The organism is Desulfonatronum thiosulfatophilum (genome assembly GCF_900104215.1).
In the GTDB taxonomy this organism is placed as follows: domain Bacteria; phylum Desulfobacterota; class Desulfovibrionia; order Desulfovibrionales; family Desulfonatronaceae; genus Desulfonatronum; species Desulfonatronum thiosulfatophilum.
The window spans coordinates 113,687-201,865 of sequence record NZ_FMXO01000005.1 but is presented as its reverse complement, the minus strand read 5'-3'; the positions used below and the strand labels follow the sequence as shown (position 1 = coordinate 201,865).

The 88,179-nt window shown below is 56.6% G+C and carries 81 protein-coding genes, 1 tRNA gene and 1 rRNA gene; 46 read left to right on the top strand and 37 right to left on the bottom strand.

The annotated features are described in order from the left end of the window. The 18 genes from BLP93_RS05865 to BLP93_RS05780 all read right to left on the bottom strand — a co-directional run. Positions 1-279: ribosomal RNA gene (locus BLP93_RS05865) — 16S ribosomal RNA — on the bottom strand; the annotation flags it as partial. Positions 280-590: 311 nt separating this feature from the next. Continuing rightward, positions 591-2,006 (bottom strand): NADH-quinone oxidoreductase subunit N, encoded by a 1,416-nt coding sequence (locus BLP93_RS05860; protein ID WP_092118461.1) that lies wholly within the window; start codon positions 2,004-2,006, stop codon positions 591-593. Beyond that, on the bottom strand, positions 2,003-3,565 hold the full coding sequence (locus tag BLP93_RS05855; protein WP_092118458.1) for a complex I subunit 4 family protein: 1,563 nt from the start codon (positions 3,563-3,565) through the stop codon (positions 2,003-2,005). The genes BLP93_RS05860 and BLP93_RS05855 overlap by 4 nt, the downstream gene beginning before the upstream one ends. Before the next feature lie 104 nt (positions 3,566-3,669). Further along, a complete protein-coding gene (locus BLP93_RS05850; RefSeq protein WP_092118455.1) occupies positions 3,670-5,454 on the bottom strand; it encodes a Na(+)/H(+) antiporter subunit D in 1,785 nt (594 codons plus the stop codon). Beyond that, entirely contained in the window at positions 5,447-5,713 is a 267-nt protein-coding gene (locus tag BLP93_RS05845; RefSeq protein ID WP_208596576.1) for a hypothetical protein, read from the bottom strand. The genes BLP93_RS05850 and BLP93_RS05845 overlap by 8 nt, the downstream gene beginning before the upstream one ends. 9 nt (positions 5,714-5,722) lie before the next feature. Continuing rightward, the gene (locus BLP93_RS05840; RefSeq protein WP_092118452.1) at positions 5,723-7,207 is read right to left on the bottom strand and encodes a monovalent cation/H+ antiporter subunit D family protein; all 1,485 of its coding nucleotides are present in this window, start codon (positions 7,205-7,207) and stop codon (positions 5,723-5,725) included. A gap of 2 nt (positions 7,208-7,209) precedes the next feature. Further along, positions 7,210-7,518: an NADH-quinone oxidoreductase subunit NuoK gene (gene nuoK / locus BLP93_RS05835; RefSeq protein ID WP_092118449.1), complete on the bottom strand. Its 309-nt coding sequence runs from the start codon at positions 7,516-7,518 to the stop codon at positions 7,210-7,212. Next, the gene (locus BLP93_RS05830; protein WP_092118446.1) at positions 7,515-8,024 is read right to left on the bottom strand and encodes an NADH-quinone oxidoreductase subunit J family protein; all 510 of its coding nucleotides are present in this window, start codon (positions 8,022-8,024) and stop codon (positions 7,515-7,517) included. Before BLP93_RS05830 ends, nuoK begins: the two co-directional genes overlap by 4 nt. Positions 8,025-8,028: 4 nt before the next feature. Further along, positions 8,029-8,610 (bottom strand): 4Fe-4S binding protein, encoded by a 582-nt coding sequence (locus BLP93_RS05825; protein WP_092118443.1) that lies wholly within the window; start codon positions 8,608-8,610, stop codon positions 8,029-8,031. A 10-nt stretch (positions 8,611-8,620) separates the two neighbouring features. Next, positions 8,621-9,610, bottom strand: coding sequence for an NADH-quinone oxidoreductase subunit NuoH (gene nuoH, locus BLP93_RS05820; protein ID WP_092118440.1), 990 nt, complete (start codon positions 9,608-9,610; stop codon positions 8,621-8,623). Continuing rightward, positions 9,607-10,779 (bottom strand): NADH-quinone oxidoreductase subunit D, encoded by a 1,173-nt coding sequence (locus BLP93_RS05815; protein WP_092118437.1) that lies wholly within the window; start codon positions 10,777-10,779, stop codon positions 9,607-9,609. Before BLP93_RS05815 ends, nuoH begins: the two co-directional genes overlap by 4 nt. A 90-nt stretch (positions 10,780-10,869) precedes the next feature. Then, positions 10,870-11,454 carry an NADH-quinone oxidoreductase subunit C gene (locus BLP93_RS05810; RefSeq protein ID WP_092118434.1) on the bottom strand — a complete coding sequence of 195 codons (585 nt, stop codon included), beginning with the start codon at positions 11,452-11,454 and terminating at the stop codon, positions 10,870-10,872. Further along, positions 11,455-12,012, bottom strand: coding sequence for an NADH-quinone oxidoreductase subunit B (locus tag BLP93_RS05805; protein ID WP_092118431.1), 558 nt, complete (start codon positions 12,010-12,012; stop codon positions 11,455-11,457). It abuts the gene before it with no gap. Then, the gene (locus BLP93_RS05800; protein WP_092118429.1) at positions 11,988-12,368 is read right to left on the bottom strand and encodes an NADH-quinone oxidoreductase subunit A; all 381 of its coding nucleotides are present in this window, start codon (positions 12,366-12,368) and stop codon (positions 11,988-11,990) included. Before BLP93_RS05800 ends, BLP93_RS05805 begins: the two co-directional genes overlap by 25 nt. 540 nt (positions 12,369-12,908) lie before the next feature. After that, positions 12,909-13,859 carry a phosphatase PAP2 family protein gene (locus tag BLP93_RS05795; protein ID WP_161946204.1) on the bottom strand — a complete coding sequence of 317 codons (951 nt, stop codon included), beginning with the start codon at positions 13,857-13,859 and terminating at the stop codon, positions 12,909-12,911. Between the two features lie 40 nt (positions 13,860-13,899). Next, positions 13,900-15,075 carry an LptF/LptG family permease gene (locus tag BLP93_RS05790; RefSeq protein ID WP_092118423.1) on the bottom strand — a complete coding sequence of 392 codons (1,176 nt, stop codon included), beginning with the start codon at positions 15,073-15,075 and terminating at the stop codon, positions 13,900-13,902. Between the two features lie 10 nt (positions 15,076-15,085). Next, a complete protein-coding gene (locus tag BLP93_RS05785; protein ID WP_092118420.1) occupies positions 15,086-16,282 on the bottom strand; it encodes an LptF/LptG family permease in 1,197 nt (398 codons plus the stop codon). Beyond that, a complete protein-coding gene (locus tag BLP93_RS05780) occupies positions 16,279-16,473 on the bottom strand; it encodes a hypothetical protein (protein WP_092118417.1) in 195 nt (64 codons plus the stop codon). The genes BLP93_RS05785 and BLP93_RS05780 overlap by 4 nt, the downstream gene beginning before the upstream one ends. Positions 16,474-16,793: 320 nt before the next feature. On the opposite strand from BLP93_RS05780, the gene BLP93_RS05775 reads away from it, so the two are divergent. From BLP93_RS05775 to BLP93_RS05755, 5 genes are all read left to right on the top strand, one after another. After that, entirely contained in the window at positions 16,794-17,546 is a 753-nt protein-coding gene (locus BLP93_RS05775) for an ABC transporter substrate-binding protein (protein WP_092118414.1), read from the top strand. A gap of 177 nt (positions 17,547-17,723) precedes the next feature. Continuing rightward, positions 17,724-18,434 (top strand): amino acid ABC transporter permease, encoded by a 711-nt coding sequence (locus BLP93_RS05770; protein WP_092118411.1) that lies wholly within the window; start codon positions 17,724-17,726, stop codon positions 18,432-18,434. Next, on the top strand, positions 18,434-19,243 hold the full coding sequence (locus tag BLP93_RS05765; protein ID WP_092118408.1) for an amino acid ABC transporter ATP-binding protein: 810 nt from the start codon (positions 18,434-18,436) through the stop codon (positions 19,241-19,243). Before BLP93_RS05770 ends, BLP93_RS05765 begins: the two co-directional genes overlap by 1 nt. Further along, complete coding sequence (locus BLP93_RS05760) at positions 19,243-19,935, top strand: amino acid ABC transporter permease (RefSeq protein WP_092118406.1); 693 nt, start codon at positions 19,243-19,245, stop codon at positions 19,933-19,935. Before BLP93_RS05765 ends, BLP93_RS05760 begins: the two co-directional genes overlap by 1 nt. A 20-nt stretch (positions 19,936-19,955) precedes the next feature. After that, complete coding sequence (locus BLP93_RS05755) at positions 19,956-20,531, top strand: hypothetical protein (protein WP_244148654.1); 576 nt, start codon at positions 19,956-19,958, stop codon at positions 20,529-20,531. Positions 20,532-20,626: 95 nt separating this feature from the next. On the opposite strand, the gene BLP93_RS05750 is transcribed toward BLP93_RS05755, so the two are convergent. After that, the gene (locus tag BLP93_RS05750; protein ID WP_244148653.1) at positions 20,627-20,872 is read right to left on the bottom strand and encodes a hypothetical protein; all 246 of its coding nucleotides are present in this window, start codon (positions 20,870-20,872) and stop codon (positions 20,627-20,629) included. A 111-nt stretch (positions 20,873-20,983) separates the two neighbouring features. On the opposite strand from BLP93_RS05750, the gene BLP93_RS05745 reads away from it, so the two are divergent. The 24 genes from BLP93_RS05745 (at position 20,984) to BLP93_RS05625 (ending at position 44,717) form a co-directional block, all read left to right on the top strand. After that, the gene (locus BLP93_RS05745) at positions 20,984-22,249 is read left to right on the top strand and encodes a hypothetical protein (protein WP_092118400.1); all 1,266 of its coding nucleotides are present in this window, start codon (positions 20,984-20,986) and stop codon (positions 22,247-22,249) included. 54 nt (positions 22,250-22,303) lie between these two features. Continuing rightward, on the top strand, positions 22,304-22,801 hold the full coding sequence (locus BLP93_RS05740; protein WP_092118397.1) for an O-acetyl-ADP-ribose deacetylase: 498 nt from the start codon (positions 22,304-22,306) through the stop codon (positions 22,799-22,801). A gap of 44 nt (positions 22,802-22,845) precedes the next feature. Then, the gene (locus tag BLP93_RS05735) at positions 22,846-23,094 is read left to right on the top strand and encodes a Trm112 family protein (protein ID WP_092118394.1); all 249 of its coding nucleotides are present in this window, start codon (positions 22,846-22,848) and stop codon (positions 23,092-23,094) included. A gap of 35 nt (positions 23,095-23,129) precedes the next feature. Beyond that, the gene (locus BLP93_RS05730; protein WP_341844734.1) at positions 23,130-23,807 is read left to right on the top strand and encodes a metallophosphoesterase family protein; all 678 of its coding nucleotides are present in this window, start codon (positions 23,130-23,132) and stop codon (positions 23,805-23,807) included. Positions 23,808-23,814: 7 nt separating this feature from the next. Then, positions 23,815-24,588 carry an exodeoxyribonuclease III gene (locus BLP93_RS05725; protein ID WP_092118388.1) on the top strand — a complete coding sequence of 258 codons (774 nt, stop codon included), beginning with the start codon at positions 23,815-23,817 and terminating at the stop codon, positions 24,586-24,588. Positions 24,589-24,928: 340 nt separating this feature from the next. Then, positions 24,929-25,186 carry a PxxKW family cysteine-rich protein gene (locus BLP93_RS05720; protein ID WP_092118385.1) on the top strand — a complete coding sequence of 86 codons (258 nt, stop codon included), beginning with the start codon at positions 24,929-24,931 and terminating at the stop codon, positions 25,184-25,186. Between the two features lie 14 nt (positions 25,187-25,200). Continuing rightward, positions 25,201-26,436: a M20 family metallo-hydrolase gene (locus tag BLP93_RS05715; protein WP_092118382.1), complete on the top strand. Its 1,236-nt coding sequence runs from the start codon at positions 25,201-25,203 to the stop codon at positions 26,434-26,436. Between the two features lie 183 nt (positions 26,437-26,619). Next, positions 26,620-28,578 (top strand): tRNA uridine-5-carboxymethylaminomethyl(34) synthesis enzyme MnmG, encoded by a 1,959-nt coding sequence (mnmG, locus tag BLP93_RS05705; RefSeq protein WP_092118376.1) that lies wholly within the window; start codon positions 26,620-26,622, stop codon positions 28,576-28,578. A gap of 11 nt (positions 28,579-28,589) precedes the next feature. Further along, positions 28,590-29,354 carry an ABC transporter permease gene (locus BLP93_RS05700; RefSeq protein ID WP_139162933.1) on the top strand — a complete coding sequence of 255 codons (765 nt, stop codon included), beginning with the start codon at positions 28,590-28,592 and terminating at the stop codon, positions 29,352-29,354. Between the two features lie 23 nt (positions 29,355-29,377). Beyond that, positions 29,378-29,905, top strand: coding sequence for a P-loop NTPase family protein (locus tag BLP93_RS05695; protein WP_092118370.1), 528 nt, complete (start codon positions 29,378-29,380; stop codon positions 29,903-29,905). Next, positions 29,902-30,885 (top strand): MlaD family protein, encoded by a 984-nt coding sequence (locus BLP93_RS05690; protein ID WP_092118367.1) that lies wholly within the window; start codon positions 29,902-29,904, stop codon positions 30,883-30,885. The genes BLP93_RS05695 and BLP93_RS05690 overlap by 4 nt, the downstream gene beginning before the upstream one ends. A 53-nt stretch (positions 30,886-30,938) precedes the next feature. Next, the gene (locus BLP93_RS05685; RefSeq protein WP_092118365.1) at positions 30,939-31,667 is read left to right on the top strand and encodes a hypothetical protein; all 729 of its coding nucleotides are present in this window, start codon (positions 30,939-30,941) and stop codon (positions 31,665-31,667) included. An 8-nt stretch (positions 31,668-31,675) separates the two neighbouring features. Beyond that, positions 31,676-32,704: a PilZ domain-containing protein gene (locus BLP93_RS05680; protein WP_092118362.1), complete on the top strand. Its 1,029-nt coding sequence runs from the start codon at positions 31,676-31,678 to the stop codon at positions 32,702-32,704. Between the two features lie 309 nt (positions 32,705-33,013). Next, the gene (locus BLP93_RS05675; RefSeq protein ID WP_244148652.1) at positions 33,014-33,823 is read left to right on the top strand and encodes a hemolysin family protein; all 810 of its coding nucleotides are present in this window, start codon (positions 33,014-33,016) and stop codon (positions 33,821-33,823) included. Beyond that, entirely contained in the window at positions 33,823-35,340 is a 1,518-nt protein-coding gene (lnt, locus tag BLP93_RS05670; protein WP_092118356.1) for an apolipoprotein N-acyltransferase, read from the top strand. The genes BLP93_RS05675 and lnt overlap by 1 nt, the downstream gene beginning before the upstream one ends. Positions 35,341-35,630: 290 nt before the next feature. After that, a protein-coding gene (gene prfB / locus BLP93_RS05665) for a peptide chain release factor 2 (protein ID WP_208596577.1) occupies positions 35,631-36,747 on the top strand; the annotation gives its coding sequence in 2 pieces (ribosomal slippage) (positions 35,631-35,705 and positions 35,707-36,747; 1,116 coding nt in all). A 10-nt stretch (positions 36,748-36,757) separates the two neighbouring features. Then, on the top strand, positions 36,758-37,600 hold the full coding sequence (locus BLP93_RS05660; RefSeq protein ID WP_161946203.1) for a GGDEF domain-containing protein: 843 nt from the start codon (positions 36,758-36,760) through the stop codon (positions 37,598-37,600). A gap of 31 nt (positions 37,601-37,631) precedes the next feature. After that, the gene (locus BLP93_RS05655) at positions 37,632-38,438 is read left to right on the top strand and encodes an AAA family ATPase (RefSeq protein ID WP_092118350.1); all 807 of its coding nucleotides are present in this window, start codon (positions 37,632-37,634) and stop codon (positions 38,436-38,438) included. Between the two features lie 109 nt (positions 38,439-38,547). Further along, on the top strand, positions 38,548-38,898 hold the full coding sequence (locus BLP93_RS05650) for an HU family DNA-binding protein (RefSeq protein ID WP_482156187.1): 351 nt from the start codon (positions 38,548-38,550) through the stop codon (positions 38,896-38,898). A 228-nt stretch (positions 38,899-39,126) separates the two neighbouring features. Next, entirely contained in the window at positions 39,127-40,005 is an 879-nt protein-coding gene (gene dapF, locus BLP93_RS05645) for a diaminopimelate epimerase (RefSeq protein WP_092118344.1), read from the top strand. 63 nt (positions 40,006-40,068) lie between these two features. Next, positions 40,069-40,959 carry a 4-hydroxy-tetrahydrodipicolinate synthase gene (dapA, locus tag BLP93_RS05640; protein WP_092118341.1) on the top strand — a complete coding sequence of 297 codons (891 nt, stop codon included), beginning with the start codon at positions 40,069-40,071 and terminating at the stop codon, positions 40,957-40,959. Between the two features lie 178 nt (positions 40,960-41,137). Next, complete coding sequence (locus BLP93_RS05635) at positions 41,138-42,043, top strand: DMT family transporter (protein ID WP_092118338.1); 906 nt, start codon at positions 41,138-41,140, stop codon at positions 42,041-42,043. A 58-nt stretch (positions 42,044-42,101) separates the two neighbouring features. Then, complete coding sequence (locus BLP93_RS05630; RefSeq protein WP_092118335.1) at positions 42,102-43,415, top strand: MFS transporter; 1,314 nt, start codon at positions 42,102-42,104, stop codon at positions 43,413-43,415. A 153-nt stretch (positions 43,416-43,568) separates the two neighbouring features. Beyond that, positions 43,569-44,717: an ABC transporter substrate-binding protein gene (locus BLP93_RS05625; protein WP_092118332.1), complete on the top strand. Its 1,149-nt coding sequence runs from the start codon at positions 43,569-43,571 to the stop codon at positions 44,715-44,717. A gap of 104 nt (positions 44,718-44,821) precedes the next feature. Here BLP93_RS05625 and BLP93_RS05620 read toward each other — a convergent pair whose 3' ends face one another. From BLP93_RS05620 to alr, 3 genes are read right to left on the bottom strand one after another with little or no spacing between them, the layout of a single operon-like run. After that, on the bottom strand, positions 44,822-46,324 hold the full coding sequence (locus tag BLP93_RS05620) for a glutamate-cysteine ligase family protein (RefSeq protein ID WP_161946202.1): 1,503 nt from the start codon (positions 46,322-46,324) through the stop codon (positions 44,822-44,824). Positions 46,325-46,328: 4 nt separating this feature from the next. Further along, the gene (locus BLP93_RS05615) at positions 46,329-48,743 is read right to left on the bottom strand and encodes an MFS transporter (RefSeq protein WP_092118326.1); all 2,415 of its coding nucleotides are present in this window, start codon (positions 48,741-48,743) and stop codon (positions 46,329-46,331) included. Between the two features lie 8 nt (positions 48,744-48,751). Then, on the bottom strand, positions 48,752-49,903 hold the full coding sequence (gene alr, locus BLP93_RS05610; RefSeq protein WP_279615051.1) for an alanine racemase: 1,152 nt from the start codon (positions 49,901-49,903) through the stop codon (positions 48,752-48,754). Positions 49,904-50,381: 478 nt separating this feature from the next. On the opposite strand from alr, the gene BLP93_RS05605 reads away from it, so the two are divergent. After that, positions 50,382-51,383: a glycosyltransferase gene (locus tag BLP93_RS05605; RefSeq protein ID WP_092118320.1), complete on the top strand. Its 1,002-nt coding sequence runs from the start codon at positions 50,382-50,384 to the stop codon at positions 51,381-51,383. Here BLP93_RS05605 and BLP93_RS05600 read toward each other — a convergent pair. The 4 genes from BLP93_RS05600 to BLP93_RS16895 all read right to left on the bottom strand — a co-directional run bounded on the left by BLP93_RS05600 (position 51,373) and on the right by BLP93_RS16895 (position 55,954). Beyond that, the gene (locus BLP93_RS05600) at positions 51,373-52,869 is read right to left on the bottom strand and encodes a DnaA ATPase domain-containing protein (RefSeq protein WP_244148650.1); all 1,497 of its coding nucleotides are present in this window, start codon (positions 52,867-52,869) and stop codon (positions 51,373-51,375) included. The genes BLP93_RS05605 and BLP93_RS05600 overlap by 11 nt on opposite strands. A 503-nt stretch (positions 52,870-53,372) precedes the next feature. Continuing rightward, on the bottom strand, positions 53,373-53,798 hold the full coding sequence (locus BLP93_RS05595; protein ID WP_092118314.1) for an amphi-Trp domain-containing protein: 426 nt from the start codon (positions 53,796-53,798) through the stop codon (positions 53,373-53,375). 21 nt (positions 53,799-53,819) lie between these two features. Then, on the bottom strand, positions 53,820-55,013 hold the full coding sequence (locus BLP93_RS05590) for a GAK system CofD-like protein (protein WP_208596575.1): 1,194 nt from the start codon (positions 55,011-55,013) through the stop codon (positions 53,820-53,822). Positions 55,014-55,792: 779 nt separating this feature from the next. Further along, positions 55,793-55,954 carry a hypothetical protein gene (locus BLP93_RS16895; protein ID WP_153304278.1) on the bottom strand — a complete coding sequence of 54 codons (162 nt, stop codon included), beginning with the start codon at positions 55,952-55,954 and terminating at the stop codon, positions 55,793-55,795. Positions 55,955-56,925: 971 nt separating this feature from the next. Here BLP93_RS16895 and BLP93_RS05580 point away from each other — a divergent pair. The 3 genes from BLP93_RS05580 (at position 56,926) to BLP93_RS05570 (ending at position 59,898) form a co-directional block, all read left to right on the top strand. Next, positions 56,926-58,143 (top strand): quaternary amine ABC transporter ATP-binding protein, encoded by a 1,218-nt coding sequence (locus BLP93_RS05580; RefSeq protein ID WP_208596574.1) that lies wholly within the window; start codon positions 56,926-56,928, stop codon positions 58,141-58,143. Beyond that, positions 58,136-58,966: an ABC transporter permease gene (locus BLP93_RS05575; RefSeq protein WP_092118306.1), complete on the top strand. Its 831-nt coding sequence runs from the start codon at positions 58,136-58,138 to the stop codon at positions 58,964-58,966. Before BLP93_RS05580 ends, BLP93_RS05575 begins: the two co-directional genes overlap by 8 nt. A gap of 74 nt (positions 58,967-59,040) precedes the next feature. Continuing rightward, positions 59,041-59,898 (top strand): glycine betaine ABC transporter substrate-binding protein, encoded by an 858-nt coding sequence (locus BLP93_RS05570; protein WP_092118303.1) that lies wholly within the window; start codon positions 59,041-59,043, stop codon positions 59,896-59,898. Between the two features lie 164 nt (positions 59,899-60,062). Here the strand turns inward: BLP93_RS05570 and BLP93_RS05565 are convergent, their stop codons facing one another. The 3 genes from BLP93_RS05565 to BLP93_RS05555 all read right to left on the bottom strand — a co-directional run bounded on the left by BLP93_RS05565 (position 60,063) and on the right by BLP93_RS05555 (position 64,306). Further along, positions 60,063-61,643, bottom strand: a complete 1,581-nt coding sequence (locus tag BLP93_RS05565) for a response regulator (protein WP_092118300.1) — start codon at positions 61,641-61,643, stop codon at positions 60,063-60,065. After that, positions 61,643-62,098 carry a response regulator gene (locus tag BLP93_RS05560; protein ID WP_092118297.1) on the bottom strand — a complete coding sequence of 152 codons (456 nt, stop codon included), beginning with the start codon at positions 62,096-62,098 and terminating at the stop codon, positions 61,643-61,645. Before BLP93_RS05560 ends, BLP93_RS05565 begins: the two co-directional genes overlap by 1 nt. A 78-nt stretch (positions 62,099-62,176) precedes the next feature. Next, positions 62,177-64,306, bottom strand: a complete 2,130-nt coding sequence (locus BLP93_RS05555; protein WP_092118294.1) for a PAS domain-containing sensor histidine kinase — start codon at positions 64,304-64,306, stop codon at positions 62,177-62,179. A 254-nt stretch (positions 64,307-64,560) separates the two neighbouring features. Between BLP93_RS05555 and BLP93_RS05550 the strand changes: the two genes are divergently transcribed. The 6 genes from BLP93_RS05550 (at position 64,561) to BLP93_RS05525 (ending at position 70,941) form a co-directional block, all read left to right on the top strand. Then, a complete protein-coding gene (locus BLP93_RS05550) occupies positions 64,561-65,439 on the top strand; it encodes a DMT family transporter (RefSeq protein ID WP_092118291.1) in 879 nt (292 codons plus the stop codon). 1 nt (position 65,440) lies between these two features. Beyond that, on the top strand, positions 65,441-66,085 hold the full coding sequence (nth, locus tag BLP93_RS05545) for an endonuclease III (RefSeq protein WP_092118288.1): 645 nt from the start codon (positions 65,441-65,443) through the stop codon (positions 66,083-66,085). Positions 66,086-66,404: 319 nt separating this feature from the next. Beyond that, positions 66,405-67,526 (top strand): tRNA guanosine(34) transglycosylase Tgt, encoded by a 1,122-nt coding sequence (gene tgt / locus BLP93_RS05540; protein WP_092118285.1) that lies wholly within the window; start codon positions 66,405-66,407, stop codon positions 67,524-67,526. Beyond that, positions 67,510-69,237 (top strand): TraB/GumN family protein, encoded by a 1,728-nt coding sequence (locus BLP93_RS05535; RefSeq protein WP_244148649.1) that lies wholly within the window; start codon positions 67,510-67,512, stop codon positions 69,235-69,237. The genes tgt and BLP93_RS05535 overlap by 17 nt, the downstream gene beginning before the upstream one ends. Beyond that, entirely contained in the window at positions 69,237-70,139 is a 903-nt protein-coding gene (locus BLP93_RS05530) for a hypothetical protein (RefSeq protein WP_092118282.1), read from the top strand. Before BLP93_RS05535 ends, BLP93_RS05530 begins: the two co-directional genes overlap by 1 nt. Before the next feature lie 202 nt (positions 70,140-70,341). After that, positions 70,342-70,941 carry an NF038143 family protein gene (locus BLP93_RS05525; RefSeq protein WP_092118279.1) on the top strand — a complete coding sequence of 200 codons (600 nt, stop codon included), beginning with the start codon at positions 70,342-70,344 and terminating at the stop codon, positions 70,939-70,941. Between the two features lie 178 nt (positions 70,942-71,119). Here BLP93_RS05525 and BLP93_RS05520 read toward each other — a convergent pair whose 3' ends face one another. Together BLP93_RS05520 and BLP93_RS05515 are read right to left on the bottom strand one after the other, a co-directional pair. Next, positions 71,120-72,517, bottom strand: a complete 1,398-nt coding sequence (locus tag BLP93_RS05520) for a sigma-54-dependent transcriptional regulator (protein WP_092118495.1) — start codon at positions 72,515-72,517, stop codon at positions 71,120-71,122. Positions 72,518-72,530: 13 nt separating this feature from the next. Further along, positions 72,531-74,027, bottom strand: a complete 1,497-nt coding sequence (locus tag BLP93_RS05515) for a sensor histidine kinase (protein WP_092118276.1) — start codon at positions 74,025-74,027, stop codon at positions 72,531-72,533. Positions 74,028-74,254: 227 nt separating this feature from the next. On the opposite strand from BLP93_RS05515, the gene BLP93_RS05510 reads away from it, so the two are divergent. Further along, positions 74,255-74,653, top strand: coding sequence for a DUF4168 domain-containing protein (locus BLP93_RS05510; protein ID WP_161946200.1), 399 nt, complete (start codon positions 74,255-74,257; stop codon positions 74,651-74,653). A 30-nt stretch (positions 74,654-74,683) separates the two neighbouring features. After that, positions 74,684-74,947: a hypothetical protein gene (locus BLP93_RS05505; RefSeq protein WP_092118270.1), complete on the top strand. Its 264-nt coding sequence runs from the start codon at positions 74,684-74,686 to the stop codon at positions 74,945-74,947. 29 nt (positions 74,948-74,976) lie between these two features. Here the strand turns inward: BLP93_RS05505 and BLP93_RS05500 are convergent, their stop codons facing one another. Then, positions 74,977-75,285 (bottom strand): hypothetical protein, encoded by a 309-nt coding sequence (locus BLP93_RS05500; protein ID WP_092118267.1) that lies wholly within the window; start codon positions 75,283-75,285, stop codon positions 74,977-74,979. 226 nt (positions 75,286-75,511) lie between these two features. Further along, a complete protein-coding gene (locus tag BLP93_RS05495; RefSeq protein WP_092118264.1) occupies positions 75,512-76,582 on the bottom strand; it encodes a radical SAM/SPASM domain-containing protein in 1,071 nt (356 codons plus the stop codon). A gap of 168 nt (positions 76,583-76,750) precedes the next feature. Here BLP93_RS05495 and BLP93_RS05490 point away from each other — a divergent pair, with 168 nt between their 5' ends. Continuing rightward, entirely contained in the window at positions 76,751-77,362 is a 612-nt protein-coding gene (locus tag BLP93_RS05490; protein ID WP_092118261.1) for an NF038143 family protein, read from the top strand. 117 nt (positions 77,363-77,479) lie between these two features. Here the strand turns inward: BLP93_RS05490 and BLP93_RS05485 are convergent, their stop codons facing one another. The 3 genes from BLP93_RS05485 to BLP93_RS05475 all read right to left on the bottom strand — a co-directional run bounded on the left by BLP93_RS05485 (position 77,480) and on the right by BLP93_RS05475 (position 80,320). Next, positions 77,480-78,091, bottom strand: coding sequence for an NF038143 family protein (locus BLP93_RS05485; RefSeq protein WP_092118258.1), 612 nt, complete (start codon positions 78,089-78,091; stop codon positions 77,480-77,482). Between the two features lie 128 nt (positions 78,092-78,219). After that, the gene (locus tag BLP93_RS05480) at positions 78,220-78,525 is read right to left on the bottom strand and encodes a hypothetical protein (protein ID WP_092118256.1); all 306 of its coding nucleotides are present in this window, start codon (positions 78,523-78,525) and stop codon (positions 78,220-78,222) included. 13 nt (positions 78,526-78,538) lie between these two features. Continuing rightward, positions 78,539-80,320: a YeiH family protein gene (locus tag BLP93_RS05475; RefSeq protein ID WP_092118253.1), complete on the bottom strand. Its 1,782-nt coding sequence runs from the start codon at positions 80,318-80,320 to the stop codon at positions 78,539-78,541. A gap of 509 nt (positions 80,321-80,829) precedes the next feature. Here BLP93_RS05475 and BLP93_RS05470 point away from each other — a divergent pair. Next, the gene (locus BLP93_RS05470; protein WP_092118250.1) at positions 80,830-83,412 is read left to right on the top strand and encodes a c-type heme family protein; all 2,583 of its coding nucleotides are present in this window, start codon (positions 80,830-80,832) and stop codon (positions 83,410-83,412) included. Between the two features lie 115 nt (positions 83,413-83,527). Beyond that, the gene (locus BLP93_RS05465) at positions 83,528-84,940 is read left to right on the top strand and encodes a sigma-54-dependent transcriptional regulator (RefSeq protein WP_092118492.1); all 1,413 of its coding nucleotides are present in this window, start codon (positions 83,528-83,530) and stop codon (positions 84,938-84,940) included. Positions 84,941-85,040: 100 nt separating this feature from the next. Here the strand turns inward: BLP93_RS05465 and BLP93_RS05460 are convergent. Further along, a tRNA-Pro gene (locus BLP93_RS05460) sits at positions 85,041-85,117 on the bottom strand. A gap of 291 nt (positions 85,118-85,408) precedes the next feature. On the opposite strand from BLP93_RS05460, the gene BLP93_RS05455 reads away from it, so the two are divergent. Beyond that, positions 85,409-86,935, top strand: a complete 1,527-nt coding sequence (locus BLP93_RS05455; RefSeq protein WP_092118247.1) for an HD domain-containing phosphohydrolase — start codon at positions 85,409-85,411, stop codon at positions 86,933-86,935. Positions 86,936-86,976: 41 nt separating this feature from the next. After that, positions 86,977-88,044, top strand: a complete 1,068-nt coding sequence (locus BLP93_RS05450) for a protein-glutamate methylesterase/protein-glutamine glutaminase (protein WP_092118243.1) — start codon at positions 86,977-86,979, stop codon at positions 88,042-88,044. The last annotated feature ends 135 nt before the right edge of the window (positions 88,045-88,179 follow it).

The following is an 88,179-nucleotide window of genomic DNA, read 5'->3' as shown; positions in this document are numbered from 1 at the left end:
GCCTTTACCCCACCAACAAGCTAATGGGACGCGGACTCATCCATTGACGGCAGCTTGAAACAGAGGCCGCCTTTTCTCACACATCTCCAAAATGCGTAAGCTTATCCGGTATTAGCAGCGGTTTCCCACTGTTATCCCGAATCCATGGGTAGATTATCCACGCGTTACTCACCCGTGCGCCGCTCTACTCAGGGACCGAAGCCCCCTTTCTCGCTCGACTTGCATGTGTTAGGCACGCCGCCAGCGTTCATTCTGAGCCAGGATCAAACTCTCCACTTAAAAATACTCAAAATGAAGCATGGCTTTAAAACCATGTTCTTTCTCTCCCCCTCGCTATTCCATTGTCAAAGAACTCATTTTCGCGCCTTGAATTCCCGTCCGCAAAACCGACCGGAAGTGCTCGCCGCGAAAGAACAGTATCTAAAGAAACTCCCCTCAACTGTCAACAAATAATTTTCATAAATTTAAAAAATATTTTTTTAGCTATTATTCCTATATATTGCATATCCACTCAAAACGATCAAAAGCCTCTTTCAAAAACAACCTGAAAGAGGCTTCGTAAAAAAGGCATTCACTATCCGCGGAACATACTACGGCATTACCATTGCTCCGGCAGCCTGAGCCAGGGAGAAGACGGTTCCCGGGACCATGCCCAGCCAGAGCACCGCAGCGGCGAGAAGTCCGCCCCAAAGCAGACCGGGGCTGGTCAAGGCCGGGGCCGTGACTTCGGCTTCCCGGGTGTAGGCATGGCGGACCAGATTCAGATAATAGTAGATGGCAATGGCGGAATTGAGGACCGCGATGATCACCAGCCAGTGGTAGCCTTCCAGCCAGGCCGAATTGAGCAGGAAGAGCTTGCCCATGAAGCCGGCCGTGGGCGGCAGGCCGACCAGGGCAAAGGCCGAGACGGCCAGAATCAGGGCTAGGCCGGGAGAGCGCTGGTAGAGGCCGTTCAAGTCGTCCAGCTTTAGATTGCGCCCGTCCGTGGAAACCCGGCAGATCACCCAGAAGCAGGCCAGGTTCATCAAAAGATAGACCACGGCGTAGAAGGCGGCGGCGGCCAGGCCCGCGGACGTGCCGGCCACGATGCCCAGCATCACGTACCCGGCATGGGATACCGACGAGTAGCCCAGAAGACGCTTGAGATCCGTCTGGACCAGGGCGGACAGGTTGCCGAAGGTCATGGACAGGGCGGCCAGTACTGCCAGGAGCATGGTCACTTCCATACTTGGATCCAGTAGCGTGGCCATGCGCACCAGAACGACCACCGCGCCCAGCTTGGGCAGGGTGGCCACGAAGGCCGCGGTCTCGTTGGATGCGCCCTCGTAGACGTCCGGGCACCAGAAGTGCAGAGGAAACAGGGCCAGCTTGTAGAACAGCGCGCCCATGAACAGGGCGATGCCGATCAAGGCGGCCGGGGATTCGGACCAGGACCAGGTTTTGGTCGCCAATTCGGAAAGGTAGGTCGTATGGTGCACGCCCAGGATGTAGGACAGGCCATACATGGCCAGGGCCGTAACCACCGCGCCGAAGAGGATGTACTTGATCCCGGCCTCGGCTGCCGCGGGCTCCCTGGCCCGCAGGGGAATCAAGGCGTAGATGCTGTAGGAGGCCAACTCCAGGGCCAGGAATATGGTCACCAGTTCCACGGCGCTGGAGAGCAGCATCAGGCCTAGGGCGCTCAGGGCCAGGAACAGGAAGTAGTCCGGGCGCTTTTCGTCGGACAAGGTGGGCTGGCTCATGGCGTTCAGGCAGGTGACGGCCAGGCCCAGAAAGATGGCCATCTTGAAAAACTGGGACAAGGCGTCCACCTGGTAGGCTCCATAGAGCATCAACCCGGATTTTTGCAGGGAAACCGCGGCCACGCCAATGCCGATTCCCGCGGCCAGGGGCAGATAGCGCAAGAGACGTTGCCAGGATGCGGGGCCCACGGTCAGGACGAAGAGCGCGCCGACCAGGGCCAGCAGATACAGTTCCGGAATGAACAGTTCGACTTGAAAGATCACTGGTCGTCACCTCGCGTTAAAGGAGACTCGATAGAAAGGGATTGGCCGGTTGCCAGTACGGGAGGCTGCGACTTCAGGGAGGTTTCCAGGTGCATGGTCTTGCGGCTTTCATACTGGCCCAGCAAATGAACCACGGAAGGATTGATAGTCCGCAGGGCTAGGCCGGGCATCAGTCCCAGGTAGAGAACCAGGACGGCCAGGGGCGCCAGGTAGACCCATTCCCGCATGTTCAGGTCATGCCATTTTTGCGCCTGGGACGGCTGCCCCCAGGCCAGTTTCAGTCCCAGCCGGAGCATGTAGGCCGCGGCCAGCATCACCCCGGGAATGGTCAGCGCACCCAGGAGGTAGCTGGCCTCGAAGACCCCGATGAGCACCAGGGCCTCGGAGACGAAGCCGTTGGTTCCGGGGAAGCCGAAGGAGGCTATGGCAAACAGGCCGAAGAAGAACATGTAGGCCGGCAGGTACTTGCCCAGGCCCATGTTGTCCGCGATTTCACGGCTGTGGCTGCGTTCGTAGATGGCGCCGACGAGCATGAACAGCGCGCCGGTGGTCACGCCGTGGTTGATCATCTGCATGATCGCGCCTTCGACCCCGCGCATGGTGAAGACGAAGATGCCCAGGGTCACGAAGCCCATGTGAGCCACGGAGGAATACGCGATCAGCTTCTTCATGTCCCGCTGGCCCAGGGCGATGGCGCCGCCGTAGAGGATGGAGATGATGGAAATGGTGATCATCAGCGGAGCGAAGTATTCACTGGCCGCCGGGGTCAGGGGCAGGCAGAAGCGCAGGAATCCGTAGGTGCCCATTTTCAGCAGGATGGAGGCCAGGAGCACGGAGCCGGCCGTGGGCGCTTCCACGTGGGCAGCCGGTAGCCAGGTGTGAAACGGGAACATGGGCACCTTGATGGCGAATGCCAGGGCCATGGCCAGAAAGGTCCAGAATTGAAAATTGAAGGGGTATTCGTGGTTCATCAGTTCCGGAATGGAGAAGGTGCCGGTCTGAACGAAAAACGCCACAATGGCTGCCAGGAAGAGCGTGCTGCCGGCCAGGGTGTAGATGAAGAACTTCAGGGAGGCGTAGCGCCGGTTGGGCCCGCCCCAGACCGCGATGAGCAGGAACATGGGAATGAGCATGGCTTCCCAGAAGATGTAGAACAAAACGAAGTCCAGGGCCGTGAAGATGCCCACGCAGGCGCCGATCATCAGCAGCAGGCAGAAATGGAATTCCTTGACCCGCTTGCCAATGTAGGTCCAGGAGCACAGCACGCACAGCGGCAGCAGGAGCACGGTCAGCAACACCATGAGCAGACTGATCCCGTCCACGCCCACATGGTAATGCATGTTCCAGGCCGGAACCCAGGGCACGATCTCCACGAACTGGAAGGCCGCGGTGTGCAGGTCAAAGCCCAAAAGCGGCAGAGCCAAACCCATTTCGATCAGTCCGACCACCAGGGTGTACAGGCGGATGGTCCGTTCGTCGCGCAGGAAGAACAGCCCCACCGCGGCCAGCAAGGGAAAAAAGATCAGGGCGCTGAGTACGGGAAACCCGGTTTCAATCATGACGCGGCACCTTTATGGAAACGGTTGGGAGTAGGGAACATGGCAGCCTTGAGGATCGCGATTGTTCATGCGAGTCATCCCGACATCCGTGGTGGAAGCCTTTGCTAGGCCAGATACCAGACCAGCAGCGCCAGGCCGGAGGCCAGGGCGATGGCCAGGGCCAGGTAGTCCTGGAGGCGGCCGGTCTGGGCGGTGGTCATAAGCCCGCCGGTGTCCCGGGCGCCCACGGCGGAGTTGTCGATGATGAAGTCGATGCCCATCCGGTCGAACCAGGAGGTGGCCTTGCCCAGCAGGAGCAGCCCCACCAGTCCGATGCGGTTGTAGACTTCGCTCCAGATGGAATCCAGCCAGGCCAAGGGGCGGCTGACCAGGGCCAGGAAAATTCGGCCGAGGTAGATGTATAGGGCCTCGAAGTCCAGATTGCGCTGGGCATGAGGGGTGAGCACCTTGCGCATGACCATGAAGCCCAGGCCGGTGAAGCCCAGCAGGAGCAGGGTCAGAAGGACTTTCCAGGCCGACCAGGGCTGGAAGGCTTCCGAGCCCGGATAGGGCAGGAATCGGTACAAAAGGTCCGGAAACAGGCCCTGGGCCGTGCACAGGAAGGCCGCGGCGGCCATGGCGATGTACATGTTCACCGGGATGGGCCTGAGGGGTTTGGCATAGGTGGGCTTGCCCCCCCAGAAGGCGAAGTAGGGCAATTTCAGACCCACGGAGAGGAAGGTGCCCACCGCGGCCACTTCCATGAGCATGCCCAGCAGGACCCGGTGGTCGTCGAAGGCTGCGGCAATGGTCATGGTTTTGGAGACAAAGCCGTTGAACACGGGCATTCCGGAGATGGAAAGACCGGCTACAACGTAGGCCAGCATGACCAGAGGCAGGCGACCAGCCAGCCCGCCCAGCTCGTTGAGCTTCGCGGTGCCGGCGGCATAGAGCACCGCGCCCACGCTCATGAACAAGAGTCCCTTGTACAGAATGTGCGCGTAGGCATGGGCCGAGGTCCCGTTGAGGGCCAGGGCCGTACCGATGCCGATGCCCGTGATCATGTACCCGACCTGGGACATGATGTGATAGGACAGGATGCGCCGGGCGTTGTTCTCCATGGTCGCGTAGAAAACGCCGTACAGGGACATGACGATGCCCATCCAGGCCAGGAATTCCCAGCCGGGATAGCCCCGGGCCAGGACGTAGACCGCGGTTTTCGTGGTGAAGGCGCTCATGAAGACCGCGCCGGGGATGGTCGCTTCCGGATAGGCGTCGGGAAGCCAGGCATGGACGATGACAAAGGCCGCGTTCACGCCGAAGCCGAGCATGATCAGCCAGTCGTAGTAGGCGGCATTGGCCGGATCAACGGCCGTGAAGACGAAGTCGCCCGTGACCTGATAGCGCAGCAGGATTCCGGCCAGCATCAGCAGGCCGCCGATGGTGTGGATCAGGAAGTAGCGGATGCCCGCGCCCACGGCCCTGGGGTTGTCCTTGGTGTTGAACCAGATCAGCAGGGTCGAGGCCACGCTCATCACTTCCCAGAAAATGAACAGGGTCAGGTAGTCGCCGGCGAAAAGGCAGCCGAAAGCCCCGCCCACATAGGTGGCCGCGGCCACATGGTGACGGATCTCCTGGAGATGGAAGGCATAGATGAAGCCGATTAGGGCCTGGATGGCGAAGATGTTGGCAAAGATCAGGGACAGACTGTCCACCCGGCCCAGGCTCAGGTTCAGCCCGAGATAGGCGACGTGCAGATGGTCGCCGGTGCCGGCGGCAAAAACGCTGATAATGGCCAGCACGGGCGCAACGGGCAGCAGCCAGCGCCACCAGGTGACCTTGGGGGCCAGAAACAGGAGCAGCAGAGCCAGACCGAAGAAGGCGAGCGCCGGATGAATAAAGCTAGTCATGGATGTCCTCGGGGGCTCCGATCAGCGGAGCGACGATGCGTTTCATCACAAAGGCCAGGACCACGGCGATGACAAAACCGAAGCCGGCCCAAAAGCCGGGATAGGCTTCCCAGGCCACATGGAGTTCATAGGGCCTGATGAAGAAGTTCAGGCCGACCAGAATGGCGAGGATGATGAAAAAAAGCAGCTTGAACAGGCCGGCGTGGTCGCGCATCTTCTTTATCAGGGCGTTTTCGGGGATGTCCGTCTGATTCTGCATGTCCGACTCCTAGAACCGGGTCATCACTTTGATGAACCCCATGAATGTATCCGGAAAGAGCCCCAGAAAGATGGAGATCAGGGCGGTGATGAACAGGGGCACGACCATGGTCAGCGGGGCCTCCTTGCAGTCGTCCAGACGGATGCCCGGAGCGGGCGATTCGAAGAAGGCCTTGTAGATGATCGGACCGAAATAGCTGGCATTGAGCACGGTGCTGGCCATCAGGGCTATCAGGATCGGGATTTGTTCGGCCTGCAGGGCGCCGTTGGCCAGGTACCATTTGGTCACGAAACCGCAGACCGGCGGTGCGCCGATCATGCTCAGGGCGGCCAGGGAAAAGGCGCCGAAGGTCCAGGGCATGCGCCGACCTACGCCGGAGAGTTGGCTGATCTTCTTGAGGTGCGTGGCCACGTATATTGCGCCGGCACCGAAAAAGAGAGTGATCTTCGCAAAGGCGTGGTGGGCGATGTGGGTGGTGCCGCCCAGCACGGCCATGGGCGTGAGCAGGGCCACGCCGAGGATGACGTAGGACAGCTGACTCACTGTGGAATAGGCCAACCGGGCCTTCAGGTCGTCCTTGGTCAGGGCGATGCACGAGGCCGCGACAATGGTGAACGCGGCCAGATATGCCGTGGGGATGCCCAGGTAGAGCAGGTCCATGGTTTCCAGGCCGAAGGCGGAGAGGATGATCCGGCAGACGCAGAACACCCCCGCCTTGACCACGGCCACGGCGTGCAGCAGGGCCGAGACCGGGGTGGGCGCGACCATGGCCGAGGGCAGCCAGTTGTGCAGGGGCATGATCGCGGCCTTGGCCAGACCGGCGATGAACAACACATAGGTGACGGTCACGGCGGTGGGATTGGCATCCGCGGGAAAGATGCCGCCCATGACGTCGGTCATGTTGAAGTCCAGGCTGCCCGCGAGCACGTAGGTCATGATCATGGCCGGGAGCAGGAACAGCTTGGACGTGCCCATCAGGTAGACCAGATACTTGCGGGCTCCGGCAAAGGACGTGTCGTCCTGGTGGTGGGCCACCAGGGGATAGGTGAACAGGGTGATGACTTCGTAGAACAGGTACAACGTGAAGATGTTCGCGCTGAAGGCCACGCCCAGAGCGCCGAAGATGGCCACGGCGAAGCAAAAGTAGTAGCGGGACTGGGCGTGCTCATCCAATGAGCGCATGTAGCCGATGTTGTAGCTGGTGGCCAGAATCCAGAGAAAGGAGGCCACCAATGCAAAGATCAGGGACAGGCCGTCCACGCCGAACTTGACCGTGACCCCGGGAATCAGGGTGAACAGGGTGAAGGTCTGGATCTTGCCGTCCAGGACGTCGGGAACGAAGGAGAGAACCGTGAGAAACGTCAGGATGCCCGCGGCAAAGGAGACGGCTTCCCGGTTGTTCGGGTTGTGCCGGGCCAGGGCGATGCCAAAAGGCGCGATCAGGGTGATAAGCAGGGGAAGCAGGATCTTGGAGCTGACCAGAATCTCCGGCATGGCTAGCCTCGCAGGGTGCGCAGCCGCGCGCTTTCAATGTGACCGCAGCGCTTGGCCACGACGATGATGATCGCCAGAACCAGGGCCGCCTCGGCCGCGGCCAATCCCATCACGAACAGGGCCGCGGCATGGCCCACGGTTCCGGAAGCGTCGGTCAGCTGGCCCGAGGCCACGATGCTCAGCCCCGCGCCGTTGAGCATCAGTTCCGCGCTGATGAGCATGCCCACCAGGGTCCGCCGCCAGATCACCCCGAACAGGCCCAGCGCCAGCAAAAGCAGGCTGACAAATTGAAACATGGAAAGCGCCGTCATCTGCCTTGTCTCCTTTCAAAGGCCAGCAGCACCGCTCCGGCCATGGCTACGGTCAGGATCACGGAAATCAGTTCAAAGGCCAGGAAATAGGGTTCGATGAAGGTCTGCCCAAGGTCCATTAGGACGATTTCCTGGGGGTGCTCATACGAGGCCAGAGGTTGCCAGCGCAGCACGCGTCCGATGAGCATCACCGGGGCCAGGGCCGCGACCACCGAACCGGCAATCACCCACCAGGGCCGCCCCGCGTGTTCCTCCGCGCCCACCGGCGGCTTGGTCAGCATGATCGCGAAAAAGATCATGATGCTCACCGCGGCGACGTAGATCAGAATCTGCATCAGGGCCATGAAGGGCGCGGCCATGAGCAGATAACAGCCCGCCACTCCGAACAGGGTCAGAATCAGCCCCACCAGGGCCCGGACCATGTTGCGGCTGAATACCGCCATCAATCCTCCAAGCAGAATGATCATCACATAGACGCCAAAGGCGATAATGGCCAATGATTGCATGTAACTATCCTTGATCCGGATCAGATGTTGAAATCGGTGTGCTGACGGCGGCTCCGCGCGGCTCCCCGCCCTGCTCCCGCAGTCTGGTGAGCAGGTCCAGGTTAAAATCGTGGCGACCGAATCCAGCTTGGTAGATATTGCTGGAAAACCGCAATGAATCCACGGGACAGATTTCCACGCATGTACCGCAAAGACTGCAGAGGGAAAAATCATACATAAACGTGGCCGGGTCCTTGGGTGCGGCGGGCTTCTTGACCTTTTCACCCCGGGCTTCGGCCTCTTCCATGGCTTTCTTTTCCTCAGGCGTCGGCTTCGGAGCTTTCTGCTTGACCACGGTCAGGCAGGCGCTGGGGCAATTCATGGCGCACATGCCGCAGGAAATGCATCTGGGCACCAGAGGTTCATCATCCTTGCCCACCAGTTCCACATGACCGTGAAAGGTTTGCAGATTGGCGTCGTCAACGGTGGCCCGGGGATAGTGGACGGTCACCTGTGGCCGCACAAAGGCTCGAAAGGTGATTCCCAAGCCGATTACCAGACTCCACAGGCCTTGTGCGGCCTTGCCGAATTCGCGAAACATGATCATAGCTTCACCACTACAATTTGATCACGACAAGGGTCACGATCAGGTTGATCAAAGCCAGGGGCAGGAGCCACTTCCAGCTCAGGTTCAGCAGCTGGTCGAAGCGCACCCGCGGATAGGTCCAGCGGAACCACATCATCACCAGGAGCAGCAGGTAGACCTTGGCCAGAAACCACCACACTCCGGGAGCCACCGGGCCGTTCCATCCGCCCAGGAACAGGACGGTGGCCACGCTGCAGACCACGATCATGTTCGCATATTCGGCCAGGAAGAAGATGCCGAATCCCATGCCCGAATATTCTGTGTGGAAGCCGGCGGTCAGCTCGCTTTCCGCCTCGGGCAGGTCAAAGGGCGCCCGGTTGGTCTCGGCCAGGGCGCAGACAAAGTAGATGAAAAAGGCCACGGGCTGGACCACGATATTCCACTGCCAGGGCCAAGCGCCCTGCCCGGAAACAATGGTGGACAGATTCAGGGAGCCGTACATGAAGGCAATGGCCAGGACGGTCAGCAACAGGGGAATCTCGTAGGCCACGGCCTGGGATACGGCCCTGGCCGCGCCCAGCAGGGACCATTTGTTCTCCGAACTCCAGCCGGCCATGCACAGGGCCAGGACGTTCAATCCGGCAAAGGCCAGGATCAGAAGCAGACCCAGGTCCAATTCCATGGCCGTCAGGAACGGACTGAAGGGAATGGGCAGAAAGAGGACGAAGACCGGCGCGAAGGAAATGATCGGCGCAGTCCAGAACAGCCATTTGTCAGCACCCCTGGGAGTGATCAGCTGCTTGCCCACCAGCTTCAGGGCGTCGGCCAACGGCTGCAGCAGGCCGTGAGGGCCGACTTCGAAAGGACCGGGCCGACGCTGGATGTGGCCGGCCACCTTGCGTTCCAGGTAGACCAGCACCAGACCGTTCAAGCCCACGAATCCGGCCAGCAGGCCCAGAGCCACGAGAATGGAGATGAGTTCAACCGGTATGCCGAAGGGGATGCTCGTCTCGATATTCATCTGTCGATCTCCGGAATGACCAGGTCAAGGCTGCCCAGGATGGCCACGGCGTCCGCCAGCAACGTGCCTTTGGTCACTTCGGCGAACAAACTCAGGTTGGAAAATCCCGGCGCACGCAGTTTGACCCGGTACGGTTTGGCGCTGCCGTCGCTGATCACATGCACGCCGATTTTGCCGCGAGCGCCCTCAACCGCAAAATATGCTTCCCCTTTGGGCGCCTTCCATTTCGGCTTGGGGGCATCCTTGGCCCAGAAATCACCATCCGGAAGCTTGTCCAGGGCCTGCTCAATGATGTTGAGACTCTGCTCGATTTCGGCCATGCGCACATTGTACCGGGCCATGCCGTCGCACTTGTCGTCCGTGGGAATGTCGAAAGCCAGCTCGGGATAGACGGAGTATGGTTCGGCCCTGCGGACATCATAGGCCATGCCGGCACCCCTCAATGTGGGCCCCGTGGCCCCGTAACGCCGGCACATCTCCACAGGAATGTGTCCAACATCCTCCAGCCGGTGCCTCAGGATCATGTTTCCCGTGACCAGCCCCTGATACATGGGTAGGCGGGAGCGCAGATGCGGAACAAAGTCCCGGATCATCCGCAGGGTGGTTTCATCCAGGTCCGCGGCAACGCCGCCCAGGCGATAATAGCTGTAGGTCAGGCGCGAACCCGTCGGGCGCTGCAGGATGTCCAGAATTCGTTCCCGGTCGTCGAAGCCGTACATGATGGGCGTAAACGCCCCCAGGTCCAGCAGAAAAGCGCCCCACCACAGGAGATGCGAACTGATCCGGTTCAGTTCGCAGGTGATCACCCGGATGAATTCGGCCCGTCTGGGAACCTCGATATTGCCCAGTTTCTCGACCGCTCCGGCCCAGGCCCAGTTCCAGGCCAAGGCATGTAGATAATCCACGCGCCCCATGTTGGGCATGTACTGATAGTAGGTATGTTCCTCACCCATTTTTTCATGCATTCTGTGCAGATAACCCAGGACCGGTTCCGTGCGAAGAATGTATTCGCCGTCAAGCTCGAAAATGACGCGCAGGACGCCGTGCGTGGCAGGGTGCTGCGGACCCATGTTCAGGATCATGGAGTCTTTTGAACCACCTTTTTCGAAGTGGTTCGTATAAAAGTCTCCTCGAAGATGGTACCGGTCCGTGGCGGTGGAACTGGTCATGACGTGCCTTCTGTTGCTGTGTGTTGAAAAAAGTCACGCGTGAAAGGGACGAACTCATTGCAAACCAGGGACATTTCTCCGCAGGCTTGATTATTTCTGTTGCTCCTGCCCTGTTGATTGTTTCGTTGTTGCCTTTTTTTGTGCCTCAGGCGGCGCATCGGCGTCCGGCTCAGAAGCAACGGCGAACAAAGAAAAACCCGGAGATTCCTTCAGGACGTCTCCGGGTTCGATCAAATCCATGATTTTTTTCAGGGATTTTGTTTCCTTGCGCAGCGGGTGCAATGCTTCGTCTTCCGCCGACAGCAGCAAGGGAGTCAGGTTGTCATGGCCTGGAAACGTCACGCCGTAAAAATCCCGGCATTCTCGCTCGTGCCATGCAGCTCCGTCGTAAATTTTGGAAATTGAAGGAAGCACCGCCGCTTCCTTTTCAACAAGGACGCGCAGAGCTATCCGGCCCGGCATTTCAAAATGATCAAAATGATAGACGCCGAGAAATCCTTCGGAAACCTCCACCATGGAAATGTCTTCCAGAAAATAATCCCGCTCAAGGAGTCTGGCCGCTGCCTTTTGTAAATCTTCCTGCGCCAAGTATGCCGCAAGCACTAACCCGGATTTTTCAGGGGAACATCGTTCCAGACGGAGCACGGGAATGTCACGCAACAATTCGGTGTCCATTTACTCCCTCCCCGATGTGCTTTCCATCGCCTTGCCCACGGGCATGGCTTCCGGCCACCAGCGTTTTCCGGTGATTTTCTCCTGAATCTTGAAAAGTCCCTCCAGCAACGCCTCGGGTCGAGGCGGACATCCGGGAACATAGATATCCACGGGAATGATCCGGTCCACGCCCTGGACAACGTTGTACTGCCCTTTGAAATTGAACGGTCCACCGGAAATGGAACAGTTGCCGAGAGCCATGACCCATTTTGGACTCGGCATCTGTTCATACAGCCGCACGACGGCGGGAGCCATTTTTTTCGTCACCGTGCCGGCGACGATCATCAAGTCCGACTGCCTGGGAGAAGGCCGGAATACTTCCGCACCGTAGCGGGCAATATCAAAACGCGCCATCCCCACGGCCATCATTTCTATGGCGCAACAAGCCAAACCGAAAGTCATGGGCCACAAGGACATGGACCTGCACAGGTCGACGATCTTTTCTACCGGAGCAAAATGGATCGGCGGCTGATCTTCAGCCAAGTCAGCATATTTTACACCGAAATCCGTCTCGGCCATGAGAACACTCCTTTGCGCCAAAAATAGATGACGGAAATCCCAAGAATGAAGAGGAATATCAAGAGCTTGATCAGCGGCAAAAAGCCTTCGCTATGCGGATAGTATATTGCCACCGGAAAAAGGTAGAGGATGTCGACTTCAAAGGCCAAAAAAATCAAGGCGTAAAAGTAGTAGTTGATGCCGAACCGGGTCCATGCGGTTCCCTGGGGAGGGATGCCGCATTCATACGGCATGTCGATGTCGCCGCCCTTGAAACGGGGAGCAATCAAACGGGAGGCCAGCAACGGCACAGAGGCAAACAGAACGCCGGCCAGCAGGAAAATGATCAAGGCCAAGTGAAACCAGCTGAACACCATAACGTTACCACCTTTTGCATTCTGGCCATTGATTGCATTGTCGTCGCTAGGCTGAAAAATGTCGAAGGAGCAACAATCCTTGGCCGGACAGTGGAGAGAGAAAAGTTGACCAACCAAAAAATACCGTTAAAAAATAAATAATTATATATATTTTTTACAGAAACTTATCCGCTGCCGGATAGTGTGTCAAGAGACTATTGATTTTTTCATCAACTATTACGCGTTATTTGACACAATATTAAACATGCTGCCTGTCGTAAAGTCGTTCTGGCCAGGATTTGATGGGAATATGGTTCATGTTGGAAAGCCTAGCCACTAGTCCGGGATTCGGATGCTGCTGCCGCGTGAACTCGCTTTCCGGAGGCGTAACTTTGCAAAATGGAGCGCGATTGGCCTGCAAGCATAAGCTGACAATCGTCGATGAAAGATCCCGACTCAGTCTGACAAGCGGTGTCCCAATAAGACAAGTCGGACCAGCTCCACCTGACTGTACGTTTACTGAGGAGGAATCGTGTGATTATGGGGAACGAGGAAAATGATTCAGCGTCTCGCCAAGAAGGCTGCTTTTTCAAAACATGTCCAGGCGAAGTACGCCGCGAGCGCGGTCGCCGCAACCCAGTACCATGCCCCGTAAAAGATCATTTCCTTCATGCCGATCAGGACAAGGAACAATCCAAGCAGGGCGAAGGCGGCGAAAATCGTTATCCGCAACTCCCATAACCAAGGTGAGGCGGGTGATCCATGGCGCCGGTGGAGTGAGAAGAGATGGGTGGAGGTAAATGCGCAGATCCACAGGCAGACGATCATGGCCCAGAGCACGTCCCCCGGATAGTGGGAACCGCTGAAAACCCTGCCTGCTCCGAGGCTCGCGCCCCACGCGACAGCCAGCACGAAGACAGGCCCTGCGAAGGAACGATACGCGGAATGAAGAAATATGAAAAAAACGGGCAGCAGGAACATCGCCGTGGTGGTGTGGCCGGAGGTGAAGCTGCCTTTGCTCAGCGCCTCCGGCAAATCATAGTGACCAAGCAGCCACATGGGCGAAAAGATGTGGTCGCCACGCAGCACGTCACCGGGGCGAACGCGCGCGAAAAAGGCCTTCAACCCCCGATTAACAACCAAGAAACAGAGCATGCAGCATAAATAATAGCCGGCCCAGAGTCTGATCTCCGCCCACCCCTGAGTCAATCGAGGTGCGAGAGAAACGATGTAGATCACCAAAACAGCAATAACGGCCACATACGTCACATCCTGAGCGCCCGGCGGTTCACCCTGAAACAGGGAGCGATCGGATACATCCGTCCACCAGGTTATCCAGGGGGAATCCCGAGCAACTTCCACGGCCCAGCCCACCGCGGCCAAATCCCCATGATACAGCGGAAAACTCAAGAGGATGCCTGCCAGCAGGCTGCCGACAAACCACGGAAACATCCGTGCCCGGTCGATCCATATCCAGAAGTTTTGGGAGGAGGAAGTCGTCTCGGACGGCATTTTCATAACCTTTCAGGAAGCCGCGTCCGAAAGAGCGGCGTTATTGCTTGCGGAAGGCCGAAAGTTCATCGGGCATAAAGTGCCAGACCAGCAGCGCGCCGGCTGAAAGACCAAAGAAGAAGTTCCCCAGCCAGGCGCCGAAAAAAGGAGACATGAAACCTCGCTCCCCCAACGAAACGCCAAGAACGAAAAGCACGTAGTACAAGAAAACAATGGACAGCCCCAGCGCGATGTTCAGGTATACGCTGTCGAACAAGGTGTACAAAGCCAGGGCGATAAAGGTCATGACCAGCAGGGAAAAGGCATAGGCCCACTTCATGTGCCATACCGTTCGCAACCGCTCAACATTTGAGCCGGTTCCTTCCAGGTACGAGATGATCCTGCCGAGTTCGAAAAGGGAGAGCGCCGAGGCTTCAAAACGGGTCTGCAGGATACTGAATGCGTCCAGATCCTGACTGATGTCCAGATAAAGCGACGTCTCCTGGTATACATCAAAGGTTATGGTTTCATAGACCCGTACGGACTGCAGTTCCCACTGCCGGCCCTGGACCTGAAACGTTTCAGCGGAGATAATGCGCTTCAGCGTGTTTCCCTCGCCGTAAACATAGACCGTAACATCCTTCCCCTGCCCCTGATCCGGATATGCGCTTTCCACATTGACCACATAGGGACCGTTCAAAAACCAGATGTTTCGCAATTCCACCACGCCGACAGCCTGCTTCTGAACCTGCTCCTGCCAGATCCGGTCCATGGTGCGTTGGCCGGCCACTCCCAGCCCCTGGGACAGAAACAACTGCAAGACACACCAAACCAGGCCGTATACGGCATAAAATCGGACCAAGGCGGCATAGGAAACCCCACCAGATTGGAGGGCCAACAGTTCCCTGTGACGCACCAGAAGGCCGATCTGGACGATGAGCGAAACAAGATAGGCCGCCGGCAGAATCTGGGACAGGATCAACGGCAGTTTGGCCAGAAAGAAGGTCGCCATAACGCCCACCCCGACTCCGGCCTGGACAAATACATCCAGGTTGTCCACGAGATCCTGCAGAAGGTAGATGCAGGCGCCGACGCCCAGGCACAGCCCTGATAAAAAAAGGTTCTGCACCAGCAGATATCGCTGCAGCGTGTTGAAACGGTACTGCAACGGTCGACGCAGATATTCGGCCAGGGACGGCGTCACGGGCATTGAAAGCTTGATGGAATTAATTGACATCTCAAAAAAATCAGTGACTCTTTTTCAAGAATTTGAACTGCAGGTGGGCGATCCATTCCCCAATGCGCAGCCCCCGCTCCCGGGCCGCAAACCAGATCCCGAAGCCGGCCATGGTCCCAAAAAGGATCATCTGCCCCCAAAGCGGCAAATACGCAGGCATCATCCCAAGTTCGCCGATCACGATGCCCAGGGAAAACATCCCGTAAAAAATAAAGAAGACTCCCATGATCAGGATCAAGGCATATTGACGCTTCAACCCCTCGAAAGCCTGGGCCAGCGGAATGGCCAGCATACCCAGAATGAGACATGCCGCGGGCACCACCCATCGTTTCTGGATTTCCACAGCCACCCGATTTGCAAACTCCTCTCCCCTGATGTCCGCGAGATTTGGCGTGGCCGACCAGCGCCGCAACTCATTCCAGGACATTTCCTTGGGGCGGGGCTCCCGCTGAGAAATGCCCGTTAAGAGCTGATCCAGGTCCAAACGGACCAGGTATGTCTGAAAGCTCAGTTCGGTGATTGCATTGCGTTGCAAGCGATAGATCCGACCGTTTTCCAAGGCGAAAAAAATACGCCCTGCCTGGGGTTCGGTGACCACATAGCCCACGGGAGCGACAATCACCGCGGTGATGTCCGCTCTGGTCTGGTCTTCGACAAAAACCTGATGCAACTGCTGGTTGCTGTCCACGTTCTTGGCGTAGATGGTCAACCCGGGAAAGTCCTTATGAAAAATACCGGGCTGCAGGACCATCTGGGTTTTGGAATGGACCAGTTCCAGTGCGATTCTCCGAAAATTGTCGAATCCCCAGGAAATCCCACCCAAACTGATGATCAAGGCCATGGCGAAAGCAATCGAGGAAAAGATGACCGGCGCGGGCAGGATCTGATACAGGCTCACGCCGCCGGCTTTGAGGGCAATAAGCTCCCGATCGTTGCTCATCCGCAGAAAAACGAGAAAGATGCTCAACAGGCAGGCCACCGGAATGAGCATGAACAGGAAGAAAGGACTCAAAAAAACAAACAGCCGGATGATGTCCAGGGTGGAAATCTGCTGATGCAGGAAAAGCTCCCGCAACTGCAGCAGCCTTCCGACAAGAAGCAGGGAAATCAGGGCTGACCACGTCAGGCCGAAGAGAAAGCAGATCTCCAGAAAAACGCGGCGCTGGAGCAGTGTCCATTGGGTGGGCAGCAAGGTGGAAAGCTTCAATTCGGCTCGCTCTCTACGGAATCACTGTCGACAAAAAGCCGCCGCAGGAATTGCCAATCCTGCGGTCCCAGATTGAAACGCGTTGCCGCTTCATCCAGAAGCATTGTCATTGACTTGGCGGATTCCCGACGCTCCGTGTCGATCCAAGAGACAGCCTGCTTGATCGGTTCGGTCATTTTTACATCGCTCATAATATCCTTCCGCGGGATTGCGATTAGCGCCGGTTTTCTCTCGGCTGGATCCCAGCAAGAGAGGGAACTTACATCAAGGCTTTCCCATTGACAACGGAAACGCCTGATGACTTCCGTACATGAGCCGCATCCGCGCCAGCGTCCGAAACCAGCCCTGACCGTCCACCTAGAAAACCGGCTCGGGAATTGTTTACCTTGCCTGGATGGTCTCTCTTTGCTATGCGCCATTTTCCATTTCGATTCATCCCGTGCATCACGCACCGTGGAGGTGCGGGCTTGGTGAACGGGTCATCACACACCTTTTCAAGGAGAAAAGATTTATGGGCAAGGGAAAACATTTCGGAGTTCTGGGGGCACTGGTCCTTTGCATGGTCCTTGCCGGACCTGCCTGGGCGCAAAAAACGCTGACCAACGGCATCGACTTCGGCTTTCCGCCCTTCGGTTTCGTAGACACCCAGGGCAACCCGGCTGGATTTGACGTGGAGTCCGTAAACTGGATTGCCGAGCAAATGGGCTTCACCGTACGTCACCAGCCCATGGACTGGGATGGAATCATCCCGGCTTTGAATGCCAACAAGATCGATTTCATCGCCTCGGGCATGAGCATCACGGAAGAACGCAAGAAGGTCGTCAATTTTACCATCCCTTATTACCAGGTCACCCAAGTCCTGGTGGTCAACGAGGGTGAAGAAACATCCTTTGACGACATGTTCACCACCGGCAAAAAGATCGGCGTCCAGCGCGGCACCAACACCCATACCCTGCTCATCGACATGGCCAAGGAGCCGGGAAAGAATTTCGATATCGTTGCCTATGATTCCACGGATTTGTCCATGCAGGATCTGCCCCTGGGCCGGATTCACGGTTCAGCCATGGACAGTTCCATTGCCCGTGAGATCAAGAAGGGACGGCCTTTCAAGGTGGCCGGAACCTTTGACGTGGAACCCGACTCCTATGGTTATGCCGTCCGCAAGGCCGACACGGAGCTGCTGAACACCCTGAACGAAGGCCTGGAAAAACTCATGGCCGATCCGTACTGGAGCGAATTGAAGAAAAAATGGGATCTTGAATAGACAGGTTCGAAGCGTGCCGGGCAATCCCGAACGCGTTGCTCATGTCATTCTCGGCATGCGGGGTAGGACGTTCATGGACGTCCTGCCCCGTCTCACGTGCTCTTCTCCGACAATTTATGATGCAGTCCGCATGAACTTCCATCAAACGCCGAACCCTATCCCTGAACCCGCCGCAAAATGGAATTATCCAAACATCTTCCCGTGATCTGGGAATCCCTCCCCTTCATTCTGGGCGGGATCACCTGGACATTGAGCCTGGTCTTCGGAGCCATGCTGCTAGGGCTGTGCCTGGGCATCCCCCTGGCCGTCGGCCACGTTTACGGCGGCAAGCTGACCCGGCGTCTTGTCGGAGTCTATGTGTGGCTGTTTCGCGGGATTCCCATTCTGGTCCAACTCTACCTTTTTTATTTCGGCATCATGTCCTATCTCAGCCAGCTCCCCGTGCTGGAGAATCTCCACCTGGACAGTGCTTTCCTTTCCGCCCTGCTCGTCCTCAGTCTGACCAGCGCGGCTTATCAGTCTCAAATTTTTCGTGGGGCCATCCAGGGGCTGCACGACGGGCAGCTCAAGGCGGCCCGGGCTCTGGGCATGACCGACGCCCAGGCCATCCGCTCCGTTATCCTCCCGCAGGCACTGCGGCTTTCCATACCCGCCTGGTCCAATGAATACTCCATCCTGCTCAAGGATTCCGCACTGGCTTTTGCCATCGGGGTCATGGAGATCATGTCCCGGACGCGATCCGTGGCCGCACTGACCCATGAACCTCTGCCCTTCGCCCTGGTTGCGGGCGTCCTGTTCTACCTGCTCACTCTTCTGGGGGTGCGGGCCTTGAAGGTGCTGGAAAACAAGGTGCGCATTCCGGGATATGCCCGTCAAGGATCGATATAATGTCCGAAAATCAACCCATTCTGCGCGTGGAAAACATCCGCAAAACTTTTGGAGATCAGCTTGTCCTGGATGACGTCTCCCTCACGGTGAACCGTGGCGAAGTAAAAATCTTGATCGGACCTTCGGGATCGGGCAAGAGTACGCTCCTGCAGTGCCTGAATTTCCTGAATACTCCGGATCAGGGTCGCATCTGGCTTGAGGGCAGGGAATTCAAAGCCGCCGGCCGGCATGATCTCTGCGCCTTTCGCCAGCAGGTCGGCATGATATTTCAGGACTTCAACCTCTTCGATCACCTGAATGCCCGTGAAAACGTTCGAATCGCTCTGATCAAGGTCAAGGGCCTGACCAAGGCCCAGGCCAACCACCGCGCCATGGAGGAACTGGCCCGGGTCGGCCTGGCGGACAAGGCGGACCTCTACCCGGCCCAGCTTTCCGGAGGGCAGAAGCAGCGTGTTTCCATGGCTCGCGCCCTGGCCATGGATCCCAAGGTGCTTCTCCTGGACGAGCCGACCAGCGCACTGGATCCGGAACTCATCGGCGAAGTTCTGGCCGTGATCCGCTTCCTGGCCTCAGCCGGGATGACCATGATCATGGCCACTCATCAGATCGCCTTTTCCGCGACCATGGCTCATGAATTCCTGTTTATGGAAAAAGGACGCATCGTGGAACGCGGCAGCCCGAAACATCTGCTGGCGGCGGACGCCACATCCCGAACCAAGGACTTCTGCGCCAAGATCAATGAACTCTCCGGCGACTTGGCGCCGACGGATAAAAGCTGCACCTGCCGAAGCAGCAACCTGGGCGTGTAATGAGCGATTATTGGCATTTTTTCCTGAACGACGTGGCTCCGGCCCTGAACCAGGGGCTCTGGGTCAGCGTCGCCGTAATCGTCCCATCGGCGCTGCTGGGACTGGCATTGGGCGTGTTGGTCGGCTCACTGCGGGTCTACGCCCCGACTCCGGTGCGGCTGCTCAACGAGGCCTACGTATCCATTTTTCGGGGAACACCGCTGGTGGTGCAATTGTTTTTTTGGTACTTCGCCCTGCCGCACCTCCAGATCGGGGACATGCGGATCGTGCTTTCGCCCATGTCCGCGGCAATCCTGGGATTCACCCTGTGCAGCGGGGCGTATCACTCCGAATATATTCGAGGAGCCCTGCTTTCCATCCGTCACGGCCAGATCAAGGCCGCGCAGGCCCTGGGCATGACTAAGATCCAGGTTGTACTCTGGGTCGTCCTGCCGCAGGCTCTTCGCCGCGCCTTGCCCGGATGCGGCAACGAGATCATCTACCTCATCAAGTATTCTTCGCTGGCCTCCATCATCACTCTCAATGAACTCACCGGCATCGGCCGCACCATTGCCAAGCAAACTTGGCGGAATATAGAGGTTTTCGTCGCCCTTGGGCTGTACTATCTGCTGCTGGTCACCCTGGCCACGCTGCTCTTGCAGTATGTCGAACGGAAAATGTCGATGCCGGGATTTGAACAACCCAGAGGATAAATCGTATTATGGGAGGTTTCGTGTCCGAAGATCCACTCCTCCGCCTGCCGCGACTCTATGCGGACATGGAGGACCAATACGCCGATATCGCCGCGCAAATCGGCCTGACCTGCGCCGAATGTCCGGATAACTGCTGCACAAGTTATTTTCAGCACCACACCCATGTGGAGTGGGCCTATCTCTGGTTGGGATTGGCTGCTTTGCCGAAGGAACAGTTGCGGGTCATCCGTTCGCGAGCCGAAGAATACGTGAATCAGGCCCGACAAATGCTGGCGGAACAGCGCGTTCCGGACATGATGTGCCCCCTCAATGAAGACGGTCGCTGCATTCTCTACGCCCATCGGCTGATGATTTGCCGGCTGCACGGCGTACCCAACGTCTTCACCCTGCCGAATGGGGTCACCAAGGATTTCTCCGGATGTTTCCGGGCCCAGAAACTGGACGCAACTCAACCGGATCGGCCGAAATTGGACCGGTCCGAGCTTTACCGTCGACTGGTGGAATTGGAGGTGGATTTTGTCCGAAGCATGCCCAAAAAGCCTGCCCGGGTGCGACTGACCCTGGCCGAGATGATCCACCAGGGACCGCCGATTTAAAGGAAGATTCAGAAGAGGAGTGTCGAGGCGGGGCGCGTTGAGCGCCCCGCGCGACTCCGGGGCCGAAACGACCTCAGGAGCCGCGTGGGCGTCCGTCAAGACTCAAGGCTGGCTCCGGAAACGGCTTGCACCACATCGCCCTTGGCGTTGTAGACCGGAGTTGTTTCCATGGCCACAAGTTTGGAAAGAATAGCGGGATCCTGTAAAACTTGACGTTGCAATCTGGCCTTGCGAATATTCTTCATTGCGTCGGCCTGGGAATTGCCCTCCCTTTGGTTGGGCTCGGCTTGTTGAATCTTCTGGGTTTCCATGACCACCGAAGTCACTGCTGGCATTTCCATTTGCGCCTCCTTGCTTCGTAGTTACACTATCATAACCTGTTTATTGCTCTATCGACGGATTCGCGGGTTTCTTTAGGCCAAACTGGAAATTCATTACCCCGAGGAGATTTCATGAAAATATCCATCGAAGAACGTCCCATTCGCACCCTGCAGGATTTTTACGACTTGATGGATCAGACGGCTGATGTTCGCCGCCAGGCGGTTCAGGACGTTCTGGCCGAAAAGGAGGCCGCGGAAAAGGACGTGGCTTCCCTGCGCATCGCTCTGGAGTGTTTGAAGAACATCCCCGGCTCAGGGACTGAAAAGCCTTTTGAGCGCTGTCTGCGCATGGATGCCGAAATGGAGGACCACGAAGTCGTTGTGGACCTGGACTACGAGATCTCCGAACTGGCACGGGACATCGGTTATCTGGAGCTGGGCGAGGCAGCCTTGAAATTCATCCTCGAGGGTCAAGCGCCGGGCCTGCTGCGGCAAGCGGAGGAGTTAGCCAAGAAATTGAGCCTCGGACTTTTCGGGGGAGGCCTTGCCAAGAGGCTTTCCGCGCCGCCGGTACGCTGTTTCATAACGGACCGCGACGGCACGGTGAACAACTATTGCGGACGGTACCGGTCGTCCACCCAATCCGTGTACAACGCCGTCTTCCTGACCTGCTTCGCCCGCAACCGCACCCAATATCCCATCGTGGTCACTTCCGGCCCCCTTGCCGGCCCCGGACTGACGGATGTCAGCGTGATGCCGCCCAGGACTTACGTCATGGCCGCATCCAAAGGTCGGGAATACATCGACCTGAACAATGCCTACAACAGTTTTCCGGCCCCTGAAGAGCAGTCGGAACTGCTTCGGAAGCTGCACCGGCAGCTTGAGGATCTGCTCAAACAATCCGAATACCGCAAATTCGGATTGATCGGCTCCGGGCTGCAGGTCAAATTCGGACAACTCACCGTGGCCCGCCAGGACATCTCGAAGTCCGTCCCTGAAGATGAATCCCGGAAGTTCCTGGAAACGATCAAAGGACTGATTGCGAAACACGATCCGGACGAACGCTCGCTTCGCATTGAAGATACGGGCCTGGACATCGAAATCATTCTGACCATCGGCTCCGGCGAGCAGCGCAAGGACTTCGACAAGGGCGACGGCGTGGATTATCTGGACCAAGCCCTGGGCCTGAACATGGCCGAAGGACCGCATCTTGTCTGCGGCGACACCTTTTCCGACCTGCCCATGCTCCGGGTGACCATGGAAAAATGCGGGGAGACCCAGGCCGTATTTGTGACCCGGAACAAGGATCTACACAAGGCCGTGCTGGAAATCTGCCCCGGAGCCCACATCGTGGCCGAGCCCGACGTTTTGGTACTGGCCCTGCGCATGCTTTCCTGAACCGAAGCTCCTTGAACTCGAAAAGCTTGAATCGGGAGTCAGGGGAGTCAAATCATGATCGAGATCATCCAGGCGGACATTACCACCCTGGATGTGGACGCCATCGTCAACGCCGCCAACAATTCCCTGCTGGGCGGTGGGGGCGTGGACGGGGCCATCCACCAGGCCGCCGGACCGGAACTGCTAGAAGCCTGCCGGGCCATCGGCGGCTGTCCGACCGGAGAGGCCAGAATCACCCCCGGCTTCCGCCTGGCGGCCCGCTACGTGATCCATACCGTCGGCCCGATCTGGAGCGGCGGCCGGAACCGGGAAGCGGAACTGCTGACCTCTTGCTACAAAAACAGCTTCCGCCTGGGCCTGGAATACAAGTTGCGCTCCATTGCCTTTCCTTCCATCAGCACCGGTGTTTACGGATTTCCCAAGGATGCCGCCGCGGCTCTTGCCCTGAAAGTCATGGATGAGTACGAGGCATCCTTCAACCGCGTCATCGCCTGCTGCTACAGCCAAGCCGACGCGGGCCGCTACATCGCCCTGCGCAGCCAGGGCGATTGATGATCCTCGAACCGAATCAGCACGCATCTCAAGGAGTTCAAATTATGGCCCTGAACAAGGAACTGCTCCAGATCCTGGCCTGCCCCAAATGCAAATCGGAACTTGTCCTCACCCCTGCAGAAGACGGACTGATCTGCCACCCTTGCAAGGCGGTCTACCCAGTTAAAGACGAAATCCCGATCATGCTCATCGAGGAAGCCGTCCCCCTGGCGGAATGGGAACAAGGCGTTCGTGAACGAGGAAGGCCTGCGAACAAAGCTGAACACATTCACGGCGCCCCCCCTGGCACTTGACGAGAACCATCATATACATGGAGAAAACCGTGAGCATGCACCCCTTTTGGGTCGGATTCGGCGATATCCACGAACAGCCCGGCAACATCCGCCTGATCCCGGAACTGGCTGACGCCGCGGGGGTAATTGTCAGCGGTGACCTGACCAACCGGGGTCGCTCCGAAGCGGCGCACCGGGTTCTGAACCAGATCCTGTCGATCAATCCGAAAATCTACGCCCAGATCGGCAACATGGACTATCCCGAGGTGGAGCACGTGCTGGAAACCCAAGGCATGAACATTCACGCCCGGGGGCTGAACCTGGGGGACGGCGTGGGCTTGATGGGCGTTGGATATTCCACCCCTACTCCCTTCGGCACACCAGCGGAGGTTTCCGACGAGCAGCTGGCCCAGTGGCTGGAACAGGCCCATGCCCCGGTCAGGAACCTGCCCCATCTGCTGCTTGTGGCGCACACGCCGCCTTTCGACACCGCGGCGGACAAGGTCAACGGCACTCTTTCGGTGGGCAGCCATGCGGTCCGGACGTTCATCGAGAAGGTCCAGCCCGAAGTCTGCCTGACCGGACACATTCACGAGTCTCAGGCCGAGACCCGGCTCGGTAAGACCTTAGTGATCAACCCCGGCCCCCTGTCCGGCGGCGGCTATGCGCTGATCCGGCTCACGGACCAGGGCCTTCGGGCCCAGTTGCGAAACATCGACCAAGTCACTTCCTGATTCGCCCATGATTCTCTATTCATGGAACGTCAACGGCTTTCGGGCCGTGTTGAACAAGGGATACTGGGAATGGTTCCGGCAGGTGGACGCCGATGTGGTCGGATTGCAGGAGGTCAAGATCCAGCAGGACCAATTGGCCGAAGAGAGTTGCAAGGCTCCGGGGTATCAGGACTACTGGAACTGCTGCCAGGTCAAAAAGGGATATTCCGGAGTGGCCTGCTACACCAGAAATCACCCCTTAAGCGTGGCCCTGGACTTGCCTCTTGCCCCATTTCAGGATGAAGGCCGGGTCATTCAACTCGAGTTTCCAAAATTCTACTACTTCAACGTCTATTTCCCCAACGGCCAGATGAGCCAGGCTCGTCTGGACTACAAGCTGGGATTCTACGACGCTTTTCTGACCTACGCCCAGAATCTGCGCCAAACCAAACCCATTGTGGTCTGCGGTGACTTTAACACTGCGCACAAGGAAATCGACCTGAAAAACCCCCAGGCCAATGCCGCCACCTCCGGATTTCTGCCCATCGAGCGGGCCTGGATGGATAAGTTCATCGACTCCGGCTACGTGGATACGTTTCGGATGTTCAACGACCAGCCGGGACAATACACTTGGTGGACCTACCGTTTCGGCGCCCGAAGCCGCAACGCGGGCTGGCGCATCGACTACTTCTTCGTCTCCCGAGAGCTCGTTCCCGCCGTCCGCCGGGCCTGGATCGAACCGGAAGTCATGGGTTCGGACCACTGCCCGGTGGGGCTGGAACTGGAAGTGGAACGCCCATGACTTAGCATTCAGCCGCACGGAAAACAGACCTGGAAAGGGCCGGAGAGTATCGGCCTTGCTCAGGCACGGGGCGACCATGACTCGACCGGCGGATCTTCTGGCGATCGCTCTTTCTCCCTTCAGGTTTCAGCCCTCAGCCCTCTCGACAAACGCCGATCATCACCATGAACGCCGGGGTCATGCAGCAGGATCGGGAGGTGCTTCGAGACCGGATGGATGACTATGTGACCAAACCGGGGATACGAACCGTCTTGGACGGCAATCGTCCTCCGGTCCTTGACAGAACAATACTGATATCCATAATAGGCTCCTTTTCCCATTTCATCTTCAGGAGTTTCTCATGCAAGTCGAAAAGACAAAGAAAAATGGCGTTGCCAACGCCTTTACCTTTCAGCCGGTTGTGGAAAAATGTGAAGGCTGTGAACGGATCAAGGAAGACGATGGCCTTCGCCACTGCACCAGCTATGCCGATCCCGCGTCCAAATGGTCCCTGGGCGTCTGCAACTTTGCCACCCATGTCAAAGCCAGCGTGGACAAGCAGGGCAAGATCAAGGTCAACCCCTTGAAGGCTTCCAAGCGCGCGGCTCGAGGACGTTAGTTCCGGAAACCGGCATGCTTGATTTTCTGGATGCGCATATCCGCGCACAGCGTGAGCGGGTGATCACCCTTCAGCGTGATCTCGTGGCCATCCCGGCCCTGGGCCCGACCAACGGCGGCCAGGGGGAAAAGGAGAAAGCCGAATATCTGCTTCGGCTTCTTCATTCCATGGGCATTGACCAGGTCGAAGAAATCCCGGCGCCGGACAACGATGTGGACTGCGGGTTCCGGCCCAATGTGGCCGCCGTTGTTCCGGGCCGGGATGCTTCCCGCACCTTCTGGGTCATTTCCCACACCGACATCGTGCCTCCCGGCGACCTTGAATTATGGACCTCTCCGCCCTACGAACTCCGGGTTGACGGGGATCTGATCCATGGCCGCGGCGTGGAGGACAACCACCAGGGCATCGTGGCCTCGCTCCTGGTGGCTGAGGCGCTGATCGCCGCCGGCGAGCCGCCGGCCATCAACTTCGGCATGCTCTTCGTGGCTGACGAAGAAACGGCCAGCAGCAAGGGATTGGATTACATCCTGAACCATCGCCGGGATTTGTTCGGCCCCAGGGATCTGATCCTGATTCCCGACTTCGGCTCCGCCAGCGGCGAACTTGTGGAAGTGGCCGAAAAGAGCCTTTTCTGGGTCAAGTTTTCCGTCTACGGGAAACAGTGTCATGCCTCCACGCCCCAGAAAGGGGTGAACACTCTTGTCGCAGCATCGGATCTGATCATGCGCCTGCGCTCCCTGTACACACGTTTCGGCGCCCAGGACCCGCTTTTCTTTCCACCCGGCTCAACCTTCGAAGCAACCAAGAAGGAAGCCAACGTTCCGAACATCAACACCATTCCCGGGCTTGACGTATTCTATCTCGATTGCCGGGTGCTGGTGCAGTACAGTCTGGATGAAATCGGGACCGCCCTGGATGAAATCTGCGCCGAGGTCGTCCAGGATCATGGAGTGCGCGTGGAATGGGACGTGGTCCAGGAAGTCCGCGCCGCCCCGGCGACACCTGTGGAAAGCCCCATCGTCCGGCGTATGCTCGCGGCCATCCGGGCCGTGCATGACAACAATCCGAGCCCCATGGGCATCGGCGGCGGCACCGTGGCCTCATTCCTGCGCCGCCTGGGCATTCCCACCGTGGTCTGGTCCACCCTGCTGGGCACGGCCCACCAGCCAAACGAGCATTCTTCCATCAAGAACACCCTGGCCGATGCCCAGGTCATGGCCCGGGTTTTGTGCATGGAGGACGAGCAATAGGCGCAAGATGACGGGCAATATGACCGTCTCATGCCGCGACATCTTTGAGCGAATCACCAGATTCGCCGATCTTCGTTCGTTTTCCAGCTGCACCTGCCGCCCCGCCCTGCCTTCCAAACCGCAAACCGGAATCCTGATTCACCTCAAGCCACTGACCTCCACAACCGTCGGTCCTTTCAATCCATGACCCATATTTTTTCGACCGGAACCCCTTCCACGCTCAAACCGCTGGAGCCGGAACGGTTCGACGTCATTGTCGTCGGAGCGGGTCATGCCGGTTGCGAAGCGGCCATGGCCGCGGCAAGGCTGGGCTTGACCACCCTGCTGCTGACCATCAACGTCGACCGCATCGGACACCTTTCCTGCAACCCGGCCATCGGCGGGCTGGCCAAAGGGCACATGGTCAAGGAAATCGACGCCCTGGGCGGCTGCATGGGCGTCTGGGCCGATCAGGCCGGGATTCAGTTCCGCACCCTGAACACCCGCAAAGGGCCGGCGGTCCGGGCCACCCGTGCGCAGATCGACCGAGAGACGTACATGCGCGTGGTGCAGCGCGACATCTTTGCCCAGCCCAATCTGTGGGTTCGCGAGGAGATGGTGGAAGGAATTCTGGAGAAGAACGGACGTATTGCCGGGGTGCGCACCAGGCTCGGTGAGACCCTGCTCTCCCGGGCTGTCTTGCTGACCACGGGCACTTTTTTGCGCGGGCTGATCCATATCGGCCTGGACCACTTTAACGGCGGCCGGCTCGGCGATCCCCCGGCAGCCTCCCTGTCCGCCGGCCTGGAACGAATCGGCCTTGAATTGGGACGTTTGAAGACAGGTACGGTTCCACGCCTGCGTCGGGACAGCATCAATTATCAAGTCATGAGCCCGCAACCCGGAGACGATCCGCCTCATCCATTCAGCTTCCATTCGCCGGGCATCCGTCTGCCCCAGGTACCCTGCCACCTGACCTACACCAATGCCGCAACCCATGACGCCATCCGTTCCGGCCTGGACCGCTCTCCGCTGTACACCGGGGTCATTCAGGGCACGGGCGCCCGCTATTGCCCGTCGATCGAGGACAAGATCGCCCGATTTCCGGACAAGGAGCGCCACCAGGTCTTCGTGGAGCCGGAGGGCGTGAACCATCCCGAAGTCTATCCCAACGGCCTGCCCACGAGCCTGCCCCTGGAAATTCAGCTCAAAATGCTGCGCACCATCCCGGGCTTGGAACAGGCGCAGATCGTCCGGCCGGGATATGCCATCGAATATGATTTCGTCTTTCCGGAACAGCTTCTGCCGACCCTGGAAACCAAGGTCATGCCCGGCCTCTTTCTGGCCGGCCAGATCAACGGAACCTCCGGATACGAGGAAGCCGCGGCTCAGGGGCTTTGGGCCGCCCTGAACATCGTCGCGTCGCTGCGGGAAAGCGCGCCCTTTCTCCCGGGGCGCAATCAGGCCTACATGGCCGTCCTGGTGGACGACCTGGTCACCAAGGGCACCCGCGAACCTTACCGAATGTTCACTTCCCGGGCAGAACACCGCCTGCTCCTGCGCGAAGGCAATGCCGACCAGCGCCTCACGCCCCTGGGCCGCGCCCTCGGGCTTGTCCAGGATGATCACTGGCACATCTTCAACCGCAAGCAGGAAACTCTCCATTCACTGCTGGGAGGCCTGCGCACCAGGTCCATCCGACCCGACGCCGCCACCAGGGAATTCTGCGAGGCGCTTCAGACCGCCGTGCCCGGCAAGGCCCTCACCCTGGAGGAGATGCTCCGCCGCCCGGAACTGCAATTGCGGGATCTGGCTTTTTTCTGGTCGGAACTGGGCCATCTTGCGGAAGAAATCGCCGAGGAGGCTGAAAACCGCGTCAAGTATGCCGGTTACCTTGCCAGGCAGGAGGAAATGGCCGGCAAGGACCTGGCCCTGGAACGCATTCATTTGCCCAATGGTCTGGATTTCGAACAAGTGGCTGGACTTTCTCGGGAAGTTCGTGAAAAATTGAATCGTGTCAAGCCGATAAACCTCGGACAGGCGGGACGCATCTCCGGAGTGACGCCCGCTGCCGTGAGCTGCCTGCGCATTCACCTCCGGAAACTGGAGAAAACATCTTCTCTATCAACTCCAAAACCGCCCCTCTCCAGAGAACGATCCTGAATCTGAATCTGGTGCAAACACTGGGTCGCTGGGCAATTGATCGTTCCCAGAGCTACACCCGGATGTTTCATATCTTCGTCCAGACCGCCTCCGCCGCGGCCCGGCTCACGTTTCTCAATTCCGCGGTCTTCTTCGTTCTGATCCGGCAGATCTATTTTACCGCCGTCCAGCCTTTGACTCTCATTTTTATCACCGCGCTGATTATTGGGTCGGTCACCGTGCACATTCTGCTCGGCATCCTGATCAGCCTTGGCGCTTACGAGCAGATCGGCGAGTATCTGATACGGGCCATGCTTCATGAAATCGCACCGATCACCTGCACTCTGATCATCGTGCTTCGCTCGGGAACCGCCACCTTGACCGAAGTGGCCCTGATGAAAATCAACAAGGAGATCAACACGCTGCATTCCCTGCGCATTCCCGTGGCCGAATACGTCTTTCTTCCGCGCCTGCTGGCGTTCCTGATCGCCGGACCATGCCTGAGCCTGTGTTTTTGCGTCATCGCGCTGTTTGGCGGATTCTTCACCTTGGGATTCATGCACGATATCAACTTCGCCAACTATCTCACCCGCTTGCTGTTAGCCGTGGAAGTTAGCGACGTGGCGATTCTCCTCGGCAAGTCGGTGATCATGACCGGCCTGGTCTGTCTCGTGGCGCTGCAACGCGGAATGAGCGTTGAGCGTTCATTCACGGAAGTGCCCATCAGGCTGATCCAGGGCATGATCCAGATCATTACCTTGATCATTACCGTGGAAGTCATATTTAACGTATTCTGAGTCGCAGCAGGAAATCCGTCTCAATGCCCATGGATATACAACCGGTTTTCATTTCCACTCTGACCGAGCAGAGAAAAAATCTCTTGTTGGTCTCCGACGACGAGAGTAATTTTTCCCGTTTGTCGTCGATGATCATTCAGTCATCCCACCCCATCGGGATTCTTGGAGATGAGTACCCGTTGCTGCTCAACCTCACGGCTTTGGAAAACGTCGCCCTCGGGTGCATGTACCACAACCAGATGTCTTTGGAGGACTGCCATGACAAAATCCAGTCCCTGATCGACAGGTTGAAGATGACGGGAAGTCTGGACCAGCGCACGCAGTTTATGAGCCGGGCGCATCTCTTGAAGATTCAGTTGCTGCGTTGCATTGCCAACGAGTCCATATTTGTTTTTATGCCCTCGGCCAGCCGCTCGGATTGCGACATTCTGGACAGGGCGGTGGCGAACTTGGATATCGACGTTTTTCTCTGGGTCGCCATCTTGTCAAACGATCTGGATGCCTATACTTCTCTGGAGTATGACGTCATTGACCTTCATACACTGCAATGAGCCTGAATCAGCGTACCCTTGAAATCAAGGTGGGATTTTTCCTGCTGGTCGTTCTCGTGAGCGCCGTTCTCCTGATCGCCTATATCGGAGTCAGGAAGGATCTGTTCGCCGAACGGATCAGCTATACGGTGATCAGCAGAACTGGAGAACGCATCGAACCTGGCATGCCCGTCAGGCTTTTTGGCTTCAATATCGGCCAGGTCACGAATCTGACTCTGGATCACCAAGGCCGGGTCCTAATCGATATTCGCGTCTTAAGGCGCTACCAGCGCTGGTTCACTGAAGACTCCCGAATCATTCTTGAACAGGAAGGAATTATCGGCAGCAGTTTTCTGAAGTTGCAACCCGGAGCCGAGGACGCCCCGATCCTTGAAGAAGGAGCCGTCATCCCCCTGGATGAGATCGGCGGAATCAACGAATTGATTCAGGAAATGCAGCCCGTTATTGAAGCGCTGCGGGCCATAGTCATTAATATTTGGGACTTGACGGATTACCTTGTGGACGATGAAGGACCTGTCCGCGGAATCCTGGCCAACGCAGAGACCATGACGGAGCGCCTGCTCGCTGAACATGGCCTGATCTATTATTTGACCGAAGATCCGCAGCCCATCGAACATATTGATTCGATTCTGAGCCGCTCGGATGCCGCGATGCAAAACGTAAATCAGCTTCTGGAAAGCGTGACGCACCGGGTGGACGATTTGACGCCGATCCAGGAGGAAATTGCCGAAGTGATCCGCGATGTGAACGCCCTGATCGTGGAATTTCAGGGCATCCGGGAAGATCTTACACCGATCCTGCACAACGTGACGCAAATTACCGAGGACGTTAAAGATGTCTCCCATGACCTGATCAGCCTGCGGCGACAAGGCGAGTACACCTTGCGGCTCGGAACGGATCTGCTGCAGCGGCTTCGGGAGACATGGCCCCTTTCGCGAAGGGAGGCGCCCGATCCGGAGACAACGTATCCCTGGCCCTGAAGCCTGAGAATGTTTTTTTTCATCCTGAACATCCTCGTTCACGAGTTTTACCAATGCACCGACCCATCGTTGTCCGCATCCTGCGCACCATGCTTTTGCTGATTCTCGGCATGCCGCTCCTGGCATGCGGCCCCTCCGGTCCGCGGTCCGTGTATCCGCCGCCGGACATCCTGCGCATGGCCGACGATCAGCGCCACGAGTTCATCCAACTTTTCCTTCAGGGCCGTTGGTGCGAGGCCCAAAGCATGTTCGAGCGCAGCCGGGAAAGCTATCTTATGCAGGACGATTTTTGCGCCGCGGCCCAGAACGAATTGATTGCATGGAAGCTGAAACAATACCTGGACATCACCGCCGGTGAACATCTGCATGCGGCCCGGGAACTGGTGCATACCGGTCTGGAATGCCCCGAACTGCATCTTCCCGGGGACTGGCTTGAACCGCAGCCGCCGGCCTTTTCAGCCAGGGATGAAAACTACAGGCAATTGATGGTCCAACGAAATTTTTCCGCTCTCGCAAATCAGTTGCGCAACGAACCGGATCCTCTGTACGCATCGGTCTATGGCCGCAAGGCCGCCCTGACCGCCCTGGTGGATTTAAATATGGAACAGGCCCGCTCCCTGATCATGCAGACCCGGGACCTGGACGCGAGGCAAGGATGGATTGTTTTCTTGATCGAGGATTGGAATATCATTCACTCCCTGAATCTTCCGCACCAGAATCAGCAGGAAATCCTGCACCGCATTGAACGGTTGCAGAATCTTATCCAGCCATGCCGTTTCTAGTGGAGTCCATGCCCTTGCTGCTTAGCGGGCAATCCGGTTTCTACTTCCAGAACTGGGAGCACAGCTTTTCCCAGGCCCAAAAACCGTTGGTCTACACCATGATCCTGGTCACGCTCCTGATCATGGCCTATGCGTCCATTCTTCTTTATCGCCGCTTTTTCTTCCGCGAAACGGCTTTCTTTGCGGTTCAGGAAGCCGCAGTGATCCACGAGATCATCCACCAATCCGTCAGGGAACGTTCAAAGTACGACATCAACTTTCAAACTGAAAAAGCCAGGCGGGTTCAGTTTTCCTGCTCGCCATGGAAATTCGAACCAGGCCGGGGACTTATCCTGGAGCTTTCCGGATTCCTCCAGCCTCAATCCACATGGGTCGGGCGCACGGTATCCAGTTATTTCAAGGTCTCTACAACGCAAAAAGAGCCGAAATGGTCTTTTTTTTATTTTTCCTCCACCATAACGGACCTTTCGTATGACAAATCCAGACCGTGCATCATCCTCGAGACGCCGAAATGCCTGGAGCGCAAGCAGCGCAGATCCCACCTGCGCCTGGACCCGCCCCGCGAGGACATTCCCGAACTCCGCATCTGGCCGGAAACCCTCTCCAACCTGGATCATTATGGCGATGCGCCTCCATTGCTTCATTATCTGCACAGCGAAACAGACAACACGTTTTTGATCCGCAACATCTCCGCGGGTGGCCTGTTGCTGGAGATTCGACAGCCGGTGGATCACGAAGTCGCCGAGGCAATGGAGAAGGGAAAGCGGCTTTTCATCAGTTTGTACCTTAGAGACCTGCAGCACCCTCATAACAATGAATACCGCCTGCTCGCACAGATTCGCAAATCGTTCATGGAACCGGGAAACGCCGAAACTGGAAAGCTTCTCGTGGGGCTGTTGTTTGTCGCCCACAAACCGCGGGGGCAGCCGAAAGCTCAAGACCGCTGGCTTCCCCTGAACGAAAAGGGCGTAGAAGAGATCGAGGATTGGGTTTTCAAGCGGCATCTCCAGATTTATCAGCAGAAAGGATTGACCTGACCCAACCCAGATCCATTGCGTATCAAGGCCAACAGATATGATAATCCGTCCAGCATATGCTGAACTCAACGCGGGAAGTGGCTTGGCTGATTTTGCGTGCTCGCACATTTGACGGAGCCAGGATTTGTTCATCAAACCGTTTACGATGATTTGCGCATTTAATACTGTTTATTTGAGCGATGGCTTGATGTTACGAAGCTGGTGAGGAGTTGCGAGGCCGAAAATCCAGATACGCCGGACCGCCGGTTGATAGTGACCACAATATCGGGAGGAAGCTTGGAAGAGGGCATTGAAGGAAAATTCTGGAATATGTTCAAACGGATCTTTCGCAAAGGCGATTCGTCCAATATCGAAGCCATCATTCTGGCGGCCAAGGAAGAAGGCGAAATCCGCAAGGAGGAGGCCGCCATCGTCCTGAAGGTCCTGCGTCTGGGACGCAAACAGGTCCATGAAATCATGATTCCGCGCACGGACATCGACTGCGCCGAGATCGAGGACAAAATCGAGGACGTGGCTGAAATGATCATTGCCCATGGGCATACCAGAATCCCGGTTTACAAGGACAACAAGGACAACATCATCGGCATCGTTCATGCCAAGGATTTGCTCCAGTTCATTCTGCATCCCAACTCCTCTCCCCGGGGCAACCTGGAGAGCGTGATGCGGGAGCCCTTGTTCATCCCTGAAACGAAAAACGTCATGGAAATGCTTCTGGAGTTTCAAAGCCGGAAAAATCATTTGGCCATCGCCCTGGACGAGTACGGCGGAACATCCGGGATGCTCACCTTCGAGGACGTGCTGGAGGAAATCGTCGGCGACATCGAGGACGAGTACGATGCGCCAAGGCCGGACGACATCCAGGTCCAGGATGACGGCAGCTACCTCGTTTCCGGCCGAACGGAACTGGTGGAACTGCGGGAGCACCTCGTGGTGCACCTGGAAAGCGAGCAGGTGGACACCATCGGGGGATATCTTTCCCAGTTGGCGGGCCGGGTCCCCCGCAAGGACGACGCCTTTGAAATCCAGGGTTACCGATTCCAAATCAAGGACGCTGATCAGAAAAAGGTCCGCTGGATCGAGGTTCGCCTCCTGCCCGAAAACTCTACAAGTGAAGATTGATGCTCACACCTGTCTTGATCTCTCTGCTGGGGGCATGGTTCGGCCATGCCAACCCCGTATCCCATATACCCGGCGTTGTTTTCCTTTTTCCCGCGGTTTTGATCTGGCTTGGACTGCGTGAAACAACTCCCCGCGCAGCTTTCCGCAGCGGCTGGATCTGCGGCAGCATCGCCTTTGCCGCTTGCCTGTACTGGGTTTTCATCCCCGTCCATGTCCACGGCGGACTGCACTGGATACTGGCCCTGCCTTGCCCTCTGCTGCTGGGCATGTACCTGGGCCTCTATTCAGGTCTTTTTTCCGCGCTGATCCGATGGATGCACCCGACGCTTCCTCCTGTCGCCTTGGCTCTCGGCGCCGGAGTGCTCTGGGGCGCCCTGGAAATGGCACAGGGGACCTTGTTCACCGGCTTTTCCTGGCTGACCCTGCCCGCGGCCATGGCGCCCTGGCCCGTGGCTGTTCAGCCTCTGGCTCTGGTTGGTGAATACTGGCTGTCCGCCATTTTCGTGACCTGTACAGCTTGGCTGATGCTGTCTTTCAGAAGCAGACGCTGCCTGATTCTCGGCGTTTCCTCGATTCTGCTGCTGATCTTGTACGGCGCAACCACGGTGAATTCGCCCCTGCCCGAGGGAGAACGAATCCGGGTTGCCCTTGTTCAGGGCAACATCGACCAGAGCCTGAAATGGAACCCGGAGTTCCAGGAGGCCACGATCCTGGAATACCTGCAGCTGACGCGAAAGGAGATGTCCTCCCAGCCGGATCTGGTAATCTGGCCGGAAACGGCAATTCCGTTCTATCTGCAGGAGGAAAACGCCCTGTCCCGGCAGGTCCGCGATTTTGTCAGGACCAACAGGTTCACGTTGCTCACCGGAGCCCCGCGCTACCAGGTGGATCTGCTGACCGGGGAGATCAGCTATGCCAACTCCGCTTTCCTGCTCAATCCCAATGGGGAAACCATCGCCGTCTACGACAAGGAGCATCTTGTACCGTTTGGGGAGTACGTTCCGTTGAGCAGCCTATTTCCCTTCATCAGTCGACTGGCCCATGGGGATGGGGAATTCGTCCCCGGCAACAACCCCGAGCCCCTGCGTATGGACTGGCTTGCTCTGGGCATGCTCATTTGTTACGAAGCCATTTTTCCCGGGTTGAGCCAGGAACGGATTCGCGCCGGTGCGAATCTCTTGGTGAACATCAGCAACGATGCCTGGTTCGGCCACTCTTCAGCTCCTCGTCAGCACTTGCATCAGGCTGTTCTCCGGGCCGTGGAGCAAGGCCGCTACCTTGTCCGTTCCACCAATACAGGCATCACGGCCGTTGTCGATCCCCGCGGACGACGACTCGAGTCAGGCACTCTCTTTCAACGGCTGACGCTGTCATATCCGGATATTCGTCTTCTTGATGAAAAAACATTGTTTCATCGTCACTACTCGTTGTTCCGATGGTCGCTTCCGGGAGCGGCCCTGCTGGTCATGATCATCGTATGGTGGGCAGGCCGAGGTCGTCCTATTAAAAATCATTAGTTGCAAATCACCACAAAATTATTACTTTTTTGAAATTCCATTCGCAAAGTCTGATCGTCAGCAAAAACTGTCCGCTTTGCCTTGGTTCACGAGTCTTCCTCTCGAAGGTGCATGCGTAAATGATCTGACCGCCAAATATTTGATGGCGGAAGACAAAGGCAGAGAGAGAAAGACAGTAAATCAATACGTTGCAAGTCGCATCGAAATGTTCAATTATGGGACATTTAAAATTTTCGGAGAATAATGTTATGAGCATGGCTGAAGTCCAACGCGCCAACGATAGCAGGAAAGTGTTGCAACTCTCGGAATTGAAGACCGAGAGCGCCGCCCTGGAGAACCAGTTCAACAGTTTCTGGAGGAGTCTTTGACCACGATTCCTACGAAGCCCGACTCGTGGAGATCGACAAGGCCATCTCCCACCCTGAGGCCTGGAACGATCCACGCAGCATGACCCCCCTGCTCCAGGAAAAGACACGCCTGAGCGGCTCTCTCGATGAGTGGAAAGCCCTGGACAAGGCAAAGCAGGACCTGCGGGACTGGCTGACCATGGCCGAGGATGAGCCGGAAAAGGAAGTCCTGGAGGAAGTCCAGCGCCACATCGGCATCCTTGCCCAAAGGCTGCAGCAGGCGGAACTGCACACCCTGCTCAGCGCGCCGGAAGACCAGCATCCGGCCATTCTGGAAATCCACCCCGGCGCGGGGGGCACGGAAGCCCAGGACTGGGCGGAAATGCTGCTGCGCATGTACAAGCGATGGTGCGAACGCCATCAGTTCCGTATCCAGCTTCTGGATTATCTTCCGGGTGATGAGGCCGGCGTGAAAAGCGTGGTGCTCCAAATTGAGGGCCCCTATGCCTACGGGCTGTTGAAAAGCGAAAAGGGCATTCACCGCCTGATCCGCATCTCTCCTTTCGATGCATCAGGTCGGCGGCACACCTCCTTCGCTTCGGTGGACGTATATCCGGACGTAGGCCAGGAAATCGAGATCGAAATCAATGAAGAGGATCTGCGTATCGACGTGTTCCGGGCCAGCGGCCCCGGGGGGCAGCACGTGAACAAGACCAGTTCAGCGATCCGGATCACGCACCTGCCCACGAACATTGTCACCCAGTGCCAGAATGAAAAGTCCCAGCACCGGAACAAGGATTCGGCCATGAAGATGCTCAAGGCCCGGCTTTACGAACTGGAACTGCGCAAACGCGAGGACGAGAAGCAGGCCCAGTATGCCACAAAGGACTCCATAGCCTGGGGCAGCCAGATTCGAACATATACCATGCAGCCGTATCGCCTGGTCAAGGATCACCGCACCAACTTCGAAATGGGCAATGTCGAGGCTGTACTGGATGGGGACATCGACGGGTTTATCCGCAACCATCTTCTTGAAACGCATATGCAACGAATCGGTTGATCGCGCTCCCATGGATACTTCTCACGACGTGCTGGCAGAACTGGAAATTCTGCGTGCGGAAATTTCCCGCCTTAAACCGGATGCCGTATATAACGACAATGGTCCGGTTGCTGTTCTGTTCCGCATTCTGGATGATTTTTCCCGGCCCCGGCAGGCGGAACTGGAATCCCGGCTGAATCCCCTGCCCTGGATGATCATGCCCTTGGACGGCGAGCTGTATCCCGCCCTGACCCGAATCCAGCAGAAAATCAACGACCTCAGTCACGCGGCCGGACATGACCATTTGACCGGACTGGCGTTGCGCGGTGTCTTCGAGCAGACCCTGCACAGCGAGATGGAACGGACTCGACGCTCCGGACTGTCCCTGAGCCTGGCCATCCTGGATATTGACGATTTCAAAAAGATCAACGACATCTGCGGCCATGTCCACGGAGATCTGGTTCTACGTTCCGTGGCCGCAATCCTGCGCGACAACATCCGGCAGTCCGACCTGGGCGTCAGGCTGGGTGGCGAGGAATTCGCAATTCTCATGCCGGATACCACCCAGACCAGTGGCGCACTCCTGCTTGCTCGAGTCATGGACGCCGTCCGCAACCTGCGTTTTGACTGCCCGAATCCGGCCATGAAACCGCAGGTTACCGTTTCAGTTGGACTAGCCTGCTACAAAGGCTTCAAGAAATTGCAGCCCCAGGAACTGGTGGAAATGGCGGACCAGGCGTTGTATGCCGCAAAACAATCCGGAAAAAACCGCCTGGTGAAATCGCCTTTCCGGGACATTTCGCCGGAGCTGTCTTCGCATACCCTGGTTGATTCGGATGAAAAAAACTACCTGTTCCGGGCGCTTTCGTCCTGATTCATCACGGTGATACAACTACGACATCATTATGAACACCACGATCAATAAAACTCTGAGCATTGCCGTTTTCAGCGGCAAGGGGGGAGTTGGCAAATCCAGTTTAAGCGCCAACCTGGGCTACTGCCTCAGCCAACTGGGACACAAATGCCTGTTGCTGGATTGCGATTTAGGTCTGGCAAACCTGGATGTGCTGCTGGGAATATCCAGCGAAATCACCATTCAGGACCTGCTCTCCAGCGATATCTCCGCGGCCGGCATCGTTCAACCCATAGCCCCCAACCTGGACCTGCTGCCCTCCGCCTCCGGTGTTCCCGAGCTGGTCGAAATGGACGAGGACCAGCGCGGCCTGTTGCTGGAAAAGCTGCAGCCGATCATTTCCACGTATTCTTTTGTGATTCTGGATCTGGCCGCGGGGCTGAACCCCACCCTGCTCTCCATGGCCCAGGCCGCGGCCAAACGGATCGTCGTCCTGACCCCGGAGCCCACCTCGCTCACGGATGCCTATGCCGTAATCAAGGTATTGTCCGCCAAGACGGGTTTGCAAGACTTTTTGATTCTGGCCAATCAGGTCCAGGACCGAGAAGAGGCTCAGACCACGTTTCACCGTCTGGATGCAGCTGTACGCAAATTTCTCAGTTTTCACCTGAACTATCTGGGAATGGTGCGCAACGATCCCAACATGGGGATAGCCGTGAGCAGGCAGCAGGCCCTGGTCGAAATGGCGCCCGATTGCATTGCGGCCCAAGATATCCGGGTTCTGGCCGAGCGCATCCAGAGTCTGCGGACGGCCTTGCTGCCGGATTTGGCGAATAATCCTGTATTGAGAAATTTCTAACCGTTCACCGCGAAAAACTATTGCCTGTGCGTGGGTGAGCCATTTACGTGCAGTGTTTTGAATTTTCTTTTTTTCAGCATTCCAACCTATAGAATTCTATCACGAATCAGTGTATGGACATCTTGATGTTTCGCATGCTGTTCCATTTCATCGCCGTTACTCTGGGGGAAAGCACATGAACAAGAGCGAATTGATCAAAACTCTGTCTGAACAAAATGACATTCCGATGGAAGAAGCCACCGTTGTGGTGAATACGTTTTTTCAGTCCATCAAGGACTCGATGATCCAGGGTGATCGGGTGGAAATCAGAGGGTTCGGCAGCTTCAAGGTCAAGGATTACCAAGGTTACAAAGGACGCAACCCGAAAACCGGGCAGTCCGTGGAAGTCAAACCCAAACGCCTGCCGTTCTTCCGGCCTGGCAAAGAGCTGAAGGACCATTTGAACGAGGATGTTTCCTGATCTTCGCAGTCATTGAATCCCGCATTCAGCTTGAGGAGCCCCAGCCGCCTCACGCACCGATACGATCATCGGCATGACGTTCGGGCATCAGGGGCTCGACGTTTTGAACGTCAGGGGCGCGCCTGGGTTTCGCCTTTTGAGCACGCAAAGTGTTTTTCCATGAACATGCCTCACAAGCATGCCGGATATATCCCTTACGCAAGACTTGTATCAGCCCCAAAAAAATACATGAACCAACATATTTTCACGAGCGATCTTTTCGGTCCCTGGGTGCAGTGCTTCAAGATGCAGGGCAGCGGCAATGATTTCGTGCTCCTGGACAACCGCGAGCTGCGTCTTGCTCCCTCGGAAATGGCCGGCTGGGCCAGAGCCGTCTGCCGTAAGGCCTTCGGCATGGGAGCGGACGGCTTGATCTTCCTGGACAAGAGCCATGACCGGGCCGATGTGGACTATTTCTGGCACTTCTTCAATGCCGACGGCTCCAGGGCTGAAATGTGCGGCAACGGGTCGCGGTGCGCGGCGAGACTGGCCTTTGAACTCGGCCTTGCCGGGAAAGAGCACGCTTTGGGCACGGATGCCGGCCCCATCAAGGCCGAGGTGTTTCCGGAACAGGATCTGGCCAAGGTCCAGCTCACTCCGGCCCGCGATCTGCAGCTCAACATCGCCCTCACCCTTGAGGAGCAAGCCTTTAACGTGCACTTCGTCAACACCGGCGTTCCCCACTTGGTGGTTTTCGTGCCGGATGTGCAGTCCGTCAACATCCCGGAACTCGGTCCCCGGTTCCGCTACCATCCCCGCTTCGCTCCTGGTGGCGCCAACGTCAATTTCGTCCAAATCGTGGACTCCGGTAATCTCTTGCTGCGCACCTACGAGCGCGGCGTTGAGGGAGAGACGTTTGCCTGCGGCACCGGGGCCGCCGCATCTGCTCTGATATCCCATGCTCTGGCCCATACCGGCGTTCACGTTCAGGTAAAAACTTCGGGACAAGACCTGCTCGGGATTACCATCGATAATGACTCCCTGTTTCTGACCGGCAAGGCCATGCTCGTGTTTGTGGCCAACCTGAACCTGCGTGCATTGGGTCTCGTTCTGCCCACACAGCCCTGAACAAGGCCCAGCTCTCCGCGAATTTCCCAAAGCCAGCTCAAACGAGCAGCACAAGGAGGAACAATGTCTTTCACTGGTGCATTTACAGCCCTGGTAACTCCATTCAAGAACAACGTGATCGATGAAGAAGCGTACAGAAACCTGATCGAGTGGCAAATCGAGCAGGGCATCAACGGGCTTGTGCCCTGCGGAACCACGGGGGAGTCGGCAACCCTGTCCCATGCCGAACATGCCCAGGTCGTGAAGATCTGCGTTGACCAGGCCAAGGGACGGGTTCCGGTGCTGGCGGGTTCCGGCTCCAACAGCACCAGGGAAGCCGTCGAGCTGACCAAGGTGGCCAAGCAGGCCAAGGCCGACGGCGCCCTGCTGATCACGCCCTACTACAACAAACCCACCCAGGAAGGGTTGGTTGCCCACTTCAAGACCATTGCCAAGGAAGTTTCGATCCCCCTGATCCTCTACAACGTACCGGGGAGAACCTGCGTCAACCTGCTTCCTGAAACCCTGGCCAGACTTTTTCGTGAGGTGCCGGAAGTGAAGGGCGTGAAGGAGGCCACTGGCAATATGGCTCAGGTTTCCGAAGTTCTGGAGTATTGCGGCGCCGACTTCATCATCCTTTCCGGCGACGACTTCACCGTCCTGCCCACCCTGGCTCTGGGAGGCAAGGGCGTCATCTCCGTGGTATCGAACATCGTGCCGGACAAAATGAGCGCCATGTGCAGCGAGTTCCACGCCGGCAACCTGAGCAAGGCCCAAGATCTGCACTACGAGATGTCCCCTCTGTGCCGGGCCATGTTCCTGGAAACCAACCCCGGACCGGCCAAGACGGCCCTGGCTCTGATGGGCCGAGTCAAGCCGGAGTTGCGCCTGCCCATGGTCCGCCTCCAGCCCAACAGCGAAGCCCGGCTCAAAGACATCCTCGGCCAAGCCGGATTGATCACCATGAAAAAATAGCGACCGGGAAGCCCATTTTCAGCACCACAGGGACGGGACCACCCCCGTCCCTTTTTTGTTGGTCAGCCGGGAGATTGCGGAAAGGGTATTCTCACTATAACGACACTTTTGAAACAACAGCGGGCGAGGCCTCCGAGCTTGTGTTCTCGTGAACAGCTCATCAACCCGACATTCCATCATGCGAACCTATATCAAACTGCTCTGCACCTCCATGTTCTGGGGGGGAACCTTTGTTGCCGGTCGTCTGGTGTCCCGGGAACTGCCGCCCTTTTCCGCGGCCTTCCTGCGCTTTGCCATCGCCTCGGTTTGCCTGGTTATCCTGGTGCGAATCTACGAGGGCGGCCTGCCCCGACCGCGGGCAGCGCAGATTCTGCCCATCATCGTGCTGGGTCTGAGCGGGATTTTTGCCTACAATGTTTTGTTCTTCATCGGCTTGCAAACCGTTGAAGCCGGACGCGCCGCTGTAATCGTGGCCACCAATCCGATCTTCGTGGCCTTGTTGGCGGCCCTGCTGTTCCAGGAACCGTTGGGCCCCGGGCGGCTGGTCGGCATCGGTCTGTCCGTATCCGGCGCCGTGCTGGCCATCACCGGCGGACATCCCCTGGCCCTGTTCAATCAGGTCCTGACCTGGGGCGACGTCGCCATTTTCGGATGCGTTGCCAGCTGGGTGACCTACCTGCTGGTAGGCAAGGTGATGATGCAAAACCTCTCCCCCCATGCCGCCGTAACCTACTCATGCCTTGCCGGCACGGTTATGCTCCTGCCCTTCAGCCTGACGGAAGGATTGATCGGGCATCTGCGCCTGATCCCCTGGACACTCTGGGCGGCCCTGCTCTATCTAGGCATGTTCGGAACCGTGCTGGGCTTCACCTGGTTTTATCAGGCCGTGAAGGAAATCGGACCCTCCAGAGCCGCGGTCTTCATCAACTTCGTGCCCATCTGGGCCATTGTTTCCGGTTTCCTGATCCTCGGTGAAAGCCTTAACCTGACCCTGATCATGGGCGCCGCCATGGTCGGAGGGGGCGTCTATCTGACCAACCGGAAGATGAAGACGCCCGGCGCCGAAATACGTCCCCGGCCCTGACGACTTCGTTGCCGACCCAGCTCAGGAACCAAACATAACCCTCCAGGCCGCGAAACCCATGCATACCGCACCCATCTCTGCGCAATCGCATCCCCCCCTCAAGCTTTCCTGGCTGATCTGGGCCCTGGGAGCGAGCCTCTATTTCATGAGCTTTTATCAGCGGGTGGCGCCGGCGGTGATGACGGATCTGCTGATGAGCGACTTCCAGATCGGCGCCGCGGCCCTGGGTAATTTTTCAGCCTTTTACTTCTACAGCTACGTGGCCATGCAGGTGCCCACCGGAATTCTGGCCGACCATTGGGGGCCGCGTCGATTGCTTACCGCCGGCGCCCTGCTGGCCGCCCTGGGCACCATTTTCTTTGCCATGGCCGACACCGTGATTCTGGCGAACATCGGTCGGCTGCTCATCGGCGGTTCCCTCGCCGTGGCCTGGGTGACCCTGATGAAGCTGGCCATGCACTGGTTTCCGTTGCGCATGTTCGCTTTTGTCACCGGCATCGGACTCCTGGTCGGAGTGATCGGCGCGGTCACCGCCGGAGCCCCCCTGCGCCTGATGGTGGATGTGATGGGCTGGCGCGGGGTGATGTGGGCTTTGGGCCTGGTCATTCTGGCAGTAGGGATCGCCATCTGGATCATCGTCCGGGACGACCCCGCGGACCGGGGCTATGCATCCTACAATCCGCTGACCAAGTCCGGATCGAAATTTTCCATGGACAGCCTGCTCCGGGGCCTTGGCCGGATCTTTCGCTATCGCAATACGATCCTGCTGTCCGTATCCCAGGGCGGCATGGTGGGCACGGTTTTGGCCTTCAGCGGCCTGTGGGGCGTTCCATACCTGGAAGTCCGCTATGGCCTGTCCCCTCTGGCCGCGGCAGCCCTGACCTCCTCCGTGATGATTGCCTGGGCCCTTTCCGGCCCGATTTTCGGCTACGTTTCGGACAGACTGTGCGTCCGAAAACAACCCTATGTGGCCGCATCCATGACCGCCCTGGCCGCATGGTCGGCGGCCCTGCTCATTCCCGGACTGCCCCTGCCCCTGTTCACCGTGATCGTGCTGATAGCGGGTTGCGCCTGCGGCGTGGTCATCGTGGGCTTCGCCTATGCCAAGGAGTCCGTGCCCGCCGGCTTGGCCGGCACAGTGGCCGGGGTCTGCAACATGGGCACCATGTCCGGCCCAATGATCCTCCAGCCCCTCATCGGCTGGCTCCTGGATCGCCGGTGGAGCGGCGCAATGGTTGACGGTGTCCGTGTCTACGAGGCCCAAGACTACCAATTCGCCTTTCTGCCCATGATCGGCTGGCTCTGCATCACCGTAATCTTGGCCTGGTTCACCAGCGAAACCTCCTGCCGTCCGCCCCGGGACGATTCATGAACGACCCGAGGATTAATTTGTGTCCCAGCTGAATAGGGGATATGCAGGCTTTTTTGGTCGCTTAAGATATGCTTTGGATTGGTGGGGCTGGGCCATGTGCGAATAACTGTCAGCTGTCCTACTCACGTCACCCCAAACCGGAGGTTTTTACATATGAAACTGGCGAGCAGGATGTTGATCTGCATCGGCATAATCTGCCTGTTTACGACGTTTTCATGGGCACAGGATACATCCACTACGCCCCGTGACAACAACGGACAAAAATGGCGGATCGGTTATCTGGAGGGGGGATCCTTTCCGGATTATGAAATGATTTTTCTGAAAATCGTCTCAGGATTGATGGATCTGGGTTGGATTAAGCCCATGACCCTGCCGGAGGCTTACGATCCGGATCATCGGCGGATGTGGGAATGGGTGGCGGACAACGCCCAGTCCGATTATCTGGAATTCGTCAAGGACGCCTTTTACACCTCGGGGTTCAAGGCGGAAAATCGCCAAGCCACCAAAGCTGAGCTGATCGGCCGACTGCAACAAGCCAAGGATTTGGATCTGATCTTGGCCATGGGCACCTGGGCCGGGCAGGATCTGGCCAATGACCAGCATTCCGTGGCCACTGTGGTCGCCTCCACCAGCAATCCCTTGGGTTCGGGAATCATCAAGAGCATTGACGACTCAGGCTTTGACCACCTCCACGCCAAAGTGGAGCCGGAACGCTACGCCCAACAGTTGCGACTGTTTCACGACATTATCGGCTTCACCAGCATGGGCTTGGTCTACGAAAACAGCACTGAGGGCCGGACTTTTGCCGCACTGGACGAGGCCGAGATGGTGGCCAAGGAGCGGGGTTTTACCCTGAAAAGTTGTTTCGCCAGCAACAACAACGTCAGCCTGGAACAGGCCTCTGCCGAGGTCAAGGCGTGTTATGAGGAATTGGCCCCCCAGGTGGAGGCCATGTATATCACGGTTCATCGGGGTGAGAGCTTGCAAAACCTGCCCCACCTGCTTGCTCCGCTGGTGGAGCATGGCGTGGCCTCGTTCTCCATGGCCGGATCGGATTTGGTCAAGCACGGCGCCCTGCTCAGCATAGCTCAGGCAGGATTCACCTATGTGGGCAGATTCCACGCGGAAACCGTGGCCAAAATTTTTAACGGCGCGAAACCCCGCGATCTGTCACAACAATGGAACGCTCCGCCCAAGATTGCCATCAACCTGGGCACCGCTGAAATGATCGGCTTTGATCCGCCCTTCCACATCTTGGCTGCAGCGGACGAAATCTACGACAAAATTGAAGAGGTTCCCTAACGGATCCAGGGCAACTGCCCTTGTAGCTGAAACAAAAAGAGCTCGGCGGCGGCTCCATTTTCTATTCCTGTGGACCATGAAGCTTGGGCCGGAAGATTCGTTTTTCAGACTGGAATCATTTGCCGGGCCAGGATCAGCTCACGCAGGCGCGTTTCCGATGGACCGCCGCTCCGTTCAAAACAATCCAAAGCCCGATCCGCGCCGGTTTTGCCAGTGCGCAGTACCCAGAGCGGATAGGCCAGCATCCAGGATTGGTCCTTGGTCAAAGCGTTGCCGGCGATTTCCAGCACCTCGGCGCAGATCCGGCGCAGCGTGATTCCGGCGAATTCCCCGTCCAGGGCGTTTCGCATGGCCTGTTCCCGCAGGCCGAGCCAATCCGACCAGGCATGGCCGGCCACCAGCCGCTTTGTTCGATCCAGATCCCGCAACAACCCGTATTGTATTGCGCTGGGTGATACGACTGCCGAGGCTCCAACTTCCTCTTCTGCCAGGTCCAGCAGTTCCCGATCCGCGAAAGTGGCCCCGGAGGCCCGTCCTTCCAGGTAGCAAAACTCCGTGTTTTCCTGAAAAAAATCCTCCAACTGATCCGGTCGATCTTGCAGCAGGGCAATAAAACACTCCAACTCCGGCAGTTCGGATTTGAAGGCATAGCGCAACCGGCAGTCGCTGTATTGGGCGAACTGGTGTTCTTCCAGGTGCTGGAGGGTCGGTGTCATGATCTTGGCCGCTCCTGGGCCGTAGGGCGCGGTCCAGCATGGGCCGTCGCGCAGAAAATCCAGCAGGGGCGGATCGCCTGGAACGAGAGAGACTTCGCTGATGGACTTCCCCTGGCCGCGCTGCGCGGCGAACCACATCTGGGTGCCCGGGCCGAACATCCAGGTCAGGTAGTCTGCCAGGTTGCAAAACGGCCGGACCGGAGCCCGGTGCAGCTTGTGGTCTCCAGGCATCCGCGAGCAGTCCAGCTGGCGAGGCCAGATGGTCAACCGGTTTTCCTTATATTTGGTAAGCGTGCCGGCCTCGAACGGACTGTTGGCGTACAAGGCGATGAAGGCAGGGGCCAGGGCCAGCAGACAGTTCAGGCCACTGATCGCCCGAGTGAAGTCCAGCCCAGTGCTCGGACTGTTCTGCGCCTTGGCGTCGAACCCGGACATGTGATTCCAACCGCGGTGCAGGATCTGATAGTCGTAAATGGCCTTGGGAGCACGCGTTGTGTAATACAGCGTCTCATTCACCATCACGTTGGGATGCTCGCTGAAATTGATGACCATGGCCCCTTCTTGGGCCAGGGCCGCGCTGACGTCCCGGAGTTCCCGGCGGATCATCGCGGCCAGGGCGTCAAGACTGTCTTCTCCTTTAACCACCGGCCCCAGAGAGCTTTCCAGGTTGTTGAACGCATTGTCCACGGAGTGCAGTCCGCGCGTGCTCCGCAAACCGTATACCCGCCCATGGTCATGCAAGGGTTGCGTGACCAGACCCTGCTCCGCGAGGATTTGGTCCAAATTGGAAAAAAAACCGCATACCGGGTGGGACGCACCGCTGACGGCATCCGCGGTCGGCATTTCCAACTCCACACCCAGGCTGCACAGGTCCGCGCGGAGGGCGGCCATTGGTTCAGACCCTCTGCCCATACTGGTGAGGCTCCTGCTCGCGTGCCAACAGGAGGAACAGTCCCGACAGAATAATGTAGCCCAGACCAAGGACCGCGAGTCCCTGGGAAATGCTGATACCGGACATCAGCAGGCCCAGTAAGAGCGGGCCGAGCATCTGGCCCAGTTTGTCCATGGCCCGTTGGATGGCCATGGCCTTGCCGGGACCCAGTTCGTTGGTGGCGTGCAGCTTCAGGGCAAAGGCTGTCTGGGCCGAGGAGCCGATGCTGCTGGCCACGCCCAGCAGGAAAATGGCCGCAATAACAGCCAGAAAACCCTGGTGCGCGTAGAGCAGGGTCAAACCCAGCCCCCCCACCAGTCCGCCTGCGACGATGAATGCGATTTTGTTTTCATGAAGGTCCACGAATTTGCTGATCTGGGGGGCCAGATAGACCACGGACAGCCCGTAGATCATCAATACGCGGCCAATGTCCGACTGTTCCACGCCGAGATGGTCCAGATAAAGAGGCGTGGCGAAGAAAAGCAATCCCACCTGGCAGATGGAAAAAGGAATGACGCAACAGAAGATCAGGGCAAAGGTGTTTCGGTTGGTCAGATAGCGCAACAGGACGCGCGGCGAGACCATGACAGCCGGGCCTTGTCCGGAGGCAAGATCCGGCACGCGACGCATGAACAGATAATAAAGGAGCAGTGAGCAGGCCATCAGCACGGCTCCGACCAGGAATACCGTGCTGAATCCCACTCGTTCGGCCAACATGCCTCCCAGGGCCGTGCCGCAGATATGTCCGGAAAAAATCCCGGCCACGAAATGCGAGCTGCCTCGGGCTCGGGTGGTGGGGGTGGAATGGGTGAAAAGAAATGTTTGCAGGGACATCCAGGACAGTCCGTAGCCCAGGCCGCAGAGCCCGCGGGCCAGGATGTACTGGGTACCAGTGACGGCCTGGGAGCAAAAGAAGAGCCCCATGGCCGTGACCAGCACGCCGGCCAAAAACGGCGGCCGCCAGCCCTGCTTGTCAGCGGCCGCTCCCGCAATCAGGGAAGCCAGCAGGGCGCAGAGCATTTCCAGGGAAATGGGAAGGCCGAGAACCACGTCCCTGGGCAACCCCCATAGCGGGGTGTACAGTTCGCGCATTTGCAGCGGCACGAAGGAGACGGGCAGGGCAAAGGCGAACAGGAAGACAAAGGCCGCAAAGCGGCTCAACATCAGGGTGTCCAGGGTTTCCTGGTTTGCGTTGACGGTTTGGCGATTTTCTGGACGCTCCTTAATCCGGCTGACCAGGAAATAGATATGCTCCACGATAAACAAGGAAGCGATCAGGGCCACGGTCAACGAGTCGAGCAAGATTTTCAAGAGCATTGTACGCAGCGTAGCAACGTTCAATTCGGCTTGCAGCCGGCCGACCAAGCTTCCAGGTTCCGGCCCGGCCACCGGGAGGACAATCGACAAATCCGTGAGGGCCTGGAAGTTTGATACGTTCATCTCCCCGTCAATGGAGGCTTGGGCCAGAAGAGCACCCTGGGGGTCACGCAGACTCAAGCTCATGACTTCCGGGTTGCTCTCCAGGATCTCCAGCAGGAACTCGTCCATCCGGCTGATCCGCTCCAGGCTGGTCCCCCGGGTCAGCACCCGTTCCAACTCCTGGCGCAATAAGTCCAGCTGGGAGTGAACCCGCTCCTTGAGAACGTGCACATGATCATGGTGGAACCGCTGGACGTTCAGGCCGGCAAAACCGATCTGGGACAGAATCGTGACAAAAAGCACCCGAATGAAGATCCGTCGGCGCAGAGCAGCCAGGTCCATCTCATGGGTCCGGCGCAGCAGCATGAAAAGGGCGAGAGCCGCCGCGGCCGCGATGCCCAGCCCGTATAGCAGGCGCTGTTTCCAGAATACGCGCACCCCGTCCCGGATGTTATGCTTGTCAAACGCGAAGACTACGGTCCCAGCCAGAGCGGAGGTGACCGCGGTGCCCATCCAGGATTGTTCCGGGCCGAACAGCGGCAAGGCGATCTGATATACGCTCTGGTTTTCCCAGACCTCCAATAGGGGATCGGCCATGGTGATGACCTTGCCCTGGTCACTCGCTGAATGATCCAGCAAAACCGGGCTCTGTTCAAGGGGATGCAGGCTGTACAAGAGCTCCCCGTGAGCGGAATAGATCGCGATATTTGTCAGGTCGGTGTAACCGGCCGCGGCCCGGTTGATCAGCTTGTCCATGCCCAGCAAGTTGTCCAGAGGTTTGCCAAAGCGCAACGCGCCTTCCACCTGGCGCTTGAAATCTTTCTGGGGCACGGCGTACCTGGCCAGCTCCGAGGCCACGTGGATCTTTTCGAAGGAATTGGCCACCAGCACGACCATGAACGTCTGGGACAAAAGCAGAATCAGGATCGCGATGAGGGTGATTTTCTGAGTGTCGCGCATGGGCCCGTTCACGATTGAAGATAGATTTTCCGGGCGGACTTGAGCATCGGAGCAAGCAGCTCCCAGGTTGATCGGCCCAAGGCTTGCCCGACCGCGCACATGTTCACCGTTTCCCCGGCAAGAAGTATTTCGTCGCCGGGACCGGCCTGAGGGGCGTTGCTGACGTCAAGAAGGGACTGGGCCAGGGCCGGCTTGCCGATCAACGTGGCTGGTCTGCCATGGACCAGGGGGTGATACTTTCCAGCAAGATCGCCGTGCAGGCCCTGCAAATAGCCGCCTTGGATCACCGCGATCAGACCATCTTGGGACATGCGATACGCGCGATGATAGCCGACATGGACATTGGCCCTGACCACGCGCACTTGAATGATCCGCGTGGTCAGTTCGGCAATGGGCCTGGGCTGGTTATTCCAGGCGTTGGGTCGCTCCATGAAGCCATAGAACAGGGTACCTACGCGCAGGGCGTTGATACGGCCCGAACAGAGTTCCTCGGGGAATCCCAGCAGCCCGGTGGAGCTGCCCAGGTGGATCACCGGCGGCAACAGCCCCTGTTGTTGCAGATGGTCCAGGACAACCTGGAAGGCCTTGATTTGGCAACGGGTGTAGGTATTGCTCTCAATGTCGTCGTGAAAGGTGGAGGAGAGATGACTGTAGACCCCATCCACCCGGACATGGCGAATTCTGGCCAGATCAGACATCACCTTTCCGGCCCGGGCCACATCCACCCCGAACCGGAACAGACCGGTATCCACCTTGAGATGAACCGCGACCAGTTGGCCGCGACGGACCTGCAACCTGGCCAGCCGGGTCGCGAAGTCCTCATCCGCCACAGTCAATGTCAGGTCATGATTCAAAGCGTCGTGCAGGTTCGGATGCAGGGGATCGCTGAGAACGAGGATCGGGCCGGGTATGCCGGCTTGACGCAAAGCGATCCCTTCGTCGATCGAACTGACCACCAACTGTTCGATCCCGCACTGCTTGAGTTCCTGGGCGACGGGGACCGCGCCGTGGGCATAGCCATCGCATTTGACCACGCCCATCAGCTGAACATGGGCTGGAACATGAGAGCGAACCAATTGTACATTGGTCCGGAGTCGATTCAGGTGGATTCGGGCGGTCAGGCCTGTGTGAGAGTCAGCACAACGCAAGTCGGGTTGCATGCGCTGGGATGTTGGTGTTACTGTGATGGCTTCTTCACGTAAACAATCAAACGGCGCTTGGCGAGACCATGGGTCCATTATGATTCGTTTCCTGAACGAAAAGATTTGCTGATCAGCATGAATTTGGTCCTGGTAATCGTGTTTGTTGTTTACGTCTGCGCGTTACAGATCCGAATGTGGAGCAGGTCACGTTCGAGGCGGAGCAGCACGGCACCCGCGACGTTGTATGGTCTTGGACCGGTCACATCTGCGCATTAAGAAATTTCGGATGGTTTGTCCATTTATCTCACAAGATTTGCAGGGCAATTTGGAAGCTCATTCGTCACTACTGAGTTGCGTTCCGGTTGTCTCGATTATTTTGGCCTCGCAAATTCTTCGCCGACTTGTGCATCGAACATTGTTGATAAGATAAACTTTCAGGAGATCACCTTGCAGGCTGACAGACCGGTCACATAAGGTTGGATCAGGCTATTACGTAATGACTACCTACGTTTTTCTCCCTCCCATGGCCAGGGTCAGCGGCGGACTGGCCGTACTGATGCAGATGGCGGAACACCTGCATCAATCCGATTTCAAGGTCCGCATCGTGCCCAGGGAATCTGGCCGCCCGGTGTTGCCGACTTGGCTTTCAGTGCCGGCTGTGGACTGGAATCGCCTGGAGTTGCGTGAACAGGACATCTGGCTGGTTCCCGAAGGCTGGGTCAATGCCCTGACCCCGGGATTGCAGGCTTCGGCAAAATGCGTGGTGTACGTTCAGAACTGGGCGTATCTGTTTTCCAGCCTGCCGAACGGGGTATCCTGGCATGACCTGCCGGTCTCGTTTCTGGCCGTCTCCCGTCCCGTGGCCTGGTTCATCGAGCAGACTCTGGGCCGCAAGTGTCCGGTCCTGCGGCCGGGCATCGACCGCTCGATCTTTCACCCCCCGCTCCGTAAACCTGACGGTCCTCTTCGAGTGGCCTACATGCCCCGCAAGAACAAGGCCCAGGTCGAGATGATCCGGGCGATCATCACCGCGAGGAATCCGGGCCTGTCGCTTCCGGACAAACTGCTCTGGGAGGAAATTCATGGGCAGGACCAGCATGGGGTAGCCCGCGTTCTCCAACGCGCGCATATTTTTCTGGCCACGGGCTATCCTGAAGGTTTTTCCCTGCCGCCCCTGGAGGCCATGGCCTGCGGCTGCCTTGCGGTGGGATTCACCGGCTTCGGAGGATGGGAGTACATGACCCAGATCGAGCAGGAGGGATGGCGTCCCTGGTGGCCCATCCCGACCAGCCCATGGCCGGGCAACGGGTACTGGGTTCCGGACGGCGACGCCCTGGCCGCGGCCCTGGCACTGGAGAGAGCCGTCCGGCTCTGGACAGACGCCGCCGTCCAGGAACGGGAACAGGCTTTGCGGGCAGGACAACAGACAGCCCAGGCCTTCGACCTGGATGCTCAGCGCGGGCAGGTGATCGATGTGTGGCGGGGAATCAATGCGTAATAACGCGGGAGGAAGAAGCGCCGGGTGAGGACTGGGCCTCCAGGGTTTGGACCAGATGGTCCATCTGCCTGCCTACCTGGCTTTGCAGAGACATTTCGCGCTCCACGGTGGTGATGCCCTTGATCACGGTGGAATGTTTGCGGTTGAAGGCCTCGCCGATGTCCTTCAGGGACATTTCCGTGTGTTTGCGAGCCAGGAAAAAGATGGTGTTCCGGGCAAGAACATTCTCTTTTTTCCGGCTTTTAGTGCGCAGGGCTTCGTGGGACAGATTGAAGGACCGGCAGACGAAGGCGATGATGCTTTCCAGATCTGGCCTGGCCGCGGACGGTGCATAGTTGCGCAGAATCTCCAGGGCAAGGCCGTGGGAAATCCGCTGATTCATCAATCTGGCCTTGATTACCAGATTCTGCAGGCAGTTCTCCAGGAGCCGGATGTCGTTGGGAATGGAGTTGGCAAACAGTTCGTTGACGTCCTGGGGAATCTGCACCTGAAACACCTTGGCCTTGGCCTCCAGGATGCGCATCCGGGTTTCGAAATCCGGTTTTTCAATGACCGCCATGAATCCGTCGCAGAACTGGGAAGCCAGCTGTCCGTCCAGCTTGGGCAATTCCCGGGGCAGGAAGGAACTCGTAAAAATAACCTGTTTGCCCATGGAACGCATGGACTTGATGGTTGCCAGCAGTTCTTCCTGGGTCTTTTCCTTGCCTTGCAGGAAATGGACGTCTTCCAGCAGCAAAACGTCCGCGCCTTCCCGGAAGCCGGCCTTGAACGTCTCCATCTCCCGGCGCTTCAGGGCCATGACCATGCGACAGGCGAAGTCCTCGGCACTGAGATACGCCAGCCGGACCTTGCTCCTGTTCCTGCCGCCTTTTTCAGCCAACTCCCGACCGATGGCCTGTAAAAGATGGGTTTTCCCAAGGCCAGGAGCGGAGCAGATGTAGAATTGGTCCGTGACCAACTGCTGCCGGCAGATGCTCCTGGCAGCGCTGAAAGCCAGTTCATTGCTCGGGCCCACCACGAAATCCTGGAAGGAAAAACGCCAGCCGGTTGCATTTGCCGATCCTGTCTTGCATCCCGCGAATCCGCCCGGCAAGCTGGTCCCGGCAGGACCTCCGTTTTCCGCTGCGGCCGGGGAGACATGCACCACGGGCAACTGAGGCGTCATGGACATGGGGAGGGTATGCTGCTGCATGCGTTGCGGAGCGGAGCATTCCGTACGTCGATCCCCATTGGAAGCACTGACGATCCGCACGCGGACATCACGCGTGGAAACTTGACGCACGGCATGTTCAATAGCCTCGAGATAGCGGCTCTTGACCCATGAAACCACGAAGCCGTTGGAGGCGGTCAGGGTGAGCCCGTTGTCGTCCAGAGAGGACTGCAGGGGGATCAACCAAGCCCGGACGTGTGCCGGATTTATTGATTTTTGAAGAATTTCAAGAGTTTTTTTCCAGATGACGCTCATGGACGTGAGTCTTACGCTCATTGAAGATCATGAGGCAAGGCGCGAATCATCCTTTTTTCAAACTCATCAAAACATTTTTAATTACTGCAAGTCATTATAAAAATTCATATTTTATACTTGACTTTCCTAAGTCTTTAGATAATCGGCATAAATTCGAAAGATGGGGTAAATCATGTATCCGCAAGGTAATCCCAAGGTATCCTGAAATTCCGACTAAGACGCTTGGTTTACGAAAGAAGAATATTCTCAATTTTTCTCATTTTTACTCCAATTTCCAAAAAGACTGTTATATTGCATCATCATGACAAGACATGGAGTGTTCCTGCTTGTCCGGATTATTTGGCATCGCTTGTGGCTCGATGTTCTGAAGCCGATGAAAAGTTGCGAGGCCGAAAAATCAGGACAGCCGGAACAAGGATGAGTCGTTGCTCCGTGAAAAGTTTCTTGTACCAAAATGAAAAAGCGGCCCGAGCGCTTGCCCGAGCCGCCATGCGACATCAACCGGTCCAGCTCTGCGAAAATCGTCAGGCCTGAGCACTTCCCTGTTTCTTGTCCGAAGCCATGCCCACTCCGGAAATTCCCGTTTCTTCATCGGACTGCGTATCCGACGTGCCGGCCTGGCCTTCAATTGCCGGCGCACTCACCGCAGGCAATGGATCCTTTCCCGATTTCGACTGGTCCTCGTCAGTTGAGGAACGATTCGATTTTGGGTTGTCCTCCTGACCTTCCTCGCGATGCCACTTGAACTCTAATTCAAATTTTTCCTTGTCTTTTTTCGAGGAAGCCTTGACCTCCACCTCTATGGTTCGGGTCGGGCACAAGGTAACGAATTGATCGTCCTGACGCACGCAAATCTGTCCTTTTTTCAAGCTGGCGATCAAGTCTTCGAGATAGTTCACGAGCTGACTCTTTTCCATGACGCCTTCGAATTTGACTTCATCTTTCGACATGATTCCTCTCCTCTTTGAGTTTTAGATCAGCGACAACAACACCTTCAGCAAACGTTTTGCCTCCAACTTGATCTCCTGTTCATCGTCGACAAGCGGCATGGCCAGCACCTCGATGCCGAGTTTTTGTACAGCCGCGACATCAACCGGCTGGGCGTACCTGTCTAGATGGGAGTCCAACAAAACGACATTGATCAGCTTGTTCACCGGCGGCTCCCCAACGCTGGATTTGCGCAGATACCGGAGCAAAGTAGTCACATTATCGGCCAGGGTCATTCCGAACTGCTCCGGATCGGCTCCGGTATTCGGAATATACACCTTCGGGCAATCATTTTCGGAAACGGCCTGGCCCACGCCATCCGGCAACACATTCGCAATGACGCTGGAATAAAAACTGCCCATGGGAAAACAGATCAGGTCGGCCTGCACGATCAGGTCACGGACGTGATTTCGAATTCGTGCTCGCGCAGGCTCGATGGATGTCGGATTCCGGTTGATCCAGATCCGCTTGATCCTCGAGGATATCGGCGGCACTTCCTTGCCCGTGAGCAGATGCTGTCCAATAATATGCGTCCCATTTTCCAGTTCAGCGGCCAGGTGCAGATCCTCGTCCAGAACCGGAAGCACTTCCCCCAGGACTTCAGCCAGTTTGCTGAAGAGAAAGATAATCGTATCAATGTTCCGCTGACCGGCAAGGTAACCCGCGGCAAGAATCAGGTTTCCGATACTAGCTCCGCGAAGATCGAAATTTTGGGGCATGTGCTCCAGGAAGATGCCCAGATGATCTCGCACCATCGATCCCATGGGGTCTGGAATGCGCTGCATCAACAGATGCTCTCCAGAAGCCAGGCTTTGCAAATGTTGCCGCAACAGCTCGGGGTCTTCGAAAAGAGACAGTCGGTGCGCAAACAGCTTTCGTACTTCAGGATTTCCCTTCACGCTCTGATCCGTAAGAGCCATTAACCGGCTACGCAGATCACCCACGGCGGGCATCCGGAAAACCTTGCGCAGCTTTGCCGAACTGCCTCCGGAATCAAAAGGCGTTACCAGGTGGATCGAATTGTGGGTGAACTGCACGAGATCCCTGCTCAAGGGGTTGAGTGCGGTCCCCCCGCTGAAAAACAGAATCCGTGGCCCGAATTCCGGCGCTTTGAGGCTCCGGGCCAGGCGCAACTCATCGGGAACGTCCGCGGTGCGAGTGATCCGAATGTTCTTCAAGCGAAACCTCGTCCTGGACAGATCATCGGTCGGTATCGGCGATTTATACGCGGACGCATTCTTGTTTCACCATTGAACAGCCCGGAAGATCAAAACATTGTTTTCCCGCCTCTCGAAAAGAGAGCACGGCAGAAGAAAAACGCCCATCGTCAAAAGTACTTTTCAGCAAATATCCCTTCGCATGCAATCATGGACCGAGTCTCGATTATGTGGCCTCGCTTTGTCTGACTGAGCCGGAATTTGCTCATCCCGCGACCAGTCCTCATACCTCATGTATGGCGACACCATTCCAGAATTGGCGGATAGCGCAGAGGGATATGTACACATATGCCGCAAAGTCGACGAAAATCTGCGAGGTTGCAAATCGAGGCAAGCCAGATTTGCCTGAATTGTTACGTCAAGTAATATCTTTGGCAATACCAGAGTAGGGTATTACAAAAACCAGGCCATCCAAAACATCATTCAGAACTTCGGTTCGCGTGATGAACCTCGCCGTCGTTTTTTCCGGTTTCATGTCGAACTTGATCAATCTTTGCGGTTCCAGCGCAAGCTGCGTCTCATTCCACGATAAGCGCAGGTCGCCGTTGAGGAAACACATCGCTCATCGCGATCAGATACTTGCCTATGGAGCCCAATCCCGCAGGGATTCATATCGATAATTTTCGTCCATGTTCGGTTTCACTTCATTTCTCCTGCCCATCGTTACTGGTTAAACTTGGCAAGTTTCGAAATAGCTTGTTCTTAATCATATCTTTGGGGACAACCCGTTCATGAGCTGCCTACAGCAGCAACTTCTCAGCCAGAATCCGGGAAAAGCGGAAGACTTTCACGTTCACGTCGGTCTTTGGAAGCCAGTTGAAGGCATCCCTCAAATTCAGGATAAGTTTAGCATAGGTCATCATGACCAAAAAATGAAACAACTGGCTAAAACGGCGGTTCATCCGGCTCAACCTTGCACATATTATGTTGTCCAGCCTGGAGCAGCGAGAAACCTCTTTGCAAGAACAAGCTGACGACGGTGGATTGTTCATCCACTGCCCTTCTGATTTAAACCGAAGTGCCATTGATATGGAAAAGATAATCCATGTATTTTGCAATGGCGATCTGATATTAAAATGCAAAAAGTGTAATTTCAAATCAAATTTTAATTTCTAATCACAATATTTCTGAAATATTGATGTGTAATCACCAATAGAAACAATAGGTTCATCAGTAAGTTGTCCAATTTTGCTTAATTCTACGTTCCAAATAATCAAAAGGTCAGGACATTATTTACTGAAAAATACTCGGAACCTCTTCAATATAGTTGATGTACATTCACATATTTTTTGATGCTGCGAGTCCTGCATATTGATCGCAATGTCGCCAAAGCAAGACAATTCTGGCCCTCGACAGATCTTGCATCGGGCCGACACGAAGACGCCACTCTAGGAAACATCCAAAACGGGATGAAAAAAGGTTTCCGCCATATAAATGAAAAAAAGGTGGGAACGGAGACAAATTGCCCTCATGCTCAAAATAAAATCCCATTCAACTTCAAAATTCTTCAAAAAAGTTGCTCAGTTTGCCATTCATTATCAAAAACTCACAAATTTTACACAAAATAGCATAAATTTACAAAATCTATTTATATTAATTATTAGCATTAATACTATATTCATATCTTCTAATATAATTTCTTGGTTTTGAATCATAATTTTATGTAAAACTAAAGTAAATTATAAATAAAATACCTTTTGATCATTTCAAATTACATAAATTTAATTGCTTCCAATTCAGCCATGGATAGCTCGAATCCATTGTTCAGAAAATCCATGTTGACTTGGCAATTCAGTTCATGTATTTAGATGAATGAACGTGTTCATTTTTTCTTTTTTTTAAGATCATATAATAATCATAGAGGATGGAGTTGATGTCTGAGAACCCCAAGGAGCCGAAGATCAGAATAGAACATCTGACGAAAATTTTCGGCTCCCAATCGAAGGAAGCCCTCAAAATGCTCCAGCATGGAGCGGGCAAGGATGAAATATTAGATAAAACAGGATGTGGAGTTGGAGTGGCGGATGCCAGCTTTACCGTGGCCCCGGGTGAAATAGTCGTGGTCATGGGCTTGTCCGGCAGTGGCAAGTCAACCCTTGTCCGCTGCATCAACCGACTAATCGAACCAACTGCCGGCAAAATCTTTATAGATGACGAGGATATTACCGCACTGCCCGTAGACAGGCTCCGCCAGGTCAGGTTGACCAAGTTGGGTATGGTTTTCCAGAACTTCGCCCTCTTCCCGCATCGTACAGTCTGCCAAAACGCGGAATACGGCCTGGAAATTCAAGGCCTTGACCCCGCCAAGCGCCGGGAAAAGGCCATGATCGCCCTTGAACAGGTCGGCCTGAAAGGCTGGGAAGACTATTACCCCGTAAACCTCTCCGGCGGCATGCAACAGCGGGTCGGATTGGCTCGTGCTTTGGCCCTGGACCCGGACATCCTGCTCATGGATGAGGCGTTCAGCGCCCTTGACCCTCTGATCCGCGGAGACATGCAGGACGAATTGATCAACCTGCAAAGCAGAATGCATAAAACCATCGTGTTCATCAGCCACGATCTGGACGAAGCACTCAAGCTGGGGGATCGGATCGTGCTGATGAAGGACGGCGCCATTGTTCAAATCGGCACCGCCGAGCAGATCCTGACCAATCCGGCCAATGATTACGTGGCCCGGTTCGTGGAGAATGTGGACATCACCAAAGTGCTGACCGCGGAATCCGTGATGATCAAGCCCAAAGCCGTGGTCTTCCTGTCGGCCCACGGTCCGAAATCCGCTTTGCGGTTCATGCAGAAACAGGGGCTCTCGCAGATTTTCGTTCATGACGCGGAACAGAACGTCATCGGCTACGTCACCGCGGATACGGCTTCCGAGGCTTCATCGCGAGGCGAGACCGAACTCCATCGTATCATGCAAACCGATTTCGTCAGCGTGCTCCCCGAGACGCCGGCAGCGGAACTGATTCCGATAATGGCCGACCTGCCCTACCCGTTGCCGGTGGTCAGTGCCGACCGCAAACTTCGGGGCGTGATCATCCGCGGGTCGCTGCTGGCTGCCTTGGCCGAACGAGGGAGGAACAACAATGCCTAAAATACCCATTGGCGCAACCATTGAAGCATTCATCGACTTCCTGGTCACCAACTTCGCCTTTCTGACCATTGCCTTTACCAGGATCATGGAAAACGTGATTCGGGTCATCGAAAACGGCTTCCTGTTCCTTCCTCCCTGGCTGTTCATCCTGGCCGCCACGGGATTGACCTTTTGGCTGACCAGGAAACGGGGCATTGCCCTCTTCACCTTGCTGGGCCTGGCGCTCATCTGGAATATGGGGCTCTGGGTCCCCACGATCAGCACCATCACCCTTGTACTGATCGCCACCCTCACCGCGCTGAGCATCGCTATTCCCATAGGCATTCTGGCAGCCCTGCACAACGGCATCAACCGGCTCGTCCAGCCGGTGCTGGACGTGATGCAGACCATGCCCGCCTTTGTCTACCTGATTCCCGCAATCCCGTTTTTCGGCCTGGGCAAGGTGGCGGCGATCTTCGCCACGGTGATCTTCTCCATGCCCCCGGCCATTCGCCTGACCTGCCTGGGCATCAAGCAGGTTCCCCGCGAGCTGGTGGAATGCGCCGACGCCTTCGGCTCCACGAAATGGCAGAAACTGTTCAAACTGCAACTGCCTCTGGCCACGCCGACCATCATGGCCGGTGTGAACCAGACCGTCATGCTCGGTTTGTCCATGGTGGTCATTGCGGCCATGATCGGCGCCCGGGGTCTGGGCGGCGAAGTCTGGCGGGCAATCCAACGCCTGCAGATGGGCAATGGATTCGAGGCCGGTCTGGGCATTGTCATCGTGGCCATCATATTGGACCGGGTCCTGCAGCATTTCGGGACCCAAAGCAAACGCTGATCCGGTTACAGCCCTATTAACCTAAGGATGTCAGCATCCTGATAACCTAATCGCACCTTCAAGGAGGTAGAAGTATGAATCATGGAAAACTGTTGCAACTCATCTTGGCCATCGTGGCCTGTCTCGTACTGACTGCAGGAAGTGTTTCGGCCCAGGACAAGTCCGTGCGCATCGCCTATGTGGAATGGGACTGCGCCGCGGCCAGCACCCATGTGGTCCAGGCAGCCCTGGAAGAAATGGGATATGAAGTGGAAATTCTGCCCGTTGCCGCGGCGGCCATGTGGCAGGCTGTGGGTACCGGCAACGTGGACGGGATGGTTACCGCATGGCTGCCCGTCACCCATGCCGACTATTACGAACGGGTCAAGAACAATGTCGAAGACCTGGGCCCCATTGTCGGCGGCGCCAAATTGGGCTGGGTCGTTCCGTCCTACGTGACCATTGATTCCATTGAAGAAATGAACGACCATGCGGATCGGTTCAATCGCCGGATTATCGGTATTGATCCCGGTGCGGGCCTGATGCGTCTGTCCGAGGAAGCGGTCGAGGAATACGGCTTGACCAGATTCACACTGGTGGAGGGCAGCGATGCCACCATGACGGCCGCCTTGAGCAATGCCGTGGACCGCAATGAATGGGTCGTGGCCACTGCCTGGTCCCCGCACTGGAAGTTCGGCGTCTGGGACCTGAAATATCTGGACGATCCCAAGGGAATCCTGGGCGGCGAGGAGCGCATCCATACCATCGTCCGCAAGGGCCTCAAGGAAGACAAGCCGGAAGTCTACAATTTCCTGAACAACTTTGCCTGGGAAGATCCCAACCAGTTGCAGATGGTTATGGCCTGGAACCAGGAACCCGGCTCCGACCGCATGGAAAATGCCAAGCGTTTTCTGCGGGAGAACAAGGAACAGTTCGAGAGCTGGAAGCAGTAAGTTCCACGGACTTGCTTGCTCCTCTTGAGCACGACAAAGGCCGCCTAAAAAAGGCGGCCTTTGTCGTATGGAGCTATAGCATTCAAGGCGCTCCCTCCAACATCAAGGGGCAAGTTGTACACCGCACAGGCAGGTTTTGGGCTTTATTGAAAGTTCAGAGCATATCAAGCCGGGTCGCCACCCACTCCGCAATACTGGCGTACGATTCGATCCAAATCCTGAAACCGCACCGGCTTGGCCAGGTAGTCGTTCATTCCGGCCTGGAGAAACCGTTCCCTGTCACCAGGCATGGCTTTGGCCGAAAGAGCGATAATGGGAATGTTTTTCTTTTTGCCCAAAGCCCTGGAGGAGCGGATGGCTTTCGTGGCTTCAATTCCATCCATGATCGGCATCTGAACGTCCATGAGAATGCAGTCATAGTCTTCATGAACCAACATATCCAGAACCCTGCGGCCGTCTTCGGCCAATGCGACGCGGTAGCCGGCTTTTTCCAGCAGCAACTGAATCGGAACCTGATTGATGGGATCATCCTCGGCGTAAAGGATGTTCACGTCCCCAATGTTTCGGCGCGATTTCGATACACGGACTGATTTCCCGTTGACAACGCCAGGGATTACAAACGGCAGAAGGACATGAAAAGTTGTTCCCTCGCCTGGAGCGCTTTCGACAGCAATCGTCCCGTTCATCAATTCCACCAACCGCTTGACGATGGTCAGCCCCAGACCCGCGCCTTGGTATTTGCGGGTGGTGGTGCTGTCGCTTTGGACAAACGGCTTGAACATTTCATCGAGCTGATCTTCGGGCATTCCGATTCCGGTATCCGATACCGAAATCAACAGGCGCAAATGATTCTCCCTGTTTAATCCCACGGGCGACATCTCCACGACAACCCGCCCTTTTTCGGTGAATTTGAGCGCATTTCCGACCAGGTTGAAAAGAATCTGGCGGACTCGAACTTCATCGCCGAACAGTATGCCAGGAATGGACGGATCGTATGTACTATCCAGAGCGATATTCTTTTTCTCCGCTGTGGCTGAAAAGAGATCCATGACCGAATCCCCCAGATCCCGCAGGTTCACCTTGTCTTGGCGGATCTCCAGCAGTCCGGATTCAAGGCTGCTGATATCCAGGATATCGGACAACAAGGTGGTCAATCTGTCCGCGGATGTGAGCGCCATGTCCACAAACCGTTTCTGGTCCGGAGCAAGCGGTGTGGACTGCATGAGCTGCATCAGGCCCATGATGCCGCTGAGCGGAGTGCGGATCTCATGGCTCATGTTCGCCAGAAACGTATCCTTTGCCTCATTGGCGGCCTCCGCCACCTGCTTGGCAGCGACAAGGGCCTCATACGCGGCTTTCTTCTCCCGGCGATTCGCGACTTCCTTGAGTTCTCGCCTGACCGCCGGCACCAGTCTGGCCAGCTTGTCCTTCATGATGAAATCATGAACCCCGGCCTTCATGGCCTCAACCGCCGTTTCCTCGCCGATGCTACCGGATACGAGAATAAATGGGATGTCCAGGCCGCTGCGCTTCAAAACCTCAAGAGCCTGAAACGAATTGAATTCGGGCATGACATGGTCGGAAATGATCAGGTCCCAGGGTTCCGCTGTCAGGGCCTGTTCCATGGCCTGAGTGGTTTCGACTCTGGCGTATTCCAGACTGAATCCGGCATTTTTGAGAGCCCTGACGACCAGCATGACATCGTCCTCGGAGTCTTCAACGATCAATACACGCAAAGTGGACATTATGCACAGCCCTCCCTTTGGACTGGCGGAGATTCATTCAGGACAAGCCAGTAAAGACCAATTTGTCGAACGGCCTCCATGAACTGCTGAAAATCCACCGGCTTGCGAATATAGCTGTTCGCGCCCAGGCTGTATGTTTCCAGGCGATCCCGCTCCTCAGTGGAGGAGGTCAGCATGACAACCGGCAGCAATCTCGTGGATTCGTTGGCCCGAATATGGCGGAGCACTTCGATGCCGTCCATGCGTGGCAGCTTGATGTCCAGAAGGATTACCTGCGGTTGATTGCCAAGGTTCCTTCCGGCATGCGCACCCCGGCCGAAAAGATAATCCAGGGCTTCCACGCCGTCCTCCGCGACCACGAGTTCATTCAAGATGTTGTTCTTCTGCAACGCCCGCCGGGTAAGCAGAACATCGTCAGGATTGTCCTCCACCAAGAGAATGATTTTACTGGACACAGCATCTCCTTATCAAGACATGTTGCCGGACTTGCGAATTTTCCCGCAAACGGCTGGTCGCCATCCTTCTGACGTTGATCATTCCCGTTCCCGGTTGTTGCCGTCCTGGCTTGGGATAGGAAGCGTGAACCGGAATGTTGCCCCCTGGTCCGGCTCGGCTTCGGCCCATATCTTGCCGTTATGCCGCCGAATGATCCGGGCAGTGGTGGCCAGACCTATTCCTGTCCCCGGAAAACGTTCAAGAGAATGAAGCCGCTGAAAGGCGATGAACAGTTTATCGGCATACGCCATATTGAACCCGGCTCCATTGTCCCTGAGAAAAAAAACGGGCTCGTCGTTCAAAAGCTGCCGGCCGAATTCGATTCTTGCCGGGGAACGATAGCGGGTGAATTTCCAGGCATTGTCCAGAAGGTTTTCCATGACGATGCGGATCAGGGCTGGATCGGCATGGGCGAGCAGTTCATCCTGAACAACGGTTTCCACATTGCGTCCCGGATCCATCACGGCATGACCACGAAGAATTTCTCGAGCCATCAGGCTGAGATCCACGTTTGTCATGGCCAACTCGGCTCTGGAGACACGGGACAGCTTCAAAAGGTCGTCGATCAGTAGCCCCATGCGCTGGCCGGCCTTGATCACGCGCTGCAAATAGTCCCTGCCCGTCGCGTCGAACCGGTCGTAGTAATCCTCCAACAGGGCCTGGCTGAATCCGACGATGCTGCGCAACGGCGCGCGCAGGTCGTGGGATACGGAATAACTGAAAGCCTCCAGTTCCCTGTTGATCTCTTCCAGCTGAATGGTGCGCTCCTGAACTCTTTGCTCCAGTTGCAGATTCAGCTCTCTCAGCTCTGTTTCCACCCGTTTCAACTCGGTGATGACTTCGCTATAGAGAACAATCCCGCCAATGGAGCCGTCCGACGCAAACCATGGGCGGCACTGCCACCGAGTGTGTTCCAGATTGCCATCAGGGCGGAAAAATGAATCATCGTCATTTTGCAAAACTTCTCCGTGCAGAGCTCTGCGATGAACATCTTTCCATTTTTCCGGTATTTCAGGAAATATTTCGTAATGGTGCCGACCGACCACATCCTCCTTGATGCCGTAATCATCAAGATAACGCTGGCTGACGTAAATATACTTCAATTCACGGTCATGCACGGCAATGGCGCTTGGATCGTGATGGATGACATAATGCATCAGATCATGCCGGAACTGGATTTTCTCCTGCGCGAGCACCCGCTCCGTCACGTCCATGGAAATGACACCGACCAATTCGACGCGATCCTGGTCCACTTCAACAGGAAACAGACAGGTCTCATAGAATTTCTCTTCCGTTTCGGAATCGACCTTATCCACCACCATGAATGAACTGTTGGTTTCAATCACCTTGGTAATACGCTGCTTGAAGGTTTCCACGACGTCTTGCGCATAGAACCGATCAAATTTCTGTCCGACGATCATTGCCGGTTCTTTGCCGATGATTTTGGCAAGTTCGCGCGAAACCAGAACAAAATGACCCTGCCTGTCCACTAACGATATCAGGTTCGGGCTGTTTTCAAGGATGGCGGTGACCAGAGCCAGATTTCTGCGCAACTCCTGTTCATTCCTTCTTCTGTCAGTGACGTTCTGGGCAAAGACAACTGCTCCGTCCTGCTCCTGAAAACGCAGGGGAACGGCATTCACCTCGACAGCCAGCTCTCGTCCATCACGGCTGAGATGGACCTGTTCTTGACTGGGCACGGTGTTTCTTTCGTTGAGCAGGCGGATTTTTTCCCGGACATCTTGATGGTGAGCGGGATGAACGACATCAAGAACTGAAGATCCGAGCAGATCTTCCGGAGACTCGGCTCCATAGAGTTCCTGAGCCTCCTTGTTCAAATAGACAAACATACCTTCCGTCTGGATGAAGATAGGAAGCGGAGCATTATCCACCAAATCGCGGAATCGTCTCTCTTGCTGAATCAATTGGCGGGATTTCTGCTCCAGAAGCAGGACCTGTTTTCGGAGAATGAAATACAGCAGGAAGGCCGTGACAACAACAAACATCCACCCTTTGTACGTCTGAAAAAAACGCACTTTTTCCGGATCAACTACGATCATGGCCAGCAGGGCGTCCGAGAAAAAAATCCACATGCCCGCGAACAGGGCGTACAGGATTGCCGTCCGGGAAGAGATATGCAGGTTGAGTTGACGGCTGATTTCCGGCATGGATTGTTCACTGACTTTACTGACGGAAAGGGATTTCCGCGGTAAGAGCGACACGAAGGACCAGGCTCGTTTGTATTGTAATGGACAGCATTTCGTATTCGTATTCGATGAGGGCTTTCTGTGCAAGCTTGTTTTAACTCTACAAACATTCCGTTATGGTGCATCAACCGGATATCCCATTGTGCATCCGAAAGATTATCGATAAACAATCACTTTTCACGTGAACCCCACCAATACTTGTCGCACTTTGATCCATGGATACCCAACGCACGGCATACGCATACGGCTTGGCCACGGTCCTGCTCTGGTCCACCGTGGCCTCGGCCTTCAAGATTTCCCTGCGCCACGTGGATCACGTCCAACTGCTCTGCGTTTCCACCCTTGTTTCCACCCTGACCCTGTTCGCCGTTCTGGCCGCCCAAGGCAAGCTGGGTTTCCTGCGCACCCTTTCCGGCAGGGATCTGTGGCGCTCGGCCCTGTTGGGCCTGCTCAATCCCTTTTTGTACTATCTGATCCTGTTCAAAGCCTACGATCTTCTTCCGGCCCAGGAAGCCCAACCTCTGAACTACACCTGGGCCATCACCCTGGCTCTGCTCTCCATCCCTTTGCTCGGCCAGCGCATTACCGGCCGGGATTTCCTGGCCATGGGCGTCAGCTACCTGGGCGTGCTGACCATCTGCACCCGCGGCGACATCCTGGGCCTGTCCTTCGCCGATCCTTTTGGCGCGGGCCTGGCTTTGGGCAGCACCGTGATCTGGGCCCTGTACTGGATCTTCAACACCCGGGACGAGATGGACCCGGTTCTGCGGTTGTTCTTGAACTTCGCCTTTGGATGTCTCTACATCATTCCGGTGACCTTCCTTGTTTCCGATCCTCTGGCCGTCAGCCTGCCCGGTCTGCTGGGAGCGGCCTATGTGGGCGTGTTCGAAATGGGGATCACCTTCATCTTCTGGCTCAAGGCCCTCAAACTCTCCCGAACCACGGCCCAGGTGGGCAACCTGATCTACTTTTCCCCGTTTCTCTCGCTGATTTTCATCCGCGTCTTTGTCGGAGAGGAAATCTTGACGTCGACCATTGCCGGCCTTGTCCTGATCATTCTGGGAAACGTGATCCAGAAACGATCCGGAGCCTGATATGCAACCCACTCTTCAACAACGCTGCACCAAGATCTACCAACGCCTCCATGCCCGCTATCGCCTGCCGGCAAGCATGCTCGAATGGCATAATCCCTGGGAACTGCTCGTGGCCACGGTTCTGGCGGCCCAGTGCACGGATGCCCGAGTGAACATGGTTACACCGGTCTTCTTTCGGCGCTGGCCCGGACCGGCTGAGCTGAGCACGGCGCCGGTCGCTGAAGTCGAACAAATGGTGCGTTCCACCGGTTTTTTCCGCCAGAAAGCCAAGAACCTGGTTGCGACGGCAAGAATTATCGTCCATGAATATGACGGCCGGGTCCCGGAAACCATGGCGGAACTGCTCACCCTGCCCGGTGTGGCCCGCAAGACCGCGAACATCGTCCTGTCCAATGCGTTCCATAAACACGAAGGCATTGCCGTGGACACCCACGTCCGCCGCCTGTCCTTTCGCCTGGGACTGACCATCTCCACCAATCCAACGATCATCGAACGGGACATGATGCAGCTTTTTCCACGAGAACAATGGGGCGAGATCAACCATCTTCTGGTCCTCTACGGCCGGGAGATCTGCCGGGCACGCAAGCCGCTATGTTCCGAGTGCGTGCTGGAGGATCTTTGTCCGCGAAATGGTGTGGTTGGGTGATGGGGCTATGGGCTATGGGCTATGGGCTATGGGCTATGGGCTATGGGCTATCTCACAATAACCCAAGAACGCTGTCAAAAATGAGATGTTGTCCTCTGTCGATATCGCAATCGAAATCGCAATCGTAATCGAATCTTCTATCCGAAATTATCGATCCATTCATTGATCCGGTTTATTCGATGACTACTTCCGTTTCCCATCACTATCCCGACTGCGACTGCGACTGCGATTTCGATTTCGATTGCGATTGCGATTGCGATTCGAGTGGATGCGTGAGTTTTGTTTCTAATATGTAACCTTCGGATTTGTTGAGTTTAAAATGACGAACACTGGCGATTTCCACATCCTGGGCACGGACGGGCAGGCTCGGTGCGCTGAACTGACCACGGCTCACGGGACCATCCGCACTCCGGTCTTCATGCCCGTGGGCACGGTGGGCTGCGTCAAGGCCCTGAGCCCTGACGATCTGACAGCGCTCAAGGCCCAGATCATCCTGGGCAATACGTATCATTTGTACATCCTGCCCGGCGATGAACTGGTCGCCCGCAGGGGGGGGCTGCATACTTTTTCGGGATGGGACGGCCCGATCCTCACGGACAGCGGTGGCTTTCAGGTCTTCAGTCTGCAGGGGCTGCGCAAGATCAGCGAGGACGGGGTGGAGTTCCGTTCTCACCGGGACGGCTCGAAACACTTCTTCTCGCCGGAAAAAGTGGTTTCCATCCAGCGCAACCTGGGATCGGACATCATGATGGTCCTGGATGAATGCGTGCCCTACGGCGCGGACAAGGAATACACCGCCCAGTCTCTCGGGCTGACCACCCGTTGGGCTGCGCGTTGCCGAGCGGCCTATCCCCAGGGAAGCGGCAACCAGCTGCTCTTCGGGATCGTCCAGGGCGGATTCTTCCAGGATCTGCGCAGCGAAAGCGCCCGTCAGATCTGCGATCTGCCTTTTGACGGTTATGCCATCGGCGGGCTGAGCGTGGGCGAGTCTAAGCCTCTGATGCTGGATATCATGCGCCACACCGCCCCCCTGCTCCCCGCGGACAAGCCCCGGTATCTGATGGGCGTGGGCACGCCCATGGACATCCTGGACGGCATCGAAGCCGGCATTGACATGTTCGACTGCGTCCTGCCCACCCGCAACGCCCGCAACGGCACGCTGTACACATCCCTGGGCAAGGTGAACATCAAGCGCGCCGAGTACAAGGAGGACGACAGACCGCTGGACCCCAACTGCGACTGCTACGCCTGCACCCGGTTTTCCAGGGCCTACCTCCGCCACCTGTACACCGCCCGGGAACTGCTGGCCTACCGCCTGAACACCATCCACAACCTGCATTATTTTCTGACATTGACCCACGGCGCGGCACAGGCCATACTTCAGGGCAGATTCGCAACCTACAAAGCCGAGGTGCAAGCCGTTCATGCCCATGCCGAGTGAACTGAGCCCTGACCAATACGAGATGCTTCTGGAAGAGGCCAGCGTTCCGGAGCACTCCATCCATTACATGAAGGCCGTATCCGGCGGACGGCCATTTCTCCTGAACGACTATCTCTTTCTGCACGCCGAGGACTGGCTCCTGGCCGTGGGCTATCCTGTCCGACGGAAGGATAATTCTCCCGAGACCACCGAAATTTTTGACCAGGCTTTACGCGAGGCCCGCCGCGCAACCGGCGCCACGAGTTGCTGGGCCATCTGCCCGGCCCTGCCCGAACGACTCCACCTGTATCGCACCAACCAGGACCAATACTACGTCCTGCCCGCCGACAGCCCGATTCCACCGCGTCTCTCCCGCCTGGCGGAACAGGCCGCGGCCCGGCTGACCGTGGACCGGGGAACCGCATTCACCGCGGCCCACCGTCGCCTTTGGGCCGAATTCACCGGCCGGGTCGCCCTGCCGCCCTCGGTGCATGAGCTTTACGCCCGTACGGAGAGTGTTCTCCCCCAGTGTCCGGACCTGTTCCTGCTCAATGCCTGGGACGATCAGGGAAATCTCGCCGCCTGCCTGCTGCTGGACGTCTCGCCAAAACGGTTTCTGAACTATCTGCTGGGTGCACATTCACGCCTGAACTATACGCCCTACGCATCGGACCTGCTGTTCCGGGAAATGATCCGGATCGCACGGGATGGCGACAAGGATTATCTGCACCTGGGGCTGGGCGTAAACCCCGGCATTCGCCGGTTCAAGGAAAAATGGGGCGCTGTGGCCAAGACTCCCTACGAGATGGCCGAGTGGAACGAACCGCCGGATTTTCGCGACGACCTGAGCGATTTGATGCGCACCGTCGTCCACCTGCCCAACGTCCAGATGACCAGGGAACAGTATTGGAACAGCCTGCCCCCCCAGCGCCCGTACCGGCTGATCTGGGAACTGGAAAAGAACGGCAGAACGTCCTGGATCGGCGGAACCGCGCATTTTTTCTGCTGCAGCTTCGAGAGTTCCATGCGCCGGCTGTTCGAAAAGGTGGATACCGTAATTTTTGAAGGCCCCTTGGACCAGGAGAGCCTGGACCACGTCGCCCATATCGGCCAGACGCCGGATTCGGACTCTCCCCGGCTGATCCAGGCCATGACTGAGGACGATGTGCGCAAGCTGGAACGGGTGGTACTCGGCCCCCGTGGCTTCTGGGCCAGACTGTTGGGCACGGAAGATCCCAACCCCATCGACGTCCGCCATTATCTATCGGACACCCGCCACTGGTACGCCTTTTTCTCGCTTTGGACGCATTTCCTGCGCCGCCACGACTGGAACCACTCCGTGGACCTGGAAGCTTGGCATCTGGCCCGAGAGATGGGCAAGGAAGTTCGGGAAATGGAAACCATCGCCGAACAGATCGAAACCCTGGAAAGCGTGCCCGTGGAGCGCATTGTTCGCTTCTTTCGACAATGCGGTCTCTGGAGGCGGTTCATCCGCCGGAACATGCGCGCCTATCTCAAGGGAGACCTGGAGGCCATGATGGGCACCAGCGCCGAGTTTCCCTCCCGCACGGATCTGGTCATTGATCGCCGCGACGCGCTGTTTCTGGAACGGATGCTCCCGCGCCTCGAAACCGGACGCTGCGCCGTTTTCGTAGGCTCGGCGCACATGTTCAATCTGCAATACATGCTGGCCGAAGCCGGGTTTGCGGTCCGCAAACTGCGAAAGATCTGATGATCGGCCCGTCCCGCCTGGATCATGTTGCCGCGAATGCCGTGGTTCCGGAACAGCTTGTCTGCTACGTCCGGACCGTGGCCGGCAGCACGCCGCGCCAATTCGATTCCTGCCTGGGCTACGAATCTCCTGACGATTTGGTGCTCATCGGCTATCCCCTGCACGATCCTCTGGACGAACAGGCTTTGCTTCACTCAGTGGATCTGGCCCTGGAATCCGCTACGGCTCCGAGAATCACCGTGATCGCGGCGACGCGCCCGAAACAGGCCCCGCCCCAATCAGCGGACCATGATCATGCCTCCCAAAATTCCGATGACGGGAACGACGCATATCTGTCGTTGCCCATTCCCATGCCGGCTCCGGGTCAAAAACTGCGTAATCTTCTGCGCCGGGCCCGGAGGGAGGTGGTTCTGGATCAAGGCCGAACCCTGGACCAAGACCATCTGGCCCTGATTGACCGCTACCTGGAATCCCGCGACCTGGAACCCGGAATCCGCCACATTTTCCGCCGCATTCCGGAATACGTTCAATCATGCCCTGGCGCCCTGGTCGTCTCGGCCCGCATGGCGGATCAAGAAGCGCCCCGGAAGGCCGATGCCCAGCCGCTGGCGGGGTTTGTCGTGGGAGACTTCACTTCTCTGAGCACGGCCTTTTACATGTTCGCCTTTCGCAACCCGGACATCGCCCCGCCGGGCACGGCGGACCTGCTCCTGCACGCCCTGCTCCAGGAAGGCGCCCAACGCGGCCAGATCCGCATGAACCTGGGACTGGGCATCAATCCGGCCATCCGCTTCTTCAAGCAAAAATGGGGAGCCGAAGTCTTTCTGCCCTGCGTGGAAACAACCTGGAACCTCCGCCCGAAAGGTTGGCTGGGGCGGTTGCGACACTGGGGAAAGCGCTGATGCTTGATCGATCAGACGGATAGCCGGGGTAGCAAATAGGGCATGCCGATGCTGGACATCCATGAAGAGCTGTTCCATGTCCGTTTCCGAACTGGAAAGAGAAAACATCAGGTATACCTTGCGCGGCGAGTTGGCATAAGCTTCGAGCCAAATCCATGACCTTAATTGACACGAGACCTCAAAAGAAGGAGCAACAAGGCCCATGGCCACAGCCATCGAGCAAATCTATCAGATGATCTGGGATCATGAGCAGCGGTTCTTTAGGGAGCTTGCCCAACAGGTGGTGGAAAAGCCCAGGCTGACCATCTGGCGAATCCTGTTTCCGCCTCTCTTGATCTATCATTACCGCAAGATCCAGGAACACAAGGCAGATCTGGAGACCTTCAGCAAGGGGGTGCTCCGATCAAAAATCCTGGCCATGGAATCGGCTTTGGAAGAAGTGACCACTGGCAAGAAGGATAACGGATATAAAAGCGCCTTTGGCGCCAAGGCGCCGGAGACCGCACCCGGTGAGCTTCGCCTGCGAAACGCCCAGATCGCCGAGGTGGAATTGCTGAAGGGACATTACCTGAGGGTTCTGCGCAATCAGGGATCAACCTACCCGACTCTGATTCGGAAGACATACAAGACCAGCGGTGAATACCGCCGTTTTCTGACCGAACTGACCCAGGCCGAAAAGGCCGTTCAGAAGGAAGTCCTGCACCTCCACCAGACCAGCGAACCAGCCCAGGCCGTCAGCCGCAAGATGCAGGAGATTGCCAAATCCTTGCGGGACGCGGAGGTAAAAACCTTCTTTGGGTGATCAATTCGTAACGGAAGCGACCATTGAAATTCAGGGCGCTCACCCTGATCTGTCCTTGCGGAGTTGTCCAAACGTGGTTGGCAAGCGAAACTGTCCGGAGGGTAAAGCACCTCCGGCGCGGAAAGTTGATTTGGCTCAAATCGCAATACTTTATTCCTGCGCGTGCTGAGGGTCTGTTCTATTCGAGCTTGCGGTACAGCGTACGGCGATGGATGTCGAGGACAGCGGCGGCACGGCGCTTGTTGCCGTTTACAGCGTTCAAGACGTGTTGAATGTAGTGTTGTTCGGCCTGGGCCAGGGAGGGCAGGTGTTCGCCATCTGCGGCCATGGCCGCTAAAAGCCGGGCCGGTTTCAGGGAGAGCTGGCCGCCATCGTCCCTGATTCGGCTGGGAAGGTGTTTGGGCAGGATGGTGGTCCCGTCGCAAAAGGTCACGGCCCGTTCCACGGCGTTTCTCAACTCTCGCACGTTGCCGGGAAATGGATAGGTATTGAGTAACTCCAGGGATTTTTGATCAAAGTAGTGTATGTTTTTGCCCATCTGGATGCTGAATCGTCGCAGAAAGCGACCGGCCAGCAGTTCCAGATCTTCGGCGCGTTCTCGCAGAGGCGGGAGTCTGAGGGTGAATGTCTCCAGACGAAAAAAGAGGTCCTCGCGAAATCTTCCAGCATCGACCTCCTGCTCCAGGTTGCGATGAGTGGCAGCCACGGTGCGGACATTGACCTGTTCCTCCTTGTCCGCTCCCACGGGACGCACTTTGCCGTCCTGGAGGATGCGCAGCAGTTTGGCTTGCAGAAATAGAGGCATTTCGGATATCTCGTCCAAAAACAGAGTGCCGCCTTCTGCTTCGATGAACAGTCCCCGCCGGGCCTTGCCCGCACCTGTGAAAGCTCCGGCTTTGTGGCCGAAAAACTCGCTTTCCAGCAACTGTTCCGGGATGCCGGCGCAGTTCACGGCTTGAAACGCTCCTTTACGCCGCGGACTTGCCGCATGCACCGCCCTGGCCACCAATTCCTTGCCTGTTCCCGACTCCCCCAGGATCAGCACAGGTCCATCGGCTTGAGAAACGCGTCTGATCTGTTCGAACAGGCCGCGCATGGCCGAGCTTTGACCAACCATGCCGTGGAAAGCGTCCTGGCTCAGATAATCCCGAACGACTTGGACCTCCTGGCGCAACGCCCTGTTTCTCAATACACGAACCACCGTCAAGGTGAAGTGATCGAGATCCAGCGGCTTGGTCAAGAAATCCTCAGCCCCGGCCTTGAGCGCCTCCACGGCCTTGGAAATACTTCCGAAGGCCGTGATCAAAAGAAAATCAGGAGCATTTTTTATCTCCTTGCTTTTGACCTGTCGCAACAGTTCCAGACCATCAATCCCCGGCAATCGCATGTCGCTGACCACCAACTCCGGTTGCCATTCCTGGATCACGGAAAGGGCCTTTTCGGCACTGTCCACCCATCGGGGCGCCAGTTCGTGGTCTTGCAGTTCCTGGCTCAGTAACTGTCCGAAAGACCGATCGTCTTCGACGACCAGGACCTTGCTGCCGCTGAAGTGCTGTCCTGTTTGGCGTGATGTCATGCTCATCTCTCTCCTAACCACGGATCGTGGGTTCGTGGTCAACGGACAGCCAAATTCGAAAGAACGCTCCGCCCAACCGGCTCTTTCCGAACTCGATGCTCCCGCCGTGGTCCCGGAGAATACCATGGACCACGGCCAAACCCAGACCGGTACCATGGCCTACGCTTTTAGTCGTAAAAAACGGTTCGAACAGCTTGGTTTCTATCTCCAAGGGAATACCGGGACCGTCGTCATCCACCTGCATCCACGCCTGGTTTTCTTTTTTGCCACAAGAAACGACAGCTCGCCCTCCGGAGGCAGACTGGACTGCGTTGCGGATCAAGTTGACCAAAACCTGCTCCATGCGAACGCTGTCCAGGTTGATCTGAAGCGCCTCGTTTGCATTGCCCAAGGGGAAAACCGTCTCCAGGCAAGTCCGATGGTTTTCGGCATCTTCGCTTACAGCGGACACGGCGGAGCGGATCAATTGCGTCAAGCAGGTCGGCTTTTTGCGCAATGCGTTGCAACGGCTGAAATCCAACAGTTGGCGGATGATGTGTTCCATCCGATCCACTTCTCGACGAATGTCGCGTAGCGTCTCCACGATTTCCGCGTCCAGGGCGGACTTGCGAAGGACGCGTTGTGCTTTGCCGCTGACGACGCTCAAGGGCGTGCCCAGTTCATGAGCCACGCCTGCGGCCAATTCTCCGATCGCTGCCAGTTTTTCGGTTTGACGCAACTGGGCCTGCAACTGCATCTGTCGGATACGACGTTCTCGGAGTTCGGCTTTGGCCTCCTCAATGGTATCCAGCATCCGATTGAATTGTCGACCGATATTCACGATTTCCTTCGGGCCGTGCGGTTGAAGTCGATGGTTTTGATCGCCTTCAGCCACCCTGGACATGCTGTTTTCCAGGCTGGAGAGGTATTGGCCCAGAGCGCGGTGATGTCCGAAGAGGACGAGCCCGGACATGAACAACAATCCCAATCCCAAACCTAATGCGACGCGAGCACGAACAGCCCGAACGTCCTCCTGAATGTCGCTTTTTCGACGAGTCAATTGAAGCAGGCCGTTGATTCGCCCCCCAGAGTCGGTCAGTGGCACGAAGTACGAGAAAACCTCTCGTCCTGCCACGTTGCCGTACTCCCCGCGCTGCTTGCCATCTGCGGCCAGCTCGGTCAGCCGTTCTTGCTCCGGAGTTGGTTCGCTTCGTCCGGCTGAGGCGATCCGGCGGCCCTGACGATCATAAACATATGCACTGTAAACTCTGCCGATGGAAAAGGCGGACTCCACCGCCCGCAGTACGCTACCTTGGCGTTTCAGCTCCATGGAATGACTGAGCGGCAACTGAATCGCCCTGGCCACCAATTCCAGATCTTTTTGCATACGGTGCTCTATGTTCCGCTCCACGAGCTGCAGGAGCAGGTATCCAGTCAGTCCCATCGCCATGGCCAAAGGCAGGATAACGGAGATGACAAGAGCTGAACGCAGACTGAAGTAATCGGATAATGTCGGAATACGATGGAGCAATGTTCCTCCTTATGGTGCAGGAATGGATTTACACATGTGACTTTTTTATACATGCCAAGAGAGCACATCTCAAGGCTATTTTTTTGAACGATTCATTGCGTTCTACTTATTTACTTTTGATTTCAATGAATTGCTAAAACATTGAACTCTGGCACAGTGCGTGCTTTTGAGATGGGTGATGCCGTTTGATGATCTTGCGGTTAAAATTTTCTCGGAGGTATTTGAAGATGAAGAAGGCGTTTTTATTGTTAACAGGACCAATTTTCGCAAGTTTTCTCGTGTTGGCCTTGAGCCTTGGCGTGCACGCCCAGACCGGCCACGCCGAGGGACAGCCGCCGATGCAGCAGCCAGGAACGGCGACGCAGATCAGCGATGCTGAGCTTGAAAAAGTAGCGACAGCTTACTTGGATATTCATGAGATCCGCATGGAATTGCAAGAATCACTGGCCGGGGAGACCGATCCAAATTCCGCCCAGCGGATGCAGGAAGAAGCGGGAGCGGCCATGGTTCTGGCCGTTCAGAACAGTGGGTTGAATCTTGAAACGTATAATCATGTCATGCAGGAAGTGCAGGTGAACACCGAACTGCGGGAAATGCTGACGGCGAAGCTGGATAAATTGCAATAGGACGGCGCGAAAACTGATGGAGGGTATATTATGTTCGGCAAAATGACCGTTCCTTTGCTGGTACTGGCAGCATGCATGTTTTTGGGGGCGGCCTGCGGTCCGGATCAGGAGGAGTACGAATTGCCGGTCAGGCCTGGAGAAAGGCCTTCTGGTTACGAACAGCCAACTAGTGAGGATCGGCAGTGGATGCAGCCTGAAGCCCCTACGGAAGAGCCTGGGTCAAATCGGGATTTCCAGACCGATGGGCAAGAGCAGGAACAAGGCGCGCCTTTTGACGCGCGTCCGACCCAATAGCGTCAGGTCCCGGCCTCTTGAACAGGCTTCTAAATCTGGTCTTCCAGGCTGAATGTGATAACGAAGCGTTCGTATTGTAGGTAATCAACCATAAAACAATTTGTTGCAACAATGTACGAACGTTGTCCTGGCGCGTGGGGAACATGCAAGGGGCTGCCGATATATCGGCAGACCCTTGCGCGCCTTTGGGTTGAACGTCCCTCGCAAACTTCCGAAACCCTCACCAGCAGCACGATACTTATGTTGAAAAAGCTGGTTAATCTGATGCGGAACGAATTTCCGGACTCGTCCGCAAACGCGCGCAGCAAGTTCGGCTTGTATTCCTTGATGGACTCCATGGCCGCACAATGTCCTTGGCAAGGTTCCTCCTTTTCCGAAGGATTCAGCACTAACTGTAGCGGGCGTGCAACAAGGAAGGTAAAAGCCGCACTTTGGCCACTCCGACTTCATGCATGCTCACCCTTCACTCGCCCTCAAGCAGGGCTCCTTAGCGTTGGATGAAATGGAATAACGGCTTCGGCTCGCGCATCCCGCTCTGCCTCTTCGGTTTTCTGTATTGATGGATCACCTCTTCCGCTTCGGACAATTCCGGCAAATCGTGGCCGGTTTGTTTTTTTCCAGGCCTTCCCGGAACTGATCATATTGCTTGTTTCGCCAGATTACCGGCAGATGTTCGTCGTTGACGTTGCCGAAGGTCACCCGGCTGTACGGCGCGGGTTGGCCTTGGCGGGCGTATTCGGCATGGTCCACGGGCACGTTGGCGTAGACGCAGGGGGAGACTTCCCCGTCCGCGGAAACGAACAAGGCTCGCTGGACGTTCTCGGCGCAGACCGGCTCGTCTTCCCCCTTGGGGGCAAAGCTTGGGGTGTGAATGATCACGCCAAGGTGGGCGGCTGCTTCACGCAACCTTGTGAACCGCTCCTCTAGGGCCTGGCGTTCCCGGTCGTCCTTGGGCGCGAGCACTTCCTCGGAGAGTTCCACGCCCGGCTCGAAATCCAGCACGCTGATCACGGCCTGTTCCACTCCGTGGTCGGCCATCAGCCGAGGCAATCCTTCCAGATCGTCCAGCCCGGAGCGCAGCAGCATGTAGGCGATGTGCACCGCGGGCCTGGAAGTGCCCCGCCCCTGCTTGATTCGTCGGACCATGTCCATTCGTTCCAGCACCTTGACCAGCGGCGCTCCGGCTCGGGCCGGGTCGTTGTGTTCCGGGGTCGTCCCGGTCAGGGAGAAGGCCAGAATGTCCAATCCCGCATCCATGACCTGAATCAGACGTTTCTCGGTCAACAGCATACCATTGGTAGTCACGCCCACGGTGCAGCCGGCTTCCTTGGCCAGACGGACCATGGTCGGAAACTCCGGATGCAGAAAGGGTTCGCCCCAGCCTTGTAAGTAGGCCAGTTTGGTTTTGCGCAGGGCCGGCACAAGGCGTCGAAAGGTTTCCAGGGACATGAACCGGTCATGCCACTGATCGCGGTAGACGGTCCGGGGACAGTAGGCGCAGTCCGCATTGCATTTGGAGGTCACTTCGATCTGCATCCAGTCCTTGGGGTCCAGCAACACTTTGTGTTCCCACCATTGCCGTACTTTTCGGACAAGGGAGTCCTGTCCAGCCGTATCCATATCGGATTCTTTCATGAAGATACCCCCAGTTTAGGCCTGCTCGTCCCGGGTTTCAGGCACAATGAAATTGTGCCCCCGAATGCGCCAACTTTGCCTTTCCAGTTAAAAAAGACTATCCTTTCCACGTTTTATTTGTGTAACAGGCTCGACAACCCACCACAACACCCTCCAAGGAGACTCCCTTTGCCACTGAGTTTACAGGAAAAATACGACATCATCTTCGGCCATGAACAGCAGTTCGCCTACCGCTTGGCCAAGGACGTGGTCAAGAAACCCGAGGTTTCCGTCTGGATGATCCTGCTGCCGATACTCTTCGTCCACTACATGATGAAAATCTCCCAGTACAAGCAGGGAATCCACGACTTCGCGAACAATATTCTGGGCACCAAAAAGAAAGCCCTGGACAAGGCTCTCAAGGATATCGAGATCGGTGAGATTCAGGACTACGGCCCAGAGGACTATTTTCCCCAAGTCCCGCTGGAGTCCAAGCCGGAAATTGAGTTGGCCGAAAAACAGATCAATGTTCTGAAGCTCATGGAGGAACACTACCGAGAGATGCTTGGTCAACAGGGCGCAACTCTGGAGGAACTGGTCCGTGGTGCATACGGATCATCCGGCGAATATCGGTACTACCTCAATAAACTCGCCGCTGCCGAGGACGAAATCAGCCGGCACCTGCGGGAAAACTTCCATTCTTCGGATGAGTCGGGGTCCGTCATGGACCGGATTGAAAAAAGAACAGCCGAGTTGCGGGAGGAGGAACTGCGGTTTTTCTTTCAGGGAGAGGCGGTTTGAGGAGGGAAAGATCGAAATAAGAGGTAAGATTAAAGACGGAGATGGCAGAAAGGTCAATATCGGATGAACCGTGTTTCATGTTGGAGCACGGTTTTTATTTTGGAAATGCGTGCTCAATCAGAACGCATCTTCCAATTCACGTTTGCGGACCTCCCGGATCGCCTTCTGTTTGCTCTGAATGTACGGATCCGGCCGATTCATCCCCATGGCCTCCACAAGCCCCTCATCGACCGCGTGTTCGACCTGCTCCATGCCGGTCAAAAATTCCTGGTAATTAGCTGAATTTCGATAGGCTTTGCGGATCATGGAGAGATATTCCCGCTCTTCGGTATGCAACAATCGAAGATAGTGATCCAGCAAGAGGTCCATCATGGCCGACAGGTTTTCATAGACAGTTCTGGATTCCAGTTTCTGTTCATGCATCCAGAATTCCCGCAGTTCGCCTTTCATCCCCTGCCGAGAGCGTTCCGTGTTGCCGGATCGTACGGCTTCCTCGGCCGCCCGCAAGGCCATTTCCTTGAAGCCCAGATGCTTTTGGGAGAATTGAGACGTTTCCTTTTTCCGACCGAAATACTCGACCAGAAATTTAAAGGGAATGAAGTTGTGCCACCAAGCGGGAGAGGTCTGGGCGCGACGGTAGTAGACCACTCGGGAAGCGAATTCCCGTTCCTCGGCCAGAATCGCCTTGGCCTGAGTCTTGAGATGTTTGGATTTGGAATCAGCGGGCACGGGAGATGCTCCGTTTGGAAAAGATTGGAAAGGTACCATTTAACCGCATGCCGCCCGGAACCGAGTCCGGCCGCGCGGGTAGATTTGACCGCGCATCCGGAAGACGGGGGTTGAAAGCGGTTTCGGCGTCACTCGTCCCTCTTGCCGCCTCTGCCCAATGCGCCGCGCATGAAACTCATGGCTTCGGAGACCTCTTGGATACTGTCCCAATACCAGGCTCCAACATAGATGTCCCCCTCACGCAACGTTTCAAGGGTCTCGCTTTTCCCGGTGACCCGCTCCAAATTGTTCAGCAGGGCGATAAAGCCGACGATCAGGGCGATGCCCAGCCCGAGACGCAACAGACCGCGTAAAGGGTGACGCAAACGGGAAACCGGGGACGGTTTCCCGTCCCCGGTTTGTTGTTTGTTGGAGGGCAATATTTCCTTCTTCATGTGAATCAATCGATTACAGACCCATGCCCATCAGCCTGTCGGTGACGTCGCGGAACAGGACCATGAACATGATGTAGGCCACAAAGGCGGTGAGCAGCAGGTTGAAGCCCTGACCGCAAACGTACAGGATCAGTGCCTTGCCGCCGCGCAGAGGCTCCTTGAGCTCACGGTAGCTGATGCTCAGACCGATGCTTACGAAGGCGATGGCGAAGAACCAGTCACGAAACCCGTTGGCCCAGGCCAAAATGCCGTTGCGGATCATGGCCTGCGCCCAATCTTCGCCCATGGCCGCGCCAAGAGCGGAAAAGAAGACGGAAGCACCGATGAAGCCCAGGATGAACTTGGGAAAGCGGTACCAGATTTCGGACAGGGCACCGGCGGCGGTGAACTTCATGGGGGCGGCACCCGCGGCACAAGCGCGATCAGGCTCGACCTTCAAGCACCAGTAAGCAGCCACGCCAAAAGCCATCACACCAATCATTACGTTCTGGATCATCTTAATGGTCGCGGCCACGTACATGGCTTCCGGACCGATCAACTCGCCAGCGGCGACCACGGACCCGGTGTTGTCAACCGTGCCGCCGATCCAGGCTCCGGCCCAGACCGGATGCATGCCCACCCAGTTGGCAAAGGTCGGCAGGGCGAAAATCATGACCACCACGAAGATCATGGACATCCCGATGGCCAGGGTCAGTTCTTCCTTCTTGGCCCGGGAGGCCGCCGCCGCCGCGATGGCCGCGGACACGCCGGAAACGCTCATGTCCGATGAAACCGTTATGTTCAACTGCTTGGATTCCATCTTGATCACGTTCTGACCGAACCAGTAGGTTCCGATGAGCACGATGGGCGTGACCACCCAGGTGACGAAGATGCCGGGCAGACCGACCATAATGATCAGGTTGATCAGGATGCTTGCGCCCAACAGGACCAGGCCAGTCTTGATGAAGTATTCGGTCTGGGCCGCACTCTTCAGAAATTTCGGCGTACCGACCGTATTAGAGATGAGCATGCCCAGCACGATGCCCCACAAGACGTAGGAGAATCCATAGGCCCTGACGGTTTCCTGGTTGGCGATGACGTAGGACAGGACGGCCAGACCAAAGACGATGGGAAAGCCGATGAAGAAGTTCTTCAGGTTATGGCCCATGAACTTGCCGCCGATGGAGAAGATCAAGGCCATGACGACCATCAACCCCAGCAGGGTGGGAATCCGGTTGAATGGCTGAGTGTTGGCAGCGCTCCGGGCGCTGGAATGGCTGCTTCGTGCCGCACGCCATTCACCGAGAAGGGCGCGAGCTTCCTGATTGAGCTGCGTATTCTGGAAGTTTGCTTCCCTGGCCCGATTTTCCGCTTCCTCGGCGTTGGCCCGAGCCACGTTCAAACGCTCCGTGGCCTGCTCTAGACGCTCTTGATTGGCCGCCCGGATTTCAGCAGCAGCCGACTCGCTGCGATACAGGGAATCCAATGGATTGGTGGACCAGCGACCTGGCCTGGCCATCAAGTCGTTGATGGTCTTCAAAAAGCCGCTGTCACGGGCCCTCACGGCATTCAATCTAGCCTCGGCCTCTGTGTAAGCGATGGTCCGGAAGCCGGCCATTTCCTGTTCCTGTTCCATGATCGCCCGGTATTCGGCCATGCTTTCGACGTTCGGCCGGGCGGCCATGGCCGCGATCATGGCCAGGATGAGGATGATGCCCGCCAGCCAGATGGCCCACCAATCCTCGGTGGTGTACATCTGGGTGGTCATAGGGATTTTGGTTTCGGTAACCACATTATCCACTTGATTTTCCGCCATGGATTAAACCTCCTCACACGTTATAAGATGATACGACGAACCATGCAGTCCTCCGACGCTTGCTCCGGAAGGCTTCAATGCAAACCGGGATCAACGTGAGCTGCAAACAAAGTGAATTATTTCTCATTTAAGCAAGATCCAAGCCAAAAGCTTCCATGGTCATAAAATTGCTTTTATTACAAATTATTATACTGGAAATATAATATTCCAATCACTATAATCACAAACTAACGCCCGACATTGTTAACGCCAGTTAGCACGCAACTGCTAACACAAGATTGCAATACCGACATGGTCGGCATATGTTCACGTTCTTTCCGGAGCACTCTTGAAAAACAAAAACATCCTCCGCAACCTTGGGTTGCTCGCTGGAAAGATATTAGTGGACTATTCAGGTATTTCAGTTTTTGAATTACGATTATGCCATGTCAGGTTCTGTGCCTGCTCGACTGGCTGAAGCCGTCGAGGAAACAGTGCCTTATAAGCAGATATCTCATTGAGGTTTTCCTATGCACGAGTTGAACCCTGCCGGCCAGGAAGGTCAATCCGGCAAAAGCCATTTTTTTCAGAAATCTTTAGGGTTCAGATCCAGATTTCTGGTGGCCACCGGCCTGTCTTTGCTGCTGGTCTGTTTTGCCGGAGCACATCTGATCTATCTGCGCGAAAAAGCGCAGATGGAAGCCCACGCCTATGAAAAAACCATGATGGTCATGGCCGCCGTGGAAGCCAGCCGAAAGTACGTCCGCGACGAGCTGAGACCCAGAATGAGCCGGGAATTCGGCAACGAGTTCTTCATGGTCGAGGCCATGTCCACCTCCTATGTGGGACGGGCCGTCATGGACAATTTCAACCAGGTTCTGCCCCACTATGAGTACCGGCGGGTGGCGCGCAACGCCCGCAATCCGCGTTCCGAGGCCAACAATCTGGAACTCTCCATGATCAACCACTTCGACATCAATCCGGACCTTCAGAACTGGCAGGGAACATTGGCCGTCGACGGCGAGAAACATTTCATGCGCTTCAAACCGGTTTATTTCGAGGAGTCCTGCATGAGCTGCCACGGCGATCCGGCTTTCGCCCCGCAGGACATGCTGGACATGTACGGCTCGGAACGCGGTTTCTGGAACCAGCCTGGAGATCTGGCCGGCGTGATGGCCGTGGGCATCCCGGTCCACAAGGCCCTGGCCGTCATCCGGGATCAGGCGGCCTCGGTCTTTTTCTCCCTTTTTCTGGGAGCTATCCTGTTTTTTCTGCTCCTGGCCTTCATCTTCAATCGGGCCGTGGTCAACAACCTGAACGGAGTGTTGCACATTTTCCGGGAGGAGGCCGAGGAAAAAAGCTTGCGGGAATTCCTGCCCAGACCGAATCCCATGGATCCCCGGGACGAAATTCAGGAACTGACCGAAGCCGCGGTCAGCATGTCCGAACACCTGCGCCGCACCAAACAGGAGTTGAAGGAATACGCCCAGGATCTGGAAATGAAAGTCGCCAAAAGAACCAAGGCACTGCAACAGTCCGAGCAGATGTTGCAGGAGAAGGTCGCTGCCAGAAAACAGGAACTGCAGACCCTCAACGCCCTTGCTGAATTGACCACCGCGGCCGAGTCCCTGTCACAGATTTTGCCTCAGGTTCAACAGCGAACCCTCCAGGTTTTTCCAGCCCAAGGCTCGGGCATCTACCTTTACGACAAGGCGCACCAGCAACTGGTGCTCACGTACCAGGAAAACGCCGCCGATCTTCCCGTGTCTGTTCCTTTGCGCCACATCGTACCCGCTGTTCTCGAAGCCCGTCCCAACCGCCTGATCGATGCCGTGGCCCAGGCCGCCCTGGGACACCCCAGTTGTTTCGAAAGACGCGGAACTTCCGGAAATCTGAACGTTCCGTTGCTGTGCCGCGGTGAAATTCTAGGCGTGCTGTCCTTTATCGGGGTCGACTGCAACCAGATCTCTCCGGAACAGATGGAGCTATTGTTGTCCATCGGTCGGCAGATCGGCATTGCCGTGGAGAGTTTGCAGAACATGGAAAAGCTGATCCAAAGCAAGGACCTGCTGCAATCCGTTTTTGACGGAATCACCGACCAAGTGGTGCTGATGGGCAGCGACTTCCGAATCCGGATGGTCAACAAAGCCTACACCAAACGCTATGATGTGGACACGGAGGATGTCATCGGTCGCAAGTGTTTTGAAATTCACGGCAGTGGAGAAAGCCCCTGCAAGGAGTGCGGCCTGAAGACGGCGATGGGCACCAAATCAGCCGTGGTCTATGAAAGCAGATGTCCGGCGCAGCAGGGAATTTTTCAGGTTCACTGCTATCCGGTTACGGACGAGCAGGGAGAAGTGGAAAGCGTGATCCGCTACGTCAAAGAGATCACCGACCAGAAACATATGGAACAAAAGATCCAGCAGACCGAGAAAATGGTGGCCATGGGCCAGCTGGCATCCGGCGTGGCCCATGAAATCAACAATCCTCTCGGCGTAATCCTCTGCTATGTGGAACTGCTCAAACGGCAGCTTTCCGACTACCCTCAAGGCCTGAAGGATCTGAGCACCATTGAAAAGCAAACCCTGAACTGCAAGCGGATTGTCGGGGACCTGCTCCACTTCGCCCGGAGCCGGGAAACAAAAAAGCAGCCGGCCTCCCTTAACCAGTGTCTGGAAGAGGTGTTGGTCATGGTCAGCGAACAATTCAAGAAACAAGGCGTTTCCCTGGAACTGAACCTGGATCCGGATCTGCCGAAATTGAACATGGACGCGCACAAGATGAAGCAGGTGGTCCTCAACCTGCTGATGAACTCCCGTCAGGCAGTAGACGGGAAAAAAGGGATCATTGCGTTGCGCACCGGACGTCTTGTTGAAGAAAGATCCGTCGTCTTCACCATCCGGGACAATGGGCAGGGGATTCCCGAATACATCCAGGACAAGATCTTCGATCCCTTCTTCAGCACCAAACGCACCGGCGAAGGCACCGGTCTGGGGCTTTCGGTCAGCTACGGCATCATCCGGGAGCACGGAGGGGAAATCAGCGTGAAAAGCAAACCCGGAGAATGGACCGAATTCCGAATCGAGCTGCCCCTGGATGGTGTCGCCGCATGACGAACGAGCCGGCGAAAAGGCTTGCAAGGTCCAAACAGGGATAATCCGGACCACGGTTTGGTTGGTCAACGAACGGCAAACGAACGGTTATCCAGAGCCCACACAAGGACCCACCATGGATCAATTCAACGTACTTATCGTGGACGATGAGCGGGACATGCTCGACGGCTTGCGGCGCATTCTGCCTTACGAGCTGGAAAAGACGAACATCGTGGTCACTCACAGTCCATTGCAGGCCCTCGAGCTTGCCGCGGCCTCCCCTTTCGACCTCATCCTGATGGATGTCCGCATGCCGGAAATGAGCGGCATCGAGCTCCTGGAACAGATCAGGGCCATGGATTCCAAGGCTACCGTGATCATGATGACGGCGTACGGGAGCATCGAAACAGCGGTGCAGTCCATCAAACTGGGGGCCTACGACTTTATCACCAAACCCTTCGATATTCCGGATCTGGTTCGACTGATCAAGAAAGCCCTGGAACGCAGCGGCCTGATCCGCGAGAACCAGAGCCTGCGGCAAAGAATATCCGAAAAGACGGTTCTGGAGGAATTCGTGGGACAGAGCCCGCCCATGCAACAACTTTACGCAACCATCCGCTCCGTGGCCGGAACCGACTATCCGGTGCTGATCCGCGGCGAATCGGGCACCGGCAAGGAATTGGCGGCAAAGGCCATCCACACGTTGAGTCGACGCTGCGAGAGGGGTTTGGTATCCGTGAATTGCCCGGCCATCCCCGAACATCTTCTGGAAAGCGAACTGTTCGGACACAAAAAGGGTTCCTTCACCGGAGCCTTGAAGGACCACAAGGGCCTATTCGCCGAGGCCAACGGCTCCAGCCTGCACCTCGATGAAATCGCGGACATTCCCGTAAGCATCCAGACCAAACTGCTGCGGGCCTTGCAGGAACAGGAAATCCGGCCCCTGGGCAGCAGCAGGAACATCAAGGTGGATGTCCGGATTCTATCCACTACCAATCAGCACCTGGAGAACAAGATCCTGGACAAAAGCTTTCGGGAAGACCTGTTTTACCGCCTGAACGTGGTCAGCGTGGAAACACCTCCTCTCAGGGAGATAACCGAGGACATCCCGCTGCTCGTGCACCACTTCAACCGCCTGTCGGCCCTTGAACTGAACTGTACCCCGAAGGTCGTCGCGACGGACGTCCTGGAGGTCTTGATGCAGCGGGAGTGGCCCGGCAATGTTCGAGAGTTGAAAAACTTCGTGCGCAGGCTGATCATTTTCTGCCCCGGCGAGGAATTGAGCCTGTCCGTGCTGAAAATGGTGGACGGCCGACATGCTGCACGGCCCGTCCCGGACAATACCATTGAAAGCGAAGCGATCGAGCCTTATGCGGAAGCCAAGACCAAGGCGATCAACGCTTTTACCGATGAGTATGTGCGCGACGTTCTGTCCAGAACCGGCGGCAACGTCTCCCAGGCCGCGAAAATGGCCGGCCTCAGCAGAGTGGCCCTTCAGAAAATCATCCGCAGGATGAACATGATACCCGGGGAATACCGTTCGGAATAAATTCAACCTATTCCGTAATCGTCCTCACGTTCCCTTCTCTGATCAGGAGCAGATAAAAAAAATGGGTTACAGGCTTTACCCTGTAACCCATTGAATTTTCTGGTCGGGATGAGAGGATTTGAACCTCCGGCTTCAGCGTCCCGAACGCTGCGCTCTACCAAGCTGAGCCACATCCCGAAAGAACACGAATCTAGCCGATTTTGAAAATAACGCAAGCTGTTTTGTGGCTACTCAACTTAAGTAGCCGGAAATAGTTAACTTCAAAAACATGCGGCAAGCATGCCTGGATTTCCGCTTTCGAGGGAATGACTTGTTTTTCAAAGCCTTATCCTACCTGAAATGATCGTTTTTTATGGGCTTTGATCTATTTGATCGGCCTTGTCTTCAACCTACAGGCAGTGTAACAAACGGAACCCAACAATGGGCACGGTAATCCGGTGTCACGTTACAGCAATATTGAGGAAAATTATGGTTGCGCATGATGAACCCAGAGCGAGCATCCTGATTGTTGACGATGAACAAAGTCTTTTGGACATTTGTCAGGAATCCCTGACCGAAGCAGGATATTCCATTCATATAGCCCATAATGGAACAACCGCTCTCAAAATGCTGGAACATCTTCCCGGGCTGGACCTGATCATCTCTGATCTGCGGATGCCGGGCATGAGCGGACTGGATTTGATGAAGAAGCTCAAGGAAGGCGCATCCGAGGCGGACTTTCTTATCATGACAGGTTTTGGCAGCATTGAGACGGCTGTGGAAAGCATTCGTCTCGGTGCCGTGGATTATCTGCCCAAACCGTTCAACATCAGCCACCTGTTGCTCAAGGTTGAGAAAATTCTTCAAATCCGGCGCAACCGGGAAGACCGCAAAAAATTAAGCAACCTCGTCCGGGTTCTCAATCTCAGTCAGGCCATGAACACCAAGCTGGACATGAAATCCCTGACCAACGAATTTTTGTCGCAGATCCAGAAAAATTTTAACCCGGATGGAACGGTGTTTCTCCTCGAGGACGGCACCGGCCTGCAGTCCAAAGCCATGCGCGGCGCCCTGCTCCGAAACAATCCCCAGCTTGCCACATGGGTCAAACAGTTGGGTGAACGCATTTTTCGGCAGCAGTTGCCCGAATTGATCCTCCTGAAAAACAAAAAGTTTTCTTCCATGTGTACCGAGGGCCCCCCTCCGGATGAATCCATCACATCCGTCATGGTCGCTCCAATGACCACGCGCATGAAAAGCATCGGAGCCATAGTCCTGTTGCGCAATTCCAGCAAGGACGAGTACTCGCGCGAACAATCCCAGCTTTTGAACGTTTTTGCCGCGCACACCGCCTCTGCGTTTGAAAACGCAAGGCTCTACGGCCAACTATGGGACATGAACCTGGAGGTGATCCGTTCCTTTGCCCAGGCCGTGGAAGCCAAGGATGTCTACACCCGGGGCCACTCTGAACGTGTGGCCATCTACGCCACCCATCTCGGCAATCGCCTCAACCTGTCGCGACAAGATCTGCACTTGCTCTATACCGGTGGAATTCTTCATGATATAGGGAAAATCGGCATTCCGGACATCATCCTGAACAAACCCTCGAAATTGACCAACGAGGAATTCGTGGTCATGCAGCGCCATCCGGAACTGGGACGGGCTATCCTCAATCAGGTCAAATCATTCAGTGAAATCTTGCCCATCATATTTTATCACCACGAGCGAGTCGACGGGACCGGATACCCCATGGGCCTGCAGCAGGAAGAAATCCCATTGCTGGCCAGAATCCTCAGTGTCGTTGACGCCTTCGAGGCCATGACCTCCGATCGGGCCTACCGCAAGGCCCTGCCCATGGATGTTGTCCGCGACCTGTTGCAAAACGGCGCCGGGCGGCAATGGCAGGAGGACCTTGTCAAGGTCTGGCTGGAGGAAGTCAGCAAGCCAAGCTTTGCAAATCTGCAACAAGTCAATATTGCCGGACATGTCGCTTTCGATGAGTCGTATGACGCGTAATCGGCCGCCATCGTTTCCATTCATCGACTCCCAAGAAAATTATGATCAAAGTACTCGTCGTTGACGATTCCGCCTTCATGCGAAAGGCACTGAGCACGATGCTGGGCGGCGACCCCGAAATCATAGTCGTTGGCACAGCACGGGACGGAGCCGAGGGGCTGGAAAAAATTCGCGAGCTTCAGCCCAACGTGGTCACCTTGGATATTGAAATGCCACGCATGGACGGCTTGACCGCGCTGCGGCACATCATGATGGAAATGCCCCGGCCCGTGATCATGGTCAGTTCCCTGACCACGGAAGGCGCCGAGGCCACCTTGAAGGCCATGGAACTGGGGGCCGTGGACTTCATTCCCAAACAGCTCGCCAGGGTTTCTCTGGACATCATCAAGATCGAAGAGGATCTGCGTGCCAAGGTCAAGAACGTCGCTAAACGAAGAGTCAGGCCGCTTCGCGTGCCGCGTAAAATTGAGGCGGCAACGCAACCGACCATTCGGGAAATGCGATCCGTTGATCCCGTTACGCCAAACAGACGTCAGCTCCGTGACATCGTTGCCATTGGTGTTTCCACCGGCGGACCGCCGGCGATCCAGAAAGTGCTTGCCAAGCTTCCCGCGAATTTTCCAGCCTGCATCCTCATCGCGCAACACATGCCCCAGGCTTTTACCGGTCCCTTTGCCAAGAGGCTGGACGCATTGTGTCAGATCAGGGTCAAGGAAGCCGAAGCCGGTGACCGGGTCCAGCCGGGTATGGCCTTTGTCGCCCCGGGAGGCCAACACCTGTCCATTGATCAGAAGGTCAGCAGGATCGACCTGGTGATCAGTCCGGAACCCAGAGATGCTCTCTACAAGCCTTCCGCCAACGTCCTCATTTCTTCCGTCGCCGAAGGAGTCGGAAAACGCGGCGTGGGAGTGATTTTGACCGGCATGGGCAGCGATGGCCTGGAAGGGGTCAAGCACCTCAAGCAAAAAAACGGGTATATCCTTGCCCAGGATGATGCCAGCTGCGTTGTCTACGGCATGCCCAAGGCTGTCGTGGATGCCGGATTGGCTGACGAAGTGCTGGACATCGAAGATATGGCCCAGGGTGTAATGAACGCCCTGTATCATTGACGGAGCCAGCAAGCGTCATGGCCATTCCCCCCCTCTCACCAGAACACGTGCTTGCTGTTCACACACGGTTCGAGGTCGGAAAGCCGGCGAAGGAGCTTGCGAGGCTCCAAATCAAGGCAAATCGGCCTTGGCCGA

Coding starts and splice junctions, on each gene's coding strand:
- BLP93_RS05780 (WP_092118417.1), bottom strand. CDS start 16,473: ATGAGCGATGTAAAAATGACCGAACCGATCAAGCAGGCTGTCTCTTGG.
- BLP93_RS05455 (WP_092118247.1), top strand. CDS start 85,409: ATGGTTGCGCATGATGAACCCAGAGCGAGCATCCTGATTGTTGACGAT.
- BLP93_RS05725 (WP_092118388.1), top strand. CDS start 23,815: ATGATTCTCTATTCATGGAACGTCAACGGCTTTCGGGCCGTGTTGAAC.
- BLP93_RS05510 (WP_161946200.1), top strand. CDS start 74,255: ATGAAGAAGGCGTTTTTATTGTTAACAGGACCAATTTTCGCAAGTTTT.
- BLP93_RS05450 (WP_092118243.1), top strand. CDS start 86,977: ATGATCAAAGTACTCGTCGTTGACGATTCCGCCTTCATGCGAAAGGCA.
- BLP93_RS05690 (WP_092118367.1), top strand. CDS start 29,902: ATGAGCCTGAATCAGCGTACCCTTGAAATCAAGGTGGGATTTTTCCTG.
- BLP93_RS05845 (WP_208596576.1), bottom strand. CDS start 5,713: ATGCAGAATCAGACGGACATCCCCGAAAACGCCCTGATAAAGAAGATG.
- BLP93_RS05575 (WP_092118306.1), top strand. CDS start 58,136: ATGCCTAAAATACCCATTGGCGCAACCATTGAAGCATTCATCGACTTC.
- BLP93_RS05480 (WP_092118256.1), bottom strand. CDS start 78,525: ATGAAGAAGGAAATATTGCCCTCCAACAAACAACAAACCGGGGACGGG.
- dapF (WP_092118344.1), top strand. CDS start 39,127: ATGAACCAACATATTTTCACGAGCGATCTTTTCGGTCCCTGGGTGCAG.
- alr (WP_279615051.1), bottom strand. CDS start 49,903: ATGCAACCCGACTTGCGTTGTGCTGACTCTCACACAGGCCTGACCGCC.
- BLP93_RS05495 (WP_092118264.1), bottom strand. CDS start 76,582: ATGAAAGAATCCGATATGGATACGGCTGGACAGGACTCCCTTGTCCGA.
- BLP93_RS05850 (WP_092118455.1), bottom strand. CDS start 5,454: ATGACTAGCTTTATTCATCCGGCGCTCGCCTTCTTCGGTCTGGCTCTG.
- BLP93_RS05625 (WP_092118332.1), top strand. CDS start 43,569: ATGAAACTGGCGAGCAGGATGTTGATCTGCATCGGCATAATCTGCCTG.
- BLP93_RS05570 (WP_092118303.1), top strand. CDS start 59,041: ATGAATCATGGAAAACTGTTGCAACTCATCTTGGCCATCGTGGCCTGT.
- BLP93_RS05675 (WP_244148652.1), top strand. CDS start 33,014: ATGTTCAAACGGATCTTTCGCAAAGGCGATTCGTCCAATATCGAAGCC.
- BLP93_RS05475 (WP_092118253.1), bottom strand. CDS start 80,320: ATGGCGGAAAATCAAGTGGATAATGTGGTTACCGAAACCAAAATCCCT.
- tgt (WP_092118285.1), top strand. CDS start 66,405: ATGACGAACACTGGCGATTTCCACATCCTGGGCACGGACGGGCAGGCT.
- BLP93_RS05605 (WP_092118320.1), top strand. CDS start 50,382: ATGACTACCTACGTTTTTCTCCCTCCCATGGCCAGGGTCAGCGGCGGA.
- BLP93_RS05750 (WP_244148653.1), bottom strand. CDS start 20,872: ATGGAAATGCCAGCAGTGACTTCGGTGGTCATGGAAACCCAGAAGATT.
- BLP93_RS05790 (WP_092118423.1), bottom strand. CDS start 15,075: ATGTCAATTAATTCCATCAAGCTTTCAATGCCCGTGACGCCGTCCCTG.
- BLP93_RS05805 (WP_092118431.1), bottom strand. CDS start 12,012: ATGGCCGAGACGGATTTCGGTGTAAAATATGCTGACTTGGCTGAAGAT.
- BLP93_RS05580 (WP_208596574.1), top strand. CDS start 56,926: ATGTCTGAGAACCCCAAGGAGCCGAAGATCAGAATAGAACATCTGACG.
- BLP93_RS05795 (WP_161946204.1), bottom strand. CDS start 13,859: ATGCCGTCCGAGACGACTTCCTCCTCCCAAAACTTCTGGATATGGATC.
- BLP93_RS05595 (WP_092118314.1), bottom strand. CDS start 53,798: ATGTCGAAAGATGAAGTCAAATTCGAAGGCGTCATGGAAAAGAGTCAG.
- BLP93_RS05505 (WP_092118270.1), top strand. CDS start 74,684: ATGTTCGGCAAAATGACCGTTCCTTTGCTGGTACTGGCAGCATGCATG.
- BLP93_RS05775 (WP_092118414.1), top strand. CDS start 16,794: ATGGGCAAGGGAAAACATTTCGGAGTTCTGGGGGCACTGGTCCTTTGC.
- BLP93_RS16895 (WP_153304278.1), bottom strand. CDS start 55,954: ATGAACCGCCGTTTTAGCCAGTTGTTTCATTTTTTGGTCATGATGACC.
- nuoK (WP_092118449.1), bottom strand. CDS start 7,518: ATGACGGCGCTTTCCATGTTTCAATTTGTCAGCCTGCTTTTGCTGGCG.
- BLP93_RS05760 (WP_092118406.1), top strand. CDS start 19,243: ATGAGCGATTATTGGCATTTTTTCCTGAACGACGTGGCTCCGGCCCTG.
- BLP93_RS05715 (WP_092118382.1), top strand. CDS start 25,201: ATGCTTGATTTTCTGGATGCGCATATCCGCGCACAGCGTGAGCGGGTG.
- lnt (WP_092118356.1), top strand. CDS start 33,823: ATGCTCACACCTGTCTTGATCTCTCTGCTGGGGGCATGGTTCGGCCAT.
- BLP93_RS05600 (WP_244148650.1), bottom strand. CDS start 52,869: ATGAGCGTAAGACTCACGTCCATGAGCGTCATCTGGAAAAAAACTCTT.
- BLP93_RS05800 (WP_092118429.1), bottom strand. CDS start 12,368: ATGGTGTTCAGCTGGTTTCACTTGGCCTTGATCATTTTCCTGCTGGCC.
- dapA (WP_092118341.1), top strand. CDS start 40,069: ATGTCTTTCACTGGTGCATTTACAGCCCTGGTAACTCCATTCAAGAAC.
- BLP93_RS05620 (WP_161946202.1), bottom strand. CDS start 46,324: ATGGCCGCCCTCCGCGCGGACCTGTGCAGCCTGGGTGTGGAGTTGGAA.
- BLP93_RS05635 (WP_092118338.1), top strand. CDS start 41,138: ATGCGAACCTATATCAAACTGCTCTGCACCTCCATGTTCTGGGGGGGA.
- BLP93_RS05680 (WP_092118362.1), top strand. CDS start 31,676: ATGCCCTTGCTGCTTAGCGGGCAATCCGGTTTCTACTTCCAGAACTGG.
- BLP93_RS05770 (WP_092118411.1), top strand. CDS start 17,724: ATGGAATTATCCAAACATCTTCCCGTGATCTGGGAATCCCTCCCCTTC.
- BLP93_RS05530 (WP_092118282.1), top strand. CDS start 69,237: ATGATCGGCCCGTCCCGCCTGGATCATGTTGCCGCGAATGCCGTGGTT.
- BLP93_RS05730 (WP_341844734.1), top strand. CDS start 23,130: ATGCACCCCTTTTGGGTCGGATTCGGCGATATCCACGAACAGCCCGGC.
- BLP93_RS05765 (WP_092118408.1), top strand. CDS start 18,434: ATGTCCGAAAATCAACCCATTCTGCGCGTGGAAAACATCCGCAAAACT.
- BLP93_RS05855 (WP_092118458.1), bottom strand. CDS start 3,565: ATGATTGAAACCGGGTTTCCCGTACTCAGCGCCCTGATCTTTTTTCCC.
- BLP93_RS05520 (WP_092118495.1), bottom strand. CDS start 72,517: ATGACATCACGCCAAACAGGACAGCACTTCAGCGGCAGCAAGGTCCTG.
- BLP93_RS05500 (WP_092118267.1), bottom strand. CDS start 75,285: ATGGAGTCCATCAAGGAATACAAGCCGAACTTGCTGCGCGCGTTTGCG.
- BLP93_RS05555 (WP_092118294.1), bottom strand. CDS start 64,306: ATGCCGGAAATCAGCCGTCAACTCAACCTGCATATCTCTTCCCGGACG.
- BLP93_RS05470 (WP_092118250.1), top strand. CDS start 80,830: ATGCACGAGTTGAACCCTGCCGGCCAGGAAGGTCAATCCGGCAAAAGC.
- BLP93_RS05810 (WP_092118434.1), bottom strand. CDS start 11,454: ATGGACACCGAATTGTTGCGTGACATTCCCGTGCTCCGTCTGGAACGA.
- BLP93_RS05615 (WP_092118326.1), bottom strand. CDS start 48,743: ATGCGCGACACTCAGAAAATCACCCTCATCGCGATCCTGATTCTGCTT.
- mnmG (WP_092118376.1), top strand. CDS start 26,620: ATGACCCATATTTTTTCGACCGGAACCCCTTCCACGCTCAAACCGCTG.
- nuoH (WP_092118440.1), bottom strand. CDS start 9,610: ATGAATATCGAGACGAGCATCCCCTTCGGCATACCGGTTGAACTCATC.
- BLP93_RS05815 (WP_092118437.1), bottom strand. CDS start 10,779: ATGACCAGTTCCACCGCCACGGACCGGTACCATCTTCGAGGAGACTTT.
- BLP93_RS05565 (WP_092118300.1), bottom strand. CDS start 61,643: ATGTCCACTTTGCGTGTATTGATCGTTGAAGACTCCGAGGACGATGTC.
- BLP93_RS05660 (WP_161946203.1), top strand. CDS start 36,758: ATGGATACTTCTCACGACGTGCTGGCAGAACTGGAAATTCTGCGTGCG.
- BLP93_RS05720 (WP_092118385.1), top strand. CDS start 24,929: ATGCAAGTCGAAAAGACAAAGAAAAATGGCGTTGCCAACGCCTTTACC.
- BLP93_RS05550 (WP_092118291.1), top strand. CDS start 64,561: ATGGATACCCAACGCACGGCATACGCATACGGCTTGGCCACGGTCCTG.
- BLP93_RS05695 (WP_092118370.1), top strand. CDS start 29,378: ATGCCCATGGATATACAACCGGTTTTCATTTCCACTCTGACCGAGCAG.
- BLP93_RS05535 (WP_244148649.1), top strand. CDS start 67,510: ATGCCCATGCCGAGTGAACTGAGCCCTGACCAATACGAGATGCTTCTG.
- BLP93_RS05525 (WP_092118279.1), top strand. CDS start 70,342: ATGGCCACAGCCATCGAGCAAATCTATCAGATGATCTGGGATCATGAG.
- BLP93_RS05465 (WP_092118492.1), top strand. CDS start 83,528: ATGGATCAATTCAACGTACTTATCGTGGACGATGAGCGGGACATGCTC.
- BLP93_RS05830 (WP_092118446.1), bottom strand. CDS start 8,024: ATGCAATCATTGGCCATTATCGCCTTTGGCGTCTATGTGATGATCATT.
- BLP93_RS05655 (WP_092118350.1), top strand. CDS start 37,632: ATGAACACCACGATCAATAAAACTCTGAGCATTGCCGTTTTCAGCGGC.
- BLP93_RS05740 (WP_092118397.1), top strand. CDS start 22,304: ATGATCGAGATCATCCAGGCGGACATTACCACCCTGGATGTGGACGCC.
- BLP93_RS05825 (WP_092118443.1), bottom strand. CDS start 8,610: ATGATCATGTTTCGCGAATTCGGCAAGGCCGCACAAGGCCTGTGGAGT.
- BLP93_RS05735 (WP_092118394.1), top strand. CDS start 22,846: ATGGCCCTGAACAAGGAACTGCTCCAGATCCTGGCCTGCCCCAAATGC.
- BLP93_RS05745 (WP_092118400.1), top strand. CDS start 20,984: ATGAAAATATCCATCGAAGAACGTCCCATTCGCACCCTGCAGGATTTT.
- BLP93_RS05630 (WP_092118335.1), top strand. CDS start 42,102: ATGCATACCGCACCCATCTCTGCGCAATCGCATCCCCCCCTCAAGCTT.
- BLP93_RS05840 (WP_092118452.1), bottom strand. CDS start 7,207: ATGCCGGAGATTCTGGTCAGCTCCAAGATCCTGCTTCCCCTGCTTATC.
- BLP93_RS05685 (WP_092118365.1), top strand. CDS start 30,939: ATGCACCGACCCATCGTTGTCCGCATCCTGCGCACCATGCTTTTGCTG.
- nth (WP_092118288.1), top strand. CDS start 65,441: ATGCAACCCACTCTTCAACAACGCTGCACCAAGATCTACCAACGCCTC.